We start from the raw sequence: 108,407 nt of genomic DNA on the forward strand, positions 1-108,407 counted from the left end.
CTTCGTGTGAGACTTCACTCTGGTGGCTCCTTCGGTTGCTTGTGAGGCAACCCGCATGCTCGCGCATGCGGGTCGAAGGAGCCGCCACCTCAGCTCATGCGTTCAACAGACTCCGGGACATCGCCGGCGTCCATTGTTCGATGGGTCAGCGCGTTCATGATGGCTGCCTTCGCGGCACTGGTGCTGGCTTGGCCGCTTGTGCAGCCGATTGACCTCACTCTTGCGCACGTTCGATTGAATCCGCTGTCGACGGTCACATCGCTGGGCTTGCTGGTCCTCGTCCTCGCATTGCTTGCCTGGCTTGTGCGTGAACTCGGGCGTCCCTCCATGCTCGAAGCCCGGGCCGCCGCAGGTCGCAAGTTGCGCGACATGCGGATCCCCGCAGCTTTGGGCGTCGGTCTGGTCGCGGTGCTTGTGGTCTCCCTGAGTCTCCTGCTCGATGGCGAGTCAGCGACGAAGGCAAAGTCCTTGGCGCAACAGCGTCTCGGGGCAGGCTATCGCTATCACGTGGCGTCAATGAACGTCGCAAAGACGAGTCAGGGCACCTTTGTTCGCGGAGTAGTCACTGCTTGGAACGAGCGGGAGATCCGCAATGTGCCTGTCTCGTGGGAGGAACGCTGAGACGGCCAACCCCTCGCGGGTGCGGATCTGCAGCGGCTCGGCACTTGGCCTGCGTGACGCTCTGGTCTATCGTCTGCCTCACGGGTCAAGCGCAGCCGGGCTTTGCTCTCGAGCCTGAACGCCGGACCTCGTAGACCCTCCATCGATCTGGAGTCGCATGTTCGATCACGTCGTGTTCAGCGTCAGCGATTACGCCGCCAGCAGGGAGTTCTTCGTCAAGGCGCTCGCGCCACTGGGCGTGCGGGTCTTGTCGGAAGGCCCTCTCGGCATCGAGCTGTGCCGGCCGGACAGCGAGGCGTCCCTGTGCATCCGCAGTGCCGGCGGGCAGGCGACCTCTTCGCCTCTTCACCTGGCGTTCGCCGCCCAGACACGGCTGCAGGTGCAGGAGTTTGATCGCGCTGCACTTCAGGCGGGTGGCCAGGACAACGGGGCCCCAGGGGTTCGGCCGCAGTACGGCGCGAACTACTATGCGGCCTTCGTCGTCGGCCCTGACGGTCACAATGTCGAAGCCGTCTGCCACGGGCCTGAGGCCTGATCCTGGAGTTCCCCCATGCGCAGCCGAGTCTTTCCCCCAGAGCGTTCATCCCGCCGCAGAAGGCTCGCGCTGGCATTGGCCGGGGCCCCGGCCCTTGGCGCATTCGGCATCACCCGTGCTGCAGATGAGCCTGCAAAGCCGGCGGCTGGGGGGCCGGCCAGACGAGACGACTTTGACGCCGGGGTACCGCTGGGCACGTCGGTCGATGGCAAGAGCTGGACGGTTGGGGACCTGCCCGGCCGGGTTCTCGTCGTTTGCTTCTGGGCCGCCTGGTGCCCGCAGTGCCGGGCCGAACTGCCAGCGCTGGAGAGACTGCAGTCGGCCGTCAGCGCCGAGCAGTTGCGCGTGGTCCTGGTGAACACCGAAGTTGCGTCGGACTGGCGCCGCGTGAGCCGTCAGCTGGAAGGCAAACTCAAGGGACTGCTGACGCACGACCCGGACGGGTCCGTGCGCAAGGCGTTCACGGCGCCGACCAGCATTCCCCACACGGTGATGGTCGGCCGCGATGGACGGCGTCGCGCCACGTTGCGCGGTTGGTCCCAGGAAAGCATCGACTGGCTGGCGGAGCACGCGGATCTGGCTCTGGCCGAGCCGCCGCGTTGATCGGTGCTCAGGGCGCCGAAGTCGGTCACGGAGATCCGGTCTCGTTCCCGGCTTCTCTCCGGCGAGCAAAGGCCTTAAAGTCCCTTCACGATCCGCAGTCAAGGGGGTTGCGCCATGAAGGACTCGCCGTACTGGTTCCCTGCCAAGCGTTATGGCTGGGGATGGGGCTTTCCCAGCACCTGGCAGGGCTGGGTCGTGCTGGCGGTGTACTTCGTGCTGCTGGGGCTGGGCATGTGGCTGCTGCCGCCGCAAGCGTACCCGCACTACTTCGGCATCTACATGGTGGCGATCTCCGGCGTGCTGTTGTGGGTGTGCAAGCTCAAGGGCGAGCCGCCCACGTGGCGCTGGGGCAAGTGATGCCGCAGGAGGCCCTCGCGCTGCTCGGCATCCTCGGGGCCCTCGCAGTGGGTGTGGTCAGCCCGGGCCCGAGCTTCGTGATGGTGGCACGCGAGGCCATCGCCTCGTCCAGGGCGCAGGCCATGGGCGCCGCGCTCGGCATGGGCGTGGGCGGCGTGGTCTTCGGCGCCGCTGCGCTGCTGGGCCTGCAGGGCCTCTTCCTCGCGGTGCCATCGCTGTACGTGGCGCTCAAGGTTGTGGGGGGCTTGTACCTCTGCCATCTCGGCCTGGCCGTCTTCCGCGCGGCCCGGCATCCACTGCCGGTCCAGGCCGGCAATCCGCAGGGTGCACGGGCACGGCGGTCGTTCTGGCTGGGGCTCACCACACAGATGAGCAACCCCAAGACGGCCATCGTGTACGCAAGCGTGTTCGCGGCGTTCCTGCCGCAGCACGTGTCCCTGGGCTTCGCAGGCATGCTGCTGGTTCTGGTGTTCCTGGTCGAGGCCGGCTGGTACTCGCTGGTTGCGCTGCTGCTGTCGTCGGCCGCTCCGCAGCGGGCCTACCTGTCCTGCAAGGTCTGGGTCGACCGTGCGGCGGGGCTGGTCATGTTCGGCCTGGGGCTCCGGCTCGTGGCGGGCGCCGCACGGCCGTAGCAGTGGCCCGCTTCGTGGTGCTCCTGCGGGGCGTGAACGTCGGCAAGGGCAACAAGGTGCCCATGGCGGACTTCCGCACCGCCCTCGAGTCGCTGGGATGCACTGCGGTGCAGACGCTGCTGAACAGCGGCAACGCCGTGTTCTCGTCCACCGGCCGCACGGCGGCCGGGCTCGCCGAAGACGTCGCCTCGGCGCTGCAAGCGCGGTTCGGTGTCGTCACGCCGGTCATCGTCAAGACGGCGGCCGAGTTCGGCGCGATCGTCGAGTTCAACCCGATGGTGCCGCCCGAGTCGGAGAACTCGAAGTTCCTGGTGGCGTTCGCGATGGACCCGGCCCGATTGCAGGCGCTCGCGTCGCTCCAGCCCCTGCTGCAATCCGGCGAGCGCCTGGCGGTCACGGACCACGCGGCCTATCTCCACTGCGCCGGCGGCCTGCTGCAGAGCAAGGCCGCGGAGTCGATGCTGGGCAAGGCCGGCCGGGGCATCACCACCCGCAACTGGGGCACCACCTGCAAGCTGGCCCATCTGCTGGCCGGCCGTGCACCGCAGCACGAAGGCGTGTCATGACCACCCCCTGCGCCTGTCCTGGGCAGCCTCATCGGCTTGATCCACGACAAGTTCGCCAACGGACAGATCGTCGGGGGCTTGCGCCGAGGTCTAGCATGCCGTGGTGGCGCCTGCCCGGAGCCGACCCCGCGCGCTGCGAACCCAACTACACAACGGAGCCCCCATCGTGAAGACAACGCATCGTGTTCTCGCCACCCTGGCACTGCTCGGCTGCGCCGCGGCGTCGGCTCAGGAAGGCACTTTCGCCACCCGGTCCCTCACCACGGAAACCGCGCTGGCGGCGGCCAACGCGGCGCTGCAGAGCTGCCGCAAGCAGGGCTACCAGGTGGCGGTGGCCGTGGTGGACCGCGCGGGCCTGGTGCAGGCGCTGCTGCGCGACCGCTTCGCCGGCGCGCACACGGTGGAAGTGGCGTCGAACAAGGCCTGGACGGCGGCGAGCTTCCGCACGCCGACGACCGACCTCGCCCGCGAGACGCAGCCCGGCATGCCGATGAGTGGCATCCGAGCGCTGCCGCGCGTCATCGCCGCGGGCGGCGGCCTGGTGATCGAGGCCGGTGGCAACACGCTCGGGGCCATCGGCGTGTCCGGCGCGCCCGGGGGCGAAGCGGACGACAACTGCGCCAAGGCCGGCATCGCCGCCATCCGCGACGCCATCGAGTTCTAGCCCGCGCCGGCTAGCTGCGCCAGGGCAGCGGCAGTTCGCTGCCGTCGGGCAGGAGCGTCAGCACCGGCGTGGCGCCGAACACGCCCACGATCTCCATCGGCTGCGGGCCGATGTTGAAGATCTGGTGGTCGCGGCCCCTGGGCAGCACCAGCGTGGTGTCGGCGCCGAAGCGCTGCACCGCGCCTTCCGTGTGCACCTCGCCCCAGCCAGACAGGCACAGCACCACCTCGTCGCAGTCGTGGCGGTGCGGCGGCGTGGCCGCGCCGGGCGCCAGCGTCTGGCGCCAGACGGACAGCTGCTGCAGGCCCTGGTCCTGGCCGGCCCAGGTGGCATGCGCCACGCCGGGGATCGGGGTGGCCACGGGACGGGTTTGTTCGATCACGTTCATCGGGTTCTCCAAGAGGGTGTGTCGGGGTGGTCGTGTCCGCGGCGCCTCGGACGGAAGGCAGTGTCGGCGCCGGGGCGGTGCGCCACAAGTGGCTTCAAAGCCATAACATTGAGGAACTTTGTTCTTCAATGAGGCGTGCCGATGCAGGGCCTGAGCCAGTTCGTCGCCTTTGCGCAGGCCGCGCGGCGCGGCAGCTTCGCCGCTGCCGCGCGAGACCTCGGCGGCTCGCCGTCCACGCTGGCCAAGAGCGTGGCGCGGCTGGAGGCGTCGCTCGGCGTCAAGCTGTTCCATCGCACCACGCGACAGGTGAGCCTCACCGCCGACGGGGAGCGGCTGTTCCACCGCTGCGAGCGGCTGCTGGCCGAGCTGGAGGATCTGCAGGCCGACGCCGCGGGCACGCGGGCGTCGCCCACCGGCACGCTGCGGGTGTCGGTGCCCATCTTCTACGGCCGGCGCTTCGTGATGCCGCTGCTGGCCGACCTGATGCGTCGCCATCCCGGCCTGATGCTGGACCTGCGGTTGCAGGACGGTTTCGCCGACCTCGTTCGCGAGGGCATCGACCTGGCGGTGCGCATCGGCGAGATGGGCGATTCCACGCTGGTGGCGCGCCGCATCGACTGGCAGCGGCTGGTGATGGTGGCCAGCCCGCGCTACCTCAAGGCGCATGGCACGCCGCGCACGCCGGAGGACCTGGCGGCTCACCAGGCGGTGACGTTTCGCCTGCCCACCAGCGGCCGTAGCCGGCCCTGGCAGTTGCGCAAGGGTCGCGGCGTGGTCGAGATCCACCCCGCGCAGCGCGTGCAGGTGAGCGACACCGAGGGCCTGGGCACGGCGGCGCTGCTGGGCCTGGGGGTGACGCAGCTGCCGGACTACATCGTCGAGGACGACCTGGCGCGCGGCCGGCTCGTGGCCGTGCTCACCGAGCACCAGCCCGCGCCGATGCCGGTGAGCGCCGTGGTGCCGTCCGGCCGGCTCGTGCCGCCGCGCGTGCGCGTGCTGCTCGACGCGCTGGAGTCGCTGCGCGAGCGCCGTGCCGGGCCGGACTGAGGCCTGTCAGACCCAGCTCGCGCGATAGTCCTTCGCGTACTGCTCGATCGTGCGCGGCGCGTGGCCGGTGATCCGCTGCACGGCGTCGGTGGTGCGTTCGGCATAGCCGGCTTTGAAGTAGCCCAGGATCAGCACCAGGAACTGCGCGTAGTCCTGCGGCAGGCCGGCGCCCAGCAGGCCCTGCAGCATGGCGTCGGGCGTGATGTCGGTGAAGCCGATCGGCTTGCCGGTGGCCTGGGTCAGCACGGCGGCCACCTCCGCATGGTCCAGCGCGCGCGGGCCGGTGAGGTCGAAGTCGCGGTTGTCGAAGGCGTCGCTGGTCAGCAGCCGGGCGGCCACCGCCGAGATGTCGCGGGCGTCGATGAAGCTGCCCTTGGCCGTGCCCACCGGCAGGAAGATCTGGCCGGCCGTCTGGATGCCGTGCAGCCAGAAGGTGTTGAAGTTCTGCATGAACCAGTTCGGCCTCACGATGTTGTAGGCCAGGCCCGACGCTTCCAGGCGGCGCTCGGCCTTGCGCATCGGCGCGTTCTCGTCGGTGTTGGCGCCCATCGCGGTCATCAGCACCACCTTCTCCAGTTGGCGCGCCTTGGCTTCGTCGATCAGCGGGGCGAGCAGGGCTTCCTGGTTGGCATGCCCCGGGGGCGCCAGCAGGAAGGCGCGATCCACGCCGTCGAAGGCGGCCTTCAGGCCGGCGCCGCTGACGAGGTCCAGTTGCACCTGATCGGGCGCGGTGGGGGTACGGCTGGTGGCCTTGAGCACCGTGTGGCCCTGGGCGAGCAGCAGGCGGGAGAGTTCGGAACCGACGGTGCCGCTGGCGCCGACGACAAGGATGCGGGACATGAAAGGTCCTTGGGTGGGTTGCGATGGGAGGCATCTTCCGACGCCGCATCCGAACCGAGAATGGACAATCGTTCTGATTTCATGTCCAATCGTCCGCCATGGACTTGCTTTCGGACATTCTTCAGGACGCCGGGCTGCGCCGCCGCGTGCTCGGCCTGCGCGCCATCCCGGCCGACGTGGCGCTGCGCTTTCCGTGCGACCGGAGCATCGGGCTGCACGTGGTGGTGCAGGGGCCGGTGCATGTGCACGCGCCCACGCTGGCCGAGCCGCTGGCACTCGCCACCGGCGACGTGGCGTTCATGGCGCGCGGCTGCGACCACGCGCTCAGCGTGGGCCCGAGCCTGGCCGGCCTGCAACCGCAGACCATTTCGCACGCGCTGGGGCCGGTGCAGGACGGCAGCAGCGTCGTCGTGGGCGGCGCCTACCAGCTGTGGAGCACGCCGCTGCATCCGTTCTTCGCCGAACTGCCGCCCTGGACCGTGCTGCGCGCCGACGCGCGCCCGCGGCTGGGGCCGCTGGCGCTGGCCGCCGGGCTGATGGAACAGGAGATCCGCGCCGCCCAGCCCGGCACCGACACCATCGTGCAGGCCTTGCTGGACACGGTGTTCACCTACGCGCTGCGTGAGATCGCCGACGAGCGGGGCCAGGCCGGACACGGCTGGAGCCATGCCGCGCGCGACCCGCAGGTGCGGCGCGCGCTGACGGCCATGCACGAGCGCAGCGCGCACCCCTGGACGCTGGACGAGCTGGCCCAGCATGCGGGCCTGTCGCGCACGTCGCTGGCCGAGCGATTCCGCGACGCCATGGGCGACACGCCGCTGAACCACCTGCGCGTGCTGCGCATGCAGCGCGCAATGCGCCTGCTCAGCGAAACCGACCACAAGCTCGAGGCCGTTGCCACCGAGGTGGGCTATCAGGACGCGTTCAGCTTCTCCAAGGTGTTCAAGCGCACGGTGGGCATGTCGCCCAAGGCCTTCCGTCAGCGCGACGCCGCCGACAGGCACCACCCCTGGCGCCTCGGGGTGGGCTGACGGCCAGCCGGCTACAGCTGGCGGTTGCGCGCCAGCGGCGGGTTGCGCGCGAAGTAGCGGCGGATGCCCGTGAACAGCGCGTCCACCAGCTTGGTGCGGTAGGCCGGGTCGCGCAGCTTGGCTTCTTCCTCCGGGTTGGAGATGAAGGCGGTCTCCACCAGGATGCTGGGGATGTCCGGTGCCTTGAGCACCGCGAAGCCGGCCTGCTCGACGCGCGGCTTGTGCAGGCGGCCCACGCGGCCGATCTGGCCCAGCACCTCGTGGCCGATGCGCAGGCTGTCCTTGATCTGCGCGGTGGTGCTCATGTCCAGCAGTGCGCGCATCACGTGGGCGTCGCGGCTGACCTTGAGGTTCACGCCGCCCACCGCGTCGGCCGCGTTCTCCTTGTCGGCCAGCCAGCGCGCGGTGGTGCTGGTGGCGCCGCGGTCGGACAGCGCGAACACGCTGGCACCGCGTGCGGCGCGGTTGGTGAACGCGTCGGCGTGGATCGACACGAACAGGTCGGCCTGCACCCGCCGCGCCTTGCGCACGCGCTCGGCCAGCGGCACGAAGTAGTCGGCGTCGCGCGTGAGGAACGCGCGCATGTTGGGCTGCGCATTGAGGCGGTCGCGCAGCGCCAGCGCCACCGACAGCACCACGTCCTTTTCCTTCAGGCCGGTGGGGCCGACGGCGCCCGGGTCCTCGCCGCCGTGGCCGGGGTCGAGCGCCACGATGACGAGGCGGTCCACCTTGCGCAGCAGCTCGGGCGTGGGCGGGCGCGGCACGGCGGTCTGGCCCGCCGGATCGGGGGCCGACGCCGGCGCGGCCGCCGGCGGTGCGGCCGGCCGTGGCGGTACCGCCGCGGGCGGCGCCTCCACCTTGCCGATGAACTCGCCCAGCGCGTCGCGCACGGCGCCCGCGGCCTGCGCCTCGGCGCGCTCCTTCTCGCGGATCAGCTCCATCAGCGGGTCGCGCGCCTGCGTCGGGTACAGGTCGAACACCAGCCGGTGCTGGTAGGGCGGCACGGGCGCCAGCGTGAACACCTGCGGCGCCACCGTCTGCTTGAGGTCGATCACCAGGCGCACCACGCGCGGCTGGTTCTGGCCCACGCGCACGCCGGCGATGAACGGGTCGTCGCTGCGCACCTTGCCCACCAGGTCGCGCAGCTGCGGGCTCAGCTCCAGGCCGTCCACGTCGATCACCACGCGGTCCGGGGCGGCGAACAGCGAGTGCTTCGCCGCCAGCGCGGCGTCGGACTCGATCGTCACGCGGGTGTAGTCGGCCGCCGGCCACACGCGCACGGCCACGATCTCGGCGCCCCAGGCGATCTGCGGTGCCTTGAGCAGCAGCACCAGGCTGCCGGCGCGCAGCACGCGGCGGCGGGTGGGGCGCATCGGCGGGTGGCTCATGCGGCCAGCAGCGCCACGCCGTGCGGCGTGAACGCGTGCAAGGTGACGCGGCGCGCGTCGTCGTGCGCCGGGTCGGGTTCGATGTGCAGGCGCAGGTCGGGCACGGGCAGCGCGGGCGCCGCCTTGTCGGGCCACTCGGCGAGCTTCAGTCCGGGCGCGGCGAACACGTCGCGAAAGCCGGCGTCGTCCCACTCGCGCGCGTCGTCGAAGCGGTAGAAGTCGAAGTGCGACACGCTGCGCCCCTGCACGTCGTAGGGTTCCATCACCGCGAAGGTGGGGCTCTTGATGCGCCCGGCCACGCCGAGGGCGCGCAGCAGGTGGCGCACGAAGGTGGTCTTGCCCGCGCCCAGCGGCCCGTCGAGCGCGACGAAGGTGGAGGGCCACAACGCGGGCGCGGCGGCCAGGCGGGCGGCGAAGGCGGCGCAGGCCGGCTCGTCGGGCCAGGTGAGGGTGCGGGTTTCTAGAATCGCGGGATGCTGCGCCAGGGACATGCTTCGATCGATGGTGCGCTGCTGCGTGACCGCATGCGCACCTGGGCGAAGGAGCTGGGATTTTCCCAGATCGCGGTGACCACCGTGGATCTGTCGGATGCCGAGCCCGGTCTTGCGGCCTGGCTCGACGCCGGTTTCCACGGCTCGATGGCCTACATGCAGCGCCACGGCATGACGCGCGCGCGCCCGGCCGAGCTGGTGCCGGGCACGGTGAGCGTGGTCAGCGCCCGCATGGACTACCTGCCCCGCATGGCCGCGCCGGACGCCGCACCGGACACCGCACCGGCAGGGGACTGGCAGGCCGCCGAATGGCAGCGCCTGGCCGACCCGCGCGCGGCCACGGTGTCGGTGTACGCCCGGGGGCGCGACTATCACAAGGTGCTGCGCTCGCGGCTGCAGGCGCTGGCCGACCGCGTGGCCGCCGAGGTGGGCCCGTTCGGCCACCGCGTGTTCACCGACTCGGCGCCGGTGCTGGAGGTGGAACTGGCCACCCGCGCCGGCCTGGGCTGGCGCGGCAAGCACACGCTGGCGCTGGCGCGCGACGCCGGCTCGATGTTCTTCCTCGGCGAGCTGTTCGTGGACCTCGCCCTGCCGGCCGACGCGCCGGTGGACTCGCACTGCGGCACCTGCAGCGCCTGCCTCGACGCTTGCCCCACGCGCGCCATCGTGGCGCCGTACCGGCTCGACGCCCGGCGCTGCATCTCCTACCTGACCATCGAGCACCCGGGCGCCATCCCGCGCGAGCTGCGCCGCGCCATGGGCAACCGCATCTACGGTTGCGACGACTGCCAGCTCGCCTGCCCGTGGAACAAGTACGCGCAGCGCAGCCCGCTGCCGGACTTCGACCCGCGCCACGGCCTCGACGGGGCCACCCTGCTGGAGCTGTGGTCTTGGACCGAGCCGCAGTTCCTGCAGCGCACCGAGGGCAGCGCGATCCGGCGCATCGGTTACGAACGCTGGCGGCGCAACCTGGCCGTCGGGTTGGGCAACGCCCTGCGCGCCGCCGGCCCCGCGGCACCCTCCGCCGCCGCCCGCACCGCCCTGGCCGACGCGCTGCGCGCCGGGGCCGCCGCCGCGTCGCCCCTGGTGCGCGAGCACATCGACTGGGCCCTGGCTCCGGGGGAACCCGGTGAGTGATGCCCACAACGCCGCCGGTCGGCCGGGATGGCACGCTGCGCGTTGTGCGGCGATGACCTCGCCGCTCCTTCCGCCCGCCCGGTCGCCCCGGCGGCCCGACCCTGTCCTGCCCACCCGCCGCCTCATGCTGGCTGCCCTTGCCACCGCTGCCCTGCCGGCCCGCGCCACGACGCCGATCACGGTGGAAGGCACCACCTTCGCCGGCGGCGTCACGCTGGCGGACGTGCCGCTGCTGCTCAACGGCGTGGGCCTGCGCGCCGTGGCCTGGGTCAAGGGCTACGCCGCCGGGCTGTACCTGCCTCGCCGCGCCACCACCACGCCCCAGGTGCTGGCTCTGCCCGGCCCCAAGCGGCTGCAGATCCGCATGCTGGTGGACGTGGACGCCGAGGAATTCGTCAAGGCCTTCCACAAGGGCGTGGCGCGCAACACGCCGCCGGCCGACGCGGGCCGGCTGGCCGAGCGCATGCTGCGCTTCGACACCCAGGTGCGCACGATGGGCAAGCTGCGCAAGCGCGACGTGGTCGACCTGGACTTCCTGCCCGGCCGCGGCCTGCAGATGGCCCGCAACGGCAGCGCCCGCTTCGACCCCATCCCCGGCGACGACCTGTACGCCGCGCTGCTGCGCTGCTTCCTGGGCGAGCGCCCGGCCGACCCCGAGATGAAGACAGGGCTGCTCGGCGGCCCGGTGGGCTAGTCGCGCCAAGCCTGCGAAGATGCGCCCCGATCCGATCCCGCAACCCCCGATGGAGACCGTCCATGCAACGTAGAACCCTCGCCGCCGTGACCGCTGCCCTGGCCGCCTCGGCCTTTGCCCCGCTGGCGGCCTCGCAGGCCTACCCGGCCAAGCCGGTGCGGCTGATCGTGCCCTTCGCCCCCGGTGGCACCACCGACATCGTGGCGCGCGTGGTGGCCGAGAAGGCCAACGCCGCGCTGGGCCAGACGCTGGTGGTCGAGAACAAGGCCGGCGGCGGCGGCTCGGTGGGCGCGCTCGAGGTGGTGCGGGCGCCGGCCGACGGCTACGTGCTGGGCATGGCCACGGTCAGCACCACGGCCGCCAACCCCGCCATCAACGCCAAGATCGGCTACGACCCGACGAAGGACTTCACGCCGATCATCAACATCGCGGCCACGCCCAACGTGATCGCGGTGCACCCGAGCTTCCCGGCGCGCGACTACAAGACCTTCGTCGAGGTGGTGAAGAAGAACCCGGGCAAGTTCAGCTTCGCCAGCTCCGGCACGGGCGGCATCGGCCACCTGCAGATGGAGCTGTACAAGAGCCTGACCGGCACCTTCATCACGCACATCCCGTACCGTGGCGCGGGCCCGGCGCTCAACGACACTGTGGCCGGCCAGGTGCCGATCATCTTCGACAACATGCCCTCGGCGCTGCCCTTCATCCGGGACGGCCGCCTGATCCCCATCGTCGTGGCCGCCCCGCAGCGCCTGGCGCAGCTGCCCAACGTGCCCACCTTCAAGGAGGTGGGCCTGGAGCCGGTGAACCGCATGGCCTACTACGGCGTGCTCGGCCCCAAGGGCCTGCCCAAGGACGTGATCGACAAGGTGGCCGCGGCGATCAAGCGCACGTCCGAACTGCCCGACGTGAAGAAGCGCATCGAGGACACCGGCTCGCTGATGGTGCTGAACACGCCCGACGAGTTCGCCCGGCAGATCCAGGCCGAGTTCGACGTGTACAAGAAGGTCGTGGCACAACAGAAGCTGACCCTGGATTGACGCTTCCCCTGATCGACCGGTTCGTTGATGCGTTGTGGATCGAGGACGGGCTGTCCTCGAACACGCTGGCGGCGTATCGGCGTGACCTGACGTTGCTGCACGACTGGCTGGCGAAGGAGCGGGGCGGCGTCGCCCTGGAGGCGGCGCGCGAGAGCGACCTGCTGGGCTACATCGCGGCGCGCCATGCCGGCTCGCGTGCCACCAGCGCCAATCGCCGCCTCACGGTGTTCAAGCGCTTCTACCGCTGGGCGCTGCGCGAGCGGCTGGCCGACGCGGACCCGACGCTGCGGCTGCGCAACGCAAAGCAGCCGCTGCGCGTGCCCAAGACGCTGTCCGAGGCGCAGGTGGAGGCGCTGCTCGCCGCGCCCGACGTCGACAAGCCGCTCGGCCTGCGCGACCGCGCGATGCTGGAGCTGCTGTACGCCTGCGGCCTGCGCGTGTCGGAGCTGGTCACGCTGAAGACGGTGCAGCTGGGCCTGGCCGAGGGCTGCCTGCGCGTCACCGGCAAGGGCAGCAAGGAGCGGCTGGTGCCCTTCGGCGAGGAGGCGCTGTCGTGGCTGCAGCGCTACCTGGCCGACGCGCGCGGCGCCATCCTGGACGGGCAGGCGAGCGACGCGCTGTTCGTCACCGCGCGCGGCGGCGCGATGACACGCCAGATGTTCTGGAAGCTGATCAAGTCGCATGCGCTGCGCGCCGGCATCGACGCGCCGCTGTCGCCGCACACGCTGCGCCACGCCTTCGCCACGCACCTGCTCAACCACGGCGCCGACCTGCGCGCGGTGCAGATGCTGCTCGGCCACGCCGACATCTCCACCACCACGATCTACACCCACGTGGCGCGCGAGCGGCTGCGCGCGCTGCACGCGCAGCACCACCCGCGCGGCTGACGCGCCGCGCCGGGCGGTGACCGCCGCGGCGGCGACAATGCGCCGATGGACCATACCTTTCTGTCGGCCCTGGTGCTGCTGCTGCTGGTGCTCGACCCGTTCGGCAGCCTGCCGATCTTCATCTCGGTGATGCGCAACGTGGCGCCCGAGCGCCGCGCCTTCGTGGCGCTGCGCGAGACCGCCATCGCGCTGGGCGTGCTGCTGGCCTTCATGTTCGCCGGGCAGGGCTTCCTGTCGCTGATGCACCTGTCCGAACGCTCGCTCGAGGTGGCCGGCGGCGTGATCCTGCTGGTGATCGCCATGAAGATGATCTTCGCCACCGGCGGCGAGATCTACGCCGGCGACGGCAAGTCGCGCGAGCCGCTGATTTTTCCGCTGGCGGTGCCGCTGCTGGCCGGGCCGTCGGCCATGGCCACGGTGCTGCTGCTGGCGTCGCGCCAGCCCGAGCGGCTGCTGCACTGGGTGGGCGCGCTCGCGGTGGCCATGGCGGTGAGCGCCGTGGTGCTGATCGCGGCCGACCGCATCCGGCGCTTCATCGGCAGCTCGATGGTCAGCGCGATCGAGAAGCTGATGGGCCTCGTGCTCACCGCGATCGCGGTGGAGATGATCCTGGCCGGCCTGAAGCGCTACTTCTTCGGCTGATCGCGCCAGCGCGCCATGAAGGCGCGGTCGATGCGGTCCTTCCACCAGCCCATCAGCCAGCCCTGGGCCGACCACGAGCCCCAGCTCGCGATGGCGCGGCCGTCGCCCAGCGCCAGCAGGTTGAGCGAGCGCGGCTGCGGCACGTAGGGCGCCAGCGTGCCGCCGCCGACCAGCGCGCGCAGGTTGGCCGCCAGCGTGGGCCCGGCGCGCACGGCATAGACACCGCTGCGCGGGTGCGGCGCGTCGTCGCGCACGATGATGTCGCCGGCAGCCAGCACGTTGGGATGGCTCGCGCTCTGCAGCGTGGGGCCCACTCGCACGAAGCCGGCGTCGTCGAGCGCCAGGCCGCTGCCCGCCAGCCAGGCCGGTGCGTCGCTGCCGGTGGCCAGCAGCGGCACGTCGCAGCTCACGCGCATGGACCCCACGACCACATGGCGAGCCTGCATCTCGGTGCAGCGCCCGGGCAGCAGCTGCACGTTGGCGCGCCGCAGCGCCGCCTGCGCCCGGGTACCCACCGCGCTCGGGTAGGCCGCCAGCAGCGGCCCGTCGCACACCACGGTGAGGCTGTGGCGCGGGCCGAGCGCGGCGCGGGCGGCCAGCGCCAGTTCCACGCCCGCGGCGCCGCTGCCGATGACCACCAGCGCCAGCGGCCGCTCCTCGGCCAGCGCCAGCGTGCGCTGCCACAGCTCGACGAAGCTTTCCATCGGCCGCACGAACAGGGCGTGCTCGCGCGCGCCCGGCACGCGGTCGCGGTCCTGCGTGGGCCCGGTGTTCATCGACAGCAGGTCGTAGTCGATGCGCTCGCCGTCGGCCAGCGTCACCACGCGCGCCTGCGCGTCCAGCGCCACGGCGCGGCCCAGGCGCAGCGGCACGCCCGCGGCCTGCGCCAGTGCGGCCACGTCGATGGTGCAGTCGTCGGCGCCGTAGCGGCGCGCCAGCAGGCCGGGCACCATGCCCGAGTACCAGGTGCGCGTCGACGGCGTCACCAGCGCCACCTCGGCGCCCGGCAGGCGCTGGCGGGCCAGCGCCTCCAGCACGGACAGCTGCGCATGGCCGGCGCCGAGCAGCAGCACGCGCTTCATCGGGGCAGCAGCTCCAGGGCGGTCACGTAGCCCAGCGTGTCCGATCCGGTGTTGTCGCCGTCGGCGCCCACCACCACCGCGGTCAGGGGCGGCACCTGCGTGGCCTCGTCGCCGAACGCGCGCAGGAAGTCCGCGCCGAGGTCGCGCCGCTCGGCCTGCCACTGCGCCGGCGGCCCGCCCAGCACGATGAAGCGCACGCGCCGGGTGTAGGCATTGTCCAGCAGCGTGCCGCGCGGCAGCGAGTTGTCCCACACGTAGCACAGCGTCGCATTGGGCAGCGCCTGGCCGCTGCGGCGCTCGGCCAGCCGCAGCAGCTGGCGTTCCACGAAGGGCACGTCCGCGCGCGGCAGGTCAAACATCGCGCACACCTTGAGCGCGGCGTCGTCGCCGTCCTTGCGGCGCAGGTCGGCGCCTTGCACCGGGCGGTCGACGCGCCAGCGCCAGGCCAGCGTGCCCGCGGGTACGGCGTCGAGCCGGTGCACGAGGTTGCCGTAGGAGCGTGGCGCCTGCACCTGCAGCACGCGCTGGCCGTCCAGCGTGACGATGCCGTAGCGCGTGGCCGGCAGGGTCTGCGCCGGCAGCCCGGCAAAGGCCCAGGGCGGCGCGGGTGCGTCGGCGGCGCCGGCCAGCGGCGACAGCAGGGGGGCCTGCGCCGGCGACACCGACGCCCAGCCGGCCAGCAGTGCAGCGGCGACAGACGCCTTCCAGGCGCCTGGCAGGGCGCGACGCCGCGGCCTCATCGGGTCAGCCACGGCGCCAGGCGTGGTACTTCTCGACCCATTCGAGCAGCTTCCTGGGCTGGTGCGCACGCTTCCATTCTCCTGCAGCGTACTTGTTGGCCTCGGCCAGCGTCGGGTAGGTGTGGATCGTGCCGAGGATCTTGTTCAGCCCCAGGCCGTGCTTCATGGCCAGCACGTACTCGGCCAGCAGGTCGCCGGCATGGACGCCGACGATGGTGACGCCCAGGATGCGGTCCTTGCCCGGCACAGTGAGCACCTTGACCCAGCCGTGCGCGGCCGAGTCGGCGATGGCGCGGTCGAGGTCGTCGATGCCGTAACGCGTGACCTCGTAGGCCACGCCCTGCGCCTTGGCCTCCTGCTCGTTCAGGCCCACGCGCGCCACCTCGGGGTCGATGAAGGTGGCCCAGGGGATCACCGAGTAGTCGGCACGGAACGACTTGAGCGATCCGAACAGCGCGTTGACGCTGGCGTACCAGGCCTGGTGCGCGGCGGTGTGGGTGAACTGGTAGGGCCCGGCCACGTCGCCCGCGGCCAGGATGTTGGGGAAGTTGGTGCGCAGGTACTCGTCGGTGGTCACCGTGCGGCCCACCGGCACGCCCAGTTCCTCCAGCCCGAAGCCGGTGAGCCGGGCGCTGCGGCCCACCGCGCACAACAGCGCGTCGAACTCGATGTCGCGCTCGGCGCCGCCGGCCTGCACCACGATCAGCTTCGCGTCGCCGCGCCTTTCGCAGCGCAGCGCCTTGTGGCCGGTGAGCACGGCCACGCCGTCGGCCTCGAGCGCGCGCTGCGCATAGGCCGACACCTCCTCGTCCTCGCGCGCCATCACGCGCGGCAGCATCTCCACCTGCGTGACCTGCGAGCCCAGGCGGGCGAAGCTCTGCGCCAGCTCGCAGCCGATCGGCCCGCCGCCCAGCACCACCAGGCGCTTCGGCAGCTCGCGCAGGCCCCACAGCGTGTCGCTGGTGAGGTAGCCCACGTCGTCCAGGCCCGGCAGCGGCGGCACGAAGGGCGCGGCGCCGGTGGCCACCACGATGCTGCGGGTGGACAGCACCTGCTTCGTGCCGTCCTCGCGCGCGATCTCCACGTGCCACGGGCTGGTGATGCGGGCGCGGCCCTGCACCACGTCCACCCCGAGCTTGGTGTAGCGCTCCACCGAGTCGTGCGGCTCGATCTCGCGCACCACGCGCGCCACGCGGTCCATCACCTGCGCGAAGTCGATGCCCGGCTGCGCCGGGGCCAGGCCATAGTCGGCCGCGTGGCGCATCTGGCGTGCCAGCGTGGCGGTCTTGATGAGCGCCTTGCTCGGCACGCAGCCGTAGTTCAGGCAGTCGCCGCCCATCTTGTGCGCTTCCACCAGCGTCACCCTGGCCTTGACCGCTGCGGCGATGTAGGCCGTGACGAGGCCCGCCGCGCCGGCGCCGATGACCACGAGGTTGCGGTCGTAGGCGCGCGGCCGCAGGTGCGCCCACTTCGCGTACACCTTGCGCGCCTTGATCGCGTCGATGACCTTCTTGGCCGCCAGCGGCAGCACGCCCAGCAGCACGAACGAGCCCACCAGCGCCGGCGACAGCAAGCCGCCCAGCGAGTCGATGCGCGCGATCTGCGTGCCCGCGTTCACGTAGGCCAGCGTGCCGGCCAGCATGCCGAGCTGGCTGACGGCATAGAAGGTCCAGGCCTTCATCCGCGTCAGGCCCATCAGCAGGTTGATGGCGAAGAACGGGATCAGCGGCACCAGGCGCAGCGTGAACAGGTAGAACGCGCCCTCGCGCTCGATGCCGCGGTCCACGTCGGCCAGCCTGGCGCCGAAGCGCGCCTGCACCGAGTCGCGCAGCAGGTAGCGCGACGCCAGGAAGGCCAGCGTGGCGCCGATGGACGACGCGAACGACACCAGCAGCGTGCCCACGCCCAGGCCGAACAGTGCGCCGCCGGCCAGCGTGAGGATCAGCGCTCCCGGCAGCGACAGCGCCGTGGCCGCCACGTAGACCACGAAGAACGCGCCGGCCACCACCAGCGGCCGCTCGGCGTACAGCGCCGCGAACGCGGCCTGCTGCGACTTGAGGTAGTCCAGGCTGAGGAAACGACCGAGGTCGAAGATGAAAAAGGCGGCCAGCAAAGCCAGCAGCAGAGCGGCGACGACGAGCTTCTTCTTCGACATGTTTCCTCCTGGTGCGGCCTTTGGGTCGGCCGCAGCGGGCGGACCTTACAACGGTGGCGCCCGCCTCGGGACGCTCAACGGGTGAGAACCCTCCTGAAGGCGTAGCTGAGCGCGTCGACCAGCGCCACCAGGCCCAGCATCGCGCCGAGGATGGTGCAGGTCTTGCCCATGTGGAACAGGCCCATGTGAAACGACAGCAGCTGCCCCAGGCCGCCCGCACCCACCACGCCGAGCACGGCGGCGGCGCGGATATTGTTCTCCCAGCGGTACAGCGTGTAGCTCATCGCCTGGGGCAGGATCTGCGGCAGCGTGGCGTACAGGAAGACCCGTGCCGAGCCGACGCCCTGGGCACGCAGCGCGAAGGCCGGCGCCGGCGGCGCGTTCTCGATCGCCTCGGCGAACAGCCGCCCCAGCACGCCCGCGGTGTGCATCGCCAGCGCCAGCGTGCCGGCGAACGGCCCCAGGCCGGCGGAGATGAGCAGCAGCGCGGCCCATACCAGCTCGGGGATCGAGCGCAGCACGTTGAGCAGCCAGCGTGTCGGCCCGCGCAGCCAGGCGCGGTCGCCGTCGTGCAGGCGCGCGGCCGGCAGCGCCAGCGCCAGCCCGAGCATGGCCGCGAGCAGCGTGCCCAGTGCCGACATGGCCAGCGTCTCCAGCGTGGCGCGCCCGACCTTGGCCAGGAAGGCCGGCGACAGGTCGGGCGGGAAGAACTCGGCCAGGAACCGGCCCATGCTGCTCAGCGCTTCGGCCGACAGGAAGGCGCCCCAGGCCAGGTCCAGCGACCAGAAGCTGGCCACCACCAGCGCCAGCACCGCGACGGCGAACCAGCAGGCGCGACAGCGCGCGTCGAACAGGGGTGGCGGCAGCCGCAGGGTGTCGTCGTCGGCGCGTGTCATGGCGGGCTCATCCCAGAGACCGGCGCAGATAGGCGCTGACCCGGTCGGCCAGCGCGACCAGCGCGACGAACACCAGCAGCATGGTCGCGACCTCGCCGCCATTGAACATCTTGCTCGACATTTCCATCTGCTGACCCAGGCCTCCCGCACCGACAAAGCCGAGCACCACCGACGAGCGGATCGCGCACTCCCATCGATAGACGGTGTAGCTGACCAGCTCGGCCGCGTTGGCCGGCAGCACGGCATAGAAAAAGGCCTGAAGTCGCCCCGCGCCGTTGCGCATCAGGGCTTCGGCTGCCGCTGGGTCGCCGGACTCGAGGATCTCGCCGTACACCTTGCCGAGCATGCCGGCGTAGGTGAGCGCAATGGCCAGCACGCCCGCCGTGGGGCCCAGGCCGACCACGCGCACCAGCACCAGCGCCCACACCAGCTCGGGGATCGAGCGCAGCACGATCAGCAGCCAGCGCAGGCCCAGGCGCAGCACGAACGGCGCACGCGCCATCCGGCCGGAAAGCGCCGACACCGACAGGGCCCGTGTCGAGGCCAGCGTCAGGGGCACGGCCAGCACCAGCGCCAGCGTGACGCCGGCCGTGGCGATGGCCACGGTGCGCCAGGTCTCGCGCGCCACCATGGCCAGGAACGCGGGCTCGGTGACCGGCGGCAGGAAGCTGGCCGCGAAGGCCCGGGTCTGCTTCAGGCTTTCGGATTCGAGCAGCAGCCAGGGGCGGAACTCCGTGGCCACCAGCGCCGGCCACAGCAGCACCAGCGCAGCCAGGGCCCAGAACACGCGGCCGGTCCAGGCCGGGTCGCGCCGTGGAGGCGGGGTGGTCAGCCCGGTCATCGGCAATGCATCATCACGGCGGGCAGAGGGTCGCTGCCCACTGCAGGCACCGCGACGGGCGCGTCGAGCTGGTCGTACTCGTGGCCATACAGATCCGCCAGCATCGCCTTCGTCACGTCGGCCGCGGGCAGGTCGAACGCCACGCGACCCGCGCGCAGGCCCACGATGCGGGCGAAGCGCTCCAGGGCCACGTCCACCTGGTGCAGGGTGGCGATCAGGGTGGCATCACGTGCCCGCGCTTCGGCCACCAGCACATCGATGGCCTGGCGTGCGCGCGTGGGGTCGAGCGCGGACAGCGGCTCGTCGATCAGCCACAGCGACGCCGGCGCCAGCAGGGCCCGGCACAGCCCGACGCGCTGCCGCTCGCCGCCCGACAGGCGGTCGACGCGTTCGAACAGCTTGTCGGCCAGGTCGAACCGGGCCAGGGCCGCATGCGCACCGTCGATGTCGTCGGGATAGAGCAGCGAGCGCAGCGAGGCGGCCAGCCCCTGGGCCGGCAGCCGCGCCGCAAGCACCGAGGTGACCACGCGCTGGCGCGGCGGCAGCGGCGGCACCTGCGGCGCCAGGAACAGGCGGCCGCGCAGCACCTGCAGTGCCCGCCGAGGCAGGGCCCAGGGGTCCTGCCCGTCCAGGCGCAGCATGCCGCCCTGCGGCGGCAGCGTGGCCGCCACCACGTGCAGCAGCGTCGTCTTGCCGGCCCCGGACGGGCCGATGACGGCCACCTGTTCGCCGCGCCGCACGCGCAGGCTCACGCCCGCCAGTGCAGCGGGGGCGGCCGCGCGCGCCGCAGCGTGACGCGCGGCCACATCGAGCAGATCGACCTGCATCCGCTTCGGCTCAGATCAGGCCGGCGCTGCGACCGGCGGCCTCGATGCCCTTGTAGTTGTCCGGCTGGGTTGGGATGTAGCGCGTGGCCCGGTTGAGCAGGAGGATCTCCTTGCCCTCGGGCGTGGCCGGGTCCAGGTCGAGCAGGGCCCGGGTCACGCGCTCGCGCAGCGCCGCCGGCATGTCGGCGTGCACCGACCAGTTGTAGTTGAAGTAGGGCGCCGTCGTGAAGAACACGTCCACCGCCTTGGTGTCCACCTTGTTCTCGGACACGAACTTGCGCCACACCGTGATGTCCAGCGCGGCGGCCTCGACCTTGCCGCTCACCACCGAGGCGATCGTCGCGTCGTGCGCGCCGCTGTAGGCCACGCGCTTGAAATCCTTTTCAGGGTCGATCCCGGCCTGCAGCAGGAAGTGCCGCGGCATCAGGTGCCCCGAGGTGCTGCTCTGCGAGCCGAAGCTGATCTGCCTGCCGCGCAAGTCCTCGAGCCGCTTGATGCCCGAGTCGGTCCTGGCGATGAACACCGACTGGAAGCGCGTGTCCTCCTCGCGCTGCGCCAGCGGGACCACCTTGCCGCCGGAGCGGATCTTCGCCTGCACGTAGGTGAAGCCGCCGAACCAGACCAGGTCCACCTTCTTGTTGACCAGGGACTCCACCGCCGCCGGATAGTCGCTGACCGGCGTGAACTCCACCTTCATGCCCAGCCGCTTCTCCAGGTAGGCGGCGATCGGGGTGAACTTGCGCACCTGCTCCGTCGCTGCCTCCTCGGGGATGGTGGTGACACGGAACACCTGCTGGGCGTGCGCCGATATCGCGCCGACGGCGAACACCGCCATGGTGAGAAGGCTGCGCAGGGTGCGCGAGGGGGACAGGCTGATCATGATGCGGGCTCCTCAAGAGGAAGGACGAAACGGGTCGTCGACCGGGGCCTTGGCATTACAGCGCAGTCGCGAATGTTCTGCCGGCGCCGCTGCTACATTGACGACGCCGACCCAGCGCCACCGTGACGAACCCGTGAGTCCGATCCGCCAACCCCGGTTCATCCAGATCGATGCCCAGGTCGGCGAGCCGCGGGCCGAACTGGCCGCCGGCCTGCTCGGCGCTGCGGCCGCGATCGCGCCGAAGTACTTCTACGACGCCCTCGGTTCGCGCCTGTTCGACGCCATCACCGAGCTGCCGGAGTACTACCCCACACGCACCGAGGCCGCGATCATGGCCGCTCACGGCGCCGCGATGGCCGATGCCGTGCAGACCGGTCGCACGCTGGTGGACCTGGGCGCCGGCAACTGCGCCAAGGCCGGTCGTCTCTTCGCCGTGCTGCGGCCCTCGGGCTACGTGGCGGTCGACATCTCGGTGGAGTTCCTGCGCCAGGCCCTGGCGTGCCTGCAGCGCGAGCATCCCGTGATGGACATGGTCGGCGTGGGGATGGACTTCAGTCGCGCCCTGGTGCTGCCGCCGGAAGCGGGCCCCGGGCCGCACACGCTGTTCTATCCCGGCTCGTCGATCGGCAACTTCACGCCCGCTGAGGCCGAGGCCTTCCTGCGGCGCGCACGCGAGGCGTCGCCCGGCAGCAACCTGCTCATCGGGGTGGACCTCGTCAAGGACAAGCCGCTACTCGACGCGGCCTATGACGACGAGCTGGGTATCACCGCCGCGTTCAATCTGAACCTGCTGTCGAACGTGAACCGGGTGCTTGGCAGCGACTTCGCGCTGCGCGACTGGCGCCACGTGGCCTTCTTCGAGCCCGAACGGCAGCGCGTGGAGATGCACCTGCAGGCGCGTCGCGCGCTGGTGGTGCGCTGGCCCGGCGGCGAGCGCCGCTTCGCCGAGGGCGAACGCATCCATACCGAGAACTCCTGCAAGTACACGCCCGAGGGGTTCGCGGCCCTGCTGCGGCGCGCCGGCTACGTCAGCACGCAGTCGTGGACCGATCCGAAGGGGTGGTTCGCGGTGTTCGCCGCGGCCTGACGTGCAGGGGTCTCAGTCGGCGGCGCAGCTTCGGAAGCCGGCGAATACATCGTCGCGCGTGGGCTGGAAGTAGTTGCGATAGCGTGCGTCGCGCAGGAAGGGCTGGGTGGCGAACGATCCGCCCTTGAGCACCGGCCGGCCGTCGAACCAGGGTTGGGAGTAGTCCCGGTAGGCATGCGCCACGAAGCCCGGCCAGGGCTCGAACGCCGATGCGGTCCATTCCCACACCTGCCCGTCGGACCAGCGCGACCCCAGTTGTTGCTTCGCGAACACCCACTCGTGCTCGGTGGGCAGGCGGCGTCCCGCCCAGAGGCACCAGGCCTGGGCCTCGTGCGCCGTCAGGTGCATGGCAGGCTCGTCCGGGTCCACGGCACGCCACTGGCCGAATGCACGCTGCTTGAGCCCGCCGTCGAAGGCGCCGTCGCGCACCAGATGCCGCGGCAGGCCGCCCGGCCGCGCCCGTAGCCGCCAGGCCCAGCCCTCGGGGCTCCAGAGGGTCTGCGTGTCGTAGCCCCCGTCGCCGACGAAGGCCAGCAGGTCGCGCCACGACACCGGCGCGCTGTCGATCCGGAAAGGCTCCAGCGTCACGGTCATCGCGCCGCATTCGTTGTCGAACGCGAAGCCGCCGCCTCGGTGAGAGGCATGAAGCACGCCGGCGTCCACCGCGCACGACTCGCGATGCACCTTGCCGGGCCACGGTGCCGGCACGTCCAGTGCCAGCTCCTGCGCGATCATCAGACCGGCCTCGTGGTGCATCGCCTCGTGCATCAGCGCCAGCCGGAAGAAGTACAGCGCGTCGTCGTCCTCGGGCGACGTCTCCAGCAGGCGCAGCGTGCGATCGCGCACGCGGGCCAGGTAGTCCAGCGTGCGACGCAGGTCAGGCAGGTCGAGGTGCCAGCGCCTGGTGTGGGCCACATGGCTGGAGTCGTACAGCGCATCGGCACGCGGCAGCCAGGGTGCCGCACGCGGCGTATCGGGGCTGCCCTGCGCACCGCGCCCGCGCTGCGGGTGCCGTCCGAGCCAGAACTCCTCGAACCAGGCCACGTGGCCCAGTTCCCACAGCGGCGGGTTCACCACCGGCAGGTAGGCCACCGGCAGCGCCGGGCCGAGGGCCAGCGTCAGCGCCCGGGCGTGACCGAGCGTACAGTCGCGCACGGTCGTCAGCATCTGCTGCAGCACGGCGCGCCCGCCCTGTCGGGCACGGTCCGCCGGAGTCAGTTCGACAGGGGCGGCTTCCATCGGCACCCGTACATGCGCAAACCGGTTCTCCTGATCGTCACGCCGGCGCTGGCCGACGCCAACAACGGCAACTGGCAGACCGCGCGCCGCTGGGCCCGGCTGCTCGCGGGCGATTATGAAGTGCGGCTCGCAAAGCATTGGCAGGGCGAACCCGCCGACGTGCTGTTGGCGCTGCATGCGCGGCGCTCTGCGGCCAGCGTGAAGGCTTGGGCGTCTGCGACGCCGCGGCGTCCGCTGGTGGTGGTGCTCACCGGCACCGACCTGTACCGCGACATCGCCACCGACCCCGAGGCCCGGCACTCGCTGGCGCTGGCCGACCGTCTGGTGGTGCTGCACGAGCGCGCGCCGGACGACCTACCGGCCGAGCACCGCCACAAGGCCGTGGTGTGCTTCCAGTCGTGTGGCGCACGCCGACCCGTGGCGCGCAGCCCGCGCCTGCTGCGCGCACTGATGGTGGGCCACCTGCGCCCCGAGAAGGACCCGGCGACCTACTTCGCCGCGGCGCGCAAGCTGGTGAATCGCGACGACATCCGCTTCGACCACGTCGGCGATGCGCTCGACGAGGGGCTGGCCTCGCAGGCGCGCGGTCTGATGGCCGAGCAGACCAACTATCGATGGCTCGGCGGCCTGCCCCACGAGGCCACGCTGCGCCGCATCCAGCGCGCCCATGTGCTGGTCCATCCCAGCGTGATGGAGGGCGGCGCGCATGTCGTGATGGAAGCGGTGCGCTGCGGCACCCCGGTGCTGGCGTCACGCATTCCAGGCAATGTGGGCCTGCTCGGCGAGGACTATCGGGGCTACTTCGCCCCGGGCGATGCTGCCGCGCTGGCCGTGCTGTTGCAACGCTGCCGCGCTCCGGCGCAGGATATGCTGCAAATACTGCGCGCCCAATGCGACCAGCGAGCGGCGCTGTTCGAGCCCGCCCGCGAGCGTGCGACCCTGACGCGGCTGCTCGCGTCGATCCTCCAGGAGCCCCGATGAACGCACCCGAACGCCCCCCGCAGGAACCCCGCCTCACGTCGCTGTCGCATGGCGGTGGCTGCGGCTGCAAGATCGCCCCGGGCGTGCTGTCCCAGATCCTGCGCGGCACCAGCCAGATGCCGGTGCCGCCCGAGCTGCTGGTGGGCATCGAGACGGCGGACGACGCGGCCGTCTACCAGCTCAACGACGAGCAGGCGCTGATCGCGACCACCGACTTCTTCATGCCCATCGTCGACGACCCGTTCGACTTCGGCCGCATTGCCGCCACCAATGCCATCAGCGACGTGTACGCCATGGGCGGCCGGCCGATCATGGCGCTGGCGCTGGTGGGCATGCCAATCAACGTGCTGTCCACCGCCACCATCGGCCGCGTGCTCGAAGGCGGCAACACGGTGGCGCGCGCGGCCGGCATCCCCATCGCCGGTGGCCACACCATCGACTCGGTGGAGGCGATCTACGGCCTGGTAGCCCTGGGCCTGGTGCACCCCAGGCGCGTGAAGCGCAACGCCGACGCGCGCGTGGGCGACCGTCTGGTGCTGGGCAAGCCGCTCGGTGTGGGCGTGCTGTCCGCCGCGCTCAAGAAGGAGCAGCTCGGTGCCGAGGGCTATGCCCGCATGATCGACTTCACCACGCGGCTGAACACGCCGGGCATCGATCTGTCGGCACTGGACGGCGTGCACGCGCTCACCGACGTCACCGGCTTCGGCCTGGCTGGCCACGCGCTGGAGATGGCGCGCGGCGCCGGCGCCTCCGTGGCGATCGACTGGGCACGCGTGCCGCTGATCGACGGCGCCCGTGCGCTGGCGCAGGCCGGCTTCGTGACCGGCGCGTCGGGCCGCAACTGGGCCGGCTACGGCACCGACGTGGACCTGCCCGAAGGCTTCGCCCCCGAGGACCAGGCCCTGCTGACCGACCCGCAGACCAGCGGTGGCCTGCTGGTGGCCTGCGCGCCGGAGGCGGTGGGGGCGGTGATGGATGTCTTCCGCCGCGAAGGCTTCGGCGCGGCAGCGGAGATCGGCGAGGTGCAGGCGGGGGCGGCGCGCTTGCGGCTGAGGTAGCGATGTGCCGGCCACCCGGCGGCCCTGGCTCGCGCGAAGCCTCGCATGCAAACAGCCGCTCTGGGTGAGAGAGCAGCCCCTTGGCAGCCTGTCCATGAGCAGCCAATGCCCGCTCAGCGGGCTGCCACCGCGTTGAGCCCCCAGTCGTAGTCCAGGAATTCCACCGCCATTCCCCGTGCCCGCAGCGCCGCCTGCTCGGCCGGCACGTCGCTCATCTGCGCCGCGTACTTCGCGAACACGTCTTCCAGGCGCGCAAAGCCCTGGTGTCCTCGCTCGAAGTCCTCGCGGAACCACTTGAAGATCGCATTGGCCTCGATGCGGCCGTTGCGCACCCGGTTACGCGTTCGGTCGCCCAGGAAGCGCTGCATGCCGTCCTCGAGCTGGGCTTCCAGACGCGCCGGCGTGAACGCCTCCGGCCGCAGCGCCGGGCAGCCGATCGACGCGCAGTTCACGGCCGCGTGCACGCGCGGCTCGGCGTACAGCGGGCGCAACTGCTCGTGCTCGATCCAGTCCAGGTGGCGGCGCGCGCCCAGCAGGGTGAAGAACTCCTGCTTCCAGGGGCTGCGCAGCAGCGAGCCGATGTCCTTGATCGACTTCAGGTCCGGGTACTTCGTCAGGACCAGCTCGACCGTGAACGCGTTGTAGGCGTTGATCAGGAACGCCATGCGCTCGGCCCTGCCCCAGCGATCGAAGTCGCTGCGGGGCACGCTGCTCAGGCCGGCCAGCACGCCCTGCAGCGCGGCGCGGTCGCGCGCGAAGCCGGCGTAGTCGACGCGGCTTTGCTTGTTGTCGGGCAGCCAGCGCACATGCTTCCTGAGCAGCGCGTCCCAGGCCGCGTACTGCGGGTCGAAGGACTGGGCGCGCACCGTGGCAGCCGGCAGCAGGCAGGCTGCAGCGGTCGCGTTTACGAAGTGGCGACGTCTCATGAACGGGTCTCCCTCAGGGCCACGGCGCCGCCCACCACCCGCGTGGCGATGGTCAGCGCGCACAGCGCGGCGAACCCATAGGCCCACCACGCGAACTGCGCCGGCCACAGGCACATCAGCGCAAAGCAGGTGATGGTCTCGGTGGCCTCGGTGAGACCGCCCAGGTAGTACAGCCCCTTGGACGGCTGCGCTGCGGCCGCCGGCAGGCCGCGCCGCTCGGCAAACACCGCGAAGGCCAGGAAGCTCGACCCCGTGCCGATGAACGCGGCGAGCAGCACCGCTGCGGGCAGGGCGTTGGCGGCGGGATCGGCGATCGCGAAGGCCAGCGGCACGCTGGCGTAGAACAGGAAGTCCAGCGTGATGTCGAGGAACGCGCCACGGTCGGTGGCGCCGTGCAGGCGCGCCAGCGGGCCGTCCAGCCCGTCGGCCAGGCGGCTGGCCAGCAGCAGCGCCAGGCCGGCGGTGTAGGCCTGCATCGCGATCGCCGCGGCGCCGGCCACGCCGATGGCAAAGCCCGCCAGCGTCACCGCGTCGGCGCCGAGGCCGGCGCGCGACAGCGTGCGCGCCCCGGCCTGCAGCGCGGGCTGGAGCGCGGCGTTGGCCCAGCGGTCAAGCATGGCCGGCCTGCGCGGGCGGTGGCGGAGCGGACAGCGCGTCGAGCTGCACGCAGGCCGCACCCGGCGGCACGTCGGCCGCGTCGTGCGTGACCAGCACGGTGGGCACGCCGCGCGCGCGCAGCGTGGCGAAGGTGAAGTCGCGGATCTGCGCGCGCAGCGTGGCGTCCAGGCGCGAGAAGGGCTCGTCCAGCAGCAGCGCGCGCGGCTGCGCCAGCAGGCAGCGCAGCAGCGACACGCGCGCGCGCTGGCCACCGGACAAGCTGGCCGGCAGGCGCGGTTCGTGGCCCGGCAGGCCGGCCTCGGCCAGCGCCGCCGCCACCGCGGCCTCGCGTTCGGCGCGCGCGCCGGCGGGCAGCGCAAACAGCAGGTTCTCGCGCACGGTCATGTGCGGGAACAGCAGGTCGTCCTGGAACAGCAGACCGACGCGGCGCCGCTGCACCGGCTCGTGGCCGATGTCCGCGCCGTCGAGCCGCAGGCCGCCGCGCGCGTCGAACGGCGGCTCCAGCGTGCCGGCGATCCAGGCCAGCAGGCTCGACTTGCCCGAGCCGCTCGGCCCCATCAGCGCGAGCACGTCGCCGGGCCCGACGCGCGCGCTCAGGCCGCGCACCAGCGGGCGACCGGCCACGCCAATGGTCACGTCGATCAGTTCAAGCGCCATGGGCTTCCGGCTCCGGCATGGCCCCGATTCTGCGGCGCTGGCGCCGGCCCACCGCGGCGGCCAGGGCAAAGCCGACGGCGGGCAGCAGCGCCTGCAGCACCGCGAAGGCGGCCGCGGTGTGGCGCTGCCCGCCGGCGGCCTGTGTGACGGCCTCGGTGGTCACCGTGCCGTGCCGACCGGCGCCGAGGAACTGCGTCGGCAGGTACTGCGCCACGCTGACCGCAAAGCCCACGGCCAGCGCGGCCGCCACCGGCGCGGCCAGCATCGGCAGCTTGGCCTGCCACCAGAACGCCGCGCGCGAGCGGCCCAGGGCCAGCGCGGTGGTCTCGTAGCGCGGGTCGAACGCGCGCCAGGCCGGGGCCAGCGCCACGAACACGTAGGGCAGGGCCATCAGCGTGTGCACCCAGGCCAGACCGACGAGCGTGCCGTCCAGCCGCAGCGGCAGCGCCAGCGCATACAGCCCCACCATCGTCAGCAGCGGCGGCACCACCAGTGGCGCCAGCACCAGCGGCATCGCACGCGGGTCCCAGGCGGCGGGGGCGGCTTCCAGCCAGGCCAGCACCAGCGCCAGCGCGGCGAGCGCCGCGAACACGCCGAGCGCGGCGCTCAGCCCCACGGCGCCCGCGCTGTCGGCCACCTGCGCCCACGCGCCGGCGGTCCACGACTGCGGCCACAGCGACGGAAAGCGCCACACGCCCGTCCACGACGACAGCACGATCAGCGCCGCCACCGTGGCGTACAGGGCGATCAGCAGGCCCAGTACGGCCGTGGCCCGTAGCGCCGGGGCTTCGATCCGGCCGACGCTGCGCACCGGCGCGCGCCGGCCGTTCACCGCCCAGGCCCGCCAAGGGCCGGCCAGCGCGCGGGCGAGCGCCCAGCCGCCGGCCACCAGCAGCGCGAGCACAGCCGCCAGCAGCAGCGCCCAGGACGCGCCCTCGGCGTTGCGCGCGGGGTCGGCGTCCAGCAGCGCCTGCCACGCCAGCACCGCCAGCGTCGGCGGCGATGCGGGGCCGACGATCAGCGCCAGGTCCACCACCGTCAGGCCATAGGCCAGCACGGCCAGCAGCGGCCAAGCCAGGCGCGGCAGCAGCAGCGGCCACAGCACGCGCCACCACAGCGCGCGGGTGCCGTAGCCGAGCGTGCGCCCGGCGGCCAGCCAGCCGCGCAGCTGCAGCGCCAGTTCGGGCCGCGCCAGCAGCGCGATGATGCTCCACAGCAGGAACGGCGTCTCCTTGGTCACCAGCACCAGCACCAGGCCCACGCCCCACGGGTCGTTGACGGTGGGCCAGTCGGGCGGCGCGCTCCATTGCAGCAGCGGCGCCAGCAGGCGCGCCAGCACGCCCGCGGGCATCACCAGCAGCGCCAGGCCGATGGCGAACGCCGCATGCGGCAGCGACAACATCGGCCCGAGCGCGCGCGCCAGCCGCTCCCAGGCGGGCGTGCCGTGCAGGTGCGTCACGAGCCACAGCGACAAGGCCAGTGCGCCCAGCGTGGACACCAGCGCCGTGCCCACCGACAGCGCCAGCGCGCGCGGCCCCTGCGGGTCCGCCGCCAGCGCTGCCCACGCCGCCGGCGACACCCCCTGATGCACTGCCAGCGGCAGCGCCAGCACCAGCGGCAACGCGAACAGCAGCCCCGGCGCCAGCACCGGCCAGCGCCCTGCAGCCTTCATGAAATGCCGTAGCGGCGCTGCCACTCGCGCTCGATCGGGTCGACCCACGATCCGTGCGGCTCGGGGATCGCGGGCGCGGGCTGCGTCACCTGGCCCGGCGCGGCGCCGGCGTCGAACAGCGCGCGCTCGGCGGGGCCGAGCTTGTCCAGCGCGAGCACGGTGGGGTCGCCCCACACCTTGATGTCGGCCTTGCGTGCCTGCGCCGCGGGCGACAGCAGGAAGTTGGCGGTGACCTGCGCCGCCTCGCGCGCGCGGGTGTTGAACGGGATCGCCAGGAAGTGCGTGTTGCCGATGGTGCCGGCGCGGTGCTGGTAGCTCACCACGCTGGCCGGCAGCGACTTGGACGCGATCTCGTTGGCCACCTCGTTGGGGTTGAAGGTGAGCGAGATGAACAGCTCGCCGTCGGCCAGCATCTGGCGCATGACGACGTTGCTGGCGGGGAACTGGCGGCCCTGCTTCCACAGGTGCGGATGCAGCGCGTCCAGCGCCGTCCACAGCGGCGCGGTGGTGGCCGCGAACGCGTCGGCGCGCCACGGTGCATACAGCGGCTTGCGGTCGGCACTGGTCTCCATCAGCACCTGCTTCAGGAACGTGGTGCCGTGGAAGGCCGGCGGCTTGGGGTAGGTGAAGCGGCCGGGGTTGCGGCGCGCCCAGTCCAGCAGCTCGGCCCAGCTGCCCGGCGGTTGCGCGACGCGGCTGCGGTCGGCATAGAAGGTGAGCTGGGCCATGCCCCAGGGCGCTTCCATGCCGTCTACCGGCTCGGAGAAGTCCACCCGCGTGGTCGGCTTGCCGGTCACGTCCACCTTGGCATACGACGGCAGCCCCTCGCTCCACGGGCCGAACAGCAGGCCCTCGCGCTTCATGGCGAGGAAGTTCTCGCCGTTGATCCACACCAGGTCGGCCGTGCCGCCACTGCTGCGGCCGGCGGCCTTCTCGGCGCGCACACGCCGCACCACCTCGGCGGTGTCGGAGATCTTCACGTGCTCGAGCTTCACGCCGTGGCGCTGCTGCAGCTCGGCCGCCGCCCACTGCAGGTAGGCGTTGATGCGCTCGCTGCCGGCCCAGGCGTTGAAGTACACGGTCTGGCCGCGCGCGGCCTGCTCGATGCGCGCCCAGTCAGCCGCCTGCGCGGCAGCAGGGCGCGGCAGGGCGGACAGCACGGGCAGCGAGGCGGCGGTGGCCAGAAGGCGGCGGCGTCGGATCGAAGGCATGACAACTCCGTGGGTCAGGGCGCGCTCAGGCGGCGCGAGTGTAGCCAGCGCCCGGGGGCGGCGCAGCCAGGCCCAGGCGCGGGGCCACGAAGCGGTCGAGCGCCCAGCGGCCCGGGCCCCACAGCACCAGCGCCAGCAGCAGGCTGCCCCAGAGCAGATGCTGCTGCAGCGCCGCGGGGGCGATCTCGGCCAGGCTCACCACGGCCACCGCATTGACCACGAACAGGCCGGCCGCGGCGAAGCGCCCGGCCAGCCCGAGGGCCAGCAGCACCGGCAGCACCAGCTCGCCGCCGGTGCCCAGCACGGCGGCCCATTCGATGGGCAGCAGCGGCACGTGGTATTCGTCCTCGAACAGCGCGAGCGTGGTGTCCCAGTCGCGCAGCTTGGTGAGGCCCGAGGCGAAGAACACCTGCGCCACGTACAGGCGGGCCGCCAGCTGGGCCAGCGGTTGCGCCTGCTCGACGGCAGCGATGGCGCGCTGCACGGCGCCGGACAGGGAGGCGAGGGGACTGGTCATGGGGGGTCACTCCGGAAGGTCGAACGCCGCCAGCAGGCCGGACGCGAGGGCGTCCGCCAGCCAGCGGTCGAAGGCAAAGGCGGCGCCGGCCGCGTCGAGCGCGTCGGCCAGGCAGAGGTGGTCGCACAGCGCCTGCACGAAGGCGGCGTCGGCGCGGTCGATGGCCGCGACGTGCACGCGCGGCCCGTTGCGCCAGACCAGCGCGGTCTCGCTGCGGCCGCTGGCGAACGCCTCGCGTACGTCGGCGAATCGGTTGTCGTCCTGCGCCGGCCGGCGATGCGCGAGCCAGATGGTGGCCACCGGCCAGCGGCTGGGCACGAGTGCGGTGCCCGGCGCGAGGCGCAGCCGCAGGCGCGACGGGTCGGCCCTGGCCAGGCATTGCAGGTCCGGCGGCTGCGCCATCGCATCGGCGGCGCGCGACGCCCGATGCACCTGCCATTCGAGCCGGGCCACATCGGCGAGACAGGGTTCATCGGCCAGCTGCGCGCTGGCGGCGACGAAGCCGGGCAGCGCTTCGCCCCACTCGGCCAGATCGCCGTGCGCGGGCGGGTGATGGCGCCAGAAGTCGCGCGCCAGCGCTCCCGAGGCATCGGTGCCGACCAGTTCGGCCAGGGTGGGAAACGTGCCGGCCAGTGCGCGCTCGGCCAGGGCGCCGGCGTTGCCGCGATACGCCGCCACGCCGGCCTTCAGGCCGTGGGCGCCGATGGGCCGCGCCTGTCCCTGCAGCACGCCGCTGTCGGCGTCGCGCCAGAGCACTCGCAGCAGCAGTTGCTGGCGCAGCGCCTCGCGACGGTGGGCGGTGCCGGTCGCTGTCGCCATCACGCGGCCTCCCGGGCAAGCCCCGCGGCGTGCGCCACGCGGTCGGCTTCGCGGGCTTCGGCCAGCAGCACGTCGAACGCGGGCAGGGCGGTGTCCCACTCCACCAGCGTGGGCACCGGGCCCAGGCGCGCGATCGCATGCGCATAGGCCTGCCACACCGGCGGGTGGATGCGACTGCCGTGGTCGTCCACCACCAGGCCGTTGTCGCCGCGGCTGAAGCCGGCGAGGTGGATCTCGCCCACCGCCGCCGGCGGCAGCACGTCGATGAAGTCGCATGCCGCGCGCACCGGGTCGGGCGCGCCGGCATTGAGGGCGTTGACGACGAGGTTGTTGACGTCCAGCAGCAGCCAGCAGCCGGTGCGGCGTGCCAGTGCCACGAAGAACTCGCCCTCGGGCATGGCGTCGTCGGCCCAGCCAAGGTAGGCCGACAGGTTCTCCACACCGATGGGCCGGCCCAGGCGGTCCTGCACGCGCTGCACGTTGGCGGCGAGGATGTCGAGGCTGGCCGGCGTGAACGCCACCGGCAGCAGGTCGCTCGCGTGCACCGGCACCTGCCCGGCGCGGCGCGGGGCCCGCGCGAAAGAGGCGTGGTCCGACACCCGCACCGGATCGATGCGGCGCACCAGCGCCGCCAGCCGATCCAGATGCCAGTCGTCCAGCCCCACCGCCGACCCCAGCGCCAGCCCCACGCCATGAAGGCTCACGTCGTAGCCCGACCGCGCCTCGTGCAGCAGCGCCATCGACGCGCCGCCCTCGGCGAAGAAGTTCTCCGAGTGCACCTCGACGAACGGCAACGCCGGCCGCCCCTGCAGCAGATCGCGCTCATGCGCATGCCGCCAACCGACGCCAGTGATCAAGTCAACCTCGAAGTACGAAAGAAACCAAAGCGGCAAAGAAGCAACGGTGCGCCGAAGCCAGGCGCCGCGAAGCCGGCGCGCACCTGCGGACGCCGCGGATCCGGCTCCGCCGGTCCGCAGGCGTCGCCCCCCTGGGGGGGAGCGGCGAAGCCGCAACGGGGGGGAGTTACTTCTTCTTTTTCGCCTCGTCCGCCGTCATCCCCTTCATGTCCTTGCACGTGCCCTTGGCCACGTACTTCCACTCGCCCGGGTCGTTGTCGACCTTGCTCTGGCCGGCGCACGAGTGCGTGCCCGACAGGTTGGCGCAGTCGTTCTGGCCGGCCTTGGCGATGCCGTAGCACTTTTCCTTGCCCTTGTCCTGGGCGGCGACCTGGGTGGCCAGGCCGAGCGCCATCACGGAAGCGATGGCGGAGGAGACGACGAGTCGGTGATTCATGAAGGAAACTCCATCAGGGGGGTTGCGGACGAACCTGCGGTCCCGGCCCCCCGAACCGGAGGCGCCTCGATGCCGCAGCCCCCGTGGGTCGCGCAAGGCGCGGCTAACTTACACTGCGCCGCGCTTCCAGGTGTTTCCACCCATGACCGACTTCGCCCACGCTGTCCAGGCGCTGCGGCCGCAGCTGATCCGCTTTGCCCATGCCCAGTTGCGCAACGACGCCTGGGCCGAGGACGCGGTGTCGGAGACGATCCTGGCCGCGCTGGCGCGGCCGCAGGCCTTTGCCGGACAGTCGCAACTCAAGACCTGGCTGGTGGGCATCCTGAAGCACAAGCTGGTGGACCAGATCCGCCGCCACTCGCGCGAGGTGTCGGCCACCACCGACGACGACAACGAGGACATCGACGCGCTGCTGTTCAACGACACCGGCCACTGGCGCGAGGCGCCGGCCGAGTGGGGCGACCCCGAAGCGTCGCTGGGCCAGCGCGAGTTCTTCGAGGTGCTCGAAGTCTGTGTCGAGAAACTGCCCGGCGTGCAGGGGCGCATCTTCATGATGCGCGAGTGGCTGGAACTGGACACCGCCGAGATCTGCAAGGAACTGGGCATCACCACGACCAACGCCTGGGTGCTGCTGCATCGCGCCCGGCTCCGCCTGCAGGCGTGCCTGCAGGACAACTGGTTCGGCCGCCGTGCCGATGCCGCAACGACGCCATGAGGTTTTTCCACCGTACCTGCCGCGAAGTGACCGCCCTGGTGCTGGCGCGCCAGGACCGTGCGCTCGGCCTGGCCGAGCGACTGGCCGTGCGCGTGCACATGCTGATCTGCAAGGGCTGCCCGCGCTTCGAGCGCCAGGTGGCGCTGATGCAGCAGGCGATGCCGCGCTGGCGCCGCTACCGCGACGGCGGCGGCGACTAGGCTGCGACCCGGCTCAGTCGAGCCGGCCTTCGCTGACCGCGTGATCCACCGGCGTGCGCCAAGCCACGTCGAGCGCCAGGGCCACCCCGTGGATCATCGTCTCCAGCGGCAGGCTGGGTTCGCCGCGCCGTGCCTGGGCCGGCAGCAGCGGCAGGTGCATGAAGCCGCTGCGCGCCGAGCGTCGCCGCCGCAGCGCATGCTGCAGGCCGTAGAACACGTGGTTGCAGACGAAGGTGCCGGCGGTGTTGGACAGTTCGGCCGCCACGCCCGCTTCACGCAGCGCCGCCACCATCGCCTTGACCGGCAGGGTCGAGAAGCGCGCGGCCGGCGCGCCGGGCACCACCGGCATGTCCACCGGTTGCGCGCCCGCGTTGTCCGGGATGCGCGCGTCGTCCACATTGATCGCCACCCGCTCCAGCGACAGCGCGCCGCGCCCGGCCGCCTGCCCGAGCGCCAGCACGAGGCGCGGCCGGTGGGCGGCCAGCAGCGCCGCCATCGCGTCGTTGGCCGCGCCGAACACGCAGGGCAGCACCGCGCCCACCACCGCGGCGGCGCCGATCGCGCGCCCATGCAGCGCCTGTGCCACCTGCGCCGACGGATTGACCGTCTCGCCGCCGAACGGCTCGAAGCCGGTGACGAGGATCATGCGGCCCCCCAACCGCCGCCGCCGGGGGTTTCGATGACGAAGACATCGCCGGGCGCCATCTCGGCCTGACCGATGTGGTCGAGCACCTCGACGCGGCCGTCGGCGCGCTCGACGCGGTTGGCGCCCAGCGCGCCGGGCTGGCCGCCGTCGCCGCCGAAGGCTGGCACATGGCGGCCGTTGGACAGGATCGACGCGGTCATCGGCTCGAGGAAGCGCACGCGGCGCACGCCGCCGTCGCCGCCGCGCCAGCGCCCCGCGCCGCCCGAGTCGCGGCGCAGCTCGTAGCTGTCCAGCCGCACCGGGAAGCGGAACTCCAGCACCTCGGGGTCGGTGAGGCGCGAGTTGGTCATGTGGGTCTGCACGACGCTGGTGCCGGCGAAGCCCGGCCCGGCGCCGGAGCCGCCGGAGATGGTCTCGTAGTACTGGTGCGCGTCGTTGCCGAAGGTGAAGTTGTTCATCGTGCACTGGCTGGCCGCCATGACGCCGAGCGCGCCGTACAGCGCGTTGGTGACGCACATCGAGGTTTCCACGTTGCCGGCCACCACGGCGGCGGGCGGGCGGGGGTTGAGCATGCAGCCCTCGGGCACGATCACGCGCAGCGGCTTCAGGCAGCCGGCGTTGAGCGGGATCTCGTCGTCCACCAGCGTGCGGAAGACGTACAGCACCGCCGCCATCGTCACCGCCTTCGGGGCGTTGAAGTTGTTGGGCAGCTGTTCGCTCGTGCCGGTGAAGTCGATCGTGGCGCTGCGCGCGGCCGCGTCCACCGTGACCTCGACCCGGATCTTCGCGCCGTTGTCCAGCGGCAGCGTGAACGAGCCGTCCTTCAGCGCCGTGATGACGCGGCGCACCGATTCCTCGGCGTTGTCCTGCACGTGCTTCATGTAGGCCGCCACCGTGGCGCGGCCGAACTGCGCCACCATGGCCTGCAGCTCCTGCACGCCCTTCTCGTTGGCGGCAATCTGCGCGCGCAGGTCGGCCAGCGTCTGCGACGGGTTGCGCGCCGGCCACGGGCCCGAGCGCAGCTGCGCCATCAGCTCGGCCTCGCGCAGCGTGCCGCCGCGCACCAGCAGGAAGTTGTCGAACAGCACGCCTTCCTCGTCGATGGTCTTCGAGAACGGCGGCATCGACCCCGGCGTGCTGCCGCCGATGTCCGCATGGTGGCCGCGGCTGGCCACATAGAAGCTCGGCCGGGCGTCCGGTGTCCCGGATCCGGGTTCCCCGGTCCGGGACGCGCCCCCCCGGGGGGCAGCGACCGCAGGGAGCGTGGGGGCGTCAAGATACACAGGAGTCACCACGGTGACATCGGGCAGGTGCGTGCCGCCGTGGTACGGGTCGTTGAGCACGTACACGTCGCCCGGCTGCATCGCCGGGTTGCGCGCGATCACGGTGCGGATGCTCTCGCTCATCGAGCCCAGGTGCACCGGCATGTGCGGCGCATTGGCGATGAGCTGGCCCTCGGCGTCGAACAGCGCGCAGGAGAAGTCCAGCCGCTCCTTGATGTTCACCGAGTAGGCGGTGTTCTGCAGCCGCAGGCCCATCTGCTCGGCGATGTTCATGAACAGGTTGTTGAACACCTCCAGCATCACCGGGTCGGCGTCGGTGCCGATGGCGTGCTGGCTGGCGCGCGGCGCCACGCGCGCCAGCTCGACCGGGCCGGCCGCGGTGAGCACGGCGCGCCAGCCGGGTTCCACCACCGTGGTGGCGTTCTTCTCGGCGATGATGGCCGGGCCGTCGATGGTGGCGCCGGCGCGCAGCGATTCACGCACGTACAGGCCGGCGTCGAGCCACTGGCCGGCGTGCATGCGCACGCGGGCGTCGGGCTCCGGGTGCCACGCCGGCACGGGCGCGGCCGCGGCGGCCGGCACGTCGTGGCGCTCGCCTTCGGCCACCGCCTCCACCGACACCGCCTCGATCACGAGACCGCGGTCGGGCATCAGGAACGCGAAGCGCTGGCGGTAGGCCTGCTCGAACGCCTCGCGCACCTGCGCCTGCGGTGCCGCGTCGACCACCAGCGCGGTGTCGGTGCCCTGGTAGCGCACGTGCACCCGTTCGCGGCGCTGCACGGCGCCCGCGGCCACGCCCTGGCTGGCCAGTTCCGCCGCTGCGTCGTCGCCGAGTTGCGCGAGGCGGGCACGCGCGGCGGCCAGGCCGGCTTCGTCGAGCGGCAGTTCCACGCTGGCCTCGCGCATCGCGATCTGGTCGGCCAGCCCCATGCCGTAGGCCGACAGCACGCCGGCCAGCGGGTGCACGAACACGCGCTGCATGCCCAGCGCGTCGGCCACGAGGCAGGCATGCTGCCCGCCGGCGCCGCCGAAGCACTGCAGCGTGTACTGCGTGACGTCGTAGCCGCGCGCCACCGAGATGCGCTTGATCGCGTTGGCCATGTTCTGCACCGCGATCTGCAGGAAGCCCTCGGCCAGCGACTCCGCGCTGGCGGCGCGGCCGGTGGCCGCGCGCACGCTGGCGGCCAGGGCCTCGAACTTCGCGGCCACGACGTCGCGGTCCAGCGGCTCGTCGCCGGCGGGGCCGAACACGCGGGGGAACCATGCCGGCTGGATCTTGCCCAGCAGCACGTTGGCGTCGGTGGTGGCCAGCGGCCCGCCGCGACGGTAGCTGGCCGGGCCGGGGTTGGCGCCCGCGCTGTGCGGGCCCACGCGCAGGCGCGCGCCGTCGAAGGCCAGCACCGAGCCGCCGCCCGCGGCCACGGTGTGGATGCTCATCATCGGCGCGCGCATGCGCACGCCGGCCACCTGGGTCTCGAAGGCGCGCTCGAACTCGCCGGCGAAGTGGCTCACGTCGGTGGAGGTGCCGCCCATGTCGAAGCCGATCACCTTGCGGTGACCGCCTGCCACCGCGGTGCGCACCATGCCCACGATGCCGCCGGCCGGGCCGGAGAGGATGGCGTCCTTGCCCTGGAAGCGGTGCGCCTCGGTGAGGCCGCCGCTGCTCTGCATGAAGAACAGGCGCACGCCGGGCATCTGCTGCGCCACCTGCTCGACGTAGCGGCGCAGGATCGGCGACAGGTAGGCGTCCACCACGGTGGTGTCGCCGCGCGACACCAGCTTCATCAGCGGGCTCACCTCGTGCGACGCGCTGATCTGCGTGAAGCCGACCTCGCGCGCGATGCGCGCCGCGGCCTGCTCGTGTGCCGGGTAGCGGTAACCATGCATGAACACGATGGCCACGCTGCGCAGGCCGGCGTCGTGCGCCGCCCACAGGCGCTCGCGCAGGTGCATCTCGTCCAGCGGCTCGATCACGTCGCCGTGTGCGCCGACGCGCTCGCTGGCCTGCACCACGCGCTCGTACAGCAGCTCGGGCAGCACGATGTGGCGCTCGAACAGCTTCGGCCGCGCCTGGTAGGCGATGCGCAGCGCGTCGCGGAAGCCCTGCGTGGTGACCAGCAGCGTGCGGTCGCCCTTGCGTTCGAGCAGCGCATTGGTGGCCACCGTGGTGCCCATCTTCACGCAGTCCACCCGGTCGGCGGTGATGGCCTGCCCGGGCGCCAGGCCGAGCAGTCGGCGGATGCCTTCCACCGCCGCGTCGCGGTACTGCTCGGGGTTCTCGCTCAGCAGCTTCAGCGTGTGCAGCGCGCCGTCGGGGGCGCGGCCGACGACGTCGGTGAAGGTGCCGCCGCGGTCGATCCAGAACTGCCAGCGGTCGGGCGTGGGGTGGGTCATGGCAGGGCGTTCCAGCGCTCGTGCACGAGCGTCATCAGGTGGTGGACGGGGCGCCCGGTCGCGCGCTCGACGGCGGCGGCATAGGGCGGCAGGTTGGTGCACTCCAGCACCACGGCGTCGATGCCGGGATGTCGCTCGCACAGGCGCCGTGCCGCGGCCAGGGTGTCGGCCTCGGCCTGTGCGGCATCGAGCGCGGGCAGGTTGCCCAGCAGCGTGCGCTGCAGCGCGCAGCCGTCGGCCAGGCCCTGCACCGGGGTGGCGGGGTCGGCGCCCGCAGCGCGCAGTTCGTCGGCGCCGAGGCTTCGCGCGTCCACCGTGAGCACGCCGGGGCGGCGCAGCGCGGGCAGGGCCAGCAGCGCCGAGGTCCACACCGGCACCGGCACCGCGGCCTGCAGCGCGGCCTGGAAGCGCACCAGGAAGCCGCAGCTGGTGGTGAGGGCGGCCGCGCCGTCCGCTGCCAGGGCCTGCGCCGCGGCGACGAAGGGCGCCAGCAGCGACGCGTCGGCCTCGCGCACCACGCGCTGCGGCGACGCCCCCGTCACGGTGCGCCAGCGCACCGGCATGCGCCAGCTCGAGGCATGGCCCACGTCGCCGGGCAGACGGGGGAACGCGGTGTCGAGCATGAGGATGCCGAGGTGCCGGCTCGCGGCGGACAGGTTCACAGCGAGCTGGCGGCGCGGGCGGCCTGGTCGTACATGCCGCTCATCGTGCGCAGCAGGCGCGCCATCTCGCCGATGTCGGCGTTGAGCTCGGTGTCCAGGCTTTCCACGAGGCACTGCTCGCGCACGCGGCGGTAGGCGGCCACGGCCTCCTCGCCCGCGGGCGTGGGGCTGTACAGCACTTCCTTGCCCACCTTGTCGGCGCGCACCAGGCCGGCGGACACCAGCTTCTTCAGCGAGTAGGCCACCACGTGCGTGTCCTCGTAGTTCAGGACGAAGCAGATGTCGGCCAGCTTCTTGTTGCGCGCGCGGTGGTTCACGTGGTGCAGCAGCAGCACGTCGGTGATGGTCAGGTCGCCGACGCCGGCCGCGGCCATGCAGCGCACGGCCCAGCGCGAGAACGCGTTCCAGGCCACGATGAGGCCGAACTCGAACTCCGACAGCTCGGCGCTGCGCGGCGACACCAGGTGCGACGACGACACGATGCTGGGCCCGCTCTTTGCAAGGGCGGAGGCACGTGCCGGGGCTCGGGGCGGAGTGTTGCGGGCCATCGGGCTTTCCCTGATCTGTCGACGTTTTGTTTAGAAAACGTTGACGTTTTATCTTAGTGCTGCCTAGACTGCAAGCTCGCACCTTCACCGACCCCCTTTTCCACAACCTTCCTGCAGGAGTGCACGCCATGTCGATGATTCGATCGCTCGCCCTCGCGGCCGCCGGCCTCGTCGCCGCCGGCAGCGCCGCGGCCCAGGCCAAGTGGGACCTGGCCACCGCCTACCCGGCCACCAACTTCCACACCGAGAACATCACCCAGTTCGCGGCGGACGTGGACAAGGCCAGCGGCGGCAAGCTCAAGATCACCGTGCACGCCAATGCGTCGCTGTTCAAGGCGACCGAGATCAAGCGCGCGGTGCAGGGCGGCCAGGCCCAGGCCGGCGAGGTGCTGCTGGTGAACTTCCAGAACGAGTGGCAGGTGTTCGGCGCCGACGGCCTGCCGTTCCTGGCCGACAGCTACGCCGAGGCGACCAAGCTGTACCGCGCGCAGAAGCCGCTGCTCGAGAAGAAGCTCGGCGAGCAGGGCATGATGCTGCTGTACTCGGTGCCGTGGCCGCCGCAGGGCATCTACTCGAAGAAGCCGCTGGCCTCCGCCGCCGACCTCAAGGGCATCAAGTGGCGCGCCTACAGCCCGGCCACCGCGCGCATCGGCGAACTGGTCGGCGCGCAGCCGGTCACGGTGCAGGCCGCCGAGGTGAGCCAGGCCTTCGCCACCGGCGTGGTCGAGAGCATGATGAGCTCGGGCTCCACCGGCTGGGACGCCAAGCTGCACGAGCACGTGAAGTTCTGGTACGACACCCAGGCCTGGCTGCCGAAGAACGCGGTCATCGTCAACAAGGCCGCGTTCGACGCGCTCGACGCCGCCACCAAGGCCGCGGTGCAGAAGGCCGCCGCCGACGCCGAGACGCGCGGCTGGGCCGCCAGCCAGAAGGCCAACGGCGAGACGCTGGAAAAGCTCAAGGCCGGCGGCATGCAGATCCTGCCACCGACCGCCGCGCTCAAGGCCGACATGAAGAAGGTCGGCGACACGATGCTCAAGGAGTGGCTGGACAAGGCCGGCCCCGAGGGCAAGCAGCTCGTCGACGCCTTCTTGAAGTAGGCGCACGTGCGGCGCGTACTCGACGCCCTGTACGACGGGGCCGCCTGGCTGGCGGCCCTGTTCATGGTCGCGCTGCTGGTGGCGGTGCTGCTGTCGGTGCTGGGCCGCGAGCTGCACTTCCACGTCAAGGGAACGGACGCCTATGCCGGCTACTTCATGGCGGCGGCCGGCTTCCTGGCCCTGGCGCACACGCTCAAGCGCGGCGAGCACATCCGCGTGACGCTGCTGCTGTCGCGCCTGGGCCCGCGCGCGCACCGCGGTCTCGAACTGTGGGCCCATGGCCTGGCGGTGCTGCTGTCGGGGCTGCTGGCGTTCTACGCCTGCCGCCTGGCCTGGCAGTCGCACGCGTTCAACGACGTGTCCACCGGCAACGACGCCACGCCGCTGTGGATCCCTCAGATCGGCATGGCCCTGGGCATGGTCATCCTGTTCATCGCCTTCGTGGACGAGTTCGTCTGCGAGCTGCGCGGCCGCACGCGCACCACTCCTGCGGAGATGCTGCGCAATGAATGACCTCGTCGTCACCGCGGCGCTGGTCATCGCGCTGTTCGCCATCCTCGCCTCGGGGGTGTGGATCGGTCTGGCCCTGGCCGGCGTGGCCTGGATCGGCATGCAGCTGTTCGCCGCGCGGCCGGCCGGCGACGCGATGGCCGTTACCATCTGGGGCTCGGCGTCGAGTTGGACGCTGACCGCGCTGCCGCTGTTCGTGTGGATGGGCGAGATCCTGTTCCGAACGCGGCTGTCCAACGACATGTTCCGCGGCCTCGCGCCCTGGATGCAGGGCCTGCCGGGGCGGCTCCTGCACACCAACGTGGCCGGCTGCACCATCTTCGCCGCGGTGTCGGGTTCCAGCGCGGCCACCTGCGCCACCATCGGCAAGATGACGCTGCCCGAGCTCAAGCGGCGCGGCTATCCGGACGACATCGCCGTGGGCTCGCTGGCCGGCGCCGGCACGCTGGGCCTGCTGATCCCGCCGTCGATCATCATGATCGTCTACGGCGTGGCGGCCGAGGTGTCGATCGCGCAGCTGTTCATGGCCGGCGTGCTGCCGGGCCTGCTGCTGGCCGGCCTGTTCTCCGGCTACCTGGTGTGGTGGGCGCTGCGCCATCCGCAGCTCGTGCCGCCGGCCGACGCCTCGCTGAGCCTGATGCAGAAGCTGCACGAGTCGCGCCACCTGATCCCGGTGGTGCTGTTGATCGTGGCCGTGCTCGGTTCCATCTACACCGGCATCGCCACCGCCACCGAGGCGGCGGCGGTGGGCGTGGTGGGAGCCTTGGTGCTGTCGGCGGCCCAGGGATCGCTGAACTGGCAGACCTTCCGCGACTCGCTGCTCGGCGGCACGCGGCTGTACTGCATGATCGCGCTGATCCTCGCCGGCGCGGCCTTTCTCACGCTGAGCATGGGCTACATCGGCCTGCCGCGTCACCTGGCCGAGTGGATCGCCACGCTGGGCCTGTCGCAGTGGCAGCTGCTGCTGGTGCTGGCGGTGTTCTACATCGTGCTGGGCTGCTTCCTCGACGGCATCTCGATGGTGGTGCTGACCATCGGCGTGGTGATGCCCACGGTGGTCAAGGCCGGCATCGACCCGCTGTGGTTCGGCATCTTTGTCGTGCTGGTGGTGGAGATGGCGCAGATCACGCCGCCGGTGGGCTTCAACCTGTTCGTGCTGCAGGGCATGACCGGACGCGAGATCGGCTGGATCGCGCGGGTGACGATGCCGTTCTTCTGGTGCATGGCCGGCGCCATCGTGCTGGTGACCGTGTTCCCGTCGATCGTGACGGTGCTGCCCAAGGTGCTGATGGCACGCTGATGCCGGCGCGAAACGGGGCGGGACAGGCCCCCCGGCTGGGTGGGTAGCAGGTCAGCGGGCAGGGCGGGCGTGCACAAGTCACACCGCTTTGCCGGGGCTGCGTTTACGCTTTGTCACATGACGTCGGGGTGCACCGCACTCCGGCGCCCGTGACCCCTTTTGCTTCCGATGCCGGACTTCGACCTGCCCCTGCCGACGATCGCTGTCGACGCCACCTACGATTGGCAGTGGCCGCGTCCGCCCGTGGCCTGCGAGGTGCCCGACGTGCGGCCCGACGCGTCGGAGCCCTGCCGGGTGGACACCGCCACCGGCGTGTCGGTCACCGGCGACCTGGTGCAGTTCGACGCCGACGCGGCGCAGATGCGCTTTCGCATGAGCCGCGCCGGCGAACCGGTGCTGCTGCCGTTTTCGCGGGTGCGGCGTCTGACGCTCACCACGCCGTTGCGGCTGACCCGACCGCTGCCCGGCGCGCCGGTCGAGCGCGTGCCGCCGCACGCCCAGCTGCGCAGCTTCGTCGTCAACCTCAGCGGCGGCGGCAGCCTGATCGGTGTCACCCGAGGTCATGTCGACCACCCGGCCGGCACGTTCCTGTTCGTTCCCGGCGACCAGGACGGCACGCTGCTGCGCCAGTTCGTGCCGCGCAGCGCGTATGACAGCATCGAGTTCGGCGCGTCCACCGAGGAGCAGGCGGCGCGGCACTGGATCTCCACCCGCGAGGCCCTGCAGGCCGCGCTGGCCGAGCAGGGCCGCCAGCGCATCGTGCCGCTCGGCGAGGCGCTGATGGAATTGGGCCTCGTGGGCCGCGACGCGCTCGACGAGGCGTTGCGCGACACGCGCGTGCCGCCGGGCCTGCCGCTGGGCGAGCGCCTCGTGTACCTGGGCCTGATCGACCGCGGCGACCTCAATGCGGCGCTCGCGCACAAGATGGGCTACCCAATGGTGAACCTGACGCTGCTGCCGGTGGACCGCGCCTGCGCCAGCGTGATCGGCGTGCCCGCGATGCTGGAGCACCGCGCGCTGCCGGTACTGCTGGAGCCGCACCGTCTCGTGGTGGCGGTGGACGAACTGGCGTCGCTGAGCGCGCTCAAGGCTCTGGAATCGCTGGCCGGCCGGCCGGTGGTGCCGGTGCTGGCCTCGCGGGGCCAGCTCACTATTGCGCTGGCCCAGGTCTCGCACGGCACCGACATGTGGGCGCCCAACGTGCCCACGCGGTTCTGACCCGGCCCGAGGCGCGCCCTTCGCACCGCCAGGCCGGCGCTCTGCCCCGCCAAGCCGGCGCTCGCACCGCCAAGCCGGCTCTTTTGCACCGCCAAGCCGGCGCTTTTGCACCGCCAAGCCAGCGCTTTTCACGCCATTGCGGCGGGATCGGCTGCCTAGCATCGGACAAGGCCTCGTCCGTCGACGGGGCGGGCGCATGCCATGTCCGATCTGTCCCGACCTCCGCTTGCCCTGGTGCCCGACGCCACTGCGTGGCGCTGGCCGACCCCGCCGTTCGCCGGCTACCCCGCGGCCCAGCCCGTGGCGGACGTGCCGTGCGAGATCGAAGGCCTGACCAGCGCGGCCATCGGCGCCACGCTGAAGTCGATCGACCTCGCCGCCGGCACGGTGCAGGTGCGCGTGTCGGTCACCGGCACGCAGATGCAGCTGCGCCTGGCCCAGCTGCGCCGCATCGTGCTGACACCGCCGCTGGCCTGCCAGCCGGCCGGCGGCAGCGATCCGCATGCCGGCATGCTGGCGGTGCCGCCCGCGGCCGACTATCGGTTCCAGCTCACGGGTGGCGGCAGCCTCACCGGCCGCAGCCTGGGCCATGTGGACACCGAGTACGGCGTGTTCCTGTTCGCACCGCTGGACGACGCGGGCACCGTGCAGCGCAGCTTCGTGCCGCGCACCAGCTACAGCGCGTTCGAGATCGGCCCGCGCATCGGTGACGTGCTGATCGAGCAGCGCGCCGCCACGCCCGAGCAGGTGGCTCGCGCCGTGGCCGAGCAGACCGAGCTGCGCACGCGCAAGCTCGGCGAGCTGCTGCTGGCGCAACGCATCGTCGACCCGTCGCAGCTGCTGTCGGCCATCGAGCAGCAGGCCCGCATGCCGGTGGTGCGCATCGGCGAGGCGCTGGTGGCGCTGGAGATGATCACGCCTCCGCAGCTGGAGCAGGCGCTCAAGCAGCAGCAGGCCGACCGCGGCGTGCCGCTGGGCGAGCTGCTGGTGCGCGCCGGGCATGTCACCCGCGACGACCTGCAGGTGGCGCTGGCGCGCAAGATGGGCTACCCGGTGGTGGACGTGGCGGCGTTTCCGGTGGAACCCGACGCGGTGCGCGTGCTGCCCTTCGCGCAGGCGCGGCGGCTGCAGGTGCTGCCGCTGCTGCTGCGCGGCAGTCAGCTCGTCGTGGCCATGGTGGACCCGACGCGACGCGACGAGATCGACGCGCTGGAGTTCGCCACCCAGCTCAAGGTGGTGCCGGCCATCGCCCAGGCCGACGCGCTCGGCCCGGCCATCGCCGCCATCTACGCCCGCTTCGGCGCCGACCCCTGGGGCGGCTCGTCGGTGCCAGTGAATCCGGACGACCCGATCGAGTTCTCGCCCAACGACGCGAGCCAGCTGCTGGAGTCCCTGGAGCAGGCGCACTCGCAGCGCGAGGCCGAGGAGGACAAGGGCATCGAGCAGTCGGACAACACGCTCGTGCGTCTGGTCAACACCACCATCATCGAGGCGCACGCGCAGGGCATCTCCGACATCCACATCGAGACCCTGCCCGGGCGCGAGAAGGTGCGCATCCGTTTCCGCAAGGACGGGATGATGCGGCCCTACCTCGAGCTGCCGCACACGTACCGGCAGGCCCTGGTGGCGCGCCTGAAGATCATGTGCGACCTGGACATCAGCGAGCGCCGCAAGCCGCAGGACGGCAAGATCAACTTCGTCAAGTTCTCGCCCAAGCACCCGATCGAGCTGCGCGTGGTGACCATCCCCACGGTGCAGGGCCTGGAGGACGTGGTGCTGCGCATCCTGGCCTCGGCCAAGGCGATCCCGATGGACAAGCTGGAGCTGTCCGAGGGCAACTACCTGCGCCTGCGCGCCGCCGTGGAGCGGCCCTATGGCATGGTGCTGTGCGTCGGCCCCACCGGCAGCGGCAAGACCACCACGCTGCACTCCACGCTCGGCCACCTGAACACCTCGTCGCGCAAGATCTGGACCGCCGAGGACCCGGTGGAGATCTCGCAGCCCGGCCTGCGCCAGGTGCAGGTGAACCCGAAGATCGACTGGACCTTTGCCAAGGCGCTGCGCTCGTTCCTGCGTGCCGACCCGGACGTGATCATGGTGGGCGAGATCCGCGACGCCGAGACCGCGCAGACGGCCATCGAGGCCTCGCTCACCGGCCACCTCGTGATGTCCACGCTGCACACCAACAGCGCGCCCGAGACCGTGACGCGCCTGCTCGACATGGGCATGGACCCGTTCAACTTCGCCGACTCGCTGCTGGCCGTGCTGGCGCAGCGCCTGGTGCGACGGTTGTGCCCGCGCTGCCGCAAGCCGCGCGACGCCAGCGACGAGGAGATCGAGGAACTGCTGGCCGACTGGCGCCACGCCTTCCAGGGCGAAGACGCGCCGCCGGCCGACGAGGTGCGCGAGGCCTGGCGCCAGCGCTACACCAGCGCCGGCAAGTGGGTGGCCTACACCGCGCCGGGCTGCGATCACTGCGACCGTACCGGCTTCAAGGGGCGTGCGCCGCTGCACGAACTGATGACCGTTTCGCGCGAGCTGCGCCACCTGATCCAGACCGGCGCGCGCGCCGAGCTGCTGCAGCGTCAGGCGATGGCCGACGGCATGCGCACGCTGCGCCAGGACGGCATCGAGAAGGTGATGTCGGGCGTGACTTCCATCGCGGAGGTGCGGGCGAGTGCCAACTCCTGACGCTGCAGGCCGTGGAAGGTTCACGGCGTGTAGGAAGTTGCCTGACAAGGGCAGTGGAAACAGGGGGACTCAAGTCATGGCCGGCAGCCTCTGTCGCCGATGCAGCGGGACTTCTACAGTTCTTTTCATCGAACTGCCCCTGCACTGGAGAAGGAAGCCATGAACGCCGAACAGATCGTCGCCGAAATCCGCGAAGCCAACCTGTCGTACCTGATGCTGGCCCAGAGCCTGATCCGCGTGGACCGCGAGCAGGCCCTGTACCGCCTGGGCATCGGCGAGGACACCGCCACGATGCTGGCCGGCCTGACCCCGGCGCAGATCATGAAGATCGCGCAGACCAACACGCTGCTGTGCCGCTTCCGGATGGACGACGACATCGTCTGGAACCTGCTCACCAGCCACGGCAAGTCCGCTGCCAACGACCACGTCGGCCGCCTGCACGCCGCCATCCTGCTGGCCGGCCGGCACCAGGAAGCCGCCTGATCATGGCCCGCGTCAAGAGCATCCTCACCGAGGCGCGCCAGATCGAGCGTGCGGTCACGCTGATCAACCTCGGTGCGCGCCTGCAGGTGCTCGAGTCCGAGACCGACCTCAGCTACGAGCGCCTGCTGCGCCTGTACAAGGAGGTCTCCGGCAAGAGCCCGAGCAAGGGGCAGCTGCCGTTCTCGACCGACTGGTTCATGACCTGGCAGCCCAACATCCACGCCAGCCTGTTCCTGAACATCCACGAGTACCTGAACAAGGTGGCCGAGCTCGACGAGATCGACGTCGTCATCAAGGCCTACCAGCTCTACCTGGAGCAGGTGGGCACCCAGGGCCTGGAGCCGATGCTGTCGGTCACGCGGGCCTGGCGCCTGGTGAAGTTCGTCGACAACGGCATGCTGACGATGACCAGGTGTTCCTGCTGCGGTGGGCATTTCGTCACGCACCCGCACGAGATCGCCAAGCACTTCGTGTGCGGCTTGTGCAACCCTCCGGCTCGTGCCGGCAAGGGCAAGGCTGCCGGATCGTTGCGGATGGAGTCTGCGACCACTCACTGATTTCTTGCTTGTCTCCTCCTGGCACAGTGACATGTGCTTTTGACGCGGCCCGGGTTCGTCCCGGCCGCGTCTTTCTCTTTCTGGGGGGACTGCTTGGCTCAAGCGGGCCGGCCGGGCGCCGATAAGAACGCACACCCCGCCCCCAGACCCCCTCCCCATCATGTTCGTCATCGTCGGCTGGCTCGTCGCGCTAGGTTGCATCTTCGGCGTGTACATCGTGCACGGCGGCAACATCGGCGTCATCCTGAAGGCGCTGCCGTTCGAGATGGTCACGATCATGGGCGCGGCCATCGGTGCGTTCATCGCCAACAACCAGCCCAAGGTGCTGAAGGCGTCGCTGGCCGGCTTCGGCCAGTGCTTCAAGGGCAGCAAGTACACCAAGGCGCGCTACATGGAGCTGATGGCGCTGCTGTACGACGTGCTGCAGAAGGCGCGCAAGGAAGGCCTGATGTCGATCGAGAGCGACGTCGAGAACCCGCACGAATCGCCGCTGTTCAAGAAGTACGAGACCGTCAGCCACGACCACCACGTGATGGAGTTCATCACCGACTACCTGCGCATGATGGTGTCGGGCAACCTGAACTCGCACGAGATCGAGTCGCTGATGGACAGCGAGATCGACACGCACCACCATGAGGCGCATGCCGCCGTCGGTGCGATCCAGCGCCTGGCGGGCGGCCTGCCGGCCTTCGGCATCGTGGCCGCCGTGCTGGGCGTGGTGAACACCATGGGCTCGGTGGGCCAGCCGCCCGCCGTGCTGGGCGGCATGATCGGCTCGGCCCTGGTGGGCACCTTCCTCGGCATCCTGCTGGCCTACGGCATCTTCGAGCCGCTGGCCGGCCTGCTGGAGCAGAAGGTCGACGAGGGCAGCAAGGAACTGCAGTGCATCAAGACCACGCTGCTGGCCTCGATGCAGGGGTACGCCCCGCAGGTCGCCGTCGAGTTCGGCCGCAAGGTGCTCTATTCGACCGAGCGCCCCAGCTTTGCGGAGCTTGAGGGCCACGTCAAGGGCAAGAAATGAGCGTCCCCCCCCGTTGCGCCTTCGGCGCTCCCCCCCAGGGGGGCGTCGCCAGCGGACCGGCGAAGCCGGATCCGCGTCGCCCGCTGGATGGGGCGGCTTCGCTGTGCTCGCCTAGCCTGTCGCTGACTGCGGGAGGTCGCGATGGCGGGTGACAGCAAGAAGCTTCAGCCGATCATCGTCAAGAAGATCAAGAAGGGCGGCCATGGGCATCATGGCGGCGCCTGGAAGATCGCCTATGCCGACTTCGTGACGGCGATGATGGCGTTCTTCCTGCTGATGTGGCTGCTGGGATCCACCACGGAAGGCGACAAGAAGGGCATCGCGGACTACTTCAGCTCGCCGCTGAAGGTGGCGCTGCTGTCGTCGGGCTCGGGCGCCGGCGATGCGTCGCACGTGATCAAGGGCGGCGGACAGGACCTCACCCGCAGCACCGGGCAGGTCAAGCGCGGCGACATCGAGGCCAAGCGCGACACGGTCAACCTGCATGTGCTCAAGCAGGAGCAGGTGCGCGCCGAGATCGCGCGGCTGGAAGACCTCAAGCGCAAGGTGGAAGCCAGGATCGCCGCCAGCGAGCGCCTGGCCGGCATGTCGTCGCAGCTGCGGCTGGACATGACGCGCGACGGCCTTCGCATCCAGATCGTCGACGAGCAGAACCGGCCGATGTTCGCCAGCGGCTCGGCCGTCGTGCAGCCCTACATGCGCGAACTGCTGCAGGCCATCGGCAGCGTCCTGATCGAGGTGCCCAACCGGCTCACGCTGGAAGGCCATACCGACGCGCTGCCCTTCGCGGGCGGCGATCGCGGCTACGGCAACTGGGAGCTGTCGGCCGACCGGGCCAACGCCTCGCGCCGCGAGCTGGTGGCCGGCGGCCTGGGCGACGACCGGGTGCTGCGGGTGCAGGGCCTGGCGTCGAGCCAGCCGTTCGACACCGCCGATCCCCGGGCCCCGGCCAACCGGCGCATCAGCATCATCGTGATGAACCGCGACGCCGAGGACCGCATGTTCCGTCCGGAGCCCGAGCCGGTCGCGCCGCCCCTGCCCGACGCCCCCGTGGCGCCGATCGTGAATCCCGTCCCGCCGATCGTCTCAAGGTCGGAGCCGGCCACCCGATAACGAACCATCTGTCCGCCCCACCCGCTGCTGCCATGAGCAATCCCACCGACCTGAAGTTCCTGATCGTCGACGACTTCTCGACCATGCGCCGCATCGTGCGCGGCCTGCTCAAGGAGATGGGCTGCAACAACGCCGACGAAGCCGAGGACGGCGTCGCGGCGCTGAACATGCTCAAGAACCAGAAGTTCGACTTCGTGGTGTCCGACATCAACATGCCCAACATGAACGGCTTCGAGCTGCTCAAGGCGATCAAGGCCGACGACAGCCTGAAGCACCTGCCGGTGCTGATGGTCACCGCCGAGGCGCGCAAGGAGGACATCGTCCTGGCGGCGCAAAGCGGTGCGGCCGGCTACATCGTGAAGCCGTTCACGAAGGCCACGCTGGAAGAGAAGGTCCAGAAGATCATGCAGAAGCTCGGCCAGCCGGCCTGACGCCCTCGGAGCAGAACAACATGAAGATGGATAGCGCCAGCACCCTTTCGCCCGACGCCGCCGCGCCCGACGCGCCGACGCCCGCGGCCGCGACCGCGCCCGCGCCTGCCGACACCACCGAGATCTTCCTGCAGCTGGGCTCGATCACCCGCCTGCTGCACGACACGCTCAAGCAGCTCGGCGTGATGCCCAAGCTGCAGCAGGCCGCCGACGGCCTGCCCGACGCGCGCAGCCGCCTGAACTACATCGCCGAGAAGACGGCCCAGGCCGCCGAGAAGGTGCTCAACTCGGTGGACCAGGCCAAGGCCGAGCATGTCTCGATCGCCGACGCGACGCGGCGCATGGCCCAGGCGATCACCGCCGACCCGGTGAAGGCCGTGGCCACCGGCGCGGTGTTCAACTTCGTGCAGGACGTCGAGCAGCGCACCGCCAAGATCGACGACCACCTGACCGACATCATGATGGCGCAGGACTTCCACGACCTGACCGGCCAGGTGGTGGCCAAGGTGGTCACGCTCGCCGGCGACCTGGAGGACAGCCTGCTCAAGCTGCTGGTGCAGGTGATCCCGCCCGATCAGGCGCACAAGGTCAAGGCCGAGATGCTCAACGGCCCGGTGGTCAACCCCGAGGGTCGCACCGACGTGGTGGCCAACCAGGGCGAGGTGGACGACCTGCTGGCCAGCCTGGGTTTCTAGTTTTCTCGTTGTCTCCAAGGGAACTTGACAGGCCGACCGGCCGGGGAACGCCCCGGCGGCCGGCCTGCTTTCTTTGGGGCGGGCCGGCCGCGCGCTGACACGGCGCGCGCGGCCCAGGGCCGGACAACACCCGGTTTCCCCCCTCTTATCCGCCTCAAGTTCGGCCGCTGCCCGGGCACGATGCCCGGACCATGGCTGAAACCGCCCAGGACCGGCACCTGCCGGCCACCCCCCGCAAGATCCAGAAGGCCCGCGAGGACGGTCAGGTCGCCCGCTCGCGCGACCTTGGCCACTTCGCCGCCGTGGCGGCGGGCGGTGCGATGCTGGTGCTGCTGGCGCCGGCGCTGACCGCCTGGCTGCAGGAGCTGATGGCCGCCGGCCTGCGTTTCGACGCGACCAGCCTCGCCGGGTCGCAGCCGATGTTCGAGCGCCTGGCCGAGTCGGCCACGCGCATGGTGGTCGTGCTGCTGCCGATGGGCATCGTGCTGGCGCTGATGGCGCTGGCCGCGGGCGTGCTGTCCGGCGGCTGGAACTGGACCTGGAAGCCGGTGAGCCCGGACTTCTCCAAGCTCGACCCGATCTCCGGCATCGGCCGCGTGTTCTCCTGGCACCAGCTCGGCGAGACCCTCAAGGCCTGCCTGCTGGCCCTGGTGCTGGGCACGGTGGGCGCGCTGTGGCTGCGCGCCCATGCGCAGGACTTCGCGGCGTCGCTGGCGATGCCGCTGCCTGCGGCCATCGAGCACGGTGCCGGCCGCCTTCAGGCCGGGCTGCTGCTGCTGGTGATCGCGCTGGGCGTCTTCGCCCTGGTGGACGTGCCGCTGCAGCGCTTCCGGCTGATGCAGCGGCTGAAGATGAGCCACCAGGAAATGAAGGAGGAGATGCGCCAGCTCGAGGGCAACATGGAAGTCAAGAGCAAGATGCGCGCGCGCATGCGCGAGGTGGCGCAGCGCCGCATGTTCGCCGCCATCCCCCAGGCCGACCTCGTGGTGATGAACCCGACCCACTACGCGGTGGCGCTGCGCTACGACGACAAGACGATGAGCGCGCCGCGCGTGGTGGCCAAGGGCGCCGATCTGATCGCGCTGCGCATCCGCGACATCGCCCGCGACAGCAAGGTGCCGGTGCTGCAGGCGCCGCCGCTGGCGCGCGCCCTGTACGCCCACACCGAAGTCGACCAGGAAGTGCCGGCCGCGCTGTTCGCCGCCGTGGCGCAGGTGCTGGCCTGGGTGTACCAGCTGCGCGCGTCGATGCGCGGCGACGCCGCCACGCCGGCCGACCCGGTCGAACTGCCGGTGCCGCCCGAACTCGACCCGCACCACAAGCTGCAGGGAGCTGACGCATGAATCCCTGGATGCAGCGCCTGGACGCCATGCTCGGCGTCAACGCCGGGCTGATCCGCAACCTGGCGCCACCGATCTTCATCGTCATCGTGCTGGCGATGATGGTGCTGCCGATCCCGGCCGTGCTGCTGGACGTGTTCTTCACCGTCAACATCGCGCTGGCGCTGCTGGTGATGATGGTGGCGGCCAACATGGTCAAGCCGCTGGACTTCGCGGCCTTCCCCGCGGTGCTGCTGGTGACCACGCTGATGCGCCTGTCGCTCAACGTGGCCTCCACCCGCGTCGTGCTGCTGGACGGCCACACCGGTCCCGGCGCGGCCGGCGCGGTGATCGAGTCGTTCGGCCACTTCCTGATCGGCGGCCACTTCGCGGTCGGCCTGATCGTGTTCGCGGTGCTGGTGGTCATCAACTTCATCGTGGTCACCAAGGGCGCCGAGCGCATCGCCGAGGTGGGCGCGCGCTTCACGCTGGACGCGATGCCCGGCAAGCAGATGGCCATCGACGCCGACCTCAACGCCGGCCTGATCGACGAGAAGGAGGCCAAGCGCCGCCGCTCGGAGGTGGCCGACGAGGCGGAGTTCTTCGGCTCGATGGACGGTGCCAGCAAGTTCGTGCGCGGCGACGCCGTGGCCGGCCTGCTGATCCTGTTCATCAACATCGTCGGCGGCTTCCTGATCGGCGTGATCCAGCACGACCTGAGCGCCACCCAGGCCGCCAACAGCTACATCCTGCTGGCCGTGGGCGACGCGCTGGTGGCGCAGATCCCGGCGCTGCTGATCTCGGTGTCGGCCGCGATGGTGGTGTCGCGCGTGGGCAAGGAGCACAACGTCGGCAGCCAGATCGGCTCCCAGGTGTTCAACTCGGCGCGCTCGCTGGGCCTGGTGGCGGCCATCGTCGGCCTGCTCGGCCTGATCCCCGGCATGCCCAACGCGGTGTTCCTGGTGATCGCCGGCGCCATCGCCTACGGCGCCTACAAGCTGTCGCAGCGCGAGAAGGCCGCCGAGGCCGCCAAGACCATGACGCGCGAGGAAAAGCGCGAGCTCAACCCGGAAGCCACGTGGGACGACCTGATCCCGGTGGACACGCTGGGCCTGGAAGTGGGCTACCGCCTGATCTCGCTGGTGGACGCGCAGCGCGGCGGCGACCTGCTCGGCCGCATCAAGGGCGTGCGCAAGAAGTTCGCGCAGGACGTGGGCTTCCTGCCGCCGCCGGTGCACATCCGCGACAACCTCGAGCTCAAGCCCAGCACCTACCGCGTGTCGCTGCGCGGCGCGGTGGTGGGCGAGGGCGAGGCCTTCCCCGGCATGTTCCTGGCCATCAACCCCGGCGGCGCTACGCAGCAGCTGCTGGGCACGCGCACCACCGACCCCGCCTTCGGCCTGCCCGCGGTGTGGATCGACGAACGCCAGCGCGAGCTCGCCCAAATGAGCGGATTTACGGTGGTTGATTGCTCGACCGTCGTGGCGACCCACCTTTCACACTTGATGCAAGTGAACGCGGCGCGCCTGCTGGGCCGAGTCGAAACCCAGGCGCTCGTGGAACACGTGACGAAATTGGCACCCAAGTTGATCGAGGACGTGATCCCCAAGATGGTCGGCATCGCCACCCTGCAGAGGATGCTCCAGCTGCTGCTGGAGGAAGGCGTCCACATCCGCGACATGCGCTCGATCGTGGAGTGCCTGGCCGAGCATGCCGGCGCCGCCACCGACCCGGCCGAGCTGGCCGCCCGCGTGCGCACCCACCTCGCCCCGGCCATCGTGCAGCAGATCTACGGCCCGTCGCGCGAGCTCGACGTCATCGCGCTGGAGCCCGGCCTGGAGCGCCTGGTGACCCAGGCCCTGACCAGCCCGCATGGCGCCGCGCTCGACCCCGGCGTGGCCGACACCCTGACCCGCAGCGCCGCCGACAGCGCGCGCAGCCAGGAGGACATGGGCGTGCCCGCCTGCCTGCTGGTGCCCGACCCGATCCGCGCGCCGATGGCGCGGCTGCTCAAGCGCAGTGCCCCGCGCCTGAAGGTGCTGGGCCACAGCGAGATTCCTGAAACGCATTCCATCCGCATCGCCTCTGTCATCGGAGCCCCCGCATGAGCCCCAGCAACGTCAAGCGCTTCACCGCCCGCACCTCGCGCGAGGCCCTCGCCCTGGTGCGCCAGGCCTTCGGCCAGGACGCCGTGGTGCTGTCCACGCGGCCGTCCGACGGCGGCGGCGTCGAGGTGCTGGCCATGGCGCCGGACGGCATCAGCCACATCGAGAAGGCCGCCGCCACCGCGCCGGTGGTGCGCGCCGAGCCCGCCGCGCCGGCCAGGCCCGTGCCCGCCAGCGCCGCCGAGGTGCAGCGCGACGTGGCGCAGCTGGCGATGAGCACGCTGTCGTTCCAGGACTATGTGCGCGAGCGCATGCTCAAGCGTCGCCAGGCGCAGCGCGACGCCGTGACGGCGCCGCGCGACGCCGAGCCCGCGCCGGCCGTCGAGCCCACGCTGGCGCCGGCTGCACCCGCCTACCACGCGCCGGCCCAGACCGCGCCCGCGTTCAGTGCGCCGCAGCGCCCCGCGGCGGAGCCGCCGATGCTGCGCGAGCCGGTGCAGCTGGCCGACGTGCCGATGTACGCCGACCCGTCCGACATCGTGCTGCCGGGCCATGCCCAGGCGGGCCTGCGCGCCGCCGCCGAGCAGGCCGCCCGCGCCGACGAGGCCATGATGGCCGAGCTGCGTTCGATGAAGGGCCTGATCGAGGACCGCTTCGGCGCCCTGGCCTTCATGGAGAAGCTGCACATCAGCCCGCGCCGCGCGGCGCTGACGCAGCGCCTGCTGGACGTGGGCTTCTCGCCGATGCTGGTGCGCAAGATGGCCGAGAGCCTGCCCGCCGACGAGGGTGACGAGAACACCTGGGCCGCGGGCGTGCTGGAACGCAACCTGATCGCCGCCGAGCGCGAGAGCGCGCTGGAGGACGCCGGCGGCATCTACGCGCTGGTGGGCGCCACCGGCGTGGGCAAGACCACCACCACCGCCAAGCTCGCCGCCGCCTTCGCCACGCAGCACGGCTCGGGCAACCTGGGCCTGATCACGCTGGACGCCTACCGCGTGGGCGCGCAGGAGCAGCTGCGCACCTACGGCCGCATCCTCGGCGTGCCGGTGCACACCGCGCACGACCGCGCCTCGCTGGAGGACCTGCTCGACCTGCTGTCGGCCAAGAAGATGGTGCTGATCGACACCGCCGGCATGGGCCAGCGCGACGCGCGCACCCGCGAGCTGCTGGAGATGGTGTCGCATCGCGCGATCCAGAAGCTGCTGGTGCTCAATGCCGCGTCCCAGGGCGAGACGCTCGAGGACGTGCTGGCCGCCTACCGCGGCGCCGCCTGCCGCGGCGTGGTGCTGAGCAAGATCGACGAGGCCGTGAAGCTGGGCCCCGTGCTCGACGCGGCCATCCGCCACAAGCTGCGCATCGTGGGCGTGGCCAACGGACAGCGCGTGCCCGAGGACTGGCACCGCCTGTCGGCCCAGGCCCTGGTGCAGCGCGCCATGCGCGTGCAGGCCAGCGCGAGCTGGAAGCTCGACGCCAGCGAGGTGAACCTGGTGTTCGCCAGCTTCGGCGCCGGACGCGCTGCCGCCGCACCGCTGAACGCCTGACCGCACGGCCCGCCACGACGACCGGAACCTCCATGCTCGACACCACCGCCCGCGACTCGCTGCCCCCCGCCGACCAGGCCGACGGCCTGCGCCGCCTGTTCGCCGGCAGCGGCACGCGCTTCGTCGCGGTGGCCGCCAACCCCAACGTGGCTTTCGCCGGTCTCGCGCTCGAGCGCCTGGCCGCCGCCGCGTCGGCCTGCACCGAGCCGCAGCGCAAGGTGCTCGTGGTCGACACCGTGGGAGCCGCGCCCCACGAGATGGCCATGCTGGACCTGGCCGCCTGCATCGAGCCGCTGGACGACCTGCATCCCAAGCTGTCCTACCTGGCCGCGCGCGGCCTGCCGCTTCGCCACGTGGACGCGCGCGGCTCCTGCGAGGGCTTCCTCGAGGCGCTGACCGAGGCCGCGCCCGACGCCGGCGTGGTGATCGTGCACGCCGAGGCCGCCGAGCTGGGCCGCCTGTTCGCACGCCGCGCGCCGCGCCCGCTGCTGCTGGCCGCCGACCACCCCACCAGCGTGACCTCGGCCTACGCCAACATGAAGCTGCTGTCGCAGCGCCACGGCCTGATGGCTTTCGACCTGCTGCTGGTGGCCGCCGCCAGCTCGCCGCGCACGCCGCGCATCGCCGAGCAGATCGCCGCCACCGCCGACCGCTTCGCCGGCGCCGTGCTGCACGACTGGACCGCCATCGACCCCGCCGCGTCGCGCGCCGAGACCGCCGTGCCCGCTGGCCTGATGCGGCTGGCGCACGGCCTGCTGGGCCAGGCCGTGCCCGCCTTCATGGGCGCGCCGCGTGGCGAACGCGCCGCCCGGGCGGCACGGGGAGCGCCATGAAACGCGACCCGAAGCCCGCGCCCGACAAAGACGAACCCGCAGAACCGAGCCCCAGCCCAGGAGCCGCCGACATGTACACCGCCACCGGACGCCTCGACGTGCCAGCCCGTGCTGACGCGCTGCTGCGCCAATACAGCCCCCTCGTGCGACGCCTGGCGCACCAGATGATCGCCAAGCTGCCGGCCAACGTGGAACTGGACGACCTGGTGCAGGTGGGCATGATCGGCCTGCACGACGCGATGGGCCGCTTCGACGCCGCGCAGGGCGTGCAGTTCGAAACCTTCGCCACCCAGCGCATCCGCGGCGCCATGCTCGACGAGCTGCGCAACGGCGACTGGATGAGCCGCGGCGACCGCAAGCAGCAGCGCCAGATCGAGGCCGCGGTGCACAAGCTGGAGCAGCAGTTCGGCCGCGCGCCCGCCGAGAGCGAAATCGCCAGGGAGATGGGCGTCAGCCTGACCGACTACCAGGAGATCCTGACCAAGGTGCGCGGCACGCAGCTGGTGCACCTGGAGGACATGCGCGGCGAGGAGGGCGACGACAGCTACCTCGACCGCCACGTGGCCGACGAGGCCAGCAACCCGCTGGCCATGCTGAACGACCGCCGCATGCGCGAGGCGCTGGTGGAAGCCATCAAGCTGCTGCCCGAGCGCGAGCAGTACGTGATGAGCATGTACTACGAGCACGACATGAATCTCAAGGAGATCGCCGCCGTGCTCAAGGTGACCGAAAGCCGCGTGTGCCAGCTGCACAGCCAGAGCATCGCGCGCCTGAGGGCCAAGCTGCGCGCCTGGTGAGCCGGGAACAGGCTGCGCGCCCGGGTCCGCCGGGTGCAGAGGCCACCCGACTCGCGCCGATGCACTATCCTCGTTGCCCCTTCTCCTCTCGACGGTCAACGTCCGGCGCTCGGACCGGGCAAACCGCCGACGCAACGCATGGTCCGGCTCTTTCGACACGTCTTCGCCTGCATCCTGGCCTTTGCCTTCGCTGCCTCGGGGGCGCAGACCGCCGAACCCGCGGCGCGTCAGCGTCTGGGCATCGCGGTGGTGGCGGGTCACGAACTGCACTTGCTACGCATCGGCGCGCTCGTCTTCGGCAATTCCCGCGGCCTGGTGCAAGCGGCGGATGCGGGCATCGCTGATCAGGTCTACCTGGGCCTCAGGGACGAGATCTCGCTTGAAGCGCGCTACGACATCGCCCGTGTGACCGTCGACATGGCCGACGTCGAGCGGCTGCGGAAAGCGCGCGAGGCCTCGCCCCAGGCGTTCTGGACCAGCAGGCTCAATGAGGTTCATCCGGATCTGGCCGCCCTGGCGGGGCGCTGTGCCTGCGACCTGCTGCTGCTGGCGACCGTGAGCCCGAAGCTGGAGGTGTTCCAGACCAATCAGAGCACACGCGGGCTGACGCTGGTCGAGTACCGCCGGGTGCCGTACCTGCTGGTCCCGCTCCGCTTCGACCTGATCGACGCACGCACGCTCAAGGCCGTGGGTCACGACTCCTGGGCATCGACCGAGCCCGCACCGACGTTGGCCCTTGCTGGCGAACTCGACAAGGTCGCCGCGCTGTCCGACGCCCAGTGGCAAGCCGTCCAGGAAGCGGTGGGCCGGGTTTTCCGCCCCTCGTCGAGATTCGTGTATGGCCGGAGCGAGGTTCGATCGCTGGCGCTGAGCCTGTACGACCTGGGGGTCAGGCCGTCCTGCGCGCTGCAGGCCTATACGGGCCGGACCAGTCAGGCCCAGCGGGACCCGTTGGCGACCGCCTATGTTCCGCCGCCGCAGATGCCGCCCGGTGCGGACGAGGGCAAGTGCCCCGCTGCCACGCGCTGAGGCTTCTTCCCCGGGCGCGGTGCGCCCATCTGCGACCGCTTGCCGGCGGTCCGGTGCTCATCTTGATCCTTCGGCTCGCGGCGTGGGTGTCGGATCTCACTGGAGGTGACAGAGGCCGCGCTGCCGCCGCCCGGGCCGGAGTCCATGGCAAGAGCCATGGTTGAGGGCGAAGGTTCGACCTGGCGTGCTGCGGTAGGCTCCGGCACACCACCTTCGGACAGGCAGTCCCAAACGTCATGAAGCTCGCTCTGATCCTCGGCCCCTTGCTGATCCTCTCCGGGTGTGCCTCCACCCCGGGCGGCGGAGGCCGATTCGATCCCAAAGCCGTCGAGACGCTAGGCACGGTGCTGGAGCGGCGGGACACTGGCACGACGACCCGGCAAGCCCGCAACGTCATGCTCATCCCCGCCGGAGGGCTCCTCGTGCCAATGACCTCCGACCCCGGCACAGGTCCGCTACCGATCTACGAGCATCGCATCGCTCTCGACGACGGGCGCACGGTCACGGTGTTCAGCTGGTATCCCGAGCATCGCGCCGGCATGTGCATCAAGCTGTTCGAGTCGCCGCGGCCGGACTATCCGCGCATGGTCAACTACTCGGGCTGCAAGCCGCGCCCATGACGCACCAGTCGCCTCCATCACCCCGATGGAGGTCGTCCAACGCCGACCAACTGGCCGTCCTTGATGCGATGAGCGCGCCGATCGACGGGCTGCACTTCTGGGCCAGCATGGCGGTCGCGCCCGCGGTGGCGGGCATGGCGGCCTTTCGCGCTTGAGGCAACGCAACGCCTCGGCGCCGCCGCGGCCTACGCTGGAGCCGTGGCCCGCTTGGCCTCGCTCCAGAAAGGACGAACCTCATGTCAGTCTCCGCACGCCGCCTCGCTGCAACCCTGGCTGCCGCCGCGATCGCAGCACTCGCCGCTGCACCCGCTCAGGCGCAGGCCCAGCAACTGCCGCGCTCCTACATCGCGTCGCCGGACATCTACAGGGTGCTCGCCCAGAACGACCAGTTCAAGGTGATCGCCGTGACCTGGAAGCCCGGGCAGAAGGACGTGCTCCATTCGCATCCGGCCAACGCGGTGTACTACCTCACCGACTGCAGCCTGCGACTGCACGCGATGGACGGGTCCTATCGCGACGCGCAGCCCAAGGCCGGCGCGGCGCTGGTGCAGGCGCCCATCCCCGGGCACGTGCTCGAGAACATCGGCTCGTCGGAGTGCCGCCTGATCATGTTCGAGCCGTCCTGAGCGGCGGCTGCGGTCCTGGCGACCCTCGGGGATCCCTCGAACGAGGCCGGCGCCGGGCTTGCGCGCATTGACGGGCCGGGCGCCGGCACGGTCCAATGCCTCTCAAAAGGCATGGCCGCGCGCCGGAGGGAAGGGATCCATGACACGCAGGTTCGACACGGTCCTGGCAGCGGTACTCGCCGCAGCGGGCATTCCGGCCCTGGCGCAGAGCGCCGCGCCGGCCGGCGAGATCAAGGGCGACGCTTGGGTCCACACCCGCGAGTCGCTGGCCGCCAGCGTGCAGCAGGCCGATGTCTGCCTACCCGCGGCCGCCACCGGTGGCGCGGTGTTCTGCGGCAAGTTCAAGGACCTGCCCCGGGTCGGCGCGAAGCCGGTGCCGGTGGTGCTGTTCCTGCACGGCTCTTCCGGCCTGGGCCTCAAGGCCATCGGCGAATGGCAGCAGTGGCTGGCTGGCCTGGGCTACGCCAGCGTCGCGCCGGACTCGTTCGCCCTGCCTGGGCGTGTCACCTACAAGTCGCCGATCGACAAGGCATCCTACGAGCGGGTGCATGCCCTGCGAGCGTCGGAGATCGGCCCCATGCTGGCGGCGCTGAAGTCCCAGGCCTGGGCCGACCCCGCGCAGCTGGTGCTGGCCGGCACCAGCGAGGGTTCCGTGCCGGTGGCCCGCCACGCCGGCAACGAGTTCGCGGCGCGCATGCTCTACGCGTGGAGCTGCGAGACGAACTACTTTGTGCAGGAGCCGCGCAATGCGTTCGAGCCGGGCAAGCCGGTGCTCAACGTCATCAGCTCGACCGATCCGTTTTTCTCGCGGGCCAACGGCTGGCTTGGCAACGCAGACGCGCAGGGCCATTGCGCCGCCGCCCTGAAGGACAACGCACGGGCGGCCATCGTGCTGGTGCCCAACGCCCCGCACACGCTGCTGAATCTGCCCGCCGCCCGCAGCGCGACCGCGGGTTTCCTGGCGTTGCTCGCCACCCGACCCTGAGGCGACCGTGCTGCAAGGCCACTGCCACTGCGGACAGGTGCACTGGACCTGGGCGCAAGAGGCCCTGCCCGACGGCGCCACCGCCTGCAACTGCACGGTGTGCCGCCGCTACGGTGCCTTGTGGATCTACGATTTCGAGGGCCATGGCATCACGGTGTCCGGGCCCACCAGCCAGTACGTCCGCGGCGATCACGTCGAGTTCCACTTCTGCCCGCGTTGCGGCTGCGTCGCCTTCTGGCGCGGCCGGCAGCTCATGCCGGACGGCCGGCGCCGCATCGCCGTCAACCTGCGCCTGACCGAGCCCGGGCCGGTGGCGGCCGTGCCGATCGACCACTTCGACGGGCTCGACAAGTTCGAGGACCTGCCGCGCGACGGGCGCTGCGTCGGGGATCTCTGGTTCTGACATGCGCCCGGGAGGCAGGTCATGAAACGAGTCACCGGCATCGGCGGCGTCTTTTTCCATGCGCGCGACCCGGCAGCGCTGCACGCGTGGTACCGCGCCCACCTGGGCATCGACGTGCAGTCCTGGGGCGGCGCCGCGTTCACCTGGGCCGACGCCGAGGGACAGCCGTACAAGGGCACCACCATCTGGTCGGTCAGTGCGGGCGACGGCGAGGGTTTCGGCCCGGCCAGGGCGCCGTTCATGATCAACTACCGCGTCGACGACCTCGCCGCGTTGCTGCAGGCGTTGCGCGCCGAAGGCTGCAACGTGCTCGACAAGACCGAAGACTCCGAGTACGGCAAGTTCGGCTGGGTGATCGACCCCGAGGGCCACAAGGTGGAACTTTGGCAGCCGCCGGTGGGGCAGTAGTGCCCGGCTTCTTGCGCTGACTCAGCGGATCAGGCCCGCTGCAGGCCGAGCGTGATCGTCAGGATGTTCCGTCCGTCGACTCGCCGGTAGCTCATCGATCGGGCACGCTTGCGCATCAGCCGGATTCCCAACCCGCCGGGCTGTGCCTGCTCGATCGACTCCGCCGGCTTGGGCAGGTCGACCGCCGAGGGGTCGAACGGGCGGCCGCTGTCTTCGAACTGAAGTGACAGCACGTCCGTGTCGATCCACGCGCGCAGACGCAGCAACTGGCCTGACGGGTCGTCGAACGCGTGCCGTACGACATTCATCACGGCCTCCTCGATCACGAGCTCGATCGTTGCCGAGTCTTTCGGGGGGCGGTCATTGCCCAACAGGCCGTCGACCACGGCGTCGCAGGCCCGGCGCACGGAGCCGATCTCCAGCGGCAACGCCAGGTCGACAGCGGGGTGTCCAGGTAACGGCACCATCCGCCCGGGAGTCAGCTGCCGAGTCGGCGCCTGGCGTCGGCGAGCGTGGGCTCGATCGCGAACACCTGTGTCATGCCGGCATCGTCCATCAGTTCGGCCACCTGGGGTTGCAGTCCGTACAGGACCATGGGCAGTCCCTTGAGCTTAAGCGCCCGTGACGTGGAAACGAGCAGGCGCAAGCCCATCGAGGCCACGAAGGAGACGCCCGACAGGTCGATCAGGGCCGGGCGTTCCTGGGCCGCCACGGCCGCCGTGAACCGAATGCCGATCCGGTCGGCGCCAGCCGCGTCGAGGCGACCCTCCAGTCGAAGGTGGGTGCAGGAGTCGTCGTCGGTGATCGAGATCAGTTCCATGGCAGAGGTCCGTCGAAGCAACCCGGCATCTTCGTCGGCGGTCGATGACGGATTGATGACGGCATCAAGGCCTGCGTTGCAGCAGCACGGCCGTCACGTCGTCGTCCTGGCTGCCTCCGGCGAAGGCACGAAGGGACTGCAGCATCCGATCCGCCATGCGGGAGAGCGGCTCGTCGCGGGCCTGGTCGAGCAGCGCCTCGACCCGGTGCCGGCCGAACGGTTCGCCGCTCCCGGATTCCTGCTCGTAGACCCCGTCCGACAACAACGCCAGGATGTCCCCTTCGCCGAACTCCAGCGTGACGGGCACCGGTTCGCCATCGAGAGGCATGGCGCCCATGGGGAAACTGGTGGCCCGGTGGCGGACGACCTCGCGAGCCCGGGCCCGGTAGTGGAGGATCGGCGCCTGCCCGCCGCTGATGAATTCCAGACGGTGCGACCTCGGGTCCAGCAGTCCGACGAAGGCCGTCACGAAGTGCCCATCAGGCAGTCGACTGAAGAGTTCGTCATTGACGTGCCGAAACACCTGGGGCAGGGAACCACCGCTGCGCACGCCCAGGCGCAACATCGCCTGGAACTGGGTCACGGACAGCGCCGGGCCCACGCCATGACCGGTGGCGTCCGCGATCACGACCAGCAGGCGGCCATCGTGCACCACGAGGTCGTAAATGTCGCCGCCTGTCTGTTCGGCGGGTTCGAACAGTGCATGCACCTGGTATCCGGGCACCTCGGGCAGGCTCGTGGGCAGGGCACTGTGCTGGACGCGGCGGGCCACTTCGAGGTCGCGGAGCATGCGCTGCGCCTCGCGCATCTTCTCGATCCCCTGGGCTCGCGCCAGCGCCACGGCGCACTGCGCGGCCAGGGCCTCCGCGAGTCGCAGGGACGCCCCGGGGTCCGCGCCGGCAGAGACCGGGCGATTGAGCACCTGCAGCACGCCCACCAACCGGCCGTCGAGCGCATCGAGCGGCAACGACAGGCTGTTGCGGGTGCGAAAGCCGCTGCGGCGGTCGACGCTGGGGTCGAAGCGCGGGTCGGCGTAGCAGTCCGTCACTTCGATGGCGCGCCGCTCGCGGGCGCAGGCCCCGGACAGCCCAACGCCCATCGGCATGCGCATCTGCCCGACATCGTCAGCGACCTCGAGCACCAGTTCGTGACGCGCTTCATCCACCAGCCAGACCGAGGCCCGCTCGGCGCCCAGCAGTTCGCACGCCGCGTGGGTGACCTCGCGCAGCATCGTCCGCAGCTCCACGGGAGCCGCCAGGCGGCGGGTCACGTCGAGCAGCAGGTCAAGCCACGCGGGAGCCGACTCGGTTCCGGAGGGCCCAGGGAAAGACGTTGTCATGGGGATTCAGGTCGCAGTCCAAGGGTGGATCTTCCGTGATCAGGCCGCGCCGCGGAACGGGACAACGCCGATCCGGCGCCCGCGCCGCGCGGGTAAGCTCGCGCCGACAGACGCTGGGCTGATGCCGCCTTGGGCGAGGACGAACCGAGCATGAACGATCCGTCGAAGACGACCCACCGGCCGGCGGGCACCGGCCTGCTTTCCGCCGGACCGGCCGCGAGCGGGCCACGCGTGCTGATCACCCAATGCGACGACTTCATGGGCCCCGCGCTGTGCGGGGTGTTCGCCGAGCAGGGCGCCACCGTGGTGGCCGACGCGCGCGCGTTGTCGGCGCCGGACGCCGCGCAGACCGCGGTGCATGACGCGCTGGCCGGCGGCCCGGTGGACGTGCTGGTGGCCAACCCGGCCTTCAAGGCGCCCACCACGGCGGCCGCCGACGTGACCGACGACGAGTGGAACGACACCTTCGCCGCCCTGGTGCATCCGCTGCCGCGGCTGCTGCGTGCGGTGGCGCCGGCCATGGTGGCGCGACGCGCGGGCAAGGTGCTGGTGGTGGGCAGCGCGTCGGCATTGCGCGGCATGAAGCGCGCGTCCACCTACAGCGCGGCGCGCGGGGCGCAGCTGGCCTGGGTGCAGGCCGTGGGCGTGGAAATGGCGCCGCACGGCGTGCAGGTGAACGCGATCGCGCAGAACTTCGTCGACAACCCGACCTACTTCCCGCAGGACGTCCAGGCCAACCCGCGCTTCCAGGAGCGGCTGGCGCGCGAGGTGCCGCTGGGCCGCCTGGTGTCCGCGCGCGAGGACGCGCTGTTCGCCGCCTACCTGTGCAGCCGCGCCGCCGACTGCTTCGTCGGCCAGGTGTTCCCGGTGTGCGGCGGCTGGGTGGCGCGATGAGCCGGCGACGCGAACGATTCGACCCGGCCCACGGTTCGGCCGCATCGAAGAGGGCCGTTGCGCCATGGCCGTGAGGCTGTTCGTCTATGGCACGCTGAAGCAGGGCCTCCCCAATCACGACCGCATGGTCGGCCGCCGTGTCGGCGGTGTCTGGCGCACGGTGCAGGCGCTTCCGCTGTACGTCGTGCGGCTGCCGCTCGAGGACCGCGCGCCGTGGCTGGTGAACCAGCCGGGCGAGGGCCATCGCGTGCTGGGGGAGGTGTACGAGGTGGACGCCTCGCTGCTGCCGGCGATGGACCGCTTCGAGGAAGTCGGCCTGCCCACCGGCTACGAGCGCGTGCCCGTCGACCTGGAGCCCGCCGACCACGACGGCCCGCGCCTGTGCGCGCAGGCCTACCTGAAGCCCGCCAGCCACCTCGCCCAGTGCGTGTCGGTCGAGGGGCCGTTCGCCGAGTACACGCCCGAGCTGGCGCGCGGATACTGGCTGGAACTGCCGGCCGATCACCCCTACGCCACGCCATGACCGACGCCTTCGACCCCGTGCCCTTCGTCCAGCGCCAGCTCGACGCCTACAACGCGCGCGACCTGGAGCGCTTCGTGCGCGAGTTCACCGACGACGTCACCGCCTGGCGCCTTCCCGACGCCCAGCCGGTGCTGTTGGGCAAGGCCGCGTTCGCCGAGCACTACCGCAGCCGGCGCTTCAACCTGCCGGGCCTGCACGCCGAGGTGGTCAACCGCATGGTGTTCGGCAACAAGGTCATCGACCACGAGCGCGTCGTCGGCGTGCAGCCCGCGCCGATGGAGGTGGCCGCGATCTACGAGGTGACGCCCGCGGGCATTGCGCGCGTGTGGTTCGTCAGCGGCGCCTAGGGCGTCCGCTACGGCCGGCACCGGCGGCGCGTTCCGGTGCATCATCCGGGCTCTGTCATCCCGTCATCCCCAGCCCATGACCGCCTCCCATCGCCTTGCCCTTGCGATCGCCGCTGCCGCGGCCCTTCACGCCGCGCCGGCGGATGCCAGCCCCTACACCGACGAGATGTCGCGCTGCCTGGTGGCGTCGACCTCGGCCCAGGACAAGACCGATCTGGTGCGCTGGATCTTCGCCAATGCCGCGCTGCACCCGGAAGTCGCCTCCATCGCGCAGGTGTCGGCGGCGCAGCGCGACAGCATGAACCGCAGCGCGGGCGCGCTGATCGAGCGGCTGCTGACGGTCACCTGCCGCAAGCAGACGAAGGACGCGCTGATGTTCGACGGCCCGGCAGCGCTGCAGCAGAGCTTCCAGGTGCTGGGCCAGGTGGCGATGGGATCGCTGATGACGCATCCGTCGGTCGGTGCCGGCTTCACCGAGTTCGGCAAGTACGTCGACGAGAAGAAGATCCGCGACCTGCCCGCGTCGAAGGACTGAGCCCCGGCCCGGGCACCGGCGCTGCGGGCTCGCGCTTCGACGGCGCGACGTCGCGATCGCGCTCCGTCACGCCCCGGTGGCGTACACCAGCGAGTCGTCGTCGTAGCCGGGCAGGCGGCGCTGCTCCACGAAGCGCATGCCCGCGGCCACCAGCACGCGCGCCGAGGCCGCGTTGCCGGGCTTGACGATGGCCAGCACGCGCGTCAGGCCGAGCACGTCGCGCGCATGCACCAGCACGGCCCGCGCGGCCTCGGTGGCGAGGCCGCGGCCACGCCCTTCGGGCAGGAAGGCGTAGCCCAGGTCGGGTGCATCGAGCACGTCGCGCCGCACCAGGCCGCACATGCCCACGGGCGCGCCGGGGCATGCCGCTTCCTCCACCGCCCACAGCGCATAGCCATGTTCGCGCTGCGCCGCGATCGGCCCGCGCTCCAGGTAGGCGCGGGCGTCGTCGGCCGTGCGCACCTGGCGGTCACCGATGTTCGCCAGCCAGCCGGGGTCGTTGAGCAGGCGCACGATGAAGTCCGCGTCGCCGGGGGTGAACACGCGCAGCGTGAGCCGCGGCGTGCTGAGCACCGGCCCCGGCGCACCCGTCGGCAGCGGCGGGCTCATGCGCGTGGCAGCCTCAGTTCGGCGCGCAGCCCGCCTTCGGGCCGGTTGGCCAGCGTCAGCTCGCCGCCCTGGCGCCGCGTCAGCTCGCGCGCGATGAACAGGCCCAGGCCGGTGCCGCCGTGTTCGCGGCTGCGCGAGCCCTCCACGCGCACGAAGGGCTCGAACACCGACTCGAGCTGGTCGGCCGGGATGCCCGGGCCGTCGTCGTCGATCCGCACCCGCACGGCGTCGGCGTCGATGTGCACGCTCACGCGAACGCGCCGGCCGTAACGCAGCCCGTTGCCCACCAGGTTGTCCAGCACGCGCCTCAGGCCCGGCGGGTCGGCGGTCGCCACGGCCGGCGAAGGCGCGTCGGCGCGCACGTCGGCGCCGGCTTCGACCAGGTCGTCGGTTATCGACTGCACCAGCGCCGCCACGTCGGTGCGCTGCAGCGCCGGCTGGGCATGTTGGCCGCGGAAGAGCTGCAGCACGGAGTCGATCAGCGCGTCCATCTCGCGGATGTCGGCTGCACAGCGCTCGCGCAGCGCCGGCGCCACGTCGGTGGTCTCCAGGCGCATGCGCATGCGCGTCAGCGGCGTGCGCAGGTCGTGCGAGATCGCGGAGATCATCAGCCCGCGCGCGTCGAACTGCGCCTTGAGCTGGCGCGCCATGCCGTTGAACACCTGCGCCGCCTCGCGCACCTCGCGCGTGCCCCGCCGCTCGTCGATCTGTGGCGCGGGCCGGCCAGAGGACACGGCATCGCCGAGCTGGTGCGCGCCGCGCACCAGCCGCGACACCGGCCGCGCCAACCAGCGCGAGCCGAGCCATGCGGCCAGCGCGATCAGCACCATGCGCACGCCCAGGTCGAGCGCCAGCACGTGCCAGGGCAGGCCGGGTGCGCCGGCACCGCCTCCCGGTCGTTCCGGGCCTCCCGGGCCTGCCGGGCGTTCCGGCCCTGCGGGGCCGCGGTCGGGGCCCGGCCCCCGCTGCGCACCGGCACCGGCCGCCGGTGGTGGCGGAGCCCCGGCGTCGCCGGCAGTTGACGGCGGCCCGGTGCCCGGACCCTGCGGCGGCGACCCCGCAGGCCCGCCCGGCAGGCCCATCGGCGGCAGCGCCGGCATCGGCGGCAGCCGCTGCAGCGCGCTGCCGATCGCGCCCAGGCCTTCGCGGCTGCTCCAGACGTTCACGCTCAGGTAGGCGAACAGGTGGCTGACCACCAGCGCCAGCCACAGCAGCCAGAACAGCCGCCGTGCCAGCGTGTCGCCGAGCCAGCCGAGGACCCGCCTCACGACCCCACCGGCACGTTGAACAGGTAGCCTTCGCCGCGCACGGTGACGATCAGGCGCGCCTCGCGCGCGGTGTCGCCGAGCTTCTGGCGCAGGCGCGACACGGCCAGGTCGATGCTGCGATCGGTCACGTCCACGCCGGGTGCGCGCGTGGCCTCGATCAGCTGCTCGCGGGTGAGCACGCGGCCGGCGCGCTGCAGCAGCGCCGCCAGCAGCCGGAACTCGGCGTTGGACAGCGCCATCACCACGCCCTCGGGCGACAGCAGCTGTCGCGCTGCCTGGTCCAGACGCCAGCCCGCGAAGGTCACGTGGCGCGCCTGTGCCGGGTCGGCGGCAGCCCCGTGGGCGCGGCGCAGCACGGCGTGGATGCGCGCCACCAGCTCACGCGGCTCGAACGGCTTGCCCAGGTAGTCGTCGGCGCCCATCTCCAGGCCCACCACGCGGCTGGCCGGGTCGCCCTGCGCGGTGAGCATGATCACCGGCAGCCGATGCTGCTGCTGCACCCAGCGGCACAGCGACAGACCGTCCTCGCCGGGCAGCATCAGGTCGAGGATGGCGATGTCGAACGCACCGCCGGCGAGCAGGCGGCGCATCTGTACGCCGTCGGCTGCGGTGGACACCTGCATGCCGAAGCGGCCCAGATAGTCGGCGAGCGCACCGCGGATCTCGAGGTCGTCGTCGACGACCAGGCAGCGCAGGGTCTCGGGGCGGGGCGCGGGCATGACCGCGACGGTACACCAGCGCGCCACCCGCGTGGGCCGGGGCCCGACCGGCAGCATGGGCGGCTCAGGCCGCGATGCCCACGGTCAAGGCCGCGGTGTAGCCGGCGGTGATGCTGCCGCTCAACGTGGCCATCTGCAGGCTGGTACCGTCGGAGAACACGTTGTCGCTGGCCAGGCTGATGCCGGCGAAGTTGGCCGCGCTGTTGCCGTAGCCGCTGGCGCCGGCATAGAAGGCGGCCATCACGTCGGCCGGAAACGCGATCTGCGACGTACGCAGCTTGTTGCTGTAGCTGCTGGCGCTGTTGGCGCTGCGGTAGATCTCGAAGTGCATGTGCGGCACGCGGCCGGCATAGCAGCCGGGCACGATGGTGCTGAAGGTGACCGTGCCGTCGCTGCCGGTCACCTGCACGCCGCGCAGGTAGTTCTCGGCCGTCACGCCGCTGGAGTACATCGAGTAGCGACCCTGGGCGTCGCAATGCCACAGGTAGATCGCATAGCCCGACAGGTCGGCGCAGGCCGCGTTCGTGTCGACCAGGTCGATCGTGATCGACAGCGGCACGCCGGACGCGGTGCCGCTGGCGCCGGCCACCGACGTGCGGATGTCGCTGCGCACGATGCCCGACAGCGCCAGCGCATTGGCGATGCTGCCGTTGGCGGTGTTCGAGCCGTCGCCCGGGTAAGGTCCCGCGGTTTCCTCCGGGATCACCGAACAGCTGCTGCTGCCGGAGGAACTCCCCGACGAACTGCTGGAGGAGGACGCCGTGGTCGAGCCGCTGCCCGCGTCGTCCCCACCCCCGCCACAGCCCAGCAGCGCCAGCGTGCCGGCCCCCGCCAGCCAGCCCAGCGCGCGCCGCCGCCGCAGCACCGACAGATCGTGAGCCAGCCCGAGATCGTGATGGTCGTCCATGAAGCCCCCTGTAGTCCGGAAAGCCTCATTGCACCCACCCCACCGCACCGCCGCATAGCCGGTTTGTGTCCGTTCGGACAAGAAAGCTCGGCGACCACCTCCGCGGCAAGCGAGTGCGCCGCAAAGCCGGCGCAACCCCAGCAGGCGCTGCGGGTCGGCTCCGCCGCCCCGCCAGCGCCGCCCCCCTGGGGGGGAGCGCCGAAGGCGCAACGGGGGGGGACGTCCCTACGCCGCCGCCGTCTCCCGAGGCACGTGCCGCCGCAGCAGCTCGGCCAGCGGCAGCGGCCGCGCGAACAGGAAGCCCTGCGCCGCGCCGCAGCCCAGCGCCACCAGCGCGCGCGCGTCGCGCTCGGTCTCCACGCCCTCGGCCACCACCTGCACGCCCAGGCTGTGGCCCAGGCCGATGATCGACGCCACGATCTTGGCGCTCTCGCTGCGCTCATGCAGCGTGGCCACGAAGCTGCGGTCGATCTTGATCTTGTCGAAGCTGAGCTGGCTCAGGTAGGACAGGCTGGAGTACCCTGTGCCGAAGTCGTCCAGCGCCACGGTGATGCCTTCGCGCTTGAGCGCCTCGATGGTGCGGCGCGCCGCATGCACGTCGGCCACCAGCGCGGTCTCGGTCAGCTCGATCTCGAAGCGGCGCGGGTCGGCGCCGTGGTCGTGCATCGTCTGCAGCAGCTTGTCCACCAGCGCCGTGTCCTGCAGGTGCTCGGGCGACACGTTCACCGCCACGCGCCAGTGCGGCGGCATCGAGCGCAGGTCCTCGCAGGCCTGACGCACCACCGCCATCGTCAGCGCGCCGATCAGGCCGCAGCGCTCGGCGGCGGCGATGAACTCCGACGGCGGCACCAGGCCGCGCTGCGGGTCCTGCCAGCGGCTGAGCAGCTCGACGCTGCGCACGCGGCGGTCGGCCAGGTCCACCACCGGCTGGTAGTGCGGCACGATGCGGCCCTCGGCGATGGCCTCGCGCAGGCGCTGCTCGTAGGCCTCGCGCTCGCTCATCGCCTCGTCCAGCGCGGCGTCGTAGAAGCAGCTGCGGTTGCGGCCGCCGTTCTTGGCGCGGTAGAGCGCCAGGTCGGCGCGGCGCAGCAGCTCGTCGGGATCGTCGGCGTCCTCGGGGAAGCGCGCGATGCCCACGCTGGCCCCCACGTAGAGCGTCAGGCCGTCGACCACGATCGCCTCGCCGATGCCGGCCACGAGCCGCTCGGCCACATGGCGCGCGGCGCCGCTGTCGCCATGCTCGTCGATCACGGCCACGAACTCGTCGCCGCCGTAGCGCGCGTGCAGTTCGCAGTCGCGCAGCAGGCGCGCCATGCGCTGAGCGGCCTCGCGCAGCACGCGGTCGCCCACCTGGTGGCCGTGCTGGTCGTTGATGGGCTTGAACCGGTCCAGGTCGATCATCAGCAGCGCGAGCTGCTGGTTGTCGCGCCGGGCGCGTGCCATCGCGCCGCGCATGCCCTCGTGCAGCGCGGCGCGGTTGGGCAGGCCGGTGAGGGCGTCGCTGGTGGCCATGCGCTCGATGCGCGAATGCGCGTCCACCAGCGCCTCGCGCGACCGGCCCAGGCTGGCGATCAGCCGCTTCCAGGTGACGAAGCCCACGGCGAGCATCGCCGCCAGCAGGGCCGCCAGCAGCAGGTCGGCCTGGCGCCGCAGCGCGGCCTGCTCGGCGCGCACCGCCTCGAGCGTGCGGTTGGTGAACTCCAGCGTGCCTTCGGTCAGGCGCGCCTTGTCCTGGCGGTAGCGGTCGCCGTCGAGGATCTGCCGTGCCACGGCAGGCGCGCCCACGGCAATGGCCTCGAGCGCGGTGGTCTCCAGCGACACCATGCTCTCGCTGGCAGCGCGGGTCTGCTCGTGATAGCGCAGTGCCACCGCCGACGGCGCCAGCGTCTCGCCGGCGGCCAGTGCGGCCTCCACCTCGGGCAGGTGGGTGTGGTAGCGGGCGATCCAGCGCTCCTCGCCGGTGGCAGCGGCCATCTGCGCCGACATCGTGAGGCGCTCGTCGGCCAGCAGCAGCGTGGAGGCCATCTGTTCCGCGGTGGCCACGCGCTGGGCGGCACGCTGGTGCGATTCGAGGAACCAGGTGCGCTCCAGCGCCACCAGGGCCAGCACCGCGGCCACGGAGCCCAGGGCCAGCCCGATGGCGCGCCGCGCGGTGCGCAGCGTGGCGTCGATGGCGGCCCGGCCGCCGGCCAGCGAAGGCGCGGTGGACGCGTCTTCGGCTGCGGCCGCAGGGGTCGCGGTCGGCATGGGACTGCTTCGGTGGGCGCCGGGGCCCTCAGGCGCCCAGGGACTCGACGCGGGCGGCACGCACCAGGCCGCCGTGGGCGGCGTAGCCCTGCGCCGGCGGTTGCCCGGGCATCAGCACGTCGATGGCGCGGTCCAGTGCGGCGGTGGCGCGGGCCAGGCTCTCGCGCTGGGCGGCGACCTGGCCGCTGGCGGCCATCAGGCGCTGGCGCAGTTGGAGGGACACGCCGCCGGGTTGACGCGCGGCCTGCGCGAAGCGGTGCACGGCTGAAGCCAGTGCGCGGTGCAGTTCATGCGCCTGCGACTCGATCGCGGAGGCGTCGTGGTCGCGCAGCGCGGCGCCCAGCGCCGCGAGGCGGTCCTCGATGGCGGCAATGGCGCCTTCGAGCGCGTCGCCGTGGGTCGAGGGGGTGGGGCTCATGCGGCGCGTCAGTTCGAACGCGGCGCGAGCAGGTCGCGGGTGTGGGCGATGAGCTTGTCGGCGATGGCGTCGGCGTTCACCTGGAACTGCCCGTCGCGGATGGCCTGCGCGATGCGCGCCACCTTCTCGGCGTCGAAGTCGCCCGTGTTGCCCTGGGCGGCCAGCGCGGCCGCGGCCGGCGACAACTCGACGGTGGTGCGGGCCTCCGCGGTGGCGGCCTTGGCGTCCTGCGGGGCACCGGCCGGGCTGGCGCGCCCGTCGGCGGCCGGCGTACCCACCTTCTGGGGCTTGGGGCTGTTGTCGAGCTGACCGATCTTCATTTGGATGCTCCTGGGACCGACGACGGGGTCGCCGGATTCTTCCCGATGGTTCGGGTATCGGAGGCCGACACGCCGACTTGAGGACTTTTTTCACGCGGCATGTGACGAATCGCGTTCACAGCGCCACCTCGACCTGCCGGTCAGCAACTGCCATGCCACTGACGATGCGACCGGATTCGGTCCGCACGCGCACCACCTGGCCCTCGACGCCGGGGCCCAGCGCCTGGCCTTCGCCATGGATGCGCCAGCCGGCGCCACCGGCCACGATGCGCACGGTGTCGCCGGCGGCGAACCACTGGCGCGGCCGCAGGTCGGTGCTGCGCAGCGCCTCGCCCGCGGCCAGCGGGCGGGCCAGCGTGCGCCCGACCACGAGTTCGCGGTCGGCCGGCACGCTGCCGGCGCGGGCGGCCAGGTCGACCTCGCCGGCAACGAGGTGCTCGGGGCCGAGCACCGTGCCGGCGGGCACCGCCGAGGCGGCCACGAGGCCTGGCCCGTAGACCGAGACCGTGACGGGAAGGAACACGTTCCAGCGCGTGGCGCCTTCGACGCAGCGCAGGCCGATGCGCGCCGCGCCCCACAGCCGGGTGCCGGTGGGCAGGTAGGGCTGCACCTGGGCGCAGGGTGCCAGCTTCAGCCGGGTGTCGAGCTGCCCCACGCGCACCTCGACGCGCAGGCCCGGTGCGGCGGCACGCGAGGCCTGGGTGGCCAGCGCGGCCACGCGCTCGGCCAGGGCGCTGTCCACCGTGTCGGCGCGCACGGTTGCGGTCGCGGCCAGCAGCCACGGCAGGGCCGCGAGCAGGCCGCGCAGCATGCGGCGCATCCACGGCGGGCAGGGCAGGGCAGAGGGCTTTTCCACGGGGGTCACTCTAGGCAGGCGGCGGGGCCCCGGTGCGCCGAAATGGCCCGCCAAGGCCCGCCTTATCGCGCTAATGTTTTCGGGGTCGCTGCCCACAATGGCCACAACCCAACGAGGGCCCCGTGCCCCAGGCGGCCATGATCAACCGACTCACCGACACGCTGAACTTCCAGACCGAGGCCCTCGTGCTGCGCTCGGAGCGCCAGCGCCTGATCGCGAGCAACATCGCCAACGCGGACACCCCCGGCTACGTGGCGCGCGAGATGGACTTCGCCGCCGCGCTGCGCCAGGCCACCGGCCAGGCCGGCACGCCGGGCCGGCTGGCGGCCACCGCGCCGGGCCACCTGAGCCCGGTGGCGGGCGCCCGCGGCGAGGCCGGTCTGCGCTACGCCGTCGCGTCCCAGACCAACCTGGACCGCAACACCGTGGACATGGACCGCGAGCGCGCCAGCTTCGCCGACAACAGCGTCAAGTACGAGGCGACGCTGCGCTTCATCAACGGCAGCGTCCGCACCATGCTGGACGCCATCAAGGGTCAGTCATGAACCACCCCCGTTGCGCCTTCGGCGCTCCCCCTCTAGGGGGCGGCGCCAGCGGGCCGGCCGAGCCGGACCCGCGGCGCCTGCCGAGCGCGCGCGCCTGATCTCTTCGAGGAGCCATTGCCATGTCGATGTTCCAGGTGTTCAACATCTCCGGCAGCGCGGTGTCCGCGCAGAGCCAGCGTCTGAACGTGGTGGCGAGCAACCTCGCCAACGCCGACACCGTGGCCGGGCCGGACGGCAGCGCCTACAAGGCGCGCCAGGTCGTGTTCCAGACCGAGCTGATGGGCGCGGCCGGCGCGGCCGGCGTGCGCGTGTCCACGGTCAACGAGTCCGACGCCGCGGGCCGCCGCGTGCACGACCCCAAGCACCCCTCGGCCGACGCGGAGGGCTACGTCACCTACTCCAACGTCAACGCGGTGGAGGAGATGGTGAACATGATCTCCGCGTCGCGCTCGTACCAGAACAACGTCGAGGTGATGAACACGGCCAAGACCCTGCTGCAGAAGACGCTGCAGCTCGGCAGCTGAGGCCAAGGAACCGCACCATGCCCAGCACCGTCGACTTCTCCACGTTCAACGCCTCGTCCTCGAACGCGGCCGGCGTGCGCACCGCCAACCAGGCGGGCTCGGAAGACCGCTTCCTCAAGCTCCTGGTGGCGCAGATGCAGAACCAGGACCCGCTCAACCCGATGGACAACGCCCAGGTGACGAGCCAGATGGCGCAGATCCAGTCGGTCAACGGCATCGAGAAGCTCAACCGCACCGTGGAAAGCCTGGGCACGCAGTTCGCCCAGCTCTCAGCGATGCAGGGCGCCAGCCTCGTGGGCCGCGACGTCGTGGTGGCCGGCAACCGCCTGAGCCCCAATGACGAGGGCCTCGTGCAGGGTGGCTTCGAGATCTCCAGCGCCGCCAGCCGCGTGCGCATCGAGGTGCTCAACGCCGGGGGCACCGTGATCGACACGATCGAGCTCGGCGCGCAGCCGGCCGGCCGCCACGGCTTCGAATGGACCCCGCCCGCCGGCGTGGACGCCGCGCTCGGCCGCAGCTTCCGCGTCGTCGCCACCAACGGCAGCACCACGCTCAATTCCACCGCACTGATGCGCGACCGCGTCGACGCGGTCGTGGCCGGCGGCGACACGCTGATGCTGGAGCTGCGCAACAGCGGCAGCGTCGCCTACTCGGACATCCGCGCCTTCAACTGATCGCCCCCGGCGAACCCCACTTTCCCAAGGAGCAACCATGAGCTTCCAGCAAGGCCTGTCGGGCCTGAACGCCACCAGCAAGAACCTCGAGGTGATCGGCAACAACGTCGCCAACAGCAACACCTTCGGCGCCAAGGCCTCGCGCGCCGAGTTCGCCGACATGTACGCCAACGCGATGAGCGGCGCCGGCGCCAACGCGGTGGGCATCGGCGTGACGCTGGCGGCGGTGTCGCAGCAGTTCACCCAGGGCAACATCACCGTCACCGACAGCCCGATGGACCTCGCCATCAACGGCGGCGGCTTCTTCCAGGTGACCGACGGTGCCAACCCCGCGCTGTACAGCCGCAACGGCCAGTTCAAGGTGGACCGCGAGGGCTACATCGTCAACAACGACGGGCTGCAGCTGATCGGCTACCCGGCCGACGCCACGGGCGTGATCCAGCCCGGCAACGCGCGCGCGCTGCGCCTGCCCACGGCCGGCATCGAGCCCGCGCCGACCAGCGAGATCCAGCTGGAGATGAACCTCGACGCGCGCCAGGGCGCCACTGCGCCGGCGGCCGGCCCGGCGATCGACTTCACCGACCCGACCACCTACAACAGCGCCACCTCGCTGACCGTGTACGACGCGCTGGGCCAGGACGTGGCGCTGACCTACTACTTCCAGAAGTCGGCCACCGACACCTGGAACGTGTTCATCACCGCCAACGGCACGCCGATCAACGGTACCGTGGCGGCGCCGCTGGCCAGCACCACGATCACCTTCCCGGCCGCGGGCGGTGCACCCACCGCGCCGGTGGGCACGGTGTCCATCGACATCCCGACCACCACCAATGCCAACGGCGCGCAGACGCGGCCGATCACCGGCATCGCGCTCGACGTCGACGGCGCGCGCCAGTACGGCGCTCCCTTCGGCGTGACCAACCTGTCGCAGAACGGCTATGCGCCGGGCCAGATCACCGGCGTGACGATCGAGTCCGACGGCATCATCATGGCGCGCTACAGCAACGGGCAGAACCAGCCGGCCGGGCAGATCGAGCTGGCCACGTTCCGCAACCCGCAGGGCCTGCAACCGCTGGGCGGCAATGCCTGGGCCCGCAGCGCCACCTCGGGCGACCCGATCGTCGGCGTGCCGGGCGAAGGCAATCTCGGCGTGCTGCAGGCCGGCGCGCTGGAGGAAAGCAACGTCGATCTCACCGCGGAGCTGGTCAACATGATGACCGCGCAGCGCGTGTACCAGGCCAACGCGCAGACCATCCGCACGCAGGACCAGGTGCTGCAGACGCTGGTGCAGCTGCGCTGATAGCCCGCGCCGCCGACTGAGGACCCGCCATGGACCGCATGATCTACCTCAGCATGTCGGGCGCGAAGGCGTCGATGCAGCGGCAGGAGGTGCTGGCCAACAACCTGGCCAACGTCTCGACCAACGGCTTCCGCGCCGAGCTGGCCGCCTTCCGTGCGGTGCCGGTGCAGGGCAGCGGCGCCAGCACGCGGGTCTACACGCTGGAGTCCACCGTGGGCTCGAGCTTCGAGCCCGGCGCGGTGACGCCCACGGGGCGCCCGCTCGACGTGGCGATGAAGGGCAACGCCTGGCTGGCGGTGCAGGGGCTCGACGGCACGGAGGCCTACACCCGGGCCGGTGCGCTCGACGTCGACGCCCAGGGCCAGCTCGTCACCAAGACCGGCCTCGTGGTGCTGGGCGACGGCGGCCCGATCACCGCGCCGGCCAACAGCGAGCTGTCCATCGCCGGCGACGGCACCGTGAACGCGAAGGACGCGCAGGGGCGCTCCAACCGCATCGGCCGGCTCAAGCTGGTGTCGCCGGAGACGCCGGCCACGCTGCAGCGCGGCCCGGACGGGCTGTTCCGCGCCGCCGAGGGCGACCTCGGCGCGGACGCCACGGCGCGGCTGCAGGACGGCGCGCTCGAAGGCTCCAACGTGAGCGCGGTGGAAACCATGGTGGCCATGATCTCCGCGGCGCGCCAGTTCGAGCACCAGATGAAGCTGCTGCAGACTGCCGAACGGCAGGAGCAGGTGGCCGCCAAGCTGCTGTCGCCCAACGGGGCCTGACTGCCGGCTGATCGCCGCCCGGCCGCGCCGGGCGCGCCGCGGGCGACGCGCCCGGAACAGCCCGCCAAATCCCGCTCTTATCGGGGCAAGCCGACCCTCAAGCCCGGCACAAGATCGCTCCAAGACCCCAAGGAGCGTCCTCATGATCCGTTCACTCTGGATCGCCAAGACCGGCATGGAAGCCCAGCAGACCCAGCTGGACACCATCTCCCACAACCTCGCCAACGTCGGCACCAATGGCTTCAAGCGCGGCCACGTCGTGTTCGAGGACCTGATCTACCAGAACCTGCGCGCCGCCGGCGCCGCGTCGAGCGACCAGACCCAGCTGCCCACCGGGCTGCAGGTGGGCCTGGGCGTGCGGCCGGTGGCCACGTCGCGCATCTTCTCGCAGGGCAACCTGCAGCAGACGTCGAACAACCTCGACGTTGCCGTCAAGGGCCAGGGCTTCCTGCAGGTGCAGATGCCCGACGGCACCACCGCCTACACGCGCGACGGCTCGCTGCAGGTGGACGCCAACGGCCAGCTCGTCACCAACAACGGCTATGCGGTGCAGCCGGGCATCACCATCCCGGCCGGCGCGCAGACGGTGACGATCGCGCCCGACGGCACGGTCACGGTGACCGTTGCCGGCCAGGCGGCCGCTCAGCAGGTGGGCCAGCTCACGCTGGCGTCGTTCGTGAACCCCGCCGGCCTGGACCCGAAGGGCCAGAACCTGTGGGGCGAGACCGCCGCGTCGGGCGCGCCGCAGGCCGGCGTGCCGGGCGCCAACGGCCTGGGCACGCTGCAGCAGGGCTACGTGGAGACGAGCAACGTCAACGTGGTCGAGGAACTGGTGGCGATGATCCAGACCCAGCGCGCCTACGAACTGAACTCCAAGGCGATCCAGACCAGCGACCAGATGCTGCAGCGTCTGGGGCAGTTGTGATGGTCCCCCCCCGTTGCGCCTTCGGCGCTCCCCCCCAGGGGGGCGACGCCGGCGGACCGGCGGAGCCGGATCCGCGGCGTCTGCTGGGTGGCGCCTTCGCTGCGCTCGGCTTCGAGCGTGCGTGGTTGCGGATGGCCTGTGTGCTGCTCGGCTGGGTTGTGGCGGCCTTCGTGCTGTCGGGGTGTGCGCAGGTCAATGCGTATCGCGTGCCGCCGGTGGACGTGGGGGCGGCGCCGCCGGTGGCGCCGCCGGCGCCGGTGGCGGTGACGGCGACCAACGGGGCGATCTACCAGGCCGCCGGGTTCCGGCCGCTGTTCGAGGACCATCGGGCGCGGCTGCCGGGCGACACGCTGGTGGTCAACATCGTCGAGAAGGTCAGCGCGACGCAGAAGTCCACGTCCACGGTGGACCGCAACGGCTCGCTCAGCGGGTCGGTGACGGCGCTGCCGGGCATCAGCAACAACGCGCTGCGCCGCGCCAGCGTCGGGGGCACCTCGGCCAATGCGTTCGACGGCAAGGGCACCACCGAGAGCAGCAACGACTTCAGCGGCACCATCACCGCCATCGTCACCGGCGTGCTGCCCAACGGGCACCTGCTGATCCAGGGCGAGAAGCAGATCGGCGTCAACGCCAACGTCGATGTGCTGCGCTTCTCCGGCCAGGTGGACCCGCGCGCGATCCAGCCCGGCAACTCGGTGCAGAGCACCCAGATCGCCAACGTGCGCGTCGAGCAGCGCAGCCGCGGCCAGCACGGCGACGCGCAGGTGATGGGCCTGCTGTCGCGTTTCTTCCTCAGCGTCCTGCCGATATGAACCTCGACGACACGATGATCGAACGATTGCTGCGTCTGGCCGTGGCCTGCACGGCCGTGGCCGCCAGTGCGGCGGTTTGGTGGCCGGTGGGCGCCCATGCCGCCACGCGCATCAAGGAAGTGGCCACGGTGCAGGGCGTGCGCGCCAACCAGCTCGTGGGCTACGGCCTCGTGGTGGGCCTGGACGGCACCGGCGACCAGAGCCAGGGCGCGCCGTTCACGGCGCAGAGCCTGGGCGCGATGCTGTCGCAGATGGGCGTGGCGGTGCCGCCGGGCGTGCAGCTGCAGGCCAAGAACGTGGCCGCGGTGATGGTCACGGCCACGCTGCCACCTTTCGCTCAGCCGGGCCAGGCGATCGACGTCAACGTGTCCTCGCTGGGCAACGCCAAGAGCCTGCGCGGCGGCATGCTGATCGCCACGCCGCTCAAGGGCGCCGACCAGCAGATCTACGCCATGGCGCAGGGCAGCCTGATCGTCGGCGGGGCCGGGGCCTCGGCCGGTGGCTCCAAGGTGCAGATCAACCACCTGTCGGCCGGCCGCGTGCCGGGCGGCGCCACGGTGGAGCGCAGCGTGCCCACGCCGCTGGCGCAGGGCGAATTCCTCCAGCTCGACGTGACCAGTGCCGACTTCGCCACCGCGCGCGAGGTGGTGCAGGCCATCAACCGGGCCAAGGGCGACGGCACGGCCTTCGCGGTGGACGGCCGCGTGGTGCGCGTGCGCGCGCCGGCCGACGCCAGCGAGCGCGTGGCCTTCCTGGCCGACGTGGAGAACCTGCCGCTGTCGCTGGTGCGTCCGGCGGCGCGCATCGTGCTCAACGCGCGCACCGGCTCGGTGGTGATGAACGAGGCCGTCACGCTGGCGCCCTGCGCGGTGGCGCACGGCAGCCTGTCGGTCACCATCAGCTCCACGCCGGTGATCAGCCAGCCCAACCCGCTGGCGCGTGGCGACACGGTGCAGGCCGAGAAGGCCGACATCGCCATCACCCAGCAGGGTGGCTCGCTGATCCAGATGCCGGCCGGCACCAAGCTGGCCGACGTGGTCAAGGCGCTCAATGCGCTGGGCGCCACGCCGCAGGACCTGCTGGCCATCCTGCAGGCCATGAAGTCCGCCGGCGCGCTGCAGGCAGAAATCGAAGTGATCTGACATGGCCTCGTCCGTCAGCCTCGGCAACGACCCGCTGCGCAACCTGCGCGCGGCGGCGGCGCGCGACCCCAAGGCCGCCATCAAGGAGGCCGCGAAGCAGTTCGAGTCGCTCTTCATGCAGGAGCTGATGAAGTCGATGCGCCAGGCCACGATGAGCTCGGGCATGCTCGACAACCAGGGCACGCAGCTCGGCACCGAGCTGCTCGACACCGAGTTCGCCGGCAAGATGTCCGGCCTGAAGGGCGGGCTGTCCGACGCGATCGCGCGCCAGCTCGAGCGCCAGATGGGCCTGGCCACCGCGTCCTCTGTCCGGGCTGATGCGTCCGCCCCCGCAGTCAACCGCACCGCGCAGACCACGCCGCTGCGCAAGCCCGCCAGCGCCGCCGAGTTCGTGGCCCGCCACACCGACGCCGCGAAGAAGGCCGAGGCCGCCACCGGCATCCCGGCCAGCTTCATGGTGGCCCAGGCCGCGCACGAGACCGGCTGGGGCCGCAAGGACATCCGCATGGCCGACGGCTCGACCAGCTTCAACCTGTTCGGCATCAAGGCCGGCGCCGACTGGAAGGGCCCGGTCGCGCGCGTGACCACCACCGAGTACGTCGACGGGCAGCCACGCAAGCTGGTGCAGGCGTTTCGCGCCTACTCCAGCTACGAAGAGTCGTTCGCCGACTACGCCCGCCTGATGACCACCAGCCCGCGCTACCGCGAGGTGGTGGCGCGTGCCGACGACGCGAAGCAGTTCGCCCAGGGCCTGCAGCGCGCCGGCTATGCCACCGACCCGGCGTACGCCGACAAGCTCGGCCGCGTGATCAACACGACGCTGCGCCTGCAGCGGACGCTGGCATGAGCCGGAGGCTTGAACCATGAGCGCAGGCAGCCTGTTTTCCATCGGCACGCGGGCGATGTTCGCCAACTACGCCGCGCTGCAGACCACCGGCCACAACATCGCCAATGCCAACGTCGAGGGCTACTCGCGCCAGCGCGTGGAGCTCGAGACGTCCAGGGGCCAGTTCACCGGCGCCGGTTTCTTCGGCAAGGGCGTGGACGTGGCCACCGTGACGCGGCTGCACAACGAGTTCCTCACGCGCGAGGCCGCCAGCTCGGCCTCGGTGGCCAGCGGCGACGCCACGCGCGCGGCGCAGCTCGCCCGCCTGGAGGAGGTGTTCCAGCCCGGCGAGGCCGGCCTGGGCTACGTGACCAACGCGCTGTTCAATGCGATGACCGACCTGGCCAGTCAGCCCGGCGACGCCTCGGCGCGCGAGGTGGTGCTGTCGCGGGCGCAGGACATGGCCGCGCGCTATGCCAATGCGGGCGCCCAGCTCGACGTGCTGCAGGCCGGCGTCGAGCAGGACCTCAAGGTGCAGGTGGCCCAGGTGAACTCGCTGGCCGCCAGCATCGCGCAGGTCAACGAGCAGATCGCCCGCGTGCAGGGCGCCGGCCAGCCGCCGAACGACCTGCTGGACCAGCGCGACCAGCTCATCCGGGAACTCAGCGGCCTGGTGCAGGTGACCACACTGCAGGCCAGCGACGGCACCGTGGGCGTGTTCCTGGCCGGCGGCCAGCGCCTGGTGCTCGGCCAGCAGGCCGCCACGCTGGCCGTGGTGCCCGACGAATACGACGTGTCGCGCATGGCGCTGGCGATCACCGAACAGGGCCAGCAGCGCACGCTGCCGCCGTCGCTGCTGGCCGGTGGGTCGGTGGGCGGGCTGCTGCGCTTCCAGAACGAGGACCTCGTGGCCGCGCGCAGCGCGCTGGGCCGCCTGGCCGCGTCGGTGGCTTCCAGGATCAACGAGCAGCAGGCGCTCGGCCTGGACCTGCGCTCGCCGCCCACCGCCGGCGCGCCGCTGTTCGCCTTCGGCCAGCCGCTGGCCCTGCCGTCGTCGGGCAACGTGCGCAACGCCTCGGGCAACTTCGTCACCTCGGTGTCGATGACCATCGCCGACGCCTCGCAGCTGCAGGCCAGCGAGTACCTGCTCGAGCCCGACCCGGCCACCGCCGGCCAGTACCTGCTGACGCGCCGATCCGACGGCCTGGTGCGCAGCATCGCCAGCGGCGCCACCGTGGACGGCCTGACGATCACCGTGTCGCCCGCGGCCACGGCCGGCGAGAGCTTCCTGTTGCAGCCCGTGGCCCGAGCCGCGGTGGACCTGCGCCGCGTGCTGTCGTCGCCCGCCGGGCTGGCCGCGGCCTCGCCGGTGCAGGCAGCCGCCGGCATCGGCAACACCGGCACGGCCCGCGTCGGCAGCCTCACGGTCGTGAGCCCGACGATCGACCCCGACCAGACGGCCAGCATCACCTTCACCTCCGGCGCCGGCGCCTACGCCTGGGAGCTGCGCGACCGCGTCAGCAACGCGCTGCTGTCCAGCGGCACCGGCACCTGGCAGGCGGGCCAGCCGATCGCGCTCAACGGCTTCGAGCTGCGCCTCGACGGCGTGCCGGCCAGTGGCGACACCTTCAGCGTGGCGCGCACTGCGTTCCCGGCCGCCAGCAACGGCAACGCCCTGGCACTGGCGGCGCTGCGCGACGATGACTTCGTCGGCGGCGAGACCGTCACCGACGCCTATGCCAGCCTGATGGCCGGCGTCGGCGTGCGCGTGCAGACGGCGCGTACCGCGGCCGACATCTCCGCGTCGGTGGCCGCTTCGGCACGCGAGAAGGTCGACGCCGAGTCGGGGGTCAACCTCGACGAAGAGGCCGCCCGGCTGCTGCAGTACCAGCAGAGCTACCAGGCCGCCGCCAAGATCCTGCAGGTGGCCAACGCGGTGTTCGACACCCTGCTCGACGCCGCGCGCTGAGCGGCCTGCCCGCCAAGACTGACCCGCACGAGGAGCCCTCGCCATGCGCATCGCCACCCGCCAGACCTACGAGATGGGCGTCGACCGCCTGCAGCAGCGCCAGAAGGAGCTGACCGACGCGCAGGAGCGCATGACCAGCGGCAAGCGCATCTCGCGCGCCAGCGACGACCCGGCCGCCGCGGCGCGCGCCGAGCGGGCCCTGGCCGCGATCGGCCGCCACGAGGCGAGCCAGCGCGCGCTGGAGGCCAGCCGCAACGCGATCGTCCAGACCGAGACCGCCCTGTCCGACGCCGGCGACCTGCTGCAGCAGGCGCGCGAGACCCTGGTGGCCGCCGGCAATGCCACCTACAGCGACGCCGAGCGGGCCAGCCTGGCCGAGCGGCTGTCGGCGCTGCGCGGCCAGCTGCTGGCCGCGGCCAACCGGGGCGACGGCGCGGGCGGCTACCTGTTCGGCGGGCAGGGCTCGGCCGAGCCGCCGTTCCTGGACGGTGCCGGCGGCGTGGTCTTCCGCGGTGCGGCGGGCGAGCTGCAGGCCGCGCTCGACGAGACGCTGCCGCTGTCGATGGACGGCCGTGCGCCGTGGCTGGCGTCGGCCAGCGGCAACGGCCTGTTCGAGACCCGGGTGCTCACGGCCGCGCCGAACCAGGCCGGCGCCTGGATCGACGCCGGCCGCGTGACCGACCCGCAGGCGTTCTTCGCGGCCACCTCGCCGCCGGTGGTGGCCGACCCGGACAACCTGGACTACCGGATCGATTTCACGGCCGGCCCCGGCGGAACGACCTATACCGTCACCAAGGACGGCGCGGCGGTGGGCCTGACCAACATGCCCTTCACGCCCGGGCAGGCGATCGAGTTCGACGGCATGTCCGTCACCGTCAACGGCACCCCCCAGTCGTCGGACGCCTTCGAGCTGCGTCTGTCGCAGCCCACGCAGTCGGTGTTCGGCACGCTCGACCGTGCCATCGCCGAGCTGCGCACGCCGCTGCGCAGCGGGGCGGCGGTGGCGCAGACGGTGTCCACCGCGCTGTCTCAGATCGACGGGTCGATGGCGGCGCTGCAGTCGCTGCGCGCCCGGGCCGGCGAGGCGCTGAACCGCGCCGACCTGGTCGAAGGCCGCCTGGCCACGCAGAAGGTGTCCGCGGAAGCACAAAAGTCACAGGCGGAGGACTTGGACATGGTTCAGGCGCTTTCGTCGTTCCAGAATCAGCAAAGCGGCTACGAGGCCGCGCTGAAGGCGTACTCGATGGTCCAGCGGATGTCGCTGTTCCAGTACGTGAACCTGTAATCCGTCACCGAAACGAACGCTCTCCCGATGCAAGACCACCCGATCCTGGCCCAGGTCGTCCTCGGCTACTCGCCGATGATCGACCGCGAACGGGCGGTCACGGCCACGCGGCTGACGGTGTTTCCGGCCCGGCCCGACGTGCCGGTGGACGCGGGCGCGCTGCTGGCCGCGGTGTCCGAGGTGTGGCCCGAGGGGGCAGGCCGGGTGTCGCTCAACGTCGTCAGCGAGACGCTGCTGCACGACCTGCTGATGACGCGGCCCAGTGCCAACCTGATGATCGAGGTGCCGGCCTTCATGGCCTGCGACCTGGCGCACAGCGAGGGCATCACCGGCCTGTACGCGCGCGGCAACACGCTGCTGCTCAAGGGGCGGCCTCGCTCCGAGCTGCCGCGCGAGGTGCTGCCCTGCTTCAAGCACTCGATCATCGACCTGGAAGACGAGCGTCGCGCCGACGCGCCGCCGGCGCCGGGCGTCACGCGCCAGATCACCCACATCCAGGCCGGCGTGCGCACGCTGGCCGACATGGAAGCCAGCTTCCAGCGCGGGGCCGTGGCGGTGCTGGGCTGGCCGATCGAGGACGCAGTCAAGCCGCAGGCCGGCCGGCCGCGCCAGCCCGACCTGGCCGCCATCGTCGAGCTGATGCGTCGCATCGACAAGGAAGAGCCGATCGACCGCCTGGAGGACGTGCTCAAGCTCGATCCCACGCTGGCCTTCAAGCTGCTGCGCTACATCAATTCCGCCGCCTTCGGGCTGCGCGTCGAGGTGGCGTCGTTCCGCCATGCACTGATGCTGCTGGGCTACCAGCGCCTGAAGCGCTGGCTGGCGCTGCTGCTGGCGTCGGCCAGCAAGGACCGCGACATGAAGCCGGTGATGTTCTCGGCCCTGCGCCGGGGCCTGCTGATGGAGCAGCTGGCCCGCGCCTCCGTCGGCGGTGGCGACGAGCAGATGCGCAACGAGTCCTTCATCTGCGGCGTGTTCTCGCTGCTGGACCACATGATGTCGCAGCCGTTCGACGAGCTGCTCAAGTCCGTGCCGGTGCCCGAGGGCGTGCGCCAGGCGCTGGTGGACGGCGAGGGCCCCTACCAGCCCTTCCTGGAGCTGGTGCGGGCGGTCGAGAACGAGTCGCTGTTCGATTTCCGCGACAGCGCCGAGCGGCTGCTGCTCGGCGAGGGCGAGATCAACCGCGCCGTGCTGCGCGCGCTGGCCTCGGCGTCGCAGATCCAGTAGGGCCGGTCATGCGTGGCCTATGGCACGGCGCGCCGCAGGGGCGCAGGGCGGCCCGGGCCGACGGCGACTCCACAAGGCGTTACATTGGCGCAGTTGGGCCAACCACCGATGCATAGCGCCGCCGTACCGCCCTCGACTCCCCCCGCCACCGCCGGCGACGCGCCGGCCTGGGTGGCGGTGCTCGACAAGGAGGCGCTGGACCGCCTGCGCGAGCTCGACCCCGAAGGCAAGGCCGGGCTGCTGCAGCGGGTACTCGCCACCTACGCCCAGTCCCTGGGCCGGCTGCTCGACCAGCTTGCCGTGGCCCGGGCGGTGTCCGACATGCAGGGCCTGCGCCACGTGGCCCATACCCTGAAGTCGTCGTCGGCCAGCGTCGGCGCCCTCCAGTTGTCGGCCCTGTGTGCCGATATCGAGCGCAGGGTGCGCGAGGGCACCGGCGACGACCTGGGTGCGCGGCTCGATGCCATGGCCCTGGAAGGCCGCCGCATCCTCGCCGCGCTGGACCCGCCCACGCCGCCTGCCGCATGAACACCACCTCGCCGCTTGTCGCCCCGCCCGCCGAAGAGCGGCCGCGCGTGCTGCTGGTCGACGACGACGAGGTGAACCTGATGCTCACCTCGGCGGCGCTGCGCGAGCGCGGCTTCGAGGTGGCCGAGGTGTCCAGCGGCGCCGCCGCGCTGGGCCGGCTGGACGACGTCGCGCCCGACATGGTGGTGCTCGACGCGCTGATGCCCGACATGGACGGCTTCGCCACCTGCCAGGCGCTGCGCGCCCGGCCGGGCTACGGCCAACTGCCGGTGCTGATGCTCACCGGCCTGGACGACGACGCCTCGATCGACCGCGCCTACCGCGCCGGCGCCACCGACTTCTTCGTCAAGAGCACCCAGTGGAGCCTGCTGGCCGGGCGCCTGCGCTACATGCTGCGCGCGTCGCGCACCCGCATCGAGCTCGAGCGCAGCAAGTTCAAGCTCGCCCGCGCGCAGGACCTGGCGCGCATGGGCAGCTTCGACTGGAAGCGCGCCAGCGCCACCGAGGGTCGCCTGGGCAGCCTGTGGCTGTCGCCGGAGGCGCTGCGCGTGCTGGGCCGCACGGGCGGCGAGCGCATCGACCTGCGCGCGCTGCTGCGCATGGTGGGACCGGCGCACCGGCGCGGCCTGCTGCGCATGCTCACCGAGGTGGTGGCGCACAACGCGGTGCTGGCCACCGACGTGGCGGTGACGCTGTTCGACGGCCGGCCGCGCATCATCCACGTCGAGGCCGAGGCCGAGTTCGAGCATGGCCACGGCGTCGGCTACACCGGCGTGTTCCAGGACGTGACCGACCGCCGCGTGGCCGAGGACCGCATCCGCCACCTGGCCAACTTCGACGCGCTGACCGGCCTGCCCAACCGGCGCCAGCTGATCTGGCGCACCGAGCGCGCGCTCGAGCAGGCGCGGCGCCTGAACCACAACGCCGCGCTGCTGCTGATCGACCTGGACCGCTTCAAGAACGTCAACGACACGCTCGGCCACGCCGCCGGCGACGAGCTGCTGATGGAAGTGGCGCGCCGCCTGCGCAGCTGCGTGCGCCACAGCGAGCAGGTGATGGAAGGCGCGCTCGAGGCTGCCGGGGCGCGCTCGCACCGCACGCTGGAAGCCGTGGGCCGCCTGGGCGGCGACGAGTTCGTGGCCCTGCTGCCTGAGGTGGGCGACGAGGCCGACGCCCAGCGCGTGGCGCAGCGCATCCTCGACGCGCTGCGCGAGCCGATCTTCGTGGCCGGGCAGGAGTGCTTCTGCACCGCCAGCGTGGGCATCGCGATGTTCCCGCGCGACGGCCTGAACCTGGTCGACCTGATGCGCAATTCCGACGTGGCGATGTACGCCGCCAAGTCGGCCGGCCGCAATGCCGCCACCGCCTACAGCCCGCACCTGGGCGGCCGCGGGCGCGACAAGATCGAGCTCGAGAGCCACCTGCACAAGGCCATCGAGCGCAACGAGCTGGTGCTGTACTACCAGCCCAAGATCGACGTGCGCTCGGCCAAGATGGTCGGCGCCGAGGCGCTGATGCGCTGGAACCGCAACGGCGTGCTGGTGCCGCCGGGCGACTTCATCCCGCTGGCCGAGGAAACCGGGCTGATCGTGCCGCTGTCCGAATGGGCTGTGAAGGAAGCCGCGCGCCAGGCCCGCATCTGGCAGCAGAACTTCGGCTTCGCCGACTCGATCGCGGTGAACCTGCCCAGCCGCCTGTTCGAGCGCAGCGATCTGGTGGAGAACATCCACCAGTCGGTCAGCGCCTACGGCGTGCCGCACAAGGCGATCCTGCTCGAGATCACCGAGAACAACCTGATGAAGGACCTGCACAACGTGTCGCTGTCCCTGCATCGGTTGAACGAGATCGGCGTCGAGATCGCGATCGACGACTTCGGCACCGGTTACTCGTCGCTCGCCTACCTGACCACGCTGCCGATCTCGGAACTGAAGATCGACCGCAGCTTCGTGCGCGACCTGGGCATCACGCCGCAGAGCTCGGCGGTGGTCAGCGCCATCATCGCGCTGGCGCGCTCGCTCGGCCTGCGCGTCATTGCCGAAGGCGTGGAGAACCTGCGCCAGATGGAAGTGCTGCACCGCCTGGGCTGCGGCGTGATGCAGGGCTTCCTGTTCTCGCGGCCGCTGCCGCCGGACGACCTGGAAGCCTGGCTGCGCCAGACCGTGCTGCCGCGCAAGGCGCCCTGGATCGGCGCCGTGACCGACGCCGAGGCCGTCGCGCCGCGCGTCGTGGGCCGCAGCTGAAGGGCGCCCGATGGACGTCAAGGCCGCACCGCCCGCTCCCGGCTCCACCGCCCAGATCGCCAAGGCGACGCTGCTGCGCCTGGCCCAGGCCCGGCTGGAGCCCACGCCGGAGAACTACGCCCGCGCCTGGATCGAGGCCGGCGGGGGCGGCTCGCGCCCGGCCGACGTCGAGGGTGCCGCCTGGGCTTCGCTGGTGGACCAGCTCGTCACCGGTCTGGACCAGCGCCATCGCAGCTGGACCGCGGCGCGCAAGAAGGACAGCCTGCAGCGCGTGATCGACGGCAGCCGGCGCAACCCTCAGCGGCTGCGCGAGCGCCTGACGCAACTGGTCGCGAGCTGGCAGGCCGACGAAGGCGAGACGCCGGCACCGACCCAGCCGGCCGATCTCGACGCCCCGGCCGCCACGTTGACGCCGGCGGCGAAGGCCGGGCCCTCGGGCGCGGCCGACGCCGTCTGGCGCGCCATCGGCGACGACTTCGGGCGCACCGTGAGCTGCGGCCTGCCCACGGACGATGCCGCGTCGGCGCCGCTGGCGCAGGCGCTGGCCGAGCAGGCCGCGCGCTGGCGGCAAGCCGAGCCCGACGCCGCCCTGCAGAACGAGGTGCGCGCCACCTGCGTCGAGGTGCGCCGCGTGTTCACGCAGCGCCAGCACTTGGTGGACGAGCTCGGCCGCCTGGTGCGCTCGCTCACCGAGGGCCTGACCGAACTGTCCGAAGACGACTCCTGGGCCCGCGGCCAGGCCGACGCCCTGCGCTCGCGCCTGGACGACGGCGCGCTGTCGGTGCGCGGCGTGCGCTCGGCGGCGGACCTGCTGAACCAGACCCGGCTGCAACAGCAGCGCCTGAAGGGCGAGCGCGACCGCGCCCGCCAGGCCCTGCGCGCGCTGGTCGACAGCCTGTCGACCGAACTGGCGTCCCTTGGCGGCCAGACCGGCCGCTTCGGCGACGAGCTGGTGCGCTGCACGGAGAACCTGGAGCAGGCCGATTCGCGCGAGCAGATCTCGTCCGTGGTGCACGAGATGCTCGGCGCCAGCCGCCAGGTGCAGACCGAGGTGGCGGAGGCCAGCGCCCGCATCGCAACCAGCCGGGCGCAGGCCGAGTCGCTGACCACGCGCGTGCAGCAGCTCGAAGGCGAGCTGCGCCGCCTGTCCGACGAGGTGTCCACCGACGCGCTGACCCAGGTGGCCAACCGGCGCGGCCTGTCGCAGGCCTTCGAGCGCGAGGCTGCGCGGGCCGGCCGCGAAGGCAGCCCGCTGGCGATCGGCCTGATCGACATCGACAACTTCAAGAAGCTCAACGACTCGCTCGGCCACGCCGCCGGCGACGAGGCGCTCAAGGCGCTGGCTGCCCGCGTGCGCGAGACGCTGCGGCCGATGGATCACGTGGCGCGCTTCGGCGGCGAGGAGTTCGTCGTGCTGCTGCCCGGCATCGGGCAGGACGAGGCGCTGGACGTGCTGACGCGCCTGCAGCGCCAGCTCAGCATGAGCCTGTTCATGCACGAGGGCCGCGAGGTCTTCGTCACCTTCTCGGCCGGCGTCACCGCCTGGCGCGCCGGCGAGGCGCTGGAAGTGGCGATCGAGCGCGCCGACGAGGGCCTGTACGAGGCCAAGCGCACCGGCAAGAACCGCACGGTGGGACGGTAGCGCTCCCCGGGCCGGCACCGAGGCCGGGGGCGGCCCGGGTGTGCACAATCCGGGCGTGACGACGACTCATCTGGCGGTTCTCGACGACGAACCCGACATCACGCAGCTCATCGCCCGCTACCTCGGCGCGCAGGGCTTCCGGGTCTCGCAGACCCACCGCGGCGACGCGCTGATGGCGCTGATGCGCAGCGACCCTCCGGCCCTGGTGCTGCTCGACCTCGGCCTGCCCGGCGAAGACGGCTTCGCGATCGCGCGCCAGTTGCGCGAACACCATCGTTGCGGCCTGGTGATCGTCAGCGGGCGCGGCGAGTCGATCGACAAGGTGGTCGGCCTGGAGGTCGGCGCCGACGACTACGTGACCAAGCCGTTCGACCTGCGCGAGCTGCTGGCGCGCATCAAGGCCGTGCTGCGCCGCATCGACCCGGCGGGCGAGCCGGCGCCGGCCCCCGCGGCCGTGCCCGCCGCACCGGCCGCGCCCCGCTGGCGCTTCGCCGGTTTCGTGCTCGACACCGGGCCGCGCACGGTGCGCGACGCCCGCGGGGCCGAGGTGGCGTTCACCGGCGGCGAGTTCGACCTGCTGGCGGTGATGTGCCGCCACCCCGGCCGCGTGTTGTCGCGCGACTTCCTGCTCGAGGCCACGCGCGGCCGCGAAGCGGCGCCCTTCGACCGCACGATCGACGTGCAGGTCGGCCGCCTGCGGCGCAAGCTCGAGGCCGCGGGCGCCGACCCGTCGATCGTCAAGTCGGTGCGCGGCGCGGGCTACATGCTCACCGCCCCGGTGGAGCCGGCGTGACGACGCTGCCGGAGGACCTGCCCGGCGCCACCTGGCGCCAGATGTTCGACGCCTATCCGGACGGCGTGCTGCTGGTGGACCACGCCGGCCGCATCGTGCGCGCCAACCGCACTGCGGCGCAGCTGTTCGGCTACGACGAGGCCACGCTGGCGCAACTTCGTGTCGAGGACCTCGTGCCCGAGGCGCTGCGCGATCGCCACGTGGCCACGCGCAGCGCGTTCCAGCGCGAACCGCGGGCGCGCCCGATGGGCACCGCGATGGAGCTGAGCGCCCGGCGCAGCGATGGCGGCGAGGTGCTGGTGGAGATCGCGCTGTCGCCGCTGCGCATCGACGGCGAGCCCTTCGTGCTGGCCGCGGTGCGCGGCATCGGCGAGTACCCTCGGGTCAAGCAGGCGCTGCGGCGTGCGCATCACGCCGAGTGCATCGCCGAGATGGGCCACATGGCGGTGGACAACCCGGACACCCAGGCCGTGCTGGCCGAAGCGCCGCTGGCCGCGGCCGAGGCGCTCGATGCCCAGGCCGGCATGCTTCACGTGCTCGAGCCCGACGGGCGCCAGGTGCGGGCGTTCGGGCATGCACCGGCGCGCGCCCTGAGCGCGGCGGACCTCGCGCAGGCGCGCCAGGGCGCGGGGCCGTCGTCCGAGCCGGGCTTTGCCAGCATGCGCTCGGTGACGCTGACCGAGCGGGGCCGTGTCATCGGTCTGCTCGAGGTGCACTGGCGCGAGCCGCGCCCTGCCGACCCGGACGACCAGCGTTTCCTGGTGTCGCTGGCCAGCCTGCTGGCCACCGTGGTGCAGCGCGGCAGCAGCGAGGCGCAGCTGCGCCATGCCCAGCGCCTGGAATCGGTGGGCCAGCTCACCGGCGGTATCGCGCACGACTTCAACAACCTGCTCACCGTGATCCAGGGCAACCTGCAGGTGCTGGACGACTGGCCCAGCGTGGCCGCCGACGAGGGCGCACGCGACCTCGTGGCCGCCGCCACGCGGGCCTCGCGCCGCGGCGCCGAGCTCACCGCCAAGCTGCTCGCGTTCTCGCGCCGGCAGGTGCTGCAGCCCAAGCGCATCGACCTGCAGCAGTTCGTGCCGCCGCTGGCCGAGCTGCTGCGCCGCACACTCGACGCGCGCATCGCCATCGAGGTGAGCGTGGAGCCGGGCACGCCGGCCTGCCGCGCCGACCCGGGGCAGCTCGAGTCCGCGCTGGTCAACATCGCCATCAACGCACGCGACGCCATGCCCGATGGCGGCACGCTGTCGTTCCGCGCCGGGCCCTGCCGCGAGGTGCCGCTGGACCTGGACCACGACGCCTGGCGTGGCGGCGGCGTGGCGCTGTCGGTCGCCGACACCGGCGTGGGCATGAGCGCGGCCGTGCTGGCGCGCGCCTTCGAACCCTTCTTCACCACCAAGGAGGCCGGGCGCGGCACCGGCCTGGGCCTGGCCACGGTGTACGGCTTCGCGCACCAGTCGCGCGGCGCGGTGGCGCTGGCCAGCCAGCCCGGGCAGGGCACCACGGTCACGCTGTACCTGCCGTCGGCCGACGAGCCGCTCGCCTCGCCGGCAGTGGCCGGCCCGGCGGTGGCGGTGCCGCGCGGGCTGTCGGTGCTGCTGGTCGAGGACGAGCCCGAGGTGCTGCGCGTGGTGCAGGCCTTCCTGCAGGGCTGGGACTGCCGGGTGCTGGCCTGCAGCCGGGCCGATGCGGCGCTGGACGCGCTGGCGCCCGGCGGCGCCCATTTCGACCTGCTGCTGTCCGACGTGGTGCTGGGCCCGGGTCTGCGTGGTCAGGACATCGCCGAGCGGGCCCGCGTGCTCCGGCCGGGGATGCCGGTGCTGCTGATGTCAGGCTACGCGCCCGACGCCGGCGGCCCGGGGCGCAGCGGCGACTGGCCGCTGCTGAGCAAGCCTTTCACGCGCGAGCAACTCGCGCAGGCCATCGTCGCGGCCCTGGGCTGACGCCGCCCCGCGTGCGCCGGGGGCGGCGGGGCGGGGACGCTACTGCACCGTCGCCGTGGCCGGCGCGGTCTCGTGGCCGACGAAGCTGGCCAGCGCGCCGACGTCGGGGATGCGGATCTCGCGGCGGGCACCGTCGGCGAAGCCGATCAGGTGCTGGCGCGCCAGGCGCGACAGCGCGCGGCTGACGGACTCGAGCGTCAGGCCGAGGTAGTTGCCGATCTCGGCACGCGTCATGCGCAGCGTGATCTGGTCGGTGCGCAGGCCGCGGCGGGCCAGCGCGTCGGCCATCAGGCGCAGGAACTCGGCCACGCGGGCGTCGGCCGACAGCGTGGTCAGCGCCAGCAGCGTGTCGCGGTCGCGGCCGATCACGCGGCTCATCTCGGCATGCAGCAGGGCCATCAGCGGCGGGTGCTGGGCGCAGGCGGCGAGCAGCGCGTCGTAGCGCAGGCCCCAGACCTCCCCGGTGTCCAGCGCGATCGCGTCGCAGCGGTAGCGGCCGCCGGCCAGGCCGTCGAAGCCGAGCCAGTCGCCGCGGAACAGCAGGCCCACCACCTGGGCACGGCCGTCGGCGGCGCTGTTGACGATCTTGCAGCAGCCGGTGTTGAGCAGGAACAGCTGCGCGCAGGGGTCGCCGCAGCGGTAGATGGTGTCGCCGGCGTGCACCACGCGGCGTTGCAGCGGCACCCGCTCGGCCACCATGGCCAGCATGTCGGCGATGCGCTGGCTTTCCTCGCGGGCCTCGGCCAGGTCGGGGGTCAGGGTGGGAGCGATGGTCATGCGGTTCTCCTTGCTGCGTTGGACCGCAGTCTCGCGGCCGCCCGGCATGGGCTTGCGACCCTTGGGTGACGCTCGGTGACGTTGTGTGAACGGACGGTGAACGTTCCCCTCGGCCGCCGCCGCCTTGAGGCAGCGCAAGCCGGCGCCGGGGCGGTGCCGCGAGCATGGCTGCCGTGAACCCGCCCCTGCATCGCCAGCTCCTGACGCAGTCGCCGCTCGACGCCACCGCGTCGCGGGCGTTGCTGGACACCGCGCGGGCGCTGCGCGTCAGCGCCGAGCGCGACGCACCCCTGCGGGGCAAGAACATCGCGCTGATGTGCGGCACCGACCCGGACGGCGGCGCCAGCCTCGTGGCCGAGGCCGCCGCCCGCCTGGGTGCCCGAGTGGCCCGCATCGAGCCGGCCCCGGCCTGGCTGCGCGGCGAGGCCCAGCCCGGCGCCGACACCGCCCGCCTGCTGGAGCACCTGTACGACGCCGTCGACTGCGAGGCGCTGCCGCCCGGGTTCGCCCAGCGCCTGCAGGAGCAGATGGGCGTGCCCGTCTACGACGGCCTCGCACGGGCCGATCACCCGCTGTTCGGGCTGGTGGGTGCGCTGGCCCCGAGCGACCCGGACACCGACGCCACCGCGCGCCGCCTGCTGGTGCAGGCCGCGCTGGTGACCACGCTGCTGTGACGGCAGCGTCCGCGTCCGCGTCGCTGCCCGCGCGTGCCGTGCCCGGCGCCGCGGCGCCGCTGGAACTGATCGACCAGCCGCAGGAGTCGGCCCGCTTCACCCGCATCGACGAGGCCAGCGGCCGGGCGGAGTCGTCGCTCGCGCTGTCGGGCCTGCATTGCGCCGCCTGCGCCGGCCTGATCGAGGCCGCCCTGTGCGCCGTGCCCGGCGTGCTGGAAGCGCATGTCAGCGCGTCGGCGTCGCGTGCCACGGTGCGCTGGGACCCGCGCCGCACGCGGCCGTCGGCCCTGGTGGCCGCCGTGCAGGGCGCCGGCTACGGCGCCGCGCCCGACACCGCCGCCGCGGCGCGCGCCCTGCGCGTGGCCGAGGAGCGCCAGTGGCTGTGGCGCCTGTTCGTGGCCACCTTCTGCGCCATGCAGGTGATGATGCTGGCCACCCCGGTGTACGTGGCCGACGCCGGCACGCTGGAGCCGGACCTGGCGCTGCTGCTGCACCGCTCGGCCTGGACGCTGACGCTGCCGGTGCTGCTGTTCTCGTCCTCGCCGTTCTTCATCTCGGCCTGGCGCAGCCTGAAGGCCGGGCGCCTGGGCATGGACGTGCCGGTGTCGCTGGGCATCGTGGTGGCCTTCGTGGCCTCCAGCGGCGCCGCGTTCGACCCGCAGGGCGTGTTCGGTCACGAGGTCTACTTCGACTCGCTGACGATGTTCGTCAGCTTCCTGCTCGCCGGCCGCTGGCTCGAGGCGCGCGCCCGCCACCGCAGCATGGACGCGATCGAGCGTCTGGCGCTGGCGGCGCCGCGCGCAGCCTGGCGCCTGGCGGCCGACGGCAGCACGCAGGCCGTGCCGGTGGACAGCCTGGTGCCGGGCGACCTCGTGCGCGTGCCGCTGGGCGAGGCCTTCCCGGCCGACGGCGTGCTCGTGGAAGGCCGCACCTCGGTCGACGAGTCGCTGCTGACCGGCGAGTCGCGCCCGGTCACCAAGGCCGCCGGCGCGGCGGCCGTGGCTGGCAGCGTCAACCTGGGCGGGGCCGTCACGCTGCGCGTGGACCGCGTCGGTGCCGACACCCGTTTCGAGCAGATCGCCGCGCTGATGCGCGATGCGCTGACGCGCCGGCCGGACACCGTGCGCGCCGCCGACCGCATCGCCGGCCCGTTCCTGCTGGCGGTGCTGGTGCTGGCCGCGGGCGCGGCCTGGTGGTGGTGGCTCACCGATCCGACGCAGGCCGTGCGCGTGGCGATGGCGGTGCTGATCGTCACCTGCCCGTGCGCGCTGTCGCTGGCCACGCCGTCGGCGCTGGTGGCCGCCACGTCGGCGCTGGCGCGCCGCGGCGTGCTGCTGCGTCGCGTGGAAGCGCTGGAGACCCTGGCCCACGTGCGCCACGTCATGCTGGACAAGACCGGCACCGTCACCGACACCCGGCCCGAACTGCGGCGCGTCGTGCCCTGCGTCAGCGGCCTGGACGAGCCGGCGGTGCAGGCGCTGGCCGACCGCGCCGCTGCGCTGGCCGCGTCGTCCACCCATCCGCTGTCGCGGGCGCTGTGCGCCGCGCGGCCGGCGGCCGTGCCGGCCGAGGCGGGCTGGACCGACGTGCAGGAAATGCCGGGCCTGGGCCTGCAGGCGCGCGATGCGCAGGGCCGCCTGTGGCGCCTGGGCGCGCCGCGCTGGTGGGGCGTGGGCGAGGTCGGGGCTGCCTCGGTGTGCTTCGGCACCGAGGACCGGCCGCACATCGCGATGCACTTCGACGAGACCCTGCGCGAGGACGCCGCCGACGCCGTGCGCGCGCTGCGCGAGGAGGGCGTATCGATCACCCTGCTGTCGGGCGACGAGGCGCAGCGCGTCGCGCGCCTGGCCGAGCGCCTGGGCATCTCGCACTGGGTGGCTGCGGCCACCCCCGAACGCAAGCTCGAGGCCCTGCGCGAGGCGCAGGCCGGCGGCCGCGCGGTGGCGATGGTGGGCGACGGCGTCAACGACGCGCCGGTGCTGGCGCAGGCCGACGTGTCCTTTGCGATGGCGCAGGGCGCGCAGATCGCGCGCCATGCCGCCGACGCCGTGCTGCTGGGCGGGCGTGTCGGCGACGTGGTGCAGGCGCTGCACCTGGCGCGGCGCACGCGCCGCGTGATGCGACTCAACCTGGCCTGGGCCGCGCTCTACAACGCCGCCTGCGTGCCGCTGGCGCTGGTGGGCTGGCTGCCGCCCTGGGCCGCGGGCCTGGGCATGGCGCTCAGCTCGCTGGTCGTCGTCGGCCATTCGATGCGACTGGCGCGGGTGCCCGCGCCGCAGCTTTCAGGGGCCTGACGGATGGACATCCTTTACCTGCTGATCCCCATGTCGTCGGTGCTCGTGCTGGGCATCGTCGGCGTGTTCGCCTGGGCACTGTCGCGCGGACAGTTCGACGACATCGAGCGCGAGGGCGAACGCATTCTCATTGACGAGACGCAAGGCCCCCAGGGGACCGCGGGCGAACAATCGGCAACAGCTTGACGAGGAGGTTATTCATGGCAACGACATCCACGGGCTCCGGGCCCGTGTACGAAGACAGCAGTGTCCGGTGGTTCGCACTGGCCGCGGTGCTGTGGGGCGTGGTCGGCATGCTGGTGGGCGTGATCATCGCCGCGCAGCTGACCTGGCCCGAGCTCAACTTCGGCATTTCCTGGCTCAGCTACGGACGGCTGCGTCCGCTGCACACCAACGCGGTGATCTTCGCGTTCGGCGGCAGCGTGCTGTTCGCCACCGCCTACCACGTGGTGCAGCGCACCTGCCAGACGAGGCTGTTCCTGCCGGCACTGGCCAAGTTCACGTTCTTCGGCTGGCAGCTGATCATCGTGCTGGCCGCGGTGACGCTGCCGCTGGGCATCACCAGCGGCAAGGAGTACGCCGAGCTGGAGTGGCCGATCGACCTGCTGATCGCGGTCGTGTGGGTGGCCTTCGCGGTGGTGTTCTTCGGCACCGTGGGCACGCGCAAGGTGCGCCACATCTACGTGGCCAACTGGTTCTTCGGCGCGTTCATCATCGCCGTGGCGCTGCTGCACATCGTCAACAGCGCGGCCATCCCGGTGAGCCTGACCAAGAGCTACAGCGCCTACGCGGGCGTGCAGGACGCGATGGTGCAGTGGTGGTACGGCCACAACGCGGTGGGCTTCTTCCTGACCGCGGGCTTCCTCGGGATGATGTACTACTACATCCCGAAGCAGGCCGAGCGCCCGGTGTACAGCTACCGGCTGTCGATCGTGCACTTCTGGGCCCTGATCTTCACGTACATGTGGGCGGGCCCGCACCACCTGCACTACACCGCGCTGCCCGACTGGGCGCAGAGCATCGGCATGCTGTTCAGCCTGGTGCTGCTGGCGCCGAGCTGGGGCGGCATGATCAACGGCATCATGACCCTCAGCGGCGCGTGGCACAAGCTGCGTGACGACCCGATCCTGAAGTTCCTGATCGTGTCGCTGTCCTTCTACGGCATGAGCACGTTCGAGGGCCCGATGATGTCGATCAAGACCGTCAACGCCCTGAGCCACTACACCGACTGGACCGTCGGCCACGTGCACAGCGGCGCGCTGGGCTGGGTCGGCCTGATCAGCATGGGCGCGCTGTACCACCTGATCCCGCGCATGTTCGGCCGCACCGAGATGTACAGCAAGCGTGCGATCGAGCTGCACTTCTGGATCGCCACCATCGGCATCGTGCTCTACATCGCCGCGATGTGGATCGCCGGGGTGATGCAGGGCCTGATGTGGCGTGCGGTCAACCCGGACGGCACGCTGGTCTACAGCTTCGTCGAGAGCGTCAAGGCCACCTTCCCGTTCTACGTGGTGCGCCTGGCCGGTGGCCTGCTCTACCTCGGCGGCATGCTGCTGATGGCGTGGAACGTGGTGATGACGGTGCGCAGCGGCCAGGTCAAGGCCGTGCCGATTCCCGCCGTCGCCGTGGCGCACGCCTGAAGAAGAAGGAGAACCGTCATGGCAAACGCAAACCACAAGCCGACCGGTCACGAGAAGATCGAGACCAGCAACTTCCTGATGATCGTGCTGATCCTGATCGCGGTGGCGGTCGGGGGGCTGGTCGAGATCGTGCCGCTGTTCTTCCAGCGGTCCACGACCCAGCCCACGGCCACGCTCAAGCCCTACACGGCGCTGCAGCTGGCCGGGCGCGACGTCTACATCCGCGAGGGCTGCTACAACTGCCACTCGCAGATGGTGCGGCCGTTCCGCGCCGAGACGCTGCGCTACGGCCCGTACTCCACCGCCGGCGAGTTCGTGTACGACCACCCCTTCCAGTGGGGCAGCAAGCGCACGGGACCGGACCTGCACCGCGTGGGCGGCCGCTACACCGACGAATGGCATCGCGTGCACCTGATCAACCCGCGCGACCTGGTGCCCGAGTCGAACATGCCGGCCTACCCGTGGCTGGCCCGCAACGGCGTGGACGCGGCCGAGATGCCCGCCAAGCTGAGGGCGCTGCGCGTGGTCGGCGTGCCCTACACCGACGCCGACGTGGCCGGTGCCGCCGAGGCGGTGAAGGGCAAGACCGAGCTCGATGCGCTGGTCGCCTACCTGCAGGTGCTGGGCACCTCGCCGGCCGCGGTCACCGCGGCGGCCAAGTAGGGAGGCACGGTCATGGACATCAACGACATCCGCAGCGCGGTCACGGTGGGGGGCCTCGTGCTCTTCCTCGCCCTGGTGCGCTGGGTCTGGGACGCGCGGCGGCGCGGCGCCTTCAACGATGCGGCGCAGCTTCCGTTCCAGGGGGACAGTGAGGAGGATCGGCAATGAGTGACTTCTTTTCCGGCGGCTGGTCGATCTACATCGCCGCTGCCACGATCGTGGGCCTGGTGGCCTGCGTGCTGCTGCTCATCATCGCGGCGCGCCGCCGCGTGATGGGCACGGTGGACGACAACACCACCGGCCACGTGTGGGACGAGGACCTGCGCGAGCTCAACAACCCGCTGCCGCGCTGGTGGATGGGCCTGTTCGTGATCACGGTGCTGTTCTCGGTGGCCTACCTGGTGCTGTACCCGGGCCTGGGCTCGGCCGCCGGCTCGCTGAAGTGGAGCAGCGCCGGCCAGTACGAGGCCGAGGAGGCCAAGGCGCGGGCCGCGCTGACTGCCGTGTACGCCCGCTTCACCACGATGGACGAGAAGCAGCTCGCGGCCGACAGCCAGGCCATGGGCATCGGCGAGCGCCTGTTCGTCAACAACTGCGCTGCCTGCCACGGCTCGGACGCGCGCGGCAGCAAGGGCTTCCCGAACCTGACCGACAACGACTGGCTCTGGGGCGGCGGCTTCGCCGACATCCAGAAGACCATCGCCGAGGGTCGCAACGGCGTCATGCCGCCGATGGCCGAGGCGATCGGTGGCGGCGACAACGTGCGCAACGTGGCCCAGTACGTGCTGAGCCTATCGGGCAGCCCGCACGACAGCGTGGCGGCGCAGCTCGGCCGCAGCAAGTTCGCGATGTGCGCGGCCTGCCACGGCCCCGAAGGCAAGGGCAATCCCGCGCTGGGCGCGCCCAACCTCACCGACAAGGTGTGGCTGCACGGATGGGGCGAGGAGACCATCGTGGCGCTGATCAACGGCGGCAAGAACAACGCCATGCCCGCCCACGCTAACCGCCTGACGCCCGAGCAGGTGCGCGTGCTCGCGGCCTATGTCTGGCGCATGTCCAACAGCACGACCAAGGTCGCCGCCAACTGACGTCCCGCTGCGCTGATGTCCGATACCGCCCCCGCACCCGCCGCCGACCCCGAAGCGCGCGAACAGATCGTCTGGCTCTACGAGAAGCAGAAGAAGATCTATCCGCGCGCGGTCAGCGGCTGGTTCGCGGGCTGGCGCTGGGCGCTCGTCTGGGCGACCCAGCTCGTCTTCTACGGCCTCCCGTGGCTGGAGTGGAACGCGCGCCAGGCGGTGCTGTTCGACCTGGCCGCGCGGCGCTTCTACATCTTCGGCTTCGTCCTGTATCCGCAGGACTTCATCTTCCTGACGGCGCTGCTGATCATCAGCGCCTACGCCCTGTTCCTGTTCACCGCGGTGGCGGGGCGGCTGTGGTGCGGCTACGCCTGCCCGCAGACCGTCTACACCGAGATGTTCCTCTGGCTCGAGCGCGTGTTCGAGGGCGACCGCATGGCCCGCATGAAGCTCGACGCCGGCCCGATGAGCGGCGAGAAGCTGCTGCGCAAGGGCGGCAAGCAGGCCGCGTGGATCACGCTGTCGCTGTGGACCGGCTTTACCTTCGTCGGCTACTTCACGCCGATCAAGCAGCTGTGGGGCGAGGCCTTCACGCTCGACTTCGGGCCCTGGGAGTGGTTCTGGGTGCTGTTCTACAGCGTGGCCACCTACGGCAACGCGGGCTTCCTGCGCGAGCAGGTGTGCAAGTACATGTGCCCGTACGCGCGTTTCCAGAGCGCGATGTTCGACAAGGACACGCTGATCGTCACCTACGACACCGAGCGTGGCGAGCCGCGCGGCACGCGCGGCCGCAAGACCGACCTCAAGGCCGCCAATCTCGGGCACTGCATCGACTGCAACCTGTGCGTGCAGGTCTGCCCCACCGGCATCGACATCCGCAAGGGCCTGCAGTACGAGTGCATCGGCTGCGCCGCCTGCGTGGATGTCTGCAACGGCGTGATGGACAAGATGCAGTACCCGCGCGGACTGATCCGCTACGACACGCAGAACGGCCTGGCGCAGCACCTGACGCGCGGCCAGGAATGGCGCCGCGTGCTGCGGCCGCGCGTCATCGTCTACACCGCGATCCTGCTGCTGGTGTCGGGCGCGCTCGTCGCCAGCCTGGCGCTGCGCACGCCGTTCAAGGTGGACGTGCTGCGCGACCGCACCTCGCTGGCGCGCATCGTCGACGACGGGCTGGTGGAGAACGTCTACCGCCTGCAGATCATGAACGCCAGCGAGCAGACCCAGCGCTACCGCATCGCGGTGGGCGGGCTGCCGCAGGCCCGCATCGCCCGCGCCGAGGAGGTGGAGGTCGGCCCCGCCGCGGCGCGCTGGGTGGCGGTGGCGGTGCAGGTGCCCCACGCGTCGGCCCAGGCCGCCGGTCCGGGCGCGCACCGGATCGACTTCGAGATCACCCAGGTGCCCGCCGGCGGCGGCACCGAGTGGCAGCGCAGCGAGCGCTCCACCTTCGTCGTTCCCCGCTGATGTCCCCCAAGTACCGAGGAGACCCCATGAGCACTTCCACCGCATCCACCCCCGCGACTCCGGCGCAACCCTGGTGGCGCCACGGCATGGTGTGGCTGGTGATCGGCGGCCCGGCGGTCGTGGTGGTGGCGGGTTTCGCCACCCTGGCCATCGCCATCGCCAACCCGGACCCGGTGCTGCCCACCGGCGGCACCGGCGACGCGGCGCCCGCCGTTCAGGCCCGCAACCACGCCGCCACCCGGCCCTGAGGGCACGGCCATGAAGGAGGCCGTGACCCGGGCCGTGCTGCAGATCCTGTGGCCCGCGTTCGTGGCCGCCGGGGTGCTGGAACTGCTGGTGTTCGCCCATGTCGACCCGGCGGACGTGCACACCATCGCCGGCGCGCCGGTGGAACTGTCGCGGCAGGCCGTTTACACGCTGTCGTTCTTCGGTTTCTGGGCCGTTTGCGCAGCCGCCTGCGCGGGCAGCTGGCTGCTGCAGCGCCGCGCCGAAGACTGATCCGCGTCAAGCCCCGACCGGCCTCATGCCCGCAGAGTGCGGGCATGAGCACCGTCCTGCCCGAAGTCTTCACGCCCGAGCTGCTGCGGCGGCTCGACACCAACGGCCCCCGGTACACGTCGTATCCCACGGCCGACCGCTTCCACGAGGGCTACGGCGAGCGCCAGTACCGCGACGCCCTGGCGGCGCGGGCGGAACTGGCGCGGCACAAGTCGGCACCGCCGCTGGCGCTGTACCTGCACATCCCGTTCTGCGAGTCGGTCTGCTACTACTGCGCCTGCAACAAGGTGGTCACGCGCCACCACCAGCGCGCGGCGGAGTACCTGGACGCGCTGGAGCAGGAGATCCGCATGCATGCGTCGGCCCTGGGCACGCGCCAGCGCGTCACCCAGGTGCATTTCGGCGGCGGCACGCCCACCTACCTGAGCGACCCTGAGCTGTCCCGGCTGTGGGGCGCGCTGACGCAGGCCTTCGAGATCGCGCCCGACGCGGAATGCTCGATCGAGGTCGACCCGCGCACGGCCACGCCCGAGCGCCTGGGCTTCCTGCATGCGCTGGGCTTCAACCGGTTGAGCTTCGGCGTGCAGGACTTCGACCCGGCCGTGCAAGAAGCGGTGCACCGCGTGCAGCCCGCCGAGCAGGTGGAAGCGCTGATGAAGGCGGCGCGCGCCATCGGCTTCGGCTCGGTCAACGTGGACCTGATCTACGGCCTGCCGCGCCAGACGCCCGAGCGCTTCGCGCGCACGATCGACCGCGTGGTGGCGCTGGCGCCCGACCGCATCGCGCTGTACGGCTACGCCCACCTGCCCGAGCGCTTCAAGCCGCAGCGCCGCATCGACCCGGCCGAGTTGCCCGACGGCGCGGCACGCCTGGCGATGCTGGGCCATGCCATCGGCGCCTTCGGCGAGGGCGGCTACGACTACATCGGCATGGACCACTTCGCGCTGCGCCACGACGCGCTGGCGATCGCCAAGCGCGAGGGCCGGCTGCACCGCAACTTCCAGGGCTACACCACGCAGCCGGAATGCGACCTGCTGGGCCTGGGCGTGTCGGCCATCGGCCGCGTCGGCCCCACCCATGCGCAGAACGCCAAGACGCTGGAGGCCTACTACGCCCACCTTCGCGACGGCCGCTTCGCCACGGTGCGCGGCCTCGCGCTGGACGCCGAGGACCTGCTGCGGCGCGAGATCGTGATGGGCCTGATGTGCCGCGGCCGGCTCGACTTCGCCGAGATCCGCGCCGCGTTCGGCGTCGACGTGCCGGCGCGATTCGGCGCCGAGCTGCAGCGCCTGGACGAGATGGCCGCCGACGGGCTGGTGCGGGTGGACGCCGACGGCGTGCAGGTCACCGAAGCCGGCTGGTACGTGGTGCGCGCGGTGGCGATGGTGTTCGACGGCTACCTGGGCCGCCCGCGCGGCGGCGACGGCGAGCACGTCGTGCGCTTTTCCAAGGTGCTCTGAGCGCCGCGCGCGATGGAGAGCTGGTCGCTCGTGCTGGCGGCCGGGCTGATGGGCCTGGCCGGCCTGCCGCATTGCGCGGCCATGTGCGCCGCGCCGTGCCTGGCGGCGGCCGGGCGCGGGCCGGCGGCGCAGCCGCTGTTCCAGGTGGCCCGCGTGGCCGGATATGCGGCCGCGGGTGCCGTGGCGGCCGCCAGCGTGGGCGCGCTGCGCGAGGGCCTGGTGTGGTCGCCGGTGCTGCGCCCGCTGTGGACGCTGCTGCACCTGGCCGCGCTGGCGGTGGGCCTGTGGATGTTGTGGCGCGGCCAGTGGCCGGCGTGGCTGCAGCGGTCGGCCGCCGCGCCGACGGCGCCTGCGCCGGGGGGCTGGCAGCGCATCGCCGGGCCGGTGCGCAGCATGGGCACTGGGGCGCTGTGGATCGCCTGGCCCTGCGCGCTGTCGCAGTCGGCGCTGCTCGTGGCGGCGCTGGCGTCGAGCGCGCCGCAGGGCGCGGCAGCGATGGCCCTGTTCGCCATCGCCTCGTCGCCCGCGCTGTGGCTCGGGCCGGCGCTGTGGCGCCGCAGCGGCGGCGGCAGCCGGTTCGGGGCGGCCGTGGTCAACGCGGCCTGGCCGATGCGTGCAGCCGGCGCCATGCTGGCCGCCGGCTCCGTGTGGGCGCTCGGCCACGGCCTGTGGGCCCGGTTCGCGGCGTGGTGCGGCATCGGCTGAGCCCGTGGCGCCGCGGTGGCGCCGGCCGCAGGCCTTAGCATCGTCGCGTTGGCCGTCTTCCCTGTCGAACCCGATGCTGCCTGCCTACCAGACCGACCAGCCCGCGCGCAGCGACGTCGACGCGCTGCCCGGCGACACCGTGCTCGAGTTCGGCGCCAACTGGTGCGGCATCTGCCGCGCGGCCACGCCCGCGATCGCCACGGCGATGGCCACCCGCCCCGGCCTGCGCCACCTGCGCGTCGAGGACGGCCCGGGCCGTCCGCTGGGCCGGTCGTTCCGCATCAAGCTGTGGCCCACCCTGGTGGTGCTGCGCGACGGCCGCGAGCTGGCGCGCGTGGTGCGGCCGGCCGATGCGCAGGCGGTGACGGTGGCCCTGCAGGCGCTGGACGCCTAGCTCCCACCGCCTCGGGGCCGGGGCTCAGGCCGCGGGCACCAGCCCCAGCGTGCGCAGTTGCGACTGCAGTTCGGCCACCGTGCCCCAGGGCAGGATCGGCGCGTTGCGGCGCTCGTCGGGCGGATGGTCCGGCAGGCCGTCGGACCATCCGCCGCAGCCCACCAGCGGCAGCAGCGGCCGTTGGTGCAGCCACGCCAGGCACACCTCGGAGATCGTGCCCGCGCGGCCGCCGATCACGATGCAGGCATCGCCGGCCAGCGCCATCAGCAGGTTGCGCGCGTCGCCCATGCCGCTGGGGATCACCACCGTGGCGGGCCAGTCCGGCGGCGGCATCTCGCCCTGGGTGACGATGCTGACCACCAGCCCGCCGGCGGCCTGCGCGCGCTCGGCGGCCACCCGCGTGGCGGGGCTGCCGCAGCCGCTGACGACGGTGATGCCCAGGCGGGCGAGCGCCTCGCCGGTCGCACCGGCCAGGTCGTAGGCGGGCGAGCCGGGCTCGGCACTGCCGAGCACCGACACCTGCGGTTTGCGGATCGAAGGGTTCATCGCCGCATTGTCGGCCCGCGGGCGCGGCGCCTAGCCGGGGATGTCCGGCTCCACCAGTGCGGCCAGCTGCGTCAGCGACTCCTGCCAGCCCAGGTAGCACATCTCCAGCGGGATCGCCTGCGGGATGCCGGCCTGCTCGATCGACAGCTCGGTGCCGCAGACCACGGCGCGCAGCCCCACCGTGACCGTGATCGTGCCGGGCAGGCCCGGATCGTCGAAACGGTCGGTGTAGCGGATGCGCTCGTGCGGCACCAGCTCGAGGTACTCGCCGCCGAACGAATGCGTGTTGCCCGAGCCGAAGTGATGGAACGACATGCGGAAGGTGCCGCCGACGCGCGCGTCCAGGTGATGCATCGTGGCGGTGAAGCCGTGCGGCGGCAGCCACTTGCACATCGCTCCGGGCTCGGTGAAGGCGCGGTAGAGCTTCTGCGGCGTCGTGCGCAGCACGCGGTGCAGGCGGACGGTGCGGTCGGTCATGGTCGGTCTCCTAGCTCTCGTTGTGCGCCACGCGGATGCGGCGGCGCGTGCGGGCCGGCACGTCGTAGAGGTTGAAGTCGCTCATCGTGCGGCCGTAGAGATGCAGGCTCACCGCGCGCGGGCGGTCGTCGGGCACGCCGGTCACGTGGATGTGGTCCGGGTTGGGCACGAAGCTCGTCACCGAGCCGCGCTGCAGCAGCAGCGTGCCGCCGCGCACCAGGTCGATGTCCTCGTCGGCGCCACGGTCGGCCGACACGCGCACGTAGCTGCGTTCTTCCAGCACGCCCTCGAGCACGCCGACGACACCCCAGCTGCCGTGGTCGTGCACCGGCGTCCACTGACCCGGGCGCCAGACGATCGAGTACAGCGACAGGCTCGCGTCGTGCGCGTCGAACACCAGGTTGCGCGTGTAGCCGGCGTCGCTGTCGCGGTAGTGCTGCGGCTGCAGGAAGCTGCCCGCCTGATCGATCAGGTCGAGCATCAGCGGCGCCAGCGCCAGCACGCAGTCGGCCGGGTCGGCCTCGCGCCGGCTGCGGGCCGTGGCCTGGTCGATGAAGCGGGCGAGGGCAGGGGCGGTCATGGGGGCGTCGGGGGAGCCGTGTCGACGCACTGTAAGCCGCATTCAGGCGTCCGGCGACCGGGCGCTCGTGGAGCGCCGGGCAGGGCGCCGAAGTCACCCCGGCGCCGAGTGGGGCGGAGCCGGAACCCGGCCGGGCGTCAGCGGCGCGCCAGCCGTGCAGCCGCAGCGCGCCGGCGGGCCAGCAGCCAGGCCGTGTGCAGGCCCGTCAGCACCATCACCGGCCACAGCGTGCTGCACAGCAGCGTCCAGCCCAGTCGCGCCCACAGCAGGCCGCCCGCGCCGGGCTCGTCGCGCGCCGTGGGGCCTTCGCTGAACAGGTGGCGCACGGGAAAGGTCACCAGCCCGAACAGCGCGCCGAACAGGAAGAACAGGACGATGGTCAGGGTCAAGGCAGTCTCCCCGGCGCCGACGAGGTCGGTGGTGTCAGACAGTCTTGCCGAAACCGGCTGTCAATTCAAGTGGACGCACCCTGGGTTGGCGGAAGCGGTGTCCGCGAGAAGAGGGGGTCAGATGGCGTCAGATCATCGCACGACGACTCACTTTCATAGGAGCGGCGCGGCGAATGAGACGATTTGCGATGGCCTGCCGTATCATCGAATCGCGCCATCTATGGTGGGTTGAATGAGGGGAACGAATGCCCAGGATCGCGAAGGAACTCGGCCCCCTGGCAGTGTCGAGGCTGACCGCGCCCGGCCTTCACGCTGTGGGCGGGGTCAACGGGTTGGCCCTGCACGTGACAGCCACGGGGGCCCGCAGTTGGATTCTGCGCACCGTGGTGGGCGGCAAGCGACGCGAGATTGGCCTCGGAAGCTACCCAACCGTGACACTGGCCGGCGCGCGAGAGAAGGCTCGGGAGAAGCGCGACGCCATCGAGCGGGGCGTCGACCCGGTGGCCGAGCGCCGCGCAGCGCAGAGCGCGCTACGGGCGGCCAACGCGTCAGCGCGGACGTTTCGCCAGTGCTGTGATGCGTACATCGAGGCTCATGAGAGGACTTGGCGCAACGCGAAGCATGGGCAGCAGTGGCGCAATACGCTCGAACAGTACGCGCACCCGATCATGGGAAACCTGATCGTCCGTGACGTGGAGTTATCGCATGTGCTGCGCGTGCTCGAACCCATTTGGGAAGGGAAGACGGAGACAGCATCGAGGTTGCGGGGACGTATCGAGAAGGTTCTCGACTGGGCGACCGTGAGGAAGTATCGGGAGGGACTGAACCCGGCACGGTGGAAGGGGCACCTTGACCATCTACTGGCCGACCGTAATCGGTCTGCGCGCATCGTTCACCACGCCGCGGTGCCAATCGACGGCATGGCCGAATTCATGCGCGCGTTGCGGGCCGCCGAAGGCACGGGGGCGCTCGCGCTCGAGTTCCTCGTGTTGACGGCCGCGCGGTCAGGCGAAGTTCGGGGAGCGACCTGGGCAGAGATTGATACAAAGGCTAAGGTCTGGACGATCCCGGCGGACCGGATGAAGGCGGGACGGGAACACCGAGTCCCGTTGTCCGCGGCTGCGTTGGCTGTATTGAAGCGCGCTCGCGCGCTACCGCGCATCGGCGGCAGTGACTTCGTGTTCCCCGCGCCGCGGGGAGGGGTCTTGTCGGACATGACGTTGACCGCCGTCATGCGTCGCATGGATGTCCCTGCAGTGCCCCACGGGTTTAGGTCGACGTTTCGCGACTGGACTGCAGAGCGGACCGACTATCCGCGCGACGTGGCCGAGATGGCGCTCGCGCACGCCATCGGCGACAAAGTGGAGGCCGCATACCGGCGCGGCGACCTGTTCGACAAGCGCAGACTGATGATGGAAGAGTGGGCCGCATTCATGTCGCGAGAGCCGAAGAAATCCGCGCGGCCGTAGGTTGGCTGCCTCGGTATCGCATCATGCGACATCTCAACGCCTGCTAGGCACTATCCTTAGCGTGTCACCTTCCGCAATTTACCGGAACGACAGATACCACTCCGATAGTTAACCTGACGACTCACGACAAAACTTGGAGTCTCAGGCCATGTCAAAGACCGCGGACCGCGGCGCTTTCATCCGACAGCGCCCACTGCTTGACCAACTGCCATTCAGTGCGGCCACCCTCTGGCGCAACGTCAAGAACGGGACGTTCCCAAAGCCTGTGAAGTTGTCCGAGCGGGTGACAGCATGGCGCGTGCAGGATATCGAGCAATGGAAGGCGCGGCGGACATGAGCCGCGCCCCGTTGCCGCCCGGCCTGCTGACCGTCGGCGAGCTACTGCCGCGGCGGCCGTACACGGTCGCGCGTATCAACGGCCGCTACTGCCGGCACGACCGCCGTGTTCGGTGGCGCCCGCCGCTGACGCCCTACCCGGACGCCGCATCCCTGTGGGCCGCCGTGGGTTCTCCGCCCCCGTGCGTGGCCCAGGGGGCATCGCGTGCACCGCTGAAGACGTACAGCACTGGCGCCGACGGCGCAGGCTGACCTAACCCCAAAACGAACGAACGCCCCGGCTGCGTCTGGAAAACAGGCCGAGGCGTTCAAGAGGAAAGCACGTGAAGAATACGAACACCCGCGACGACGGTCAAGTCGCTCGCTTCAAGTGTCCTGGCTGTGACCGCTGGCGCCCCTTCGACCGCATCGGCGGTGGAGTCACGAACGAACTACTCGACTACGAAGCCGGAGAACAGGCACCAGTCTGCGACACGTGCGTGACCATCGCAATGTCAGACGACGTACGACGCCGTGAGATGGAGCGGAGCGTTCGGCGCCTTGCGAAGCGCGGGAAGCTACTGACGCGCTTTGTGTTCGGTGCGGCGGTTGGGGGCCGTTGATGGGCGCACCAGACCATCCACTAGGACCGCTTGCGTACCTGGCGACACGCAATCAGTTCATCGTCGCGCGACGTAGCGACAAGCACCCCCTGCACCCCGATCACCTCGTACCCGC

118 protein-coding genes and 1 pseudogene (1 of these 119 running past the window's edge) are annotated in these 108,407 nt (G+C 71.7%); 78 read left to right on the forward strand and 41 right to left on the reverse strand.

Features of this window, described 5'->3' with window-relative positions:
• Nucleotides 1–156: 156 nt before the first annotated feature.
• The 7 genes from AC2EAQ_RS15465 to AC2EAQ_RS15495 all read left to right on the forward strand — a co-directional run bounded on the left by AC2EAQ_RS15465 (nt 157) and on the right by AC2EAQ_RS15495 (nt 3,978).
• Nucleotides 157–621: a hypothetical protein gene (locus AC2EAQ_RS15465; RefSeq protein WP_484645242.1), complete on the forward strand. Its 465-nt coding sequence runs from the start codon at nt 157–159 to the stop codon at nt 619–621.
• 157 nt (nt 622–778) lie between these two features.
• Nucleotides 779–1,156: a VOC family protein gene (locus AC2EAQ_RS15470; RefSeq protein ID WP_484645243.1), complete on the forward strand. Its 378-nt coding sequence runs from the start codon at nt 779–781 to the stop codon at nt 1,154–1,156.
• A 15-nt stretch (nt 1,157–1,171) separates the two neighbouring features.
• Complete coding sequence (locus tag AC2EAQ_RS15475; protein ID WP_484645244.1) at nt 1,172–1,759, forward strand: TlpA disulfide reductase family protein; 588 nt, start codon at nt 1,172–1,174, stop codon at nt 1,757–1,759.
• A gap of 114 nt (nt 1,760–1,873) precedes the next feature.
• On the forward strand, nt 1,874–2,116 hold the full coding sequence (locus AC2EAQ_RS15480) for a hypothetical protein (RefSeq protein ID WP_484645245.1): 243 nt from the start codon (nt 1,874–1,876) through the stop codon (nt 2,114–2,116).
• Nucleotides 2,116–2,748: a LysE family translocator gene (locus tag AC2EAQ_RS15485; protein WP_484645246.1), complete on the forward strand. Its 633-nt coding sequence runs from the start codon at nt 2,116–2,118 to the stop codon at nt 2,746–2,748. Before AC2EAQ_RS15480 ends, AC2EAQ_RS15485 begins: the two co-directional genes overlap by 1 nt.
• A gap of 17 nt (nt 2,749–2,765) precedes the next feature.
• Nucleotides 2,766–3,314: a DUF1697 domain-containing protein gene (locus tag AC2EAQ_RS15490; RefSeq protein WP_484645472.1), complete on the forward strand. Its 549-nt coding sequence runs from the start codon at nt 2,766–2,768 to the stop codon at nt 3,312–3,314.
• A 166-nt stretch (nt 3,315–3,480) separates the two neighbouring features.
• On the forward strand, nt 3,481–3,978 hold the full coding sequence (locus tag AC2EAQ_RS15495) for a GlcG/HbpS family heme-binding protein (RefSeq protein WP_484645247.1): 498 nt from the start codon (nt 3,481–3,483) through the stop codon (nt 3,976–3,978).
• 10 nt (nt 3,979–3,988) lie between these two features.
• On the opposite strand, the gene AC2EAQ_RS15500 is transcribed toward AC2EAQ_RS15495, so the two are convergent.
• A complete protein-coding gene (locus tag AC2EAQ_RS15500; protein ID WP_484645248.1) occupies nt 3,989–4,366 on the reverse strand; it encodes a cupin domain-containing protein in 378 nt (125 codons plus the stop codon).
• 141 nt (nt 4,367–4,507) lie between these two features.
• Here AC2EAQ_RS15500 and AC2EAQ_RS15505 point away from each other — a divergent pair, with 141 nt between their 5' ends.
• A complete protein-coding gene (locus AC2EAQ_RS15505) occupies nt 4,508–5,413 on the forward strand; it encodes a LysR family transcriptional regulator (protein WP_484645249.1) in 906 nt (301 codons plus the stop codon).
• Between the two features lie 6 nt (nt 5,414–5,419).
• Here the strand turns inward: AC2EAQ_RS15505 and AC2EAQ_RS15510 are convergent, their stop codons facing one another.
• On the reverse strand, nt 5,420–6,253 hold the full coding sequence (locus tag AC2EAQ_RS15510) for an SDR family oxidoreductase (protein WP_484645250.1): 834 nt from the start codon (nt 6,251–6,253) through the stop codon (nt 5,420–5,422).
• A 98-nt stretch (nt 6,254–6,351) separates the two neighbouring features.
• On the opposite strand from AC2EAQ_RS15510, the gene AC2EAQ_RS15515 reads away from it, so the two are divergent.
• Nucleotides 6,352–7,284, forward strand: coding sequence for an AraC family transcriptional regulator (locus AC2EAQ_RS15515; protein ID WP_484645251.1), 933 nt, complete (start codon nt 6,352–6,354; stop codon nt 7,282–7,284).
• A gap of 11 nt (nt 7,285–7,295) precedes the next feature.
• Here AC2EAQ_RS15515 and AC2EAQ_RS15520 read toward each other — a convergent pair whose 3' ends face one another.
• On the reverse strand, nt 7,296–8,672 hold the full coding sequence (locus AC2EAQ_RS15520) for an N-acetylmuramoyl-L-alanine amidase (protein ID WP_484645252.1): 1,377 nt from the start codon (nt 8,670–8,672) through the stop codon (nt 7,296–7,298).
• The gene (gene tsaE, locus AC2EAQ_RS15525) at nt 8,669–9,163 is read right to left on the reverse strand and encodes a tRNA (adenosine(37)-N6)-threonylcarbamoyltransferase complex ATPase subunit type 1 TsaE (RefSeq protein WP_484645253.1); all 495 of its coding nucleotides are present in this window, start codon (nt 9,161–9,163) and stop codon (nt 8,669–8,671) included. Before tsaE ends, AC2EAQ_RS15520 begins: the two co-directional genes overlap by 4 nt.
• Here tsaE and queG point away from each other — a divergent pair.
• The 5 genes from queG to AC2EAQ_RS15550 all read left to right on the forward strand — a co-directional run bounded on the left by queG (nt 9,146) and on the right by AC2EAQ_RS15550 (nt 13,560).
• Nucleotides 9,146–10,300: a tRNA epoxyqueuosine(34) reductase QueG gene (queG, locus tag AC2EAQ_RS15530; RefSeq protein ID WP_484645254.1), complete on the forward strand. Its 1,155-nt coding sequence runs from the start codon at nt 9,146–9,148 to the stop codon at nt 10,298–10,300. The genes tsaE and queG overlap by 18 nt on opposite strands.
• A gap of 124 nt (nt 10,301–10,424) precedes the next feature.
• Entirely contained in the window at nt 10,425–10,994 is a 570-nt protein-coding gene (locus AC2EAQ_RS15535) for a chalcone isomerase family protein (RefSeq protein ID WP_484645255.1), read from the forward strand.
• Nucleotides 10,995–11,056: 62 nt separating this feature from the next.
• Complete coding sequence (locus AC2EAQ_RS15540) at nt 11,057–12,031, forward strand: tripartite tricarboxylate transporter substrate binding protein BugE (protein ID WP_484645256.1); 975 nt, start codon at nt 11,057–11,059, stop codon at nt 12,029–12,031.
• Entirely contained in the window at nt 12,028–12,918 is an 891-nt protein-coding gene (gene xerD, locus AC2EAQ_RS15545; RefSeq protein ID WP_484645257.1) for a site-specific tyrosine recombinase XerD, read from the forward strand. Before AC2EAQ_RS15540 ends, xerD begins: the two co-directional genes overlap by 4 nt.
• A gap of 45 nt (nt 12,919–12,963) precedes the next feature.
• A complete protein-coding gene (locus AC2EAQ_RS15550) occupies nt 12,964–13,560 on the forward strand; it encodes a MarC family protein (protein WP_484645258.1) in 597 nt (198 codons plus the stop codon).
• Here AC2EAQ_RS15550 and AC2EAQ_RS15555 read toward each other — a convergent pair.
• The 7 genes from AC2EAQ_RS15555 to AC2EAQ_RS15585 form a co-directional block, all read right to left on the reverse strand.
• Complete coding sequence (locus AC2EAQ_RS15555) at nt 13,545–14,642, reverse strand: slr1591 family oxidoreductase (protein ID WP_484645259.1); 1,098 nt, start codon at nt 14,640–14,642, stop codon at nt 13,545–13,547. The genes AC2EAQ_RS15550 and AC2EAQ_RS15555 overlap by 16 nt on opposite strands.
• Nucleotides 14,639–15,382 (reverse strand): DUF3047 domain-containing protein, encoded by a 744-nt coding sequence (locus AC2EAQ_RS15560; protein WP_484645260.1) that lies wholly within the window; start codon nt 15,380–15,382, stop codon nt 14,639–14,641. Before AC2EAQ_RS15560 ends, AC2EAQ_RS15555 begins: the two co-directional genes overlap by 4 nt.
• A gap of 4 nt (nt 15,383–15,386) precedes the next feature.
• Nucleotides 15,387–17,537 carry a dihydrolipoyl dehydrogenase family protein gene (locus AC2EAQ_RS15565; protein WP_484645261.1) on the reverse strand — a complete coding sequence of 717 codons (2,151 nt, stop codon included), beginning with the start codon at nt 17,535–17,537 and terminating at the stop codon, nt 15,387–15,389.
• Between the two features lie 74 nt (nt 17,538–17,611).
• The gene (gene phnE / locus AC2EAQ_RS15570) at nt 17,612–18,433 is read right to left on the reverse strand and encodes a phosphonate ABC transporter, permease protein PhnE (RefSeq protein ID WP_484645262.1); all 822 of its coding nucleotides are present in this window, start codon (nt 18,431–18,433) and stop codon (nt 17,612–17,614) included.
• 7 nt (nt 18,434–18,440) lie between these two features.
• On the reverse strand, nt 18,441–19,274 hold the full coding sequence (locus tag AC2EAQ_RS15575; protein ID WP_484645263.1) for a PhnE/PtxC family ABC transporter permease: 834 nt from the start codon (nt 19,272–19,274) through the stop codon (nt 18,441–18,443).
• Nucleotides 19,271–20,101, reverse strand: coding sequence for a phosphonate ABC transporter ATP-binding protein (locus tag AC2EAQ_RS15580; protein ID WP_484645264.1), 831 nt, complete (start codon nt 20,099–20,101; stop codon nt 19,271–19,273). The genes AC2EAQ_RS15575 and AC2EAQ_RS15580 overlap by 4 nt, the downstream gene beginning before the upstream one ends.
• 10 nt (nt 20,102–20,111) lie before the next feature.
• Nucleotides 20,112–20,981 (reverse strand): putative selenate ABC transporter substrate-binding protein, encoded by an 870-nt coding sequence (locus AC2EAQ_RS15585; protein WP_484645265.1) that lies wholly within the window; start codon nt 20,979–20,981, stop codon nt 20,112–20,114.
• 142 nt (nt 20,982–21,123) lie between these two features.
• On the opposite strand from AC2EAQ_RS15585, the gene egtD reads away from it, so the two are divergent.
• Entirely contained in the window at nt 21,124–22,068 is a 945-nt protein-coding gene (gene egtD / locus AC2EAQ_RS15590; protein ID WP_484645476.1) for an L-histidine N(alpha)-methyltransferase, read from the forward strand.
• A 12-nt stretch (nt 22,069–22,080) separates the two neighbouring features.
• Here egtD and senA read toward each other — a convergent pair whose 3' ends face one another.
• Nucleotides 22,081–23,307, reverse strand: coding sequence for a selenoneine synthase SenA (gene senA, locus AC2EAQ_RS15595; RefSeq protein WP_484645266.1), 1,227 nt, complete (start codon nt 23,305–23,307; stop codon nt 22,081–22,083).
• A 12-nt stretch (nt 23,308–23,319) separates the two neighbouring features.
• Between senA and senB the strand changes: the two genes are divergently transcribed.
• On the forward strand, nt 23,320–24,288 hold the full coding sequence (senB, locus tag AC2EAQ_RS15600; protein ID WP_484645267.1) for a selenoneine biosynthesis selenosugar synthase SenB: 969 nt from the start codon (nt 23,320–23,322) through the stop codon (nt 24,286–24,288).
• A complete protein-coding gene (selD, locus tag AC2EAQ_RS15605) occupies nt 24,285–25,346 on the forward strand; it encodes a selenide, water dikinase SelD (protein ID WP_484645268.1) in 1,062 nt (353 codons plus the stop codon). Before senB ends, selD begins: the two co-directional genes overlap by 4 nt.
• A gap of 113 nt (nt 25,347–25,459) precedes the next feature.
• On the opposite strand, the gene AC2EAQ_RS15610 is transcribed toward selD, so the two are convergent.
• The 9 genes from AC2EAQ_RS15610 to AC2EAQ_RS15650 all read right to left on the reverse strand — a co-directional run bounded on the left by AC2EAQ_RS15610 (nt 25,460) and on the right by AC2EAQ_RS15650 (nt 33,059).
• Nucleotides 25,460–26,272: a DUF547 domain-containing protein gene (locus AC2EAQ_RS15610; protein WP_484645269.1), complete on the reverse strand. Its 813-nt coding sequence runs from the start codon at nt 26,270–26,272 to the stop codon at nt 25,460–25,462.
• On the reverse strand, nt 26,269–26,889 hold the full coding sequence (locus AC2EAQ_RS15615) for a CDP-alcohol phosphatidyltransferase family protein (protein ID WP_484645270.1): 621 nt from the start codon (nt 26,887–26,889) through the stop codon (nt 26,269–26,271). Before AC2EAQ_RS15615 ends, AC2EAQ_RS15610 begins: the two co-directional genes overlap by 4 nt.
• Complete coding sequence (locus AC2EAQ_RS15620; RefSeq protein ID WP_484645271.1) at nt 26,882–27,547, reverse strand: ATP-binding cassette domain-containing protein; 666 nt, start codon at nt 27,545–27,547, stop codon at nt 26,882–26,884. Before AC2EAQ_RS15620 ends, AC2EAQ_RS15615 begins: the two co-directional genes overlap by 8 nt.
• Nucleotides 27,537–29,219, reverse strand: a complete 1,683-nt coding sequence (locus tag AC2EAQ_RS15625; RefSeq protein ID WP_484645272.1) for an ABC transporter permease — start codon at nt 29,217–29,219, stop codon at nt 27,537–27,539. Before AC2EAQ_RS15625 ends, AC2EAQ_RS15620 begins: the two co-directional genes overlap by 11 nt.
• Nucleotides 29,216–30,430, reverse strand: coding sequence for an ABC transporter substrate-binding protein (locus AC2EAQ_RS15630; RefSeq protein ID WP_484645273.1), 1,215 nt, complete (start codon nt 30,428–30,430; stop codon nt 29,216–29,218). The genes AC2EAQ_RS15625 and AC2EAQ_RS15630 overlap by 4 nt, the downstream gene beginning before the upstream one ends.
• 25 nt (nt 30,431–30,455) lie before the next feature.
• Nucleotides 30,456–30,947, reverse strand: coding sequence for a DoxX family protein (locus AC2EAQ_RS15635; protein ID WP_484645274.1), 492 nt, complete (start codon nt 30,945–30,947; stop codon nt 30,456–30,458).
• A gap of 6 nt (nt 30,948–30,953) precedes the next feature.
• Entirely contained in the window at nt 30,954–31,766 is an 813-nt protein-coding gene (locus AC2EAQ_RS15640) for an HvfC/BufC family peptide modification chaperone (protein WP_484645275.1), read from the reverse strand.
• Nucleotides 31,766–32,623 (reverse strand): MbnB/TglH/ChrH family RiPP precursor modification enzyme, encoded by an 858-nt coding sequence (locus tag AC2EAQ_RS15645; RefSeq protein ID WP_484645276.1) that lies wholly within the window; start codon nt 32,621–32,623, stop codon nt 31,766–31,768. Before AC2EAQ_RS15645 ends, AC2EAQ_RS15640 begins: the two co-directional genes overlap by 1 nt.
• 166 nt (nt 32,624–32,789) lie before the next feature.
• A complete protein-coding gene (locus tag AC2EAQ_RS15650) occupies nt 32,790–33,059 on the reverse strand; it encodes a BufA1 family periplasmic bufferin-type metallophore (RefSeq protein ID WP_484645277.1) in 270 nt (89 codons plus the stop codon).
• A gap of 142 nt (nt 33,060–33,201) precedes the next feature.
• On the opposite strand from AC2EAQ_RS15650, the gene AC2EAQ_RS15655 reads away from it, so the two are divergent.
• Together AC2EAQ_RS15655 and AC2EAQ_RS15660 are read left to right on the forward strand one after the other, a co-directional pair.
• Nucleotides 33,202–33,774 (forward strand): sigma-70 family RNA polymerase sigma factor, encoded by a 573-nt coding sequence (locus AC2EAQ_RS15655; protein ID WP_484645278.1) that lies wholly within the window; start codon nt 33,202–33,204, stop codon nt 33,772–33,774.
• Complete coding sequence (locus AC2EAQ_RS15660) at nt 33,771–33,974, forward strand: anti-sigma factor family protein (protein WP_484645279.1); 204 nt, start codon at nt 33,771–33,773, stop codon at nt 33,972–33,974. The genes AC2EAQ_RS15655 and AC2EAQ_RS15660 overlap by 4 nt, the downstream gene beginning before the upstream one ends.
• 13 nt (nt 33,975–33,987) lie before the next feature.
• On the opposite strand, the gene pcp is transcribed toward AC2EAQ_RS15660, so the two are convergent.
• The 4 genes from pcp to AC2EAQ_RS15680 are packed head-to-tail and all read right to left on the reverse strand — an operon-like array spanning nt 33,988 to nt 39,507.
• Nucleotides 33,988–34,620, reverse strand: coding sequence for a pyroglutamyl-peptidase I (pcp, locus tag AC2EAQ_RS15665; protein WP_484645280.1), 633 nt, complete (start codon nt 34,618–34,620; stop codon nt 33,988–33,990).
• The gene (locus AC2EAQ_RS15670) at nt 34,617–38,297 is read right to left on the reverse strand and encodes a hydantoinase B/oxoprolinase family protein (protein WP_484645281.1); all 3,681 of its coding nucleotides are present in this window, start codon (nt 38,295–38,297) and stop codon (nt 34,617–34,619) included. The genes pcp and AC2EAQ_RS15670 overlap by 4 nt, the downstream gene beginning before the upstream one ends.
• Nucleotides 38,294–38,959: an aspartate/glutamate racemase family protein gene (locus AC2EAQ_RS15675; protein WP_484645282.1), complete on the reverse strand. Its 666-nt coding sequence runs from the start codon at nt 38,957–38,959 to the stop codon at nt 38,294–38,296. Before AC2EAQ_RS15675 ends, AC2EAQ_RS15670 begins: the two co-directional genes overlap by 4 nt.
• The gene (locus AC2EAQ_RS15680) at nt 38,956–39,507 is read right to left on the reverse strand and encodes a winged helix DNA-binding protein (protein ID WP_484645283.1); all 552 of its coding nucleotides are present in this window, start codon (nt 39,505–39,507) and stop codon (nt 38,956–38,958) included. The genes AC2EAQ_RS15675 and AC2EAQ_RS15680 overlap by 4 nt, the downstream gene beginning before the upstream one ends.
• Nucleotides 39,508–39,641: 134 nt before the next feature.
• On the opposite strand from AC2EAQ_RS15680, the gene AC2EAQ_RS15685 reads away from it, so the two are divergent.
• From AC2EAQ_RS15685 to AC2EAQ_RS15790, 22 genes are all read left to right on the forward strand, one after another.
• On the forward strand, nt 39,642–40,607 hold the full coding sequence (locus tag AC2EAQ_RS15685) for a TRAP transporter substrate-binding protein (protein WP_484645478.1): 966 nt from the start codon (nt 39,642–39,644) through the stop codon (nt 40,605–40,607).
• A gap of 6 nt (nt 40,608–40,613) precedes the next feature.
• Nucleotides 40,614–41,120 (forward strand): TRAP transporter small permease, encoded by a 507-nt coding sequence (locus AC2EAQ_RS15690; RefSeq protein WP_484645284.1) that lies wholly within the window; start codon nt 40,614–40,616, stop codon nt 41,118–41,120.
• The gene (locus AC2EAQ_RS15695) at nt 41,113–42,417 is read left to right on the forward strand and encodes a TRAP transporter large permease (RefSeq protein ID WP_484645285.1); all 1,305 of its coding nucleotides are present in this window, start codon (nt 41,113–41,115) and stop codon (nt 42,415–42,417) included. Before AC2EAQ_RS15690 ends, AC2EAQ_RS15695 begins: the two co-directional genes overlap by 8 nt.
• A gap of 168 nt (nt 42,418–42,585) precedes the next feature.
• Nucleotides 42,586–43,635 (forward strand): GspE/PulE/PilB domain-containing protein, encoded by a 1,050-nt coding sequence (locus tag AC2EAQ_RS15700; protein WP_484645286.1) that lies wholly within the window; start codon nt 42,586–42,588, stop codon nt 43,633–43,635.
• Between the two features lie 201 nt (nt 43,636–43,836).
• Nucleotides 43,837–46,326 carry a GspE/PulE family protein gene (locus AC2EAQ_RS15705; RefSeq protein WP_484645287.1) on the forward strand — a complete coding sequence of 830 codons (2,490 nt, stop codon included), beginning with the start codon at nt 43,837–43,839 and terminating at the stop codon, nt 46,324–46,326.
• Between the two features lie 159 nt (nt 46,327–46,485).
• Nucleotides 46,486–46,809 (forward strand): flagellar transcriptional regulator FlhD, encoded by a 324-nt coding sequence (gene flhD / locus AC2EAQ_RS15710; RefSeq protein ID WP_484645288.1) that lies wholly within the window; start codon nt 46,486–46,488, stop codon nt 46,807–46,809.
• 2 nt (nt 46,810–46,811) lie between these two features.
• Nucleotides 46,812–47,366: a flagellar transcriptional regulator FlhC gene (flhC, locus tag AC2EAQ_RS15715; RefSeq protein WP_484645289.1), complete on the forward strand. Its 555-nt coding sequence runs from the start codon at nt 46,812–46,814 to the stop codon at nt 47,364–47,366.
• A gap of 160 nt (nt 47,367–47,526) precedes the next feature.
• Nucleotides 47,527–48,387, forward strand: coding sequence for a flagellar motor stator protein MotA (gene motA / locus AC2EAQ_RS15720; RefSeq protein ID WP_484645290.1), 861 nt, complete (start codon nt 47,527–47,529; stop codon nt 48,385–48,387).
• Between the two features lie 141 nt (nt 48,388–48,528).
• Entirely contained in the window at nt 48,529–49,500 is a 972-nt protein-coding gene (gene motB, locus AC2EAQ_RS15725; protein WP_484645291.1) for a flagellar motor protein MotB, read from the forward strand.
• Between the two features lie 32 nt (nt 49,501–49,532).
• Nucleotides 49,533–49,931: a chemotaxis response regulator CheY gene (gene cheY, locus AC2EAQ_RS15730; protein ID WP_484645292.1), complete on the forward strand. Its 399-nt coding sequence runs from the start codon at nt 49,533–49,535 to the stop codon at nt 49,929–49,931.
• A 20-nt stretch (nt 49,932–49,951) separates the two neighbouring features.
• Nucleotides 49,952–50,626 carry a protein phosphatase CheZ gene (locus AC2EAQ_RS15735; RefSeq protein ID WP_484645293.1) on the forward strand — a complete coding sequence of 225 codons (675 nt, stop codon included), beginning with the start codon at nt 49,952–49,954 and terminating at the stop codon, nt 50,624–50,626.
• A gap of 191 nt (nt 50,627–50,817) precedes the next feature.
• A complete protein-coding gene (gene flhB / locus AC2EAQ_RS15740) occupies nt 50,818–51,969 on the forward strand; it encodes a flagellar biosynthesis protein FlhB (RefSeq protein ID WP_484645294.1) in 1,152 nt (383 codons plus the stop codon).
• Nucleotides 51,966–54,053 carry a flagellar biosynthesis protein FlhA gene (flhA, locus tag AC2EAQ_RS15745; protein ID WP_484645295.1) on the forward strand — a complete coding sequence of 696 codons (2,088 nt, stop codon included), beginning with the start codon at nt 51,966–51,968 and terminating at the stop codon, nt 54,051–54,053. Before flhB ends, flhA begins: the two co-directional genes overlap by 4 nt.
• Nucleotides 54,050–55,591, forward strand: a complete 1,542-nt coding sequence (gene flhF / locus AC2EAQ_RS15750; protein WP_484645296.1) for a flagellar biosynthesis GTPase FlhF — start codon at nt 54,050–54,052, stop codon at nt 55,589–55,591. Before flhA ends, flhF begins: the two co-directional genes overlap by 4 nt.
• A gap of 32 nt (nt 55,592–55,623) precedes the next feature.
• Nucleotides 55,624–56,424 (forward strand): MinD/ParA family ATP-binding protein, encoded by an 801-nt coding sequence (locus tag AC2EAQ_RS15755; protein WP_484645297.1) that lies wholly within the window; start codon nt 55,624–55,626, stop codon nt 56,422–56,424.
• A 71-nt stretch (nt 56,425–56,495) separates the two neighbouring features.
• On the forward strand, nt 56,496–57,221 hold the full coding sequence (locus AC2EAQ_RS15760; protein WP_484645298.1) for an RNA polymerase sigma factor FliA: 726 nt from the start codon (nt 56,496–56,498) through the stop codon (nt 57,219–57,221).
• A 138-nt stretch (nt 57,222–57,359) separates the two neighbouring features.
• Nucleotides 57,360–58,250 (forward strand): hypothetical protein, encoded by an 891-nt coding sequence (locus AC2EAQ_RS15765; RefSeq protein WP_484645299.1) that lies wholly within the window; start codon nt 57,360–57,362, stop codon nt 58,248–58,250.
• Nucleotides 58,251–58,486: 236 nt separating this feature from the next.
• A complete protein-coding gene (locus AC2EAQ_RS15770; RefSeq protein WP_484645300.1) occupies nt 58,487–58,870 on the forward strand; it encodes a hypothetical protein in 384 nt (127 codons plus the stop codon).
• A gap of 236 nt (nt 58,871–59,106) precedes the next feature.
• Nucleotides 59,107–59,496, forward strand: coding sequence for a cupin domain-containing protein (locus tag AC2EAQ_RS15775; RefSeq protein WP_484645301.1), 390 nt, complete (start codon nt 59,107–59,109; stop codon nt 59,494–59,496).
• Between the two features lie 139 nt (nt 59,497–59,635).
• Nucleotides 59,636–60,481, forward strand: a complete 846-nt coding sequence (locus AC2EAQ_RS15780; RefSeq protein ID WP_484645302.1) for a dienelactone hydrolase family protein — start codon at nt 59,636–59,638, stop codon at nt 60,479–60,481.
• Nucleotides 60,482–60,488: 7 nt separating this feature from the next.
• On the forward strand, nt 60,489–60,884 hold the full coding sequence (locus tag AC2EAQ_RS15785; protein ID WP_484645303.1) for a GFA family protein: 396 nt from the start codon (nt 60,489–60,491) through the stop codon (nt 60,882–60,884).
• A gap of 21 nt (nt 60,885–60,905) precedes the next feature.
• Entirely contained in the window at nt 60,906–61,292 is a 387-nt protein-coding gene (locus AC2EAQ_RS15790; RefSeq protein WP_484645304.1) for a VOC family protein, read from the forward strand.
• A 29-nt stretch (nt 61,293–61,321) separates the two neighbouring features.
• On the opposite strand, the gene AC2EAQ_RS15795 is transcribed toward AC2EAQ_RS15790, so the two are convergent.
• From AC2EAQ_RS15795 to AC2EAQ_RS15805, 3 genes are all read right to left on the reverse strand, one after another.
• Nucleotides 61,322–61,720, reverse strand: coding sequence for an ATP-binding protein (locus AC2EAQ_RS15795; protein WP_484645305.1), 399 nt, complete (start codon nt 61,718–61,720; stop codon nt 61,322–61,324).
• 50 nt (nt 61,721–61,770) lie between these two features.
• The gene (locus tag AC2EAQ_RS15800) at nt 61,771–62,112 is read right to left on the reverse strand and encodes an STAS domain-containing protein (protein WP_484645306.1); all 342 of its coding nucleotides are present in this window, start codon (nt 62,110–62,112) and stop codon (nt 61,771–61,773) included.
• Nucleotides 62,113–62,176: 64 nt separating this feature from the next.
• Complete coding sequence (locus AC2EAQ_RS15805; RefSeq protein ID WP_484645307.1) at nt 62,177–63,343, reverse strand: PP2C family protein-serine/threonine phosphatase; 1,167 nt, start codon at nt 63,341–63,343, stop codon at nt 62,177–62,179.
• A gap of 258 nt (nt 63,344–63,601) precedes the next feature.
• Here AC2EAQ_RS15805 and AC2EAQ_RS15810 point away from each other — a divergent pair, with 258 nt between their 5' ends.
• From AC2EAQ_RS15810 to AC2EAQ_RS15825, 4 genes are all read left to right on the forward strand, one after another.
• On the forward strand, nt 63,602–64,345 hold the full coding sequence (locus tag AC2EAQ_RS15810; protein WP_484645308.1) for an SDR family oxidoreductase: 744 nt from the start codon (nt 63,602–63,604) through the stop codon (nt 64,343–64,345).
• 64 nt (nt 64,346–64,409) lie between these two features.
• Complete coding sequence (locus AC2EAQ_RS15815; protein ID WP_484645309.1) at nt 64,410–64,868, forward strand: gamma-glutamylcyclotransferase family protein; 459 nt, start codon at nt 64,410–64,412, stop codon at nt 64,866–64,868.
• The gene (locus AC2EAQ_RS15820) at nt 64,865–65,215 is read left to right on the forward strand and encodes a nuclear transport factor 2 family protein (RefSeq protein WP_484645310.1); all 351 of its coding nucleotides are present in this window, start codon (nt 64,865–64,867) and stop codon (nt 65,213–65,215) included. The genes AC2EAQ_RS15815 and AC2EAQ_RS15820 overlap by 4 nt, the downstream gene beginning before the upstream one ends.
• A 76-nt stretch (nt 65,216–65,291) precedes the next feature.
• The gene (locus AC2EAQ_RS15825; RefSeq protein ID WP_484645311.1) at nt 65,292–65,750 is read left to right on the forward strand and encodes a hypothetical protein; all 459 of its coding nucleotides are present in this window, start codon (nt 65,292–65,294) and stop codon (nt 65,748–65,750) included.
• A 66-nt stretch (nt 65,751–65,816) separates the two neighbouring features.
• Here AC2EAQ_RS15825 and AC2EAQ_RS15830 read toward each other — a convergent pair whose 3' ends face one another.
• From AC2EAQ_RS15830 to flgA, 8 genes are all read right to left on the reverse strand, one after another.
• Nucleotides 65,817–66,359, reverse strand: a complete 543-nt coding sequence (locus AC2EAQ_RS15830; protein ID WP_484645312.1) for a GNAT family N-acetyltransferase — start codon at nt 66,357–66,359, stop codon at nt 65,817–65,819.
• Entirely contained in the window at nt 66,356–67,627 is a 1,272-nt protein-coding gene (locus AC2EAQ_RS15835) for an ATP-binding protein (protein ID WP_484645313.1), read from the reverse strand. Before AC2EAQ_RS15835 ends, AC2EAQ_RS15830 begins: the two co-directional genes overlap by 4 nt.
• Entirely contained in the window at nt 67,624–68,346 is a 723-nt protein-coding gene (locus tag AC2EAQ_RS15840) for a response regulator (protein ID WP_484645314.1), read from the reverse strand. The genes AC2EAQ_RS15835 and AC2EAQ_RS15840 overlap by 4 nt, the downstream gene beginning before the upstream one ends.
• Nucleotides 68,347–68,410: 64 nt before the next feature.
• On the reverse strand, nt 68,411–69,253 hold the full coding sequence (locus tag AC2EAQ_RS15845; protein ID WP_484645315.1) for a dioxygenase family protein: 843 nt from the start codon (nt 69,251–69,253) through the stop codon (nt 68,411–68,413).
• A 225-nt stretch (nt 69,254–69,478) separates the two neighbouring features.
• Nucleotides 69,479–71,500: a putative bifunctional diguanylate cyclase/phosphodiesterase gene (locus AC2EAQ_RS15850; RefSeq protein ID WP_484645316.1), complete on the reverse strand. Its 2,022-nt coding sequence runs from the start codon at nt 71,498–71,500 to the stop codon at nt 69,479–69,481.
• Between the two features lie 28 nt (nt 71,501–71,528).
• On the reverse strand, nt 71,529–71,918 hold the full coding sequence (locus AC2EAQ_RS15855) for a hypothetical protein (protein ID WP_484645317.1): 390 nt from the start codon (nt 71,916–71,918) through the stop codon (nt 71,529–71,531).
• 8 nt (nt 71,919–71,926) lie between these two features.
• Nucleotides 71,927–72,238, reverse strand: coding sequence for a flagellar biosynthesis anti-sigma factor FlgM (gene flgM / locus AC2EAQ_RS15860; RefSeq protein ID WP_484645318.1), 312 nt, complete (start codon nt 72,236–72,238; stop codon nt 71,927–71,929).
• A 115-nt stretch (nt 72,239–72,353) separates the two neighbouring features.
• Complete coding sequence (gene flgA, locus AC2EAQ_RS15865; RefSeq protein ID WP_484645319.1) at nt 72,354–73,094, reverse strand: flagellar basal body P-ring formation chaperone FlgA; 741 nt, start codon at nt 73,092–73,094, stop codon at nt 72,354–72,356.
• A 137-nt stretch (nt 73,095–73,231) separates the two neighbouring features.
• Between flgA and flgB the strand changes: the two genes are divergently transcribed.
• The 17 genes from flgB (at nt 73,232) to AC2EAQ_RS15950 (ending at nt 92,239) form a co-directional block, all read left to right on the forward strand.
• Nucleotides 73,232–73,639 carry a flagellar basal body rod protein FlgB gene (flgB, locus tag AC2EAQ_RS15870; RefSeq protein ID WP_484645320.1) on the forward strand — a complete coding sequence of 136 codons (408 nt, stop codon included), beginning with the start codon at nt 73,232–73,234 and terminating at the stop codon, nt 73,637–73,639.
• A gap of 119 nt (nt 73,640–73,758) precedes the next feature.
• A complete protein-coding gene (gene flgC, locus AC2EAQ_RS15875; RefSeq protein WP_484645321.1) occupies nt 73,759–74,163 on the forward strand; it encodes a flagellar basal body rod protein FlgC in 405 nt (134 codons plus the stop codon).
• Between the two features lie 17 nt (nt 74,164–74,180).
• Nucleotides 74,181–74,837: a flagellar hook assembly protein FlgD gene (locus AC2EAQ_RS15880; RefSeq protein WP_484645322.1), complete on the forward strand. Its 657-nt coding sequence runs from the start codon at nt 74,181–74,183 to the stop codon at nt 74,835–74,837.
• A gap of 37 nt (nt 74,838–74,874) precedes the next feature.
• Nucleotides 74,875–76,137, forward strand: coding sequence for a flagellar hook protein FlgE (flgE, locus tag AC2EAQ_RS15885; RefSeq protein ID WP_484645323.1), 1,263 nt, complete (start codon nt 74,875–74,877; stop codon nt 76,135–76,137).
• 29 nt (nt 76,138–76,166) lie between these two features.
• On the forward strand, nt 76,167–76,904 hold the full coding sequence (flgF, locus tag AC2EAQ_RS15890) for a flagellar basal-body rod protein FlgF (protein ID WP_484645324.1): 738 nt from the start codon (nt 76,167–76,169) through the stop codon (nt 76,902–76,904).
• A 142-nt stretch (nt 76,905–77,046) separates the two neighbouring features.
• The gene (gene flgG, locus AC2EAQ_RS15895; RefSeq protein ID WP_484645325.1) at nt 77,047–77,829 is read left to right on the forward strand and encodes a flagellar basal-body rod protein FlgG; all 783 of its coding nucleotides are present in this window, start codon (nt 77,047–77,049) and stop codon (nt 77,827–77,829) included.
• 131 nt (nt 77,830–77,960) lie between these two features.
• Entirely contained in the window at nt 77,961–78,641 is a 681-nt protein-coding gene (locus AC2EAQ_RS15900) for a flagellar basal body L-ring protein FlgH (protein ID WP_484645326.1), read from the forward strand.
• Entirely contained in the window at nt 78,638–79,783 is a 1,146-nt protein-coding gene (locus tag AC2EAQ_RS15905) for a flagellar basal body P-ring protein FlgI (RefSeq protein WP_484645327.1), read from the forward strand. The genes AC2EAQ_RS15900 and AC2EAQ_RS15905 overlap by 4 nt, the downstream gene beginning before the upstream one ends.
• Before the next feature lies 1 nt (nt 79,784).
• Nucleotides 79,785–80,630: a flagellar assembly peptidoglycan hydrolase FlgJ gene (flgJ, locus tag AC2EAQ_RS15910; RefSeq protein WP_484645328.1), complete on the forward strand. Its 846-nt coding sequence runs from the start codon at nt 79,785–79,787 to the stop codon at nt 80,628–80,630.
• 16 nt (nt 80,631–80,646) lie between these two features.
• On the forward strand, nt 80,647–82,578 hold the full coding sequence (gene flgK / locus AC2EAQ_RS15915) for a flagellar hook-associated protein FlgK (protein ID WP_484645329.1): 1,932 nt from the start codon (nt 80,647–80,649) through the stop codon (nt 82,576–82,578).
• Nucleotides 82,579–82,621: 43 nt separating this feature from the next.
• Nucleotides 82,622–83,863 carry a flagellar hook-associated protein FlgL gene (gene flgL / locus AC2EAQ_RS15920; RefSeq protein ID WP_484645330.1) on the forward strand — a complete coding sequence of 414 codons (1,242 nt, stop codon included), beginning with the start codon at nt 82,622–82,624 and terminating at the stop codon, nt 83,861–83,863.
• Between the two features lie 27 nt (nt 83,864–83,890).
• Entirely contained in the window at nt 83,891–85,090 is a 1,200-nt protein-coding gene (locus AC2EAQ_RS15925) for an EAL and HDOD domain-containing protein (protein WP_484645331.1), read from the forward strand.
• A 108-nt stretch (nt 85,091–85,198) separates the two neighbouring features.
• Complete coding sequence (locus AC2EAQ_RS15930; protein WP_484645332.1) at nt 85,199–85,618, forward strand: Hpt domain-containing protein; 420 nt, start codon at nt 85,199–85,201, stop codon at nt 85,616–85,618.
• Nucleotides 85,615–87,858 carry a putative bifunctional diguanylate cyclase/phosphodiesterase gene (locus AC2EAQ_RS15935; protein WP_484645333.1) on the forward strand — a complete coding sequence of 748 codons (2,244 nt, stop codon included), beginning with the start codon at nt 85,615–85,617 and terminating at the stop codon, nt 87,856–87,858. The genes AC2EAQ_RS15930 and AC2EAQ_RS15935 overlap by 4 nt, the downstream gene beginning before the upstream one ends.
• A 10-nt stretch (nt 87,859–87,868) precedes the next feature.
• Nucleotides 87,869–89,500 (forward strand): GGDEF domain-containing protein, encoded by a 1,632-nt coding sequence (locus AC2EAQ_RS15940; RefSeq protein ID WP_484645334.1) that lies wholly within the window; start codon nt 87,869–87,871, stop codon nt 89,498–89,500.
• A 55-nt stretch (nt 89,501–89,555) separates the two neighbouring features.
• Complete coding sequence (locus AC2EAQ_RS15945; RefSeq protein WP_484645335.1) at nt 89,556–90,293, forward strand: response regulator transcription factor; 738 nt, start codon at nt 89,556–89,558, stop codon at nt 90,291–90,293.
• The gene (locus AC2EAQ_RS15950) at nt 90,290–92,239 is read left to right on the forward strand and encodes an ATP-binding protein (protein ID WP_484645336.1); all 1,950 of its coding nucleotides are present in this window, start codon (nt 90,290–90,292) and stop codon (nt 92,237–92,239) included. The genes AC2EAQ_RS15945 and AC2EAQ_RS15950 overlap by 4 nt, the downstream gene beginning before the upstream one ends.
• Before the next feature lie 39 nt (nt 92,240–92,278).
• On the opposite strand, the gene AC2EAQ_RS15955 is transcribed toward AC2EAQ_RS15950, so the two are convergent.
• Nucleotides 92,279–93,016 (reverse strand): Crp/Fnr family transcriptional regulator, encoded by a 738-nt coding sequence (locus AC2EAQ_RS15955; protein ID WP_484645337.1) that lies wholly within the window; start codon nt 93,014–93,016, stop codon nt 92,279–92,281.
• Between the two features lie 173 nt (nt 93,017–93,189).
• Between AC2EAQ_RS15955 and AC2EAQ_RS15960 the strand changes: the two genes are divergently transcribed.
• The 13 genes and pseudogenes from AC2EAQ_RS15960 (at nt 93,190) to AC2EAQ_RS16020 (ending at nt 103,893) form a co-directional block, all read left to right on the forward strand.
• Nucleotides 93,190–93,690, forward strand: coding sequence for a Rossmann-fold NAD(P)-binding domain-containing protein (locus AC2EAQ_RS15960; RefSeq protein WP_484645338.1), 501 nt, complete (start codon nt 93,190–93,192; stop codon nt 93,688–93,690).
• Nucleotides 93,687–95,984: a heavy metal translocating P-type ATPase gene (locus tag AC2EAQ_RS15965; protein WP_484645339.1), complete on the forward strand. Its 2,298-nt coding sequence runs from the start codon at nt 93,687–93,689 to the stop codon at nt 95,982–95,984. Before AC2EAQ_RS15960 ends, AC2EAQ_RS15965 begins: the two co-directional genes overlap by 4 nt.
• Before the next feature lie 3 nt (nt 95,985–95,987).
• Nucleotides 95,988–96,122: pseudogene (gene ccoS, locus AC2EAQ_RS15970) on the forward strand (cbb3-type cytochrome oxidase assembly protein CcoS); the annotation flags it as partial.
• 62 nt (nt 96,123–96,184) lie between these two features.
• Complete coding sequence (gene ccoN / locus AC2EAQ_RS15975) at nt 96,185–97,627, forward strand: cytochrome-c oxidase, cbb3-type subunit I (protein WP_484645340.1); 1,443 nt, start codon at nt 96,185–96,187, stop codon at nt 97,625–97,627.
• Between the two features lie 18 nt (nt 97,628–97,645).
• Nucleotides 97,646–98,290, forward strand: a complete 645-nt coding sequence (gene ccoO / locus AC2EAQ_RS15980; RefSeq protein WP_484645341.1) for a cytochrome-c oxidase, cbb3-type subunit II — start codon at nt 97,646–97,648, stop codon at nt 98,288–98,290.
• A gap of 12 nt (nt 98,291–98,302) precedes the next feature.
• Nucleotides 98,303–98,458, forward strand: coding sequence for a cbb3-type cytochrome oxidase subunit 3 (locus AC2EAQ_RS15985; protein WP_484645342.1), 156 nt, complete (start codon nt 98,303–98,305; stop codon nt 98,456–98,458).
• Nucleotides 98,455–99,378 carry a cytochrome-c oxidase, cbb3-type subunit III gene (ccoP, locus tag AC2EAQ_RS15990; protein ID WP_484645343.1) on the forward strand — a complete coding sequence of 308 codons (924 nt, stop codon included), beginning with the start codon at nt 98,455–98,457 and terminating at the stop codon, nt 99,376–99,378. Before AC2EAQ_RS15985 ends, ccoP begins: the two co-directional genes overlap by 4 nt.
• A 15-nt stretch (nt 99,379–99,393) precedes the next feature.
• Nucleotides 99,394–100,836 (forward strand): cytochrome c oxidase accessory protein CcoG, encoded by a 1,443-nt coding sequence (gene ccoG, locus AC2EAQ_RS15995; RefSeq protein ID WP_484645344.1) that lies wholly within the window; start codon nt 99,394–99,396, stop codon nt 100,834–100,836.
• 26 nt (nt 100,837–100,862) lie between these two features.
• Nucleotides 100,863–101,084, forward strand: coding sequence for a hypothetical protein (locus tag AC2EAQ_RS16000; RefSeq protein ID WP_484645345.1), 222 nt, complete (start codon nt 100,863–100,865; stop codon nt 101,082–101,084).
• Nucleotides 101,085–101,094: 10 nt separating this feature from the next.
• Entirely contained in the window at nt 101,095–101,334 is a 240-nt protein-coding gene (locus AC2EAQ_RS16005) for a hypothetical protein (protein WP_484645346.1), read from the forward strand.
• Nucleotides 101,335–101,378: 44 nt separating this feature from the next.
• Entirely contained in the window at nt 101,379–102,794 is a 1,416-nt protein-coding gene (hemN, locus tag AC2EAQ_RS16010) for an oxygen-independent coproporphyrinogen III oxidase (RefSeq protein WP_484645347.1), read from the forward strand.
• A 12-nt stretch (nt 102,795–102,806) separates the two neighbouring features.
• On the forward strand, nt 102,807–103,499 hold the full coding sequence (locus AC2EAQ_RS16015; RefSeq protein ID WP_484645348.1) for an urease accessory protein UreH domain-containing protein: 693 nt from the start codon (nt 102,807–102,809) through the stop codon (nt 103,497–103,499).
• Nucleotides 103,500–103,572: 73 nt separating this feature from the next.
• Nucleotides 103,573–103,893, forward strand: coding sequence for a thioredoxin family protein (locus tag AC2EAQ_RS16020; protein WP_484645349.1), 321 nt, complete (start codon nt 103,573–103,575; stop codon nt 103,891–103,893).
• A gap of 24 nt (nt 103,894–103,917) precedes the next feature.
• On the opposite strand, the gene AC2EAQ_RS16025 is transcribed toward AC2EAQ_RS16020, so the two are convergent.
• From AC2EAQ_RS16025 to AC2EAQ_RS16040, 4 genes are all read right to left on the reverse strand, one after another.
• Nucleotides 103,918–104,439 (reverse strand): SLOG cluster 4 domain-containing protein, encoded by a 522-nt coding sequence (locus AC2EAQ_RS16025; RefSeq protein ID WP_484645350.1) that lies wholly within the window; start codon nt 104,437–104,439, stop codon nt 103,918–103,920.
• A 30-nt stretch (nt 104,440–104,469) separates the two neighbouring features.
• Nucleotides 104,470–104,916 carry an SRPBCC family protein gene (locus tag AC2EAQ_RS16030; protein ID WP_484645351.1) on the reverse strand — a complete coding sequence of 149 codons (447 nt, stop codon included), beginning with the start codon at nt 104,914–104,916 and terminating at the stop codon, nt 104,470–104,472.
• Between the two features lie 10 nt (nt 104,917–104,926).
• Complete coding sequence (locus tag AC2EAQ_RS16035; RefSeq protein WP_484645352.1) at nt 104,927–105,496, reverse strand: cysteine dioxygenase family protein; 570 nt, start codon at nt 105,494–105,496, stop codon at nt 104,927–104,929.
• A 137-nt stretch (nt 105,497–105,633) separates the two neighbouring features.
• The gene (locus AC2EAQ_RS16040) at nt 105,634–105,885 is read right to left on the reverse strand and encodes a hypothetical protein (RefSeq protein ID WP_484645353.1); all 252 of its coding nucleotides are present in this window, start codon (nt 105,883–105,885) and stop codon (nt 105,634–105,636) included.
• A gap of 245 nt (nt 105,886–106,130) precedes the next feature.
• Here AC2EAQ_RS16040 and AC2EAQ_RS16045 point away from each other — a divergent pair, with 245 nt between their 5' ends.
• The 3 genes from AC2EAQ_RS16045 to AC2EAQ_RS16055 form a co-directional block, all read left to right on the forward strand.
• On the forward strand, nt 106,131–107,354 hold the full coding sequence (locus AC2EAQ_RS16045; RefSeq protein ID WP_484645354.1) for a tyrosine-type recombinase/integrase: 1,224 nt from the start codon (nt 106,131–106,133) through the stop codon (nt 107,352–107,354).
• A 148-nt stretch (nt 107,355–107,502) separates the two neighbouring features.
• A complete protein-coding gene (locus AC2EAQ_RS16050) occupies nt 107,503–107,691 on the forward strand; it encodes a helix-turn-helix transcriptional regulator (RefSeq protein WP_484645355.1) in 189 nt (62 codons plus the stop codon).
• Nucleotides 107,692–108,291: 600 nt separating this feature from the next.
• A protein-coding gene (locus AC2EAQ_RS16055; RefSeq protein ID WP_484645356.1) for a phage NrS-1 polymerase family protein crosses the window boundary here: on the forward strand, nt 108,292–108,407 show its 5' end (the start). It continues 2,200 nt past the right edge of the window; 116 of the gene's 2,316 nt are visible here — the first part of the coding sequence; the start codon lies at nt 108,292–108,294; its stop codon lies beyond the right edge, outside the window.

It is taken from the genome of Aquabacterium sp. T101 (assembly GCF_057219775.1).

Coding starts and splice junctions, on each gene's coding strand:
- AC2EAQ_RS15810 (WP_484645308.1), top strand. CDS start 63,602: ATGAACGATCCGTCGAAGACGACCCACCGGCCGGCGGGCACCGGCCTG.
- AC2EAQ_RS15755 (WP_484645297.1), top strand. CDS start 55,624: ATGCTCGACACCACCGCCCGCGACTCGCTGCCCCCCGCCGACCAGGCC.
- AC2EAQ_RS15700 (WP_484645286.1), top strand. CDS start 42,586: ATGCCGGACTTCGACCTGCCCCTGCCGACGATCGCTGTCGACGCCACC.
- AC2EAQ_RS15770 (WP_484645300.1), top strand. CDS start 58,487: ATGAAGCTCGCTCTGATCCTCGGCCCCTTGCTGATCCTCTCCGGGTGT.
- AC2EAQ_RS15465 (WP_484645242.1), top strand. CDS start 157: ATGATGGCTGCCTTCGCGGCACTGGTGCTGGCTTGGCCGCTTGTGCAG.
- AC2EAQ_RS15940 (WP_484645334.1), top strand. CDS start 87,869: ATGGACGTCAAGGCCGCACCGCCCGCTCCCGGCTCCACCGCCCAGATC.
- AC2EAQ_RS15625 (WP_484645272.1), bottom strand. CDS start 29,219: ATGAAGGCTGCAGGGCGCTGGCCGGTGCTGGCGCCGGGGCTGCTGTTC.
- AC2EAQ_RS16020 (WP_484645349.1), top strand. CDS start 103,573: ATGCTGCCTGCCTACCAGACCGACCAGCCCGCGCGCAGCGACGTCGAC.
- AC2EAQ_RS15775 (WP_484645301.1), top strand. CDS start 59,107: ATGTCAGTCTCCGCACGCCGCCTCGCTGCAACCCTGGCTGCCGCCGCG.
- AC2EAQ_RS15620 (WP_484645271.1), bottom strand. CDS start 27,547: ATGGCGCTTGAACTGATCGACGTGACCATTGGCGTGGCCGGTCGCCCG.
- AC2EAQ_RS15820 (WP_484645310.1), top strand. CDS start 64,865: ATGACCGACGCCTTCGACCCCGTGCCCTTCGTCCAGCGCCAGCTCGAC.
- cheY (WP_484645292.1), top strand. CDS start 49,533: ATGAGCAATCCCACCGACCTGAAGTTCCTGATCGTCGACGACTTCTCG.
- AC2EAQ_RS15800 (WP_484645306.1), bottom strand. CDS start 62,112: ATGGAACTGATCTCGATCACCGACGACGACTCCTGCACCCACCTTCGA.
- AC2EAQ_RS15475 (WP_484645244.1), top strand. CDS start 1,172: ATGCGCAGCCGAGTCTTTCCCCCAGAGCGTTCATCCCGCCGCAGAAGG.
- AC2EAQ_RS16015 (WP_484645348.1), top strand. CDS start 102,807: ATGGAGAGCTGGTCGCTCGTGCTGGCGGCCGGGCTGATGGGCCTGGCC.
- AC2EAQ_RS15790 (WP_484645304.1), top strand. CDS start 60,906: ATGAAACGAGTCACCGGCATCGGCGGCGTCTTTTTCCATGCGCGCGAC.
- AC2EAQ_RS16050 (WP_484645355.1), top strand. CDS start 107,503: ATGTCAAAGACCGCGGACCGCGGCGCTTTCATCCGACAGCGCCCACTG.
- queG (WP_484645254.1), top strand. CDS start 9,146: ATGCTGCGCCAGGGACATGCTTCGATCGATGGTGCGCTGCTGCGTGAC.
- phnE (WP_484645262.1), bottom strand. CDS start 18,433: ATGACACGCGCCGACGACGACACCCTGCGGCTGCCGCCACCCCTGTTC.
- AC2EAQ_RS15575 (WP_484645263.1), bottom strand. CDS start 19,274: ATGACCGGGCTGACCACCCCGCCTCCACGGCGCGACCCGGCCTGGACC.
- AC2EAQ_RS15535 (WP_484645255.1), top strand. CDS start 10,425: ATGCTGGCTGCCCTTGCCACCGCTGCCCTGCCGGCCCGCGCCACGACG.
- AC2EAQ_RS15520 (WP_484645252.1), bottom strand. CDS start 8,672: ATGAGCCACCCGCCGATGCGCCCCACCCGCCGCCGCGTGCTGCGCGCC.
- AC2EAQ_RS15880 (WP_484645322.1), top strand. CDS start 74,181: ATGCCCAGCACCGTCGACTTCTCCACGTTCAACGCCTCGTCCTCGAAC.
- AC2EAQ_RS15585 (WP_484645265.1), bottom strand. CDS start 20,981: ATGATCAGCCTGTCCCCCTCGCGCACCCTGCGCAGCCTTCTCACCATG.
- AC2EAQ_RS15925 (WP_484645331.1), top strand. CDS start 83,891: ATGCAAGACCACCCGATCCTGGCCCAGGTCGTCCTCGGCTACTCGCCG.
- flgC (WP_484645321.1), top strand. CDS start 73,759: ATGTCGATGTTCCAGGTGTTCAACATCTCCGGCAGCGCGGTGTCCGCG.
- AC2EAQ_RS15765 (WP_484645299.1), top strand. CDS start 57,360: ATGGTCCGGCTCTTTCGACACGTCTTCGCCTGCATCCTGGCCTTTGCC.
- tsaE (WP_484645253.1), bottom strand. CDS start 9,163: ATGTCCCTGGCGCAGCATCCCGCGATTCTAGAAACCCGCACCCTCACC.
- AC2EAQ_RS16005 (WP_484645346.1), top strand. CDS start 101,095: ATGAAGGAGGCCGTGACCCGGGCCGTGCTGCAGATCCTGTGGCCCGCG.
- AC2EAQ_RS15680 (WP_484645283.1), bottom strand. CDS start 39,507: ATGGCCCGCAACACTCCGCCCCGAGCCCCGGCACGTGCCTCCGCCCTT.
- AC2EAQ_RS15615 (WP_484645270.1), bottom strand. CDS start 26,889: ATGCTTGACCGCTGGGCCAACGCCGCGCTCCAGCCCGCGCTGCAGGCC.
- AC2EAQ_RS15815 (WP_484645309.1), top strand. CDS start 64,410: ATGGCCGTGAGGCTGTTCGTCTATGGCACGCTGAAGCAGGGCCTCCCC.
- AC2EAQ_RS15540 (WP_484645256.1), top strand. CDS start 11,057: ATGCAACGTAGAACCCTCGCCGCCGTGACCGCTGCCCTGGCCGCCTCG.
- AC2EAQ_RS15470 (WP_484645243.1), top strand. CDS start 779: ATGTTCGATCACGTCGTGTTCAGCGTCAGCGATTACGCCGCCAGCAGG.
- motB (WP_484645291.1), top strand. CDS start 48,529: ATGGCGGGTGACAGCAAGAAGCTTCAGCCGATCATCGTCAAGAAGATC.
- flhF (WP_484645296.1), top strand. CDS start 54,050: ATGAGCCCCAGCAACGTCAAGCGCTTCACCGCCCGCACCTCGCGCGAG.
- AC2EAQ_RS15670 (WP_484645281.1), bottom strand. CDS start 38,297: ATGACCCACCCCACGCCCGACCGCTGGCAGTTCTGGATCGACCGCGGC.
- AC2EAQ_RS15485 (WP_484645246.1), top strand. CDS start 2,116: ATGCCGCAGGAGGCCCTCGCGCTGCTCGGCATCCTCGGGGCCCTCGCA.
- flhD (WP_484645288.1), top strand. CDS start 46,486: ATGAACGCCGAACAGATCGTCGCCGAAATCCGCGAAGCCAACCTGTCG.
- AC2EAQ_RS15985 (WP_484645342.1), top strand. CDS start 98,303: ATGGACATCAACGACATCCGCAGCGCGGTCACGGTGGGGGGCCTCGTG.
- flhB (WP_484645294.1), top strand. CDS start 50,818: ATGGCTGAAACCGCCCAGGACCGGCACCTGCCGGCCACCCCCCGCAAG.
- AC2EAQ_RS15630 (WP_484645273.1), bottom strand. CDS start 30,430: ATGCCTTCGATCCGACGCCGCCGCCTTCTGGCCACCGCCGCCTCGCTG.
- AC2EAQ_RS15480 (WP_484645245.1), top strand. CDS start 1,874: ATGAAGGACTCGCCGTACTGGTTCCCTGCCAAGCGTTATGGCTGGGGA.
- AC2EAQ_RS15685 (WP_484645478.1), top strand. CDS start 39,642: ATGATTCGATCGCTCGCCCTCGCGGCCGCCGGCCTCGTCGCCGCCGGC.
- selD (WP_484645268.1), top strand. CDS start 24,285: ATGAACGCACCCGAACGCCCCCCGCAGGAACCCCGCCTCACGTCGCTG.
- AC2EAQ_RS15845 (WP_484645315.1), bottom strand. CDS start 69,253: ATGGACGACCATCACGATCTCGGGCTGGCTCACGATCTGTCGGTGCTG.
- AC2EAQ_RS15780 (WP_484645302.1), top strand. CDS start 59,636: ATGACACGCAGGTTCGACACGGTCCTGGCAGCGGTACTCGCCGCAGCG.
- AC2EAQ_RS15580 (WP_484645264.1), bottom strand. CDS start 20,101: ATGCAGGTCGATCTGCTCGATGTGGCCGCGCGTCACGCTGCGGCGCGC.
- AC2EAQ_RS15850 (WP_484645316.1), bottom strand. CDS start 71,500: ATGCCGACCGCGACCCCTGCGGCCGCAGCCGAAGACGCGTCCACCGCG.
- AC2EAQ_RS15930 (WP_484645332.1), top strand. CDS start 85,199: ATGCATAGCGCCGCCGTACCGCCCTCGACTCCCCCCGCCACCGCCGGC.
- AC2EAQ_RS15555 (WP_484645259.1), bottom strand. CDS start 14,642: ATGAAGCGCGTGCTGCTGCTCGGCGCCGGCCATGCGCAGCTGTCCGTG.
- AC2EAQ_RS15500 (WP_484645248.1), bottom strand. CDS start 4,366: ATGAACGTGATCGAACAAACCCGTCCCGTGGCCACCCCGATCCCCGGC.
- AC2EAQ_RS16025 (WP_484645350.1), bottom strand. CDS start 104,439: ATGAACCCTTCGATCCGCAAACCGCAGGTGTCGGTGCTCGGCAGTGCC.
- ccoN (WP_484645340.1), top strand. CDS start 96,185: ATGGCAACGACATCCACGGGCTCCGGGCCCGTGTACGAAGACAGCAGT.
- flhC (WP_484645289.1), top strand. CDS start 46,812: ATGGCCCGCGTCAAGAGCATCCTCACCGAGGCGCGCCAGATCGAGCGT.
- flgB (WP_484645320.1), top strand. CDS start 73,232: ATGATCAACCGACTCACCGACACGCTGAACTTCCAGACCGAGGCCCTC.
- AC2EAQ_RS15560 (WP_484645260.1), bottom strand. CDS start 15,382: ATGAGGCCGCGGCGTCGCGCCCTGCCAGGCGCCTGGAAGGCGTCTGTC.
- AC2EAQ_RS15855 (WP_484645317.1), bottom strand. CDS start 71,918: ATGAGCCCCACCCCCTCGACCCACGGCGACGCGCTCGAAGGCGCCATT.
- AC2EAQ_RS15660 (WP_484645279.1), top strand. CDS start 33,771: ATGAGGTTTTTCCACCGTACCTGCCGCGAAGTGACCGCCCTGGTGCTG.
- ccoP (WP_484645343.1), top strand. CDS start 98,455: ATGAGTGACTTCTTTTCCGGCGGCTGGTCGATCTACATCGCCGCTGCC.
- senB (WP_484645267.1), top strand. CDS start 23,320: ATGCGCAAACCGGTTCTCCTGATCGTCACGCCGGCGCTGGCCGACGCC.
- flgG (WP_484645325.1), top strand. CDS start 77,047: ATGATCCGTTCACTCTGGATCGCCAAGACCGGCATGGAAGCCCAGCAG.
- AC2EAQ_RS16035 (WP_484645352.1), bottom strand. CDS start 105,496: ATGACCGCCCCTGCCCTCGCCCGCTTCATCGACCAGGCCACGGCCCGC.
- AC2EAQ_RS15840 (WP_484645314.1), bottom strand. CDS start 68,346: ATGCCCGCGCCCCGCCCCGAGACCCTGCGCTGCCTGGTCGTCGACGAC.
- AC2EAQ_RS16000 (WP_484645345.1), top strand. CDS start 100,863: ATGAGCACTTCCACCGCATCCACCCCCGCGACTCCGGCGCAACCCTGG.
- senA (WP_484645266.1), bottom strand. CDS start 23,307: ATGGAAGCCGCCCCTGTCGAACTGACTCCGGCGGACCGTGCCCGACAG.
- AC2EAQ_RS15635 (WP_484645274.1), bottom strand. CDS start 30,947: ATGACCAGTCCCCTCGCCTCCCTGTCCGGCGCCGTGCAGCGCGCCATC.
- AC2EAQ_RS15825 (WP_484645311.1), top strand. CDS start 65,292: ATGACCGCCTCCCATCGCCTTGCCCTTGCGATCGCCGCTGCCGCGGCC.
- AC2EAQ_RS15550 (WP_484645258.1), top strand. CDS start 12,964: ATGGACCATACCTTTCTGTCGGCCCTGGTGCTGCTGCTGCTGGTGCTC.
- flgF (WP_484645324.1), top strand. CDS start 76,167: ATGGACCGCATGATCTACCTCAGCATGTCGGGCGCGAAGGCGTCGATG.
- flgK (WP_484645329.1), top strand. CDS start 80,647: ATGAGCGCAGGCAGCCTGTTTTCCATCGGCACGCGGGCGATGTTCGCC.
- AC2EAQ_RS15510 (WP_484645250.1), bottom strand. CDS start 6,253: ATGTCCCGCATCCTTGTCGTCGGCGCCAGCGGCACCGTCGGTTCCGAA.
- flgJ (WP_484645328.1), top strand. CDS start 79,785: ATGGCCTCGTCCGTCAGCCTCGGCAACGACCCGCTGCGCAACCTGCGC.
- AC2EAQ_RS15905 (WP_484645327.1), top strand. CDS start 78,638: ATGAACCTCGACGACACGATGATCGAACGATTGCTGCGTCTGGCCGTG.
- AC2EAQ_RS15705 (WP_484645287.1), top strand. CDS start 43,837: ATGTCCGATCTGTCCCGACCTCCGCTTGCCCTGGTGCCCGACGCCACT.
- AC2EAQ_RS15760 (WP_484645298.1), top strand. CDS start 56,496: ATGTACACCGCCACCGGACGCCTCGACGTGCCAGCCCGTGCTGACGCG.
- AC2EAQ_RS16045 (WP_484645354.1), top strand. CDS start 106,131: ATGCCCAGGATCGCGAAGGAACTCGGCCCCCTGGCAGTGTCGAGGCTG.
- AC2EAQ_RS15735 (WP_484645293.1), top strand. CDS start 49,952: ATGAAGATGGATAGCGCCAGCACCCTTTCGCCCGACGCCGCCGCGCCC.
- AC2EAQ_RS15515 (WP_484645251.1), top strand. CDS start 6,352: ATGGACTTGCTTTCGGACATTCTTCAGGACGCCGGGCTGCGCCGCCGC.
- AC2EAQ_RS15695 (WP_484645285.1), top strand. CDS start 41,113: ATGAATGACCTCGTCGTCACCGCGGCGCTGGTCATCGCGCTGTTCGCC.
- flgE (WP_484645323.1), top strand. CDS start 74,875: ATGAGCTTCCAGCAAGGCCTGTCGGGCCTGAACGCCACCAGCAAGAAC.
- flhA (WP_484645295.1), top strand. CDS start 51,966: ATGAATCCCTGGATGCAGCGCCTGGACGCCATGCTCGGCGTCAACGCC.
- ccoG (WP_484645344.1), top strand. CDS start 99,394: ATGTCCGATACCGCCCCCGCACCCGCCGCCGACCCCGAAGCGCGCGAA.
- AC2EAQ_RS15650 (WP_484645277.1), bottom strand. CDS start 33,059: ATGAATCACCGACTCGTCGTCTCCTCCGCCATCGCTTCCGTGATGGCG.
- AC2EAQ_RS15655 (WP_484645278.1), top strand. CDS start 33,202: ATGACCGACTTCGCCCACGCTGTCCAGGCGCTGCGGCCGCAGCTGATC.
- AC2EAQ_RS15505 (WP_484645249.1), top strand. CDS start 4,508: ATGCAGGGCCTGAGCCAGTTCGTCGCCTTTGCGCAGGCCGCGCGGCGC.
- hemN (WP_484645347.1), top strand. CDS start 101,379: ATGAGCACCGTCCTGCCCGAAGTCTTCACGCCCGAGCTGCTGCGGCGG.
- AC2EAQ_RS15830 (WP_484645312.1), bottom strand. CDS start 66,359: ATGAGCCCGCCGCTGCCGACGGGTGCGCCGGGGCCGGTGCTCAGCACG.
- AC2EAQ_RS15900 (WP_484645326.1), top strand. CDS start 77,961: ATGGCCTGTGTGCTGCTCGGCTGGGTTGTGGCGGCCTTCGTGCTGTCG.
- flgL (WP_484645330.1), top strand. CDS start 82,622: ATGCGCATCGCCACCCGCCAGACCTACGAGATGGGCGTCGACCGCCTG.
- AC2EAQ_RS16030 (WP_484645351.1), bottom strand. CDS start 104,916: ATGACCGACCGCACCGTCCGCCTGCACCGCGTGCTGCGCACGACGCCG.
- AC2EAQ_RS15640 (WP_484645275.1), bottom strand. CDS start 31,766: ATGGCGACAGCGACCGGCACCGCCCACCGTCGCGAGGCGCTGCGCCAG.
- motA (WP_484645290.1), top strand. CDS start 47,527: ATGTTCGTCATCGTCGGCTGGCTCGTCGCGCTAGGTTGCATCTTCGGC.
- AC2EAQ_RS15955 (WP_484645337.1), bottom strand. CDS start 93,016: ATGACCATCGCTCCCACCCTGACCCCCGACCTGGCCGAGGCCCGCGAG.
- pcp (WP_484645280.1), bottom strand. CDS start 34,620: ATGATCCTCGTCACCGGCTTCGAGCCGTTCGGCGGCGAGACGGTCAAT.
- ccoO (WP_484645341.1), top strand. CDS start 97,646: ATGGCAAACGCAAACCACAAGCCGACCGGTCACGAGAAGATCGAGACC.
- AC2EAQ_RS15805 (WP_484645307.1), bottom strand. CDS start 63,343: ATGCTGCGCGAGGTCACCCACGCGGCGTGCGAACTGCTGGGCGCCGAG.
- AC2EAQ_RS15565 (WP_484645261.1), bottom strand. CDS start 17,537: ATGTCGAAGAAGAAGCTCGTCGTCGCCGCTCTGCTGCTGGCTTTGCTG.
- flgM (WP_484645318.1), bottom strand. CDS start 72,238: ATGAAGATCGGTCAGCTCGACAACAGCCCCAAGCCCCAGAAGGTGGGT.
- AC2EAQ_RS15935 (WP_484645333.1), top strand. CDS start 85,615: ATGAACACCACCTCGCCGCTTGTCGCCCCGCCCGCCGAAGAGCGGCCG.
- AC2EAQ_RS15610 (WP_484645269.1), bottom strand. CDS start 26,272: ATGAGACGTCGCCACTTCGTAAACGCGACCGCTGCAGCCTGCCTGCTG.